This is a genomic window from Arthrobacter halodurans, from assembly GCF_041877255.1.
GTDB classification, from domain to species: Bacteria; Actinomycetota; Actinomycetes; order Actinomycetales; family Micrococcaceae; genus Arthrobacter_N; species Arthrobacter_N halodurans.
Window position 1 is genome coordinate 1 of record NZ_JBHDLJ010000017.1, and the last position, 86,849, is coordinate 86,849.

The 86,849-nt window shown below is 69.5% G+C and carries 75 protein-coding genes and 3 pseudogenes; 41 read left to right on the top strand and 37 right to left on the bottom strand.

Annotated elements, in window-relative coordinates:
- Positions 1 to 714 (top strand): annotated as a pseudogene (locus tag ACETWP_RS15600) (hypothetical protein); the annotation flags it as partial.
- A 458-nt stretch (positions 715 to 1,172) separates the two neighbouring features.
- Here the strand turns inward: ACETWP_RS15600 and ACETWP_RS15605 are convergent.
- From ACETWP_RS15605 to ACETWP_RS15640, 8 genes are all read right to left on the bottom strand, one after another.
- Positions 1,173 to 1,613, bottom strand: a complete 441-nt coding sequence (locus tag ACETWP_RS15605) for an aconitase X swivel domain-containing protein (RefSeq protein ID WP_373973192.1) — start codon at positions 1,611 to 1,613, stop codon at positions 1,173 to 1,175.
- A 2-nt stretch (positions 1,614 to 1,615) separates the two neighbouring features.
- Positions 1,616 to 2,896 (bottom strand): aconitase X, encoded by a 1,281-nt coding sequence (locus ACETWP_RS15610; protein ID WP_373973193.1) that lies wholly within the window; start codon positions 2,894 to 2,896, stop codon positions 1,616 to 1,618.
- Positions 2,883 to 4,253, bottom strand: coding sequence for an FAD-dependent oxidoreductase (locus tag ACETWP_RS15615; protein WP_373973194.1), 1,371 nt, complete (start codon positions 4,251 to 4,253; stop codon positions 2,883 to 2,885). Before ACETWP_RS15615 ends, ACETWP_RS15610 begins: the two co-directional genes overlap by 14 nt.
- 34 nt (positions 4,254 to 4,287) lie before the next feature.
- Positions 4,288 to 5,970, bottom strand: coding sequence for a dihydroxy-acid dehydratase domain-containing protein (locus ACETWP_RS15620; protein WP_373973195.1), 1,683 nt, complete (start codon positions 5,968 to 5,970; stop codon positions 4,288 to 4,290).
- A 1-nt stretch (position 5,971) separates the two neighbouring features.
- Positions 5,972 to 6,766: an ABC transporter permease gene (locus ACETWP_RS15625; protein ID WP_373973196.1), complete on the bottom strand. Its 795-nt coding sequence runs from the start codon at positions 6,764 to 6,766 to the stop codon at positions 5,972 to 5,974.
- The gene (locus ACETWP_RS15630) at positions 6,756 to 7,613 is read right to left on the bottom strand and encodes an ABC transporter ATP-binding protein (RefSeq protein WP_373973197.1); all 858 of its coding nucleotides are present in this window, start codon (positions 7,611 to 7,613) and stop codon (positions 6,756 to 6,758) included. The genes ACETWP_RS15625 and ACETWP_RS15630 overlap by 11 nt, the downstream gene beginning before the upstream one ends.
- Before the next feature lie 21 nt (positions 7,614 to 7,634).
- The gene (locus ACETWP_RS15635) at positions 7,635 to 8,705 is read right to left on the bottom strand and encodes an ABC transporter substrate-binding protein (protein ID WP_373973198.1); all 1,071 of its coding nucleotides are present in this window, start codon (positions 8,703 to 8,705) and stop codon (positions 7,635 to 7,637) included.
- A gap of 93 nt (positions 8,706 to 8,798) precedes the next feature.
- Entirely contained in the window at positions 8,799 to 9,584 is a 786-nt protein-coding gene (locus ACETWP_RS15640; RefSeq protein ID WP_373973199.1) for an IclR family transcriptional regulator, read from the bottom strand.
- Positions 9,585 to 9,703: 119 nt separating this feature from the next.
- Here ACETWP_RS15640 and ACETWP_RS15645 point away from each other — a divergent pair, with 119 nt between their 5' ends.
- The gene (locus ACETWP_RS15645; protein WP_373973200.1) at positions 9,704 to 11,005 is read left to right on the top strand and encodes an LssY C-terminal domain-containing protein; all 1,302 of its coding nucleotides are present in this window, start codon (positions 9,704 to 9,706) and stop codon (positions 11,003 to 11,005) included.
- On the opposite strand, the gene ACETWP_RS15650 is transcribed toward ACETWP_RS15645, so the two are convergent.
- Positions 10,977 to 12,707, bottom strand: a complete 1,731-nt coding sequence (locus ACETWP_RS15650; protein WP_373973201.1) for a long-chain-fatty-acid--CoA ligase — start codon at positions 12,705 to 12,707, stop codon at positions 10,977 to 10,979. The genes ACETWP_RS15645 and ACETWP_RS15650 overlap by 29 nt on opposite strands.
- A gap of 41 nt (positions 12,708 to 12,748) precedes the next feature.
- Positions 12,749 to 13,528 carry an SDR family NAD(P)-dependent oxidoreductase gene (locus tag ACETWP_RS15655; RefSeq protein WP_373973202.1) on the bottom strand — a complete coding sequence of 260 codons (780 nt, stop codon included), beginning with the start codon at positions 13,526 to 13,528 and terminating at the stop codon, positions 12,749 to 12,751.
- 67 nt (positions 13,529 to 13,595) lie between these two features.
- Between ACETWP_RS15655 and ACETWP_RS15660 the strand changes: the two genes are divergently transcribed.
- Positions 13,596 to 14,210: a TetR family transcriptional regulator gene (locus tag ACETWP_RS15660; protein ID WP_373973203.1), complete on the top strand. Its 615-nt coding sequence runs from the start codon at positions 13,596 to 13,598 to the stop codon at positions 14,208 to 14,210.
- On the opposite strand, the gene ACETWP_RS15665 is transcribed toward ACETWP_RS15660, so the two are convergent.
- Positions 14,211 to 14,954: a FadR/GntR family transcriptional regulator gene (locus ACETWP_RS15665; protein WP_373973204.1), complete on the bottom strand. Its 744-nt coding sequence runs from the start codon at positions 14,952 to 14,954 to the stop codon at positions 14,211 to 14,213.
- Between the two features lie 111 nt (positions 14,955 to 15,065).
- Here ACETWP_RS15665 and ACETWP_RS15670 point away from each other — a divergent pair, with 111 nt between their 5' ends.
- Genes ACETWP_RS15670 through ACETWP_RS15680 form a run of 3 tightly spaced genes read left to right on the top strand, consistent with a single transcriptional unit; the run spans position 15,066 to position 18,138 of the window.
- The gene (locus ACETWP_RS15670) at positions 15,066 to 15,956 is read left to right on the top strand and encodes a carbon-nitrogen hydrolase family protein (RefSeq protein WP_373973205.1); all 891 of its coding nucleotides are present in this window, start codon (positions 15,066 to 15,068) and stop codon (positions 15,954 to 15,956) included.
- Between the two features lie 14 nt (positions 15,957 to 15,970).
- Complete coding sequence (locus tag ACETWP_RS15675) at positions 15,971 to 17,329, top strand: APC family permease (protein ID WP_373973206.1); 1,359 nt, start codon at positions 15,971 to 15,973, stop codon at positions 17,327 to 17,329.
- A 29-nt stretch (positions 17,330 to 17,358) separates the two neighbouring features.
- Positions 17,359 to 18,138, top strand: coding sequence for a carbon-nitrogen hydrolase family protein (locus ACETWP_RS15680; protein WP_373973207.1), 780 nt, complete (start codon positions 17,359 to 17,361; stop codon positions 18,136 to 18,138).
- A gap of 4 nt (positions 18,139 to 18,142) precedes the next feature.
- On the opposite strand, the gene ACETWP_RS15685 is transcribed toward ACETWP_RS15680, so the two are convergent.
- The 4 genes from ACETWP_RS15685 to ACETWP_RS15700 form a co-directional block, all read right to left on the bottom strand.
- A complete protein-coding gene (locus ACETWP_RS15685) occupies positions 18,143 to 18,322 on the bottom strand; it encodes a hypothetical protein (protein ID WP_373973208.1) in 180 nt (59 codons plus the stop codon).
- 221 nt (positions 18,323 to 18,543) lie between these two features.
- The gene (locus ACETWP_RS15690) at positions 18,544 to 19,215 is read right to left on the bottom strand and encodes an isochorismatase family protein (RefSeq protein ID WP_373973209.1); all 672 of its coding nucleotides are present in this window, start codon (positions 19,213 to 19,215) and stop codon (positions 18,544 to 18,546) included.
- Complete coding sequence (locus tag ACETWP_RS15695) at positions 19,212 to 21,083, bottom strand: hydantoinase B/oxoprolinase family protein (RefSeq protein ID WP_373973210.1); 1,872 nt, start codon at positions 21,081 to 21,083, stop codon at positions 19,212 to 19,214. Before ACETWP_RS15695 ends, ACETWP_RS15690 begins: the two co-directional genes overlap by 4 nt.
- A gap of 4 nt (positions 21,084 to 21,087) precedes the next feature.
- Positions 21,088 to 23,214 carry a hydantoinase/oxoprolinase family protein gene (locus tag ACETWP_RS15700; RefSeq protein WP_373973211.1) on the bottom strand — a complete coding sequence of 709 codons (2,127 nt, stop codon included), beginning with the start codon at positions 23,212 to 23,214 and terminating at the stop codon, positions 21,088 to 21,090.
- A gap of 278 nt (positions 23,215 to 23,492) precedes the next feature.
- Between ACETWP_RS15700 and ACETWP_RS15705 the strand changes: the two genes are divergently transcribed.
- Genes ACETWP_RS15705 through ACETWP_RS15715 form a run of 3 tightly spaced genes read left to right on the top strand, consistent with a single transcriptional unit; the run spans position 23,493 to position 26,421 of the window.
- The gene (locus ACETWP_RS15705; RefSeq protein ID WP_373973212.1) at positions 23,493 to 24,755 is read left to right on the top strand and encodes a CaiB/BaiF CoA transferase family protein; all 1,263 of its coding nucleotides are present in this window, start codon (positions 23,493 to 23,495) and stop codon (positions 24,753 to 24,755) included.
- Positions 24,752 to 25,711: a hydroxymethylglutaryl-CoA lyase-like TIM-barrel protein gene (locus ACETWP_RS15710; RefSeq protein WP_373973213.1), complete on the top strand. Its 960-nt coding sequence runs from the start codon at positions 24,752 to 24,754 to the stop codon at positions 25,709 to 25,711. Before ACETWP_RS15705 ends, ACETWP_RS15710 begins: the two co-directional genes overlap by 4 nt.
- 20 nt (positions 25,712 to 25,731) lie before the next feature.
- Entirely contained in the window at positions 25,732 to 26,421 is a 690-nt protein-coding gene (locus tag ACETWP_RS15715; RefSeq protein WP_373973214.1) for a GntR family transcriptional regulator, read from the top strand.
- 16 nt (positions 26,422 to 26,437) lie between these two features.
- On the opposite strand, the gene ACETWP_RS15720 is transcribed toward ACETWP_RS15715, so the two are convergent.
- Positions 26,438 to 26,584, bottom strand: a complete 147-nt coding sequence (locus tag ACETWP_RS15720; RefSeq protein WP_373973215.1) for a hypothetical protein — start codon at positions 26,582 to 26,584, stop codon at positions 26,438 to 26,440.
- A gap of 112 nt (positions 26,585 to 26,696) precedes the next feature.
- Here ACETWP_RS15720 and ACETWP_RS15725 point away from each other — a divergent pair, with 112 nt between their 5' ends.
- Together ACETWP_RS15725 and ACETWP_RS15730 are read left to right on the top strand one after the other, a co-directional pair.
- Positions 26,697 to 26,846: a hypothetical protein gene (locus tag ACETWP_RS15725; protein ID WP_373973216.1), complete on the top strand. Its 150-nt coding sequence runs from the start codon at positions 26,697 to 26,699 to the stop codon at positions 26,844 to 26,846.
- Between the two features lie 135 nt (positions 26,847 to 26,981).
- A complete protein-coding gene (locus tag ACETWP_RS15730; RefSeq protein ID WP_373973217.1) occupies positions 26,982 to 27,704 on the top strand; it encodes a leucine-rich repeat domain-containing protein in 723 nt (240 codons plus the stop codon).
- A 114-nt stretch (positions 27,705 to 27,818) separates the two neighbouring features.
- On the opposite strand, the gene ACETWP_RS15735 is transcribed toward ACETWP_RS15730, so the two are convergent.
- On the bottom strand, positions 27,819 to 28,715 hold the full coding sequence (locus tag ACETWP_RS15735) for a DNA-formamidopyrimidine glycosylase family protein (RefSeq protein ID WP_373973218.1): 897 nt from the start codon (positions 28,713 to 28,715) through the stop codon (positions 27,819 to 27,821).
- A gap of 79 nt (positions 28,716 to 28,794) precedes the next feature.
- Between ACETWP_RS15735 and ACETWP_RS15740 the strand changes: the two genes are divergently transcribed.
- Positions 28,795 to 29,562, top strand: a complete 768-nt coding sequence (locus tag ACETWP_RS15740) for a DUF429 domain-containing protein (RefSeq protein WP_373973219.1) — start codon at positions 28,795 to 28,797, stop codon at positions 29,560 to 29,562.
- A 16-nt stretch (positions 29,563 to 29,578) separates the two neighbouring features.
- Here the strand turns inward: ACETWP_RS15740 and ACETWP_RS15745 are convergent, their stop codons facing one another.
- Entirely contained in the window at positions 29,579 to 30,229 is a 651-nt protein-coding gene (locus tag ACETWP_RS15745) for a TetR/AcrR family transcriptional regulator (RefSeq protein ID WP_373973220.1), read from the bottom strand.
- 173 nt (positions 30,230 to 30,402) lie between these two features.
- Here ACETWP_RS15745 and ACETWP_RS15750 point away from each other — a divergent pair, with 173 nt between their 5' ends.
- The 7 genes from ACETWP_RS15750 (at position 30,403) to poxB (ending at position 39,805) form a co-directional block, all read left to right on the top strand.
- Entirely contained in the window at positions 30,403 to 31,401 is a 999-nt protein-coding gene (locus ACETWP_RS15750; protein WP_373973221.1) for a nitrilase-related carbon-nitrogen hydrolase, read from the top strand.
- Position 31,402: 1 nt separating this feature from the next.
- On the top strand, positions 31,403 to 32,440 hold the full coding sequence (locus tag ACETWP_RS15755) for an agmatine deiminase family protein (RefSeq protein ID WP_373973222.1): 1,038 nt from the start codon (positions 31,403 to 31,405) through the stop codon (positions 32,438 to 32,440).
- A 69-nt stretch (positions 32,441 to 32,509) separates the two neighbouring features.
- On the top strand, positions 32,510 to 33,778 hold the full coding sequence (locus ACETWP_RS15760) for an MFS transporter (protein ID WP_373973223.1): 1,269 nt from the start codon (positions 32,510 to 32,512) through the stop codon (positions 33,776 to 33,778).
- The gene (locus ACETWP_RS15765) at positions 33,775 to 35,412 is read left to right on the top strand and encodes an amidohydrolase (protein WP_373973224.1); all 1,638 of its coding nucleotides are present in this window, start codon (positions 33,775 to 33,777) and stop codon (positions 35,410 to 35,412) included. The genes ACETWP_RS15760 and ACETWP_RS15765 overlap by 4 nt, the downstream gene beginning before the upstream one ends.
- A 28-nt stretch (positions 35,413 to 35,440) precedes the next feature.
- Positions 35,441 to 37,018 carry an APC family permease gene (locus ACETWP_RS15770; RefSeq protein WP_373973225.1) on the top strand — a complete coding sequence of 526 codons (1,578 nt, stop codon included), beginning with the start codon at positions 35,441 to 35,443 and terminating at the stop codon, positions 37,016 to 37,018.
- 118 nt (positions 37,019 to 37,136) lie between these two features.
- Positions 37,137 to 38,012 (top strand): phospholipase A2, encoded by an 876-nt coding sequence (locus tag ACETWP_RS15775; RefSeq protein ID WP_373973226.1) that lies wholly within the window; start codon positions 37,137 to 37,139, stop codon positions 38,010 to 38,012.
- A 71-nt stretch (positions 38,013 to 38,083) separates the two neighbouring features.
- Positions 38,084 to 39,805, top strand: coding sequence for a ubiquinone-dependent pyruvate dehydrogenase (gene poxB, locus ACETWP_RS15780; RefSeq protein ID WP_373973227.1), 1,722 nt, complete (start codon positions 38,084 to 38,086; stop codon positions 39,803 to 39,805).
- On the opposite strand, the gene ACETWP_RS15785 is transcribed toward poxB, so the two are convergent.
- Positions 39,802 to 39,927, bottom strand: a complete 126-nt coding sequence (locus tag ACETWP_RS15785) for a hypothetical protein (RefSeq protein ID WP_373973228.1) — start codon at positions 39,925 to 39,927, stop codon at positions 39,802 to 39,804. The two genes, poxB and ACETWP_RS15785, sit on opposite strands and share 4 nt — an antisense overlap.
- Before the next feature lie 1,098 nt (positions 39,928 to 41,025).
- On the opposite strand from ACETWP_RS15785, the gene ACETWP_RS15790 reads away from it, so the two are divergent.
- The 3 genes from ACETWP_RS15790 (at position 41,026) to ACETWP_RS15800 (ending at position 45,430) form a co-directional block, all read left to right on the top strand.
- Positions 41,026 to 42,387: a hypothetical protein gene (locus ACETWP_RS15790; RefSeq protein WP_445012767.1), complete on the top strand. Its 1,362-nt coding sequence runs from the start codon at positions 41,026 to 41,028 to the stop codon at positions 42,385 to 42,387.
- 330 nt (positions 42,388 to 42,717) lie between these two features.
- A complete protein-coding gene (locus ACETWP_RS15795; RefSeq protein WP_373973230.1) occupies positions 42,718 to 44,160 on the top strand; it encodes an SGNH/GDSL hydrolase family protein in 1,443 nt (480 codons plus the stop codon).
- A gap of 145 nt (positions 44,161 to 44,305) precedes the next feature.
- Entirely contained in the window at positions 44,306 to 45,430 is a 1,125-nt protein-coding gene (locus ACETWP_RS15800) for a spherulation-specific family 4 protein (RefSeq protein WP_373973231.1), read from the top strand.
- Positions 45,431 to 45,611: 181 nt separating this feature from the next.
- Here ACETWP_RS15800 and ACETWP_RS15805 read toward each other — a convergent pair.
- Positions 45,612 to 46,216, bottom strand: a pseudogene (locus ACETWP_RS15805) (recombinase family protein).
- A gap of 536 nt (positions 46,217 to 46,752) precedes the next feature.
- Here ACETWP_RS15805 and ACETWP_RS15810 point away from each other — a divergent pair.
- Positions 46,753 to 47,652 carry a hypothetical protein gene (locus tag ACETWP_RS15810; protein ID WP_373973232.1) on the top strand — a complete coding sequence of 300 codons (900 nt, stop codon included), beginning with the start codon at positions 46,753 to 46,755 and terminating at the stop codon, positions 47,650 to 47,652.
- A gap of 352 nt (positions 47,653 to 48,004) precedes the next feature.
- Here the strand turns inward: ACETWP_RS15810 and ACETWP_RS15815 are convergent, their stop codons facing one another.
- The 4 genes and pseudogenes from ACETWP_RS15815 to ACETWP_RS15830 form a co-directional block, all read right to left on the bottom strand.
- Positions 48,005 to 48,844, bottom strand: a complete 840-nt coding sequence (locus tag ACETWP_RS15815; protein WP_373973233.1) for a hypothetical protein — start codon at positions 48,842 to 48,844, stop codon at positions 48,005 to 48,007.
- Entirely contained in the window at positions 48,831 to 49,046 is a 216-nt protein-coding gene (locus ACETWP_RS15820) for a hypothetical protein (RefSeq protein WP_373973234.1), read from the bottom strand. Before ACETWP_RS15820 ends, ACETWP_RS15815 begins: the two co-directional genes overlap by 14 nt.
- Positions 49,047 to 49,147: 101 nt before the next feature.
- Positions 49,148 to 49,423: a hypothetical protein gene (locus ACETWP_RS15825; protein WP_373973235.1), complete on the bottom strand. Its 276-nt coding sequence runs from the start codon at positions 49,421 to 49,423 to the stop codon at positions 49,148 to 49,150.
- Positions 49,424 to 49,502: 79 nt separating this feature from the next.
- Positions 49,503 to 49,844 (bottom strand): annotated as a pseudogene (locus tag ACETWP_RS15830) (transglycosylase family protein).
- A 572-nt stretch (positions 49,845 to 50,416) separates the two neighbouring features.
- Between ACETWP_RS15830 and ACETWP_RS15835 the strand changes: the two are divergent.
- From ACETWP_RS15835 to ACETWP_RS15855, 5 genes are all read left to right on the top strand, one after another.
- Positions 50,417 to 52,570 (top strand): AAA family ATPase, encoded by a 2,154-nt coding sequence (locus ACETWP_RS15835; protein ID WP_373973236.1) that lies wholly within the window; start codon positions 50,417 to 50,419, stop codon positions 52,568 to 52,570.
- Between the two features lie 4 nt (positions 52,571 to 52,574).
- Complete coding sequence (locus tag ACETWP_RS15840) at positions 52,575 to 53,762, top strand: McrC family protein (protein WP_373973237.1); 1,188 nt, start codon at positions 52,575 to 52,577, stop codon at positions 53,760 to 53,762.
- A 283-nt stretch (positions 53,763 to 54,045) separates the two neighbouring features.
- Positions 54,046 to 55,359 (top strand): hypothetical protein, encoded by a 1,314-nt coding sequence (locus ACETWP_RS15845; RefSeq protein WP_373973238.1) that lies wholly within the window; start codon positions 54,046 to 54,048, stop codon positions 55,357 to 55,359.
- Positions 55,360 to 55,757: 398 nt separating this feature from the next.
- Positions 55,758 to 56,414 carry a DUF8548 family protein gene (locus ACETWP_RS15850; protein ID WP_373973239.1) on the top strand — a complete coding sequence of 219 codons (657 nt, stop codon included), beginning with the start codon at positions 55,758 to 55,760 and terminating at the stop codon, positions 56,412 to 56,414.
- Between the two features lie 4 nt (positions 56,415 to 56,418).
- Positions 56,419 to 57,069, top strand: coding sequence for a hypothetical protein (locus ACETWP_RS15855; RefSeq protein WP_373973240.1), 651 nt, complete (start codon positions 56,419 to 56,421; stop codon positions 57,067 to 57,069).
- Between the two features lie 156 nt (positions 57,070 to 57,225).
- On the opposite strand, the gene ACETWP_RS15860 is transcribed toward ACETWP_RS15855, so the two are convergent.
- A complete protein-coding gene (locus tag ACETWP_RS15860) occupies positions 57,226 to 57,924 on the bottom strand; it encodes a FadR/GntR family transcriptional regulator (RefSeq protein ID WP_373973241.1) in 699 nt (232 codons plus the stop codon).
- A 100-nt stretch (positions 57,925 to 58,024) separates the two neighbouring features.
- Here ACETWP_RS15860 and ACETWP_RS15865 point away from each other — a divergent pair, with 100 nt between their 5' ends.
- The 5 genes from ACETWP_RS15865 (at position 58,025) to ACETWP_RS15885 (ending at position 64,408) form a co-directional block, all read left to right on the top strand.
- Positions 58,025 to 59,296: an Nramp family divalent metal transporter gene (locus tag ACETWP_RS15865; protein ID WP_373973242.1), complete on the top strand. Its 1,272-nt coding sequence runs from the start codon at positions 58,025 to 58,027 to the stop codon at positions 59,294 to 59,296.
- A 37-nt stretch (positions 59,297 to 59,333) separates the two neighbouring features.
- The gene (locus ACETWP_RS15870) at positions 59,334 to 61,142 is read left to right on the top strand and encodes a gamma-glutamyltransferase family protein (RefSeq protein WP_445012766.1); all 1,809 of its coding nucleotides are present in this window, start codon (positions 59,334 to 59,336) and stop codon (positions 61,140 to 61,142) included.
- Between the two features lie 95 nt (positions 61,143 to 61,237).
- A complete protein-coding gene (locus ACETWP_RS15875) occupies positions 61,238 to 61,885 on the top strand; it encodes a DUF1275 family protein (protein ID WP_373973243.1) in 648 nt (215 codons plus the stop codon).
- Between the two features lie 213 nt (positions 61,886 to 62,098).
- Entirely contained in the window at positions 62,099 to 63,322 is a 1,224-nt protein-coding gene (locus tag ACETWP_RS15880; protein ID WP_373973244.1) for a hypothetical protein, read from the top strand.
- 63 nt (positions 63,323 to 63,385) lie between these two features.
- The gene (locus tag ACETWP_RS15885) at positions 63,386 to 64,408 is read left to right on the top strand and encodes an LLM class flavin-dependent oxidoreductase (protein WP_373973245.1); all 1,023 of its coding nucleotides are present in this window, start codon (positions 63,386 to 63,388) and stop codon (positions 64,406 to 64,408) included.
- A gap of 84 nt (positions 64,409 to 64,492) precedes the next feature.
- On the opposite strand, the gene ACETWP_RS15890 is transcribed toward ACETWP_RS15885, so the two are convergent.
- From ACETWP_RS15890 to ACETWP_RS15900, 3 genes are all read right to left on the bottom strand, one after another.
- Entirely contained in the window at positions 64,493 to 66,034 is a 1,542-nt protein-coding gene (locus tag ACETWP_RS15890; RefSeq protein WP_373973246.1) for a long-chain-fatty-acid--CoA ligase, read from the bottom strand.
- A 148-nt stretch (positions 66,035 to 66,182) separates the two neighbouring features.
- Positions 66,183 to 66,650, bottom strand: a complete 468-nt coding sequence (locus ACETWP_RS15895; protein WP_373973247.1) for a DUF3237 domain-containing protein — start codon at positions 66,648 to 66,650, stop codon at positions 66,183 to 66,185.
- Positions 66,647 to 67,561, bottom strand: coding sequence for a LysR family transcriptional regulator (locus ACETWP_RS15900; RefSeq protein ID WP_373973248.1), 915 nt, complete (start codon positions 67,559 to 67,561; stop codon positions 66,647 to 66,649). Before ACETWP_RS15900 ends, ACETWP_RS15895 begins: the two co-directional genes overlap by 4 nt.
- Positions 67,562 to 67,676: 115 nt before the next feature.
- On the opposite strand from ACETWP_RS15900, the gene ACETWP_RS15905 reads away from it, so the two are divergent.
- Entirely contained in the window at positions 67,677 to 68,729 is a 1,053-nt protein-coding gene (locus ACETWP_RS15905; RefSeq protein WP_373973249.1) for an MBL fold metallo-hydrolase, read from the top strand.
- A gap of 25 nt (positions 68,730 to 68,754) precedes the next feature.
- Positions 68,755 to 70,110 (top strand): MFS transporter, encoded by a 1,356-nt coding sequence (locus ACETWP_RS15910; protein WP_373973250.1) that lies wholly within the window; start codon positions 68,755 to 68,757, stop codon positions 70,108 to 70,110.
- A 110-nt stretch (positions 70,111 to 70,220) separates the two neighbouring features.
- On the opposite strand, the gene ACETWP_RS15915 is transcribed toward ACETWP_RS15910, so the two are convergent.
- From ACETWP_RS15915 to ACETWP_RS15930, 4 genes are all read right to left on the bottom strand, one after another.
- Positions 70,221 to 70,574 carry a transglycosylase family protein gene (locus ACETWP_RS15915; protein ID WP_373973251.1) on the bottom strand — a complete coding sequence of 118 codons (354 nt, stop codon included), beginning with the start codon at positions 70,572 to 70,574 and terminating at the stop codon, positions 70,221 to 70,223.
- Positions 70,575 to 70,786: 212 nt separating this feature from the next.
- On the bottom strand, positions 70,787 to 71,215 hold the full coding sequence (locus ACETWP_RS15920) for an acyl-CoA dehydrogenase family protein (RefSeq protein WP_373973252.1): 429 nt from the start codon (positions 71,213 to 71,215) through the stop codon (positions 70,787 to 70,789).
- A gap of 9 nt (positions 71,216 to 71,224) precedes the next feature.
- On the bottom strand, positions 71,225 to 71,419 hold the full coding sequence (locus tag ACETWP_RS15925; protein ID WP_373973253.1) for a hypothetical protein: 195 nt from the start codon (positions 71,417 to 71,419) through the stop codon (positions 71,225 to 71,227).
- Between the two features lie 134 nt (positions 71,420 to 71,553).
- Complete coding sequence (locus tag ACETWP_RS15930; protein ID WP_373973254.1) at positions 71,554 to 72,501, bottom strand: sugar-binding transcriptional regulator; 948 nt, start codon at positions 72,499 to 72,501, stop codon at positions 71,554 to 71,556.
- A gap of 129 nt (positions 72,502 to 72,630) precedes the next feature.
- On the opposite strand from ACETWP_RS15930, the gene ACETWP_RS15935 reads away from it, so the two are divergent.
- The 4 genes from ACETWP_RS15935 to fdhA all read left to right on the top strand — a co-directional run bounded on the left by ACETWP_RS15935 (position 72,631) and on the right by fdhA (position 78,326).
- Entirely contained in the window at positions 72,631 to 74,448 is a 1,818-nt protein-coding gene (locus ACETWP_RS15935; RefSeq protein WP_373973255.1) for a glycerol-3-phosphate dehydrogenase/oxidase, read from the top strand.
- 111 nt (positions 74,449 to 74,559) lie between these two features.
- Positions 74,560 to 75,294 (top strand): MIP/aquaporin family protein, encoded by a 735-nt coding sequence (locus tag ACETWP_RS15940; protein WP_373973256.1) that lies wholly within the window; start codon positions 74,560 to 74,562, stop codon positions 75,292 to 75,294.
- A gap of 131 nt (positions 75,295 to 75,425) precedes the next feature.
- A complete protein-coding gene (gene glpK / locus ACETWP_RS15945; RefSeq protein WP_373973257.1) occupies positions 75,426 to 76,943 on the top strand; it encodes a glycerol kinase GlpK in 1,518 nt (505 codons plus the stop codon).
- A gap of 162 nt (positions 76,944 to 77,105) precedes the next feature.
- Positions 77,106 to 78,326 carry a formaldehyde dehydrogenase, glutathione-independent gene (gene fdhA, locus ACETWP_RS15950; RefSeq protein WP_373973258.1) on the top strand — a complete coding sequence of 407 codons (1,221 nt, stop codon included), beginning with the start codon at positions 77,106 to 77,108 and terminating at the stop codon, positions 78,324 to 78,326.
- A 61-nt stretch (positions 78,327 to 78,387) separates the two neighbouring features.
- Here the strand turns inward: fdhA and ACETWP_RS15955 are convergent, their stop codons facing one another.
- The 3 genes from ACETWP_RS15955 to ACETWP_RS15965 form a co-directional block, all read right to left on the bottom strand.
- Positions 78,388 to 79,524 (bottom strand): class I SAM-dependent methyltransferase, encoded by a 1,137-nt coding sequence (locus ACETWP_RS15955; protein WP_373973259.1) that lies wholly within the window; start codon positions 79,522 to 79,524, stop codon positions 78,388 to 78,390.
- Positions 79,436 to 79,810: a hypothetical protein gene (locus tag ACETWP_RS15960; protein WP_373973260.1), complete on the bottom strand. Its 375-nt coding sequence runs from the start codon at positions 79,808 to 79,810 to the stop codon at positions 79,436 to 79,438. Before ACETWP_RS15960 ends, ACETWP_RS15955 begins: the two co-directional genes overlap by 89 nt.
- Positions 79,811 to 80,004: 194 nt before the next feature.
- Positions 80,005 to 81,645 carry a LuxR C-terminal-related transcriptional regulator gene (locus tag ACETWP_RS15965; protein WP_373973261.1) on the bottom strand — a complete coding sequence of 547 codons (1,641 nt, stop codon included), beginning with the start codon at positions 81,643 to 81,645 and terminating at the stop codon, positions 80,005 to 80,007.
- 126 nt (positions 81,646 to 81,771) lie between these two features.
- Here ACETWP_RS15965 and ACETWP_RS15970 point away from each other — a divergent pair, with 126 nt between their 5' ends.
- Positions 81,772 to 82,818 carry a dTMP kinase gene (locus tag ACETWP_RS15970; RefSeq protein ID WP_373973262.1) on the top strand — a complete coding sequence of 349 codons (1,047 nt, stop codon included), beginning with the start codon at positions 81,772 to 81,774 and terminating at the stop codon, positions 82,816 to 82,818.
- 12 nt (positions 82,819 to 82,830) lie between these two features.
- On the opposite strand, the gene ACETWP_RS15975 is transcribed toward ACETWP_RS15970, so the two are convergent.
- The gene (locus ACETWP_RS15975) at positions 82,831 to 83,946 is read right to left on the bottom strand and encodes a serine hydrolase domain-containing protein (protein WP_373973263.1); all 1,116 of its coding nucleotides are present in this window, start codon (positions 83,944 to 83,946) and stop codon (positions 82,831 to 82,833) included.
- Between the two features lie 119 nt (positions 83,947 to 84,065).
- Here ACETWP_RS15975 and ACETWP_RS15980 point away from each other — a divergent pair, with 119 nt between their 5' ends.
- Positions 84,066 to 85,196: a zinc-binding dehydrogenase gene (locus ACETWP_RS15980; protein WP_373973264.1), complete on the top strand. Its 1,131-nt coding sequence runs from the start codon at positions 84,066 to 84,068 to the stop codon at positions 85,194 to 85,196.
- On the opposite strand, the gene ACETWP_RS15985 is transcribed toward ACETWP_RS15980, so the two are convergent.
- Complete coding sequence (locus ACETWP_RS15985; RefSeq protein WP_373973265.1) at positions 85,193 to 86,803, bottom strand: GMC family oxidoreductase; 1,611 nt, start codon at positions 86,801 to 86,803, stop codon at positions 85,193 to 85,195. The genes ACETWP_RS15980 and ACETWP_RS15985 overlap by 4 nt on opposite strands.
- Between the last annotated feature and the right edge of the window lie 46 nt (positions 86,804 to 86,849).

Genomic DNA, 86,849 nt, shown 5'->3' on the forward strand with positions numbered 1-86,849 from the left:
GACGCCACCGCCTCCGGCGCGGCCACCGCCCAGGCCGGCACCGCGGCCACCGACCAAACCGGCGTCCAGGCCGGCGCCGCGGCCATTGTCCAGGCCGCGGCCTCCGTCCAGCCCGCCGTCCCGGAGGGGAATCCGTGCGGGGACCCGGCCGACGACGCGTGGGAGGACTTCTGGAACGACCCCGCCCCGCAGCCGACGCCCGAGACCGTGGAGCGCCTGAACGCGGCCCTGTTCGCGTGGGCCGACGAGCACCTCGAGACCCCGCCGGCGGACCTGGCCGCGGCCGAGGCCGCGTGCATCGCGCACTTCGAGGCCTTGGAAGCCGAGGGGGTCCTGGAGGCCGAACGGGCCGCGGACCGGCGGGCCTACGAGGCCGCCGGCGGGAACGACATCCCCTGGCTCATGGCCGAGCTCGCCGGACTGGACCACACCCCGGCCCGGGACCCCGGCCTCCCGCGGCCCCGCCCCGCCCGCACAACCACGCAACCGCGCCGCCCGCGGATCAGGGCGATGCGCAAACGCCTGCCCGTCCCGACCCCGACCACCAGCCCCGGCATCCCCGGCACCGGCACCGGCGCCGGCGTCGTTCAGGGCCAGGGCGCCGGGCAGGGCGTCGGGCAGGGCGTGGGGGCCGTCCCGCCCCGCGCGGACCCGTGGGCCGCATGGACCACACCGTCCGGATTCGACCCGAACACACCGGAACCACCCTTCTGACGGAACCGTGCAGCTCCGGCGCAATCGGAATCACCGGAATCACCGTTCCAAAGGCTCGGAGAAGGTCAACGCCGGAGGACCCGCGCTCTTACGGTCAGCCGATCAGCCGCGAAGGGATCCCGACCTATCGTGGCTGAGCTCCAGATATTCGACGACATCCGCGTGGCAATACGAACCCGCGAACCCCATGCCCATGGTGACGGGGCCGGGTTCACACAGCGCAGTCCAGAGTTCCTTCATCCAGCTCTTCACCACGGGAACCACACTGCCTCTCCAACACGACGGGCGGGAAAACGAAGCAACCCTCGACGGGCTCTGCTCCACTGTCCCGCTTCCGCGTTTCGGGGGCGTCACACACCCTGTTTCAGGCGGGTAAATTGCCCGGCCGTCCAGTGGACAGAGCGGCGCGCGCTCACCGGGAGCGCGCGCCTCACGGCCGCGTGTTCACCAGAGACCGATCATCCGGCACGGCGGACGATCGTCACCGTGCCAGCATCCCCATCGACCTCCACGATGTCACCCGATCGGATGGACCGCACCGGATCGACCCCGTCGCCGAAATCGCTCACCGTGGGCACGCGCGTCACCACCGCGCCCAGCACCGCCTTCGTCGTGACGGTGGTGAAGACCATCGCGAGCGGCGCCGTACCCAGCAGGCGGGTGCTTTGGAAGAACCCCGACCAGCCGGAGGATCCCTTGGCCCCGGGAAAGACCAGGATCTTGCCGGCGAAACAGACCCCGAACAGGCTGTGGCGCCGCTCAATGATCGTCCCCTTCGCCGGATCGATCCCACCCCAGCCGGAAATCGTCTCCGGCGAGACGAGAGCCTCCCCGCGGACCTTGCCGGGAACAATCCCGCGGCCTCGGAGCACCAAGGTGGTGTCGACCTGTCCCTCCACGCTCATCGCAGTTCCCCTCTCCACTTGCCCGTGACCGCCGCGTCCACGCAGTCCTCCAGCGTGCCGAACCACGCTTCGATGCCGAGAATCGCCGGCAGGTAGTGCGCCTGCTTGGCGCTGTCCGTCGCGAAGACGCGGGTCCCCCGGGGCGCCGTCCTCGACATTGCCGGGCAGGAGTCCGTCAGCAGCCGTCCACCGGCCCGCTCGATGGCCTCGCTGTACCCGTTGCGGTCCGCGACGGACCGCAGCGCGCGCGGCGTCATGACCCACAGTTCCGTCCCGGGATTCAGCTTTTTGCCGTCCAAGAGGCGCGCGATCTCCCCGAGCTGGTCCAGCGACGCGTGCGGGCATCCCAGCAGGATGAAGTCGACGTCGTCGGACTGCCCCTGGTTGTTCAGCGTCTCGTAGGCCAGCCGCCGGTCCGCCTCACCGTAGACGACGGCGTCGGGGACGCGCGCGCGTCCGAACGCCTCGGCGACCGTGGGCGCCTCGGGCGTCACCCCGGGCAGGTGGAAGATTTCGACGCCACCGCTCGTTGCCAGAGCCGCGCCGAGGTGCTTCAGGTCCGACTGGGTCGGCAGCGCGAGGTTTCCCGTGAGCACCGGCCGCTCCTCCTGGACGACGTCCCCGGCGAAGTAGCCGAGGAGCCCCCAGTCCAGGAAGGAATCGATCCGCACATCGGAACGGATGAGGTGCGTGCCCTTCCGGTTCTCGTCCAGGTGGTTGCCCCAGTAGGGGATGCGACCGGTCAGCCCCGCGGCACCCGTGGACGCGGTGCCCTCGCAGTTGGACTTCGCCCCGATCACCGAGTTCGCGTAGACGACGGCCGAGGACTCCATCCAGGCGATGTGCTCGCCGCGGACCGGCAGGTTCCCGACCTGGTACGGCGTGCAGGTGGCCAGGATGTTGATGCCGCGGTCGCTGGCGAACGCCTCGGCCTCGGCCTGCAGCTCCACGAGGTGCGGGTTGTACGGCGTGATCTCCAGCGCATCCGCACTGAAGCCGTGCTGCAGCTGGCAGGTCGGGACCCGCATCCGCGGGATCTCGATGTCCTCGTCGCAGTCGAGGTTGATGACAGAGTAGGCCTTCTTCCATCCGCCCTCACGCGCGATCATCTCCTTGGCCGGCGTGGGCTGCGTGGACGTGCCGGCGACGTTGCGCACGCTGCAGAGGCGTTCGGCCCCGAGTCCCTCGCCGTAGCGGATCAGCAGGTCCATGGCGGCCGCGGTCGCCTCGCCGTCGCGCCCGTCGCGCATGGCGCGGTCATCATCAGTGAGCAGCATGCGCGTGCTCCTGATCCAGCCCGGCGGAGGAGGTGGACGACGGCGGGGCCCCGGTTGCTGCCCCGTCGTCCGGCCCGATGTTGGGCCGGATCCGCTCGCGCAGCTGCGCGAGGTCGATGTCCGCCACGGGCCCGCCGTCGGCCAGGTCGAGCGCGTGCGCCGCGGCCTCGCCCATCGCCGCGCAGGGTCCCATGACGCGCACGCTGGACAGCGCGGCGGCGTCGCCGTCGACGCAGCGCCCCGCGGCGAGCAGATTGACGGCCCCCCGCGGCGTGATGCTGCGCAGCGGCACGTAGTGCACGTGGTCGTCATCGAACTGGGTCCAGACGTAGCCCTCCGGCCGGTCGTGCAGCTCGATCGGCCACGCGGTGCGCGCGACCGCATCGTCGAATCGCACGCCGTCCGTGACCTCGTCCACCGTGAGCTGGTGCTCCCCGGCGATCCACCGGGTCTGCCGGCGGCCCGGGAAGCCGTACAGGCGAACCGTGGCGCGGCCGAACGCGGCGGGGAACTCGGCGTGCAGGAAGTCCAGCACGCGGTCCGCCTGCTCCTTGCCGCGCAGCTGCGCGGCCGAGGCCTCGACGGCCTGCAGCGGGGCCTCGACGTGCGTCATGTTCATCACGGCGGTGTCCCGGCCGGGGAAGAAGAACGCCAGCCCGTCGCGGCGCAGCAGCCCGTACTCGGCGGCCTTGTCGTTGACCCGCTGGGCCAGCTCGGCGGGTTCCGGGGCGAACTCGGGGTCCAGGTTCTCCAGCCGGACCTGCTGCGATCCCCAGATGGTGCGCTCGGGCACGCGGCACTCCAGTCCCGCCTCCCAGGTCAGCGCCGCGTCCCCTGAGGCGTCGATGAACGAGTCGGCGGCCACGCGCAGCAACCCGAAACGTGTGGCGAACGTGACAGCCCGGAGGTGTCCGCCGTCGTTCTCGACCTCGAAGACCGACGCCCCGGTGACGGGGACGATCCCGTGGTCCACGACCTGGTTCTCCATCCAGCGGCCGACGGCGGTCTCGTCGTAGTTGACGGTGATGGTGTGCCGGCGGTTGTAGGACAGGTCGCCGGTCTTCTCCAGGGCGGCGAACATCGGGTCGAAGATCCCGTGGGTCAGTTGGCGGTATTCGGGGCCGTTGCCATAGACCCCGCAGAAGAGCCCGATCAGCGAGTTGGCGCACTGGCCCCCGAGCACAGGGAGCGCGTCGACCAGCACCACCCGACGGCCGAGCCGCGCGGCGGTGAGGGCCGCCGACATCCCGGCGATGCCCGCGCCGACGATGCAGAGGTCGGCGCTGAGTTGTTCCGGGGCGGCGGACGGCGCCTTGGTGAGCGTGCGGATCTTGACTTCGGTCAGTTCGTGCGGCATTGCTGCCTCCTTGTGGTCGTGGTGGGCGGCGGCGTCATCGTGCGAGCCGTCGCCCGAGGGTCGCCCCGTGTTCCAGCGGCGTGACGTTGCGCGCGTAGACGCCGAGCCAGCCGGTCGATCCCTCGCCGGGCACCGAGAGCGGCCGGTCGCCGCGGGCGCCGAGCTCCGCGGCGGCCACCCGGAGGTCCACGGCCCGGGCGGGGATGTCGATCGCGATCTCGTCACCGTCGCGCACCAGCCGGAGGGGACCATCCAGCGCGCCCTCGGGCTTGACCTCGCCCACGACGATCCCCTGGTTGACGAGGCCGGAAAGCTGGCCGTCGGTGACGACGGCGACCTTCCCGGTCAGGCCGGCGCCGTTGATCGCGAAGACGACGTTGGACGCCATCCCCATGCCCGGCGTGCCGACGGGACCCAGCCCGCGCAGCACCAGGACGCTGCCTTCCTCCACGTGTCCGTCGTTGATGGCGGCGATCGCCTCCGCGGCGTCCTCGAAGACGACGGCGGGGCCCGTGAACCGGTCCTGTCGCCGCTCGGTCGCGGAGAGCTTGACGATCGACCCCTCCGGCGCGAGCGAGCCACGCAGGATCTGGAGCGTCGCATGCGGGGCCCGCGGCCGGTCGAGGGGCCGGATGATCGTGTCGTCGGGGACCGCGTAGCCCTCGAGGGTCTCCCCCAGCGTCGGCCCGCCGATCGTCGCGACGCCCAGGTCCAGCACGGGCCGCAGTTGGGACAGCACGCCGCGCGCGCCGCCCGCGGCCTCGAAGGACTCGATGCTGTCGGGTCCGCTGGGGCGCACGGCCGTCAGCGGGCCGACGTCCCGGCCGAGCTCGGCGAAGGCCTCGTTGATGTCGATCCCGACGCCGCTTTCCACCGCGATGGCCTGCAGGTGCTTGATGCTGTTGATCGAACCGCTGACTGCCAGGACCGCCGCGACGGCGTTCCGGAAGGCCCCCTCCGTCATGATGTCGCGGGGGCGGCGGTCCGCGCGGACGGCGTCGAGGATCGTCGCCGCGGACGCCTCGGCGGTGGCCCACATCTTCGGGCTGTTCGCCGCCACGGGCGCCGCGCCGGGCAGCGTCATGCCGAGCGCCTCGGCGACGATGTGCATGGTGTTGGCGGTCCCCATGCCCGTACAGACGCCGGGTCCGCCGATGGCGCGGTCGCTGATGGCGCAGAGGTCGTCGACCGTGATGCCGCCCGAGGCGACGTGTCCGGCCTTGATGAAGACCTCCTCGATGTCGGCCGGCTCGCCGTTGTCCATGACACCGCACGGCTGGTAGCCGCAGGGCACGACGACGGTGGGCAGGTTGGTGCGGCCCGCGGCGATGAGCTGCCCCGGCGTCGTCTTGTCGCACGAGGCGAGGCAGACCATGCCGTCCAGCATCGCCCCCTCCACGGCGGCCTCGACGTCGTTCGCGAGGAGGTCGCGGCTGGAGAGCACGTAGCCGCCGCGCTCCCCCGCGGCCATGATGAAGTCGGTCGGCGCGACCGTGCGGATCTCGAAGGCGACGCCGCCGGCGTCGCGGATGGCCTGGCACACGCGGTCGGCGATGTCGTCCAGGTGGCTGAAGCACGGCGCCAGTTTGGAGGACGAGTTGACGACGGCGATCTTGGGCTTGGACAGGTCGTCGTCGGTCAGGCCGAGGACCTTCCATTGCGTGCGGCGCGTGGCCCAGCGCGGGCTGCCGACGGGGAAGTTGCTGCGCAGCTCCATCTCAGCCCACCACCTTGCGGCTGTAGACGGACTCGTGCCAGGGAATCACGAAACGCTTGAACGAGGTGACGATGAAGTACATGATCAGGCCGACCGTCGCCAGCATGAGGATGACGGCGAACAGCGCGGGCGCGTTCAACTCGTTGAGCGTCCTGACCACCATGTAGCCGAGCCCCTCGTTGCCGCCGAGGTACTCGCCCACGATCGTTCCGATCACCGCCAGGACGATCGCGGTCTCCATGCCGGCGAAGACGTGCGGCATCATGCTCTTGACCTCGAGGTTCACGAAGGTCTGCCACTTGCTGGCGTTGATGCTCTGCATGACGTCGCGGTGGCCGCGGTCCACCGAGCGCACCCCGAGGAGCACGTTGAGCATGACCGGGAAGAACGCCAGCAGCCCGGCGATGATGACCTTCGTGGTCATGCCGAAGCCGAACCAGATGACGAACAGGGGGATCAGGGCGACCTTCGGGACGACCTCCAGAGCGATGATCAGCGGCCGGACGCTGGCCTCCACCAGCGGCAGCTTGCCGAGCGTGACCCCGACGACGACGCCGGCGATCACGCCAAAGGTGAAGCCCAGCACGATCTCGGTCACCGTCACCTGGACGTTCTGCCACGTCGACGGCATCAGCAGCAGCCGCTGGAGGTTCACGAACACCTGCGACGGCGGGGGCAGGATCAGCGGCGAGACGTTCAGCGTCCTGACCGCGATCTCCCAGACCGCGAACACGACGGCGAGCAGCGCCGGCGTCGTGATCCACGGCAGGACCTTGAGAAGCTTCCTACGATTCATCGTCGTCCTCCTGGCTGAGCGAGGCGCGCAACCCGGCGACGACCTCGTTGAATTCGCGACTGGTCTGCACCTCGAGCGCCCGCGGGCGGGCGAGGTCGACGTCGGCGATGTCCTTGATGCGGCCCGGCCGCGGGGTCAGGTGCACCACCCTGTCCCCGAGCGAGACGGCCTCCTCGATGTCATGGGTGACGAAGACGACGGTCGCCTTGGTCGCCAGGGCGATGCGCTGCAGCTCGACGTTCATCTTTTCCCGCGTCAGCGCGTCGAGCGCGCCGAACGGCTCGTCCATGAGCAGGAGCTCCGGGTTGTCACTGAGCGCCCGGGCGATCGCCGCGCGCTGGCGCATGCCGCCGGAGAGCTCCCGGGGGTAGTTGGACAGGAAGTTCCGCAGGCCCACCAGCTCGGCCAGCTCGCGCACGCGCTCGCGGCGGGCCGCCTTCCTCACGCCGCGCAGCTTCAGCGGCAGCGCGATGTTGTCCTCGATGTTGAACCACGGGAAGAGGTTGGAGTCCTGGAAGACGACGCCGAGCCGCTTGATGACGGTCGCGTCGACCTTCTGCTGCTGCCACAGCTGGCGGCCGCCGATCTCCACCTCGCCGCCGCTGGGCGGGACGAGGCCAGCCATGATGCGCAGCAGGGTGGTCTTGCCGCAGCCGGAACGGCCGATGAGCGAGACGAACTCCTCGCGGCGGATCTCCAGGTTGATGTCGGAGAGCGCGTGGACCGTGTTGCGCTCGGTGGTGTAGGTCTTCTCCAGGCCCCTGATCCGGATTTCGACCGGACGCTCGGGGGCCGCGGGGGCCGGTGCGGGCGCGGTGGCCGGCGCTAGCTCGGATTGCATCGTCATGATCCCTCCGTCGGTTCCGGACTAGCCGGCGGCCAGGTAGCCGTTGTCCATCCACTGCGCCGGGTCGGCGCCCGCCTCGACCATTCCGGCGTCGACCAGTTCGTCGTAGCCCTCGGTCCAGTACTCCGGAACGGTGGTGAGCAGCGGCTGCGTGCCCTTCGCCGTCCACAGCGCCCGGCTCTGCGTGAGCGATTCCCGCGCGACCTCGTCGCTGTCCAGGGAGGCGAACGAGTACTTCGACCGCAGGGTCTCGATGACCCCGTCGAGGCTCTCGTCGTCGACGATTGCCTGGGTCGCCTCGCGGATCGCCGCGAGGTACTTGGTGATGTCCTCCCCGTGCTGCTCCAGTCCGTCGGTTGTGGCGGTGTAGATCTGCGAGTCGGCGCGGACGCCGTCCCCGGCGTCGAACACCCCGGCCTCGCCGGCGAACTGTTGGGACACGATGATGGACTGGTCGATGCTCACCATGTAGCCCGAGATGTCGCCGCGCTTGACCAGTTCGAAGGTGCCGGGGCCCAGCCCGACGACCTGGCGCTTCACGTCGTTGGGGTCGAAGCCGGCCTTGTGCAGCATGAGCGAGAGCGACTTGTCGCTGGTGCCGCCCTCGGAGGGGACGCCGATGGTCTTCCCCAGGAAGTCCTCGGGCTTCGTCAGCGGGGTGTCCATGCTGTAGAGCGTGCGGATCGACGAGCCGCGGACGATGCTGCCGACGTTCACCAGCGGCTGGCCGTCGACCGCCGCGGTGATGAGGTCGATCGCGCCGACGCGCGTGAGCGGGGCGACGCCCGAGATCAGCGTCTGCAGCGCCTGCGGCGAGCCCTTGGTGGTCTGGAACGTGACCTTGAGCCCCTGCTTCTCGAAGTAGCCGCCGGCGTCGGCGAGCAGTTCGGGGGCCACGGACAGCGTCTCCATGGGCAGGTAGCTGAGGTAGGTGAATTCCTTCAGCGAACCGCCGGCCGCCGAGGTCGCGCCAGCGCCGCTTCCGCAGGCGGACAGGGCGCCGGTGGCGCCCAGGGCGGCGAGCCCGAGCGCTCCGCTCAGGAAGCCGCGGCGGTTGACGCGCGAACCGGACAGGGTGGAAATCGAGGACATCGTTGTCTCCTAGGGTCGGGTTGAACCACTAGCTCGACTATCTCAATCCATAGGTATTCGGCCATAGGGCTTTTCCGCTGAATGAGATCCGCGTCACAGGGGGGTCGGCGACGCCTCGTCGGGTTGCGCGGGCCCGCGCCGCCACGAGCGCGTGATGCCCAGGGCCGCCGTCTGGACGGCGTGGGCCATCGATTGCTCGCGCAAACGCCCGAGCGGCGTGTTCACCGAGATCGCGGCCACCACGTCGCCGTCCTGGTCCCGGATCGGTGCCGCGACGGAGATCGCGTCCATGACCACCTGCCGGTCGCTGACCGCGAATCCCCGCGTCCGGATCTCGGCCAGGGTGCGGCGAAGCCGGAGCGGATCGGTGACCGTCCGGGGCGTGTAGGCCCGCAGCGGACTCGCCAGGAACTCGTCCTGCACCCGGGCCGGCGCGTGCGCCAGGAGCATCAGCCCCACGGACGTCACGTGCAGCGGATAGCGGGCGCCGATGCGCGGGCGCTGCGAGCTGGCGTCGACCGGGGCCAGCCGTTCGATGAAGACCGCCTGGAGCCCCTCGCGGATCGCCAGGTGCACGGGGTAGTGGGTGATGTCGAAGAGGTCCCGCATGTACGGCAGCGCGATGCGCTGGACGCCCACCGAGCGCGGCGCGTGGGACGCGACCTCCCAGAGGACCAGCCCCACGTGGTACCGGTGGTCGGCGCCCCGCTCCAGCAGGCCCTCCTCCACCAGCGCGGACAGGATGCGGTGGCACGTCGAGATCGGGAGGCCGGCGAGCTGGCTGATCTCCGTCGCCGTGAGCTCCTCGCCCGCGGTGCCGAAAGCGCGCAGGATCCCGACCACGCGGGAAAGGACGCTCCGCCCGTCGTCGCTGCGCACCGGCTACACCCCCTGGGATCGTCGACCCTGACATGGGCAGACTACCCGCGGCGCGCCGGATGGCGCCGACCGCCGCCTGTCCCCTTGCCCCCGGCGGGCGTTCTTGCCATGCTTCGCCCATGGCGGAGGTCGCGAAACGCGAGCGTCGGCGCGCGGCGAGGGCTCCGGGCGCCGCCCGGGCCGTGGACACCGCGTTCTTCGTCTTCGGCGGGGTCGCGGCCGTCTGGCTGGCCACCCTGCTGCTGCAGGAGTCCCTGCACTGGCGGATGATCTGGTTCTCGCTGGTGTTCTGGGCGGTCCTGGCGTACCTGGTGCTGCCGCGGCTGCACCGGATCCTGACCCGCGTGTACCTGCCCGACTACTTCATCGGCCGGGCCCGGACCAGCGACGGGCTGCTGGGCGACCCCGTGAACGTCGCGCTCCTGGGCACGGAGGACCAGCTGCATGCCACCATGCGCCGGGCCGGATGGACCCGCGCGGACGAGGTGGACCTGAAGAGCAGTTGGCGGATCATCCACTCCACGCTGACGAAGCGCAGCTACCACGAGGCACCCGTCAGCCCGCTGTTCGTCTTCGGCAGGCAGCAGGACGTCGCCTACCAGCAGGAGGTGGACGGGAACCCGGGCAAGCGGCACCACATCCGCTTCTGGCGCTGCCCTCCGGACTGGGTGCTCCCCGGCGGGGCCCGCGTGGACTGGCTGGCGGCCGGCACGTACGACAGGGCGGTCGGGCTGTCCCTGTTCACGCTGCAGATCACGCACAAGATCGAGGAGGACATCGACCGGGAGCGGGACTACGTCCTCGCGTCGGTCCGGAGCGCCGAGCCCGACATCGAGGTCCGCGTGATCCGGGACTTCGCGACCGGCTACCACTCGCGCAACGGCGGCGGGGACACGATCTCCACGGACGGCGACCTGCCCGTCGTCGACCTCCGGCGGGTCTCCACGGACCCCGCCGACCGGGTCCCGGAACCGACCGACAGCCGCGACCGGCGCCCCGCGCCGACGACGTTCGGCGCGGTCCTGGTCTTCTGCCGGGGGCTGGCGTCGCTCGCCTTCGCCGCCGCGCTGGCGACCGACGGGTCGCCGCTGGGGACGGCCGTGGCCCAGCAGGGCCTTCGGTCGCTCCTGCCCGCCGCCGCGGCGGTCGTCGCCGCCTTCGGGCTGACGGAAATCGCGATGGCGTGGTTCATCTACCGCGGCGGCAACCGGGCGCGCGTGCTGACCATGTCCCTGAGCGCGCTGGCGATCGTCGTCCAGTTCGTCAACGTCCTCAGCGGTGGACCCGGCATCTCCTTCGCGACGAACCTCCTGGGCCTCGCGCTGGACATCCTGCTGATCCTCGCGCTCTCCAGCGAGCGCGCCCGCACCTATGCGCGCCGGCGCGACGCCCTCACAGCGACGGAGCCGCGCGCTCCCTGACCTGCCGGCGGAGGATCTTGCCGAGCATCGAGCGCGGCATGTCCTCGATCGCCACGATCCGGCGCGGGACCTTGTAGGCCGCGAGCTGCCCGCGGCAGTGGGCGCGCAGCGCCTCCTCGTCCAGCGCGACGCCGGGTTCCAGTTCGACGGCGGCGACCACCATCTCGCCGCCGCGCTCCAGCGGCGTGCCGAACGCGGCCGCGTCCCGCACGTCGGCGTGCCCGCGCAGCACGGCCTCGACCTCGGTGGGCGAGACGTTGAAGCCGCCCGTGATGATCAGTTCCTTGGCCCGGTCCACGATGGTGACGAAGCCGTCGTCGTCCACGGTCACCACGTCGCCGGTGCGCAGCCAGCCGTCGGGGGTGAGCGCCCGCGCGGTCTCCTCCGGGTTGTTCCAGTAGCCGCCGAAGACCTGCGGACCCTTGAGGAGCAGCTCCCCCGGACGGCCCGCCGGGACTTCGACGGAGGGGTCGTCCAGGTCCACGACGCGCATCAGCGTCGAGGGGAACGGCACCCCGATCGTCCCCGTGCGCCGCGTGGGGTGGAACGGGTTGCCCAGGGCCACCGGCGAGGACTCCGTCATCCCGTAGCCCTCCACCAGGAGCCCGCCGGAGACGGACTCCCACAGCCGGACGACGTCGTCGGGCAGGTTCATGGCGCCGGAGATGCAGAACCGGGCGGAGCGCAGGGAGACGCCGCGCTCCAGCGCGGCCCGCGCGGTGCGCTCGTAGATCGGCGGGACCGCGCAGTAGACGGTCGCGGGCGACTTCTTCATCGCGTCGAGGACCAGGTCCGGGTCGAACTTCGGGAACAGGACCAGCAGCGCCTGCTTGCGGATGCCGTACGTCAGGTACAGCGTCAGGCCGAAGGCGTGGAACATCGGCAGGATCGCGTAGAAGACCTCCTTGCGGTACTCGGCGCCGGCCATCCACGCCTCCCCCTGCAGCGCGTTGGCGTAGAGGTTGAAGTGCGTGAGCATGGCGCCCTTGGGCCGGCCCGTGGTGCCCGAGGTGTACTGGATGGCGGCGAGGTCCCCGACGGCGGGGCGCGGGTGTGCGGCGTCGATCCGGCCGTGGCCCAGCAGCTTCCGCCACGGCAGGGTCCCCTTCGCGGGCGCGGTCAGCGAGGCGCGGGTCGCGCGCAGCTTCCCCACGGGCAGACCAAGCGCCAGGCGCTTGGCGGCGGGGAACGCCTCCAGCAGGTTCACGGACACCACGTGGTCGATCTCGACGTCGGGCGGGAATTCGCGCACGGCCGCCGCGGCCTTGTCCCACGCGATGACGACGCGCGCCTGGTGGTCCTCGAACTGGTGCCGGAGCTCGCGGGCGGTGTACAGCGGGTTGTGCTCGACGACGACGGCGCCCAGGCGCAACACCGCGTAGAACGCGACAACGTGCTGGGGGCAGTTGGGCAGGATGAGCGCGACCCGGTCGCCGGCGCGCACGCCCAGCCGCCGCAGCCCTTCGGCCGCCCGCTCCACCTGTTCGCCGAGTTCCCGGTAGCTGGTGCGCCGGCCGAAGAACTCCAACGCAGGGCTCTTGCCGGCCTCCGCCACGGACCGCTCGAGCATGTCGACGAGCGACTCCGTCGGCAGCTCGATCTCCGCCGGGACACCCGGCTGGTAGTTCTTGACCCAGGGCCGCTGGGTTGCCTGGTGCTGGCCGGCGTCGTGCTGTTCGGTGTTCTCGGCGGCGTTTTCCATGCACCTATCCTGTCGCGATGGTCCGGCCGGGGCGAATCCTGCTACACCGCCGACCAGCCGCCGTCGGACGCAAGGATGGCGCCGTTGACGTTGGTGCCGTCGTCGCTGAGCAGGAAGGTGATCGACGCGGCGAGCTGCGCGGCGGTGGCCGGCGCGGGGATGTTCGCGCCCATCAGCGGCTGGAGGCGGGCGGCGGCCAGCTCGGAGCCCCACGAGGCCTGGATGTTGGTGATGGTGGCACCCGGGGCCACGGCGTTGAACCGCAGGCCCTTCGGTCCGTACATCACCGCGGAGTTTTTGGTCAGTCCGACGACGGCGTGCTTGGACGCCGTGTACGCGGCGCCGGCGGCGGAGCCGCGCAGCCCGGCCTCGGAGGCGACGTTGACGACCGAGCCGGCGCCGGCCGTCAGCATCATCGGCACGACGGCGCGGGTCAGGCGCATGAGCGCCGTGACGTTGATGCGGAAGACGCGGCCCCAGAGCTCGTCGTCGACCTGGTGGATCGGGGTGAAGTCGTCCATGATGCCCGCGACGTTCGCGAGCGCGTCCACGCGGCCGCCGGTCGCCGCGACGACGGCGGTGACGGTGTCCTCGTCGGAGATGTCGCCGGCCACCGGGATCAGGTCCGCCTCGGGATGCCCGTCCACCAGGGCGTCCAGCCGCTCGGCGCTGATGTCGGCGGCGACCACCCTTCCGCCCTCCGTCGCGATCCGCAACGCGGTCGCCAGCCCGATGCCGGACCCCGCGCCCGTGACGATGACGGTCTTGCCGGCGAAACGGCCCGCGGTGGTGGTTTCCTGCCAGGAGGCTTCGTTGCCCATGATGTCCCTTCGGAGGTGGTGGAGCTGAGGCCTCCCACCTTATGACACGGCGTGTCATAATAAAAGAATGAATGCTGGTTCGCTGTCCGACGACGGGTCCCCGGCGCCCACGCGGCCCGCCGGCAGGCCCGCGACGATCGATCCGGACGCCGTCGCCGCGCTCGCCCTGCGGCTCTTCGCCGAGCGCGGGTACGAGCGGACGTCGATGGAGGACATCGCGCGGGCGGCCGGAATCGCCCGCAAGAGCCTCTACCGCTACTTCGCCAGCAAGGCGGACCTGGTCTGGGGCGGCATGGATCCGGTCCTCGAGGCCTCCGGCGGGGCGCCGGGCACGGGCGGGGACCACGACGGCGACCTCCTCGCCTGGCTGCGGCGGGTGGCGGTCGCCGGCGCCGCGACCATCCCGGACCTGTCCGTGGCCCGCGGGCGCCTGCGGATCATCGCGGCGCATCCCGAGTTGGCGAGCCGGGGACACGAGGCCCTGGCCCCGCAGCGCACTTCGATCCGCGACCACCTGCTGGCGCGCGGGTGCCCGCCGGACGCCGCGGACTACGTTTCCGCCGCGTACATCGGGGTGACCTTCGCGGCTTGGACGCGGTGGGCGGCCGGCACGGACCCGGACCCCGCGCCGTACCTGACGGCCGCGCTGGACGTGCTGCGGCTCCCGGGGCACGCCCCGTAGCTACCCCGCCTCGTTCCGGCGCTCCAGCAGCCCCATGAACATGGTCCGGTGCAGCGCGTCCACGTGGCCGCGGGACACCTCGACGGCCGCCTCGACGTCGCCGTCGCGCAGCGCCGCCACCAGGCGCACGTGGTCCCGGTTGGCCTCGTGCAGGCGCTCGATGGGGTACGGCAGGAAGAACCCGTAGAGCTCCGCCAGGACCCGGACGTACGCGTCGACGGCGCTTCCCAGCGCCGACGACCGGCCCACGAGCCGGTGGAACTCCTCGTCCGCCTGGTGGTACGCGGACCAGCTGCCGGCCGCGGCCATCCTGGCCGTCAGGCGTTCGAGCTCGTCCAGCTGCTCCGGCGTGGCGTTGAGCGCCGCGAAGTGCGTGACCGCGCACTCGAGCAGCAGGCGCTGGTCCACGAGCCGGTGCACCTCCACCGACTCCCCCGGGCCGGCCACCAGATCCCGCAGGACCGCCGCCGGCGGGTGGTCGGCGACGAACGTCCCGCCTCCGCGCCCGCGCCGGCGGACCACGACGCCCTGCTCGGCGAGGCTGGTCAGTGCGCGGCGCGCGGTGATCGGGCTGACCGACAGGCCCAGTGCCAGTTCGCTCTGGTCCGGCAGCCGCTCCCCCGGCCCGAGCAGCCCCAGCGAGATCGCCATGCCGATCCGGAGGCGCACGGCGTCGATCGCGGTGCGCCGGTCGATGCCGGCGAGCGCCGCACCCTCGATCGGCGAGGCGTCGGTGGCTGTCATACCCACACTCTACGAAAGCCGCCGCCTATTTTCTATTGGTTCACTTTGAACTAATATCGCTCAGGTCACATCCATTCCGGCGCCGCCGGACCCACCCTGACGGAGCATCCCATGACGCGCACCCTCCCCCTCGTCGCGGTCCAGGCGGCCCCGCGCCTGATCGGCGAACCCGTCTCGGCGTTTGCCGAGGAGGTGCGCGCCGCCGTCGCGCACCATCCGGAAACCCGCCTGGTGGTGTTCCCGGAGCTGCACCTCTTCGGCGATGGCGACCCGGACCGGCAGCGCACCGAGGCACTCCGGGACAGCGCCGAGCCGCTGGACGGGCCCCGCGTGGCCGAGCTGCGCGAGCTGGCCGGCGACCTCGGGATGTGGCTGGTCCCGGGCAGCGTCTGCGAGCGCGGACCGGAGGGCCAGCTGTTCAACACGCAACTGGTCCTGTCCCCGCGCGGCGAGCTGGCGGGCTACTACCGCAAGATCTTCCCGTGGCGCCCGCACGAGCCCTACGATCCCGGCGACCGGTTCGCCGTCGTCGACCTCGGCGGCGAGGGCCGCGTCGGCCTGAACATCTGCTACGACGCCTGGTACCCGGAGACCTGCCGCCAGCTGGCGTGGATGGGTGCCGAGGTGATCCTCAACGTCGTCAAGACCACGACGCCGGACCGCCGCCAGGAGCTCGTCCTCGCCCGCGCCAACGCGATCGTCAACCAGGTGTTCGTGGTCAGCCTCAACTGCGCCGGGCCCGTCGGCCGCGGCCAGAGCCTGATCGTGGATCCCGAGGGCGAGGTCGTCGCCCACGCCGCCGGGGAGGCGCCGGAGATCCTCGCCGCGGGGCTCGATCTCGATGCCGTCGGTCGCGTCCGCTCCGACGGGACCGCCGGAGTCAACCGGATGTGGTCCCAGTTCCGCCCCGGGGAGCCGGCCATCGAGCTGCCCGTCTACCAGGGCCGGATCGACCCGGCGCGCTGGGAGCCCTCCACCACCGTCCACCCCACCCACCCCTGAGCACGGAGCCCACCATGAGCACCCCTCCGAAGTCCCCCGCCGTCGCGCTGACCCGGACCCTCACCCTGCCCTCGCTGGTCCTCTTCGGGCTGGCGTACCTCACCCCGCTGATCGTCCTCGGGATCTTCGGCATCATCGCCGAGACCACGGGCGGCGCCGCGCCGTCGGCCTACCTGGTGGCCCTGGTCGCCATGCTGTTCACGGCGCACAGCTACGGCCGCATGTCCGTGGCGTACCCGGTGGCGGGCTCCGCCTACACGTACGTGCGCAAGTCCATCGATCCGCGGGCAGGTTTCCTGGTCGGCTGGGCGATCCTGCTGGACTACCTGTTCCTGCCGATGGTGATCTGGCTGATCGGCGGCTCGTACCTGAGCGCGCAGTTCCCCTCCGTGCCGATCGCCGCCTGGATCATCGGGTTCATCCTGGTCACGACCGTGCTGAACGTGCTGGGCATCAAGGTGGCGGACAAGGCCAACTACGTGTTGATGGCGTTCCAGCTCCTGGTGATCGTGTTCTTCGTGGCCCTGTCGATCGGGCACGTCGTGAGCGACGAAGGCGTCCGCGGCCTCTTCAGCGCCGAGCCGTTCATGAACGCCACCTCCGGCTTCGGCGCCATCACGGCCGGGGCGGCCATCGCCGCCTACTCGTTCCTCGGCTTCGACGCTGTCACCACCCTGACCGAGGAGGCCGTGGAGCCGCGGAAGAACATGCCGCGCGCCATCATGCTGATCGCGCTGATCGGCGGCGGCATCTTCGTGGTGGTCTCCTACGCCACCCAGCTGGTGCACCCGGGCGGCGTCTTCGAGGACTCCGCCTCCGCGGCCAGCGAGATCGCCCTCCAGATCGGCGGCACGCTGTTCGGCGCCGTGTTCCTCGCCGGCCTGGTGGCGGCCCAGTTCGCGTCCGGCCTGGCCGCCCAGGCCAGCGCGTCCCGGCTGCTCTACGCCATGGGCCGCGACTCGGTCCTGCCGCGGGGCGTGTTCGGGCGGCTCAACCCCCGCTTCCACACCCCGGTGCTCAACCTGCTCATCACCGGCGGGGTCGGCCTGATCGCGATCTTCCTGGACGTGGCGACGTCGACCTCCTTCATCAACTTCGGGGCCTTCACCGCGTTCACCCTGGTCAACGTCGCCGTGGTTTTCCACTACGTGCGCGAGGGCCGCGCCGGACGGACGCTGAACCCGGTGAGCTACGTCGTGGTGCCGGTGCTCGGTGCCGTCGTCTGCGCGTTCCTCCTCTCGCAGCTGGACGCGAACGCCGTGACCCTCGGCCTGATCTGGCTGGCGCTGGGCGTGGTGGTGCTGGCCGTCATCACGCGGGGCTTCCGCGTGGCGCCCCCGGAGATGAAGGCGACCGAAGAGGTGGCCGCCTGAGCGCGGCCGGATCCGGGACGGGACGCGGCATGCGGGTGGGACTGGGCCAGATGTCCTCGGGACACGACGTCGCCGCGAACCTGCGCGCCATCGACGGCCTCGCGGCGCGGGCCGCGGCGGACGGCGCCCGATTGCTGGTGCTGCCGGAGTATGCGACCTATGAGAAGAAGACGATCGACGCCTCCTTCCCGGCGGTCGCCGAGCCGCTCGACGGGCCCGTCTGCTCCACGCTGGCGCGGACCGCCAGCCGGCACGGCGTCGCGCTCGTGGCCGGGGTGGTCGAGTCCAGCGACGATCCCGGCCGGGCGCACAACACGCTGGTGGCCTTCGACCGCGACGGGACGCTGTTGGCGGCGTACCGCAAGATCCACCTCTTCGACGCGCAGGGGTTCCGGGAGTCGCGGTTCATCAAGCCCGCGCCCGAGCCGCGGCCGGCGCTCTTCGACCTCGGGGGCATCCGGTTCGGCATGATGACCTGCTACGACCTGCGCTTCCCGGAACACGCCCGGGCGCTGTCCGACGCCGGGGCCCGGGCGCTGCTGGTGGGCGCGTCGTGGGTGCCGGGCGAGCTGAAGACCCGGCAGTGGCAGACGCTCACGGCGGCGCGGGCCATAGAGAACGGCCTGTACGTCGCGGGGGTCTGCCAAGCGGCCCCGATCTCGGTGGGGCACAGCGTCCTGGTGGATCCGATGGGCGGCGTGGTCGCGGAGCTCGGGACGGAGGCGGGGCTGCGCATCGCGGATCTGGACCCGCTGCGGGTCGACGCCGTGCGCGGCGAGTTCCCGATGTCCCGGCAGCGGAGGATCTGACGGGTCAGGCCAGCCCGCCGAGCCCGCGGTCCAGCTCGGACAGGAAACGCGGCCGCCGGCGGTTCTCCTCGCGCAGCGACGCGACGTAGTCGCGGAACTCCTCGGCGCGGCCCAGGCCGAGGCAGAGCGGGCGCATCTGGCGCAGCCGCCGCACCGCGGACACGTAGTTCGCGGCGTCCGCCAAGCTCAGCGGAAGAGCTCCCCGCGCGTGCGGAACCGCGGCACCACGTCGGCCGCGAGGCGGGACGGGATGTCCGCGGGGTTCTCGTCGGTGATGCCCATGGCGGCCTCCCTGTTCCCTCGGCGTCGCAACAGCGGGCTGCGCCGACGTCGCGCCTCGCTGCGGTTCGTTCCTCCCGAGGAAAAACTACGCGATCCCGCCGTTCCGCGCAGCCGGGGATCCGGCTAGCCGGCCGCGGCGCCGCCCGGTGCGCTGGATTCCTCGAGATAGGCGATGACGTCCGCGCTGCCCATGACCTCCGCGTACTTGGCCTGCAAGTCGTAGAGGGACGCCCGGTGGACCGCCTCGTCGCGGTCGCCCACGGCGTCCGCGACGACGATCGGGATGAAGCCGTGCTGGATCGCGTCGACCGCGGTCGCGCGCACGCAGCCGCTGGTGCTGGTGCCCACCACGACGACCGTGTCCACTCCCAGCTCCCGCAGCCTCTCGGCGAGGTCCGTCCCGAAGAACGCGCTGGCGAACCGCTTCACCAGCACCGGTTCGCCGGGCTCCGGATCGACCTGCGGCATCGGGCGGCCCATCGGGTTGTCGCCGATGAGCAGGCGCAGCGCCGGGATCTTCCGCATGAAGACGCCGCCGTCCGCCTCGCCGTCGAACCGCACCACCGTGTGCAGCACGGGCACGCCCGCCGCGCGCGCCGCGGCCAGGACACGGCCCGCCGTCGCCAGGAACCCGTCCGAGGGCAGGCAGAGCGGGCTGGAGGGCTCGAAGTAGGCGCGCATCAGGTCGATCGAGAGCACCGCCGGCCGGGCGCCCGGGCTCAGGCGGGCCGCGAAGCCCTCCGCGAAATCCCCGGACTCCCCGGTTGTCCCGGAAACCGCGCCGCCGGAACTCATACCGGCAGCGGCGGGGTCGGGGCGGGCAGGCCGGTCTCCTCCAGCGCGCGCGCCAGGATGGTCTCCATGTCCGGCCCGCGGTTGAACAGCGGCAGCGGCTCCTCGCGGGTCGAGCGCAGCTCGCCGCGCAGCGCCTCGGTGGCGCCGGCGTCGAGCACGCCCTCCTCGGAGCAGACGACGCCGTAGCGCCGCGCCCCCTCCCGCGTCACCAGGCCGCGACGCACCTCCTTGCAGACCAGCTCGGGGTCGCGCTGCAGGGCGTCGCCCCACCCTCCCCCGCCCCAGGTCACGAAGTGCAGCACATCGCCGGGGTGCACCGCGTAGTCGTGCACCTTGGACGGCAGCACCACCGTCGAGCCGTCCGGCTTCTCGATCCACTTGGTGCCGCGCGCGCCGGGCTCGCCGCCGCGCACACCCCAGGGGTAGGTGAGCCAGCGGTCGTCGTGGATGGCGACCGTGCCGGCCTCGAGGAAGCGGTAGGAGACGTCGACGCCGTTGCCGCCGCGGTGCAGGCCCGCGCCGCCGGTGTCGGCGACCGTCTCCCAGCGGTCGATGATCAGCGGGTAGTAGGACTCGAGGTACTCGCAGGGGATGTTGACGAACGAGGGCCAGAGCGAGTGCCCGTCAGGGCCGTCGCCCACCGGGCGCCCGGGGATGCCGCCGAAGCCGATCGAGTAGAGCTGGAACCACTCGCCCTTGCGCTCGCCCTGGCTGTAGTTGCCGGAGTACATGAAGTGCGGCGAGGAGGAGAACCCGGCGGCATTGAGCAGGTCCGGGTTGGCCTGGCCGAGCAGCCCGCCGAACAGGTCGAACAGCCGGCCGATCCCGTGGTTGCGCCCGTTGAGCGCGGCCGGGTACTTCGGCTTCCAGAACGAGTTGTCCGGGATCTCGACGTCGACCAGCGGGTAGAAGCCGTCGTTCCAGAGGATCTGCGGGTCGGCGACCGTGATCATGTAGATCCCGAAGAACATCCGGATCAAGTTCTCGTTGATGTAGTAGTTGATCGGGCCCTGCGCCTGCTGGCTGCTGCCCGTCAGGTCGATCAGCACCTTGTCGCCGGTGCGGGTGATCGTCATCGTCAGCTCGTACGGGCCGTATCCGCGGCCGTCGTCGTCGATGTAGTCGGTGAAGGTGAGCGGCTTGCCCTCCTCAAACACCAGCGCCAGCAGGGTCTTCATGGCGCGGTAATTGCGGTCCAGGAGCGCGTTGAGCGCCGACGTGTAGGTGTCGACGCCGAACCGCGCGCACATCTCCTGCACGCGGCGCGACGCCGTCCGGCAGGCCGCGACGATGCCGTTGAGGTCCGCGCGGTTCCAGTCCGGCTTGCGGACCTGGTTGAGGATGATGCCGAGCGCGGTGTCGTCGCGCTCGCCCTGGCGGTAGAGCTTGAAGGGCGGGATGATGACGCCCTCCTCGAAGATGGTGCGCGCGTCCGTGGGCATCGACGCGGGCGTCTTGCCGCCGACGTCGGTCATGTGGCCGAACTGCGAGGCCCAGCCCACGATCCGCCCCTCGAAGAAGATCGGCATCACCACCAGCCAGTCGTTCGCGTGGCTGATCGCGGCGCCGCAGGAGTAGGGGTCGGACGTCATCAGCACGTCGCCCTCCTCGATGGTCCCGTTGAAGTTCTCCAGGAAGTCGGGGATGGACAGCCCGAACTGCCCGACGATCATCTTGCCCTCGGGATCGGCGATGAGCGGGAACTCGTCGTGCTGCTCGCGGATGCCCGGGCTGAGCGCGGTGCGGAACAGGGTCTCGTCCATCTCGTAGCGGGCGCTGCGCAGGGCGTTCTCGATGAGGTCGAGCGTGACGACGTCGACGTCCACCGCGTTCAGCGGCGTCGAGGCGGTTTCGATGAGCTGTGCCATGGTGTCAGTCCTTTGAGGTGTCGCTGGCGGCGCCGACGAGGGCGGCCTCGGGGGCGTCGGGGGTGTCGGCGGTCGGGCGGAGCAGCAGGCTCCCGTGGGGGTGCACGGTCGCCGCGTGCCCCGGGAGCACCAGCGTGGTGGAGTCCATCTCGGCGATCACGGCCGGCCCGACGACGACGTTGCCCGCCTTCAGGAGGTGGCGGTCGTAGATCGTGGCGTCGACGGGCGCGCCGTCGACCCAGATGCTGTGCCGGCCGCGGGCGGCCTCCGCCGGGTTCGGCCCGCCGTCCTCGAGGACCGGCGAGGCGACGTCGGGGCGCGGCCCGCTGACGGTGGCGCGCGCGGTGACCAGCTCGTGCTCGTTGTCCAGCAGGAACGCGAAGAGCCGCTCGTGCTCGGCGTCGAAGGAGCCGCGCAGTTCCTCGAGGCCCCGCGTACCGCCGGTGCCGTCGAACCGGTCGAGGTCGATCGTGATCGGGATCTCGAAGCCCTGCCCGTGGTAGCGCAGGTCCGCGGTGTAGGTGGTGGTGAGGTCGCCGGCGTCGAGCCCCGCGGCGAGCAGCGACTCGCGCGCGGTCTCGGCGAGCTCGCCCAGGATGCCGCGCAGCTGGGCGTCGTCGAGCTCGCTGAAGCGGCGCACGAGGGTCCGGGCGGACTCGTCGCGCAGGCTGGTCGTGGCGTCGCCGTAGGCGCAGAGCACGCCGGGCGACGGCGGGATGATCACCGGCCAGGCGCCGGTCAGCCGGCCCAGCGCGTTGGCGTGCAGGGGGCCGGCTCCGCCGAACGCCACCAGGGCGAAGTCGCGCGGGTCGAACCCCTGCTGCGTGGAGACGAGCTTCAGCGCGCCGTAGATGTTCTCGTTGACGATGTCGATGATGCCGGCGGCCGTCGCCTCGGTGCTGCCCAGCCCAATGGCCTCGGCGATGGTGTTGACGGCGGTCTCCGCGGCGGCGGTGTCGAGGCCGATCTCGCCGCCGGCCAGCTGCGAGGGCAGGTAGCCGAGGACGACGTTCGCGTCGGTCACCGTGGGCTCGGAGCCGCCCTTGCCGTACGACGCCGGTCCGGGCACCGCGCCCGCGGACTGCGGGCCCACGCGCAGCGCCTGGGTCAGCGGCGGGACGTGGGCGATCGAGCCGCCGCCGGCGCCCACGGTCCGCACGTCCACGGAGGTGGCGCGGACCGTGAGGTCCCCGACCGTCGTCTCGCGCCCGATGCGCGGCGTCAGGTCCTGGACCAGGGCGACGTCGGTCGACGTGCCGCCCATGTCGAAGGTCAGCAGGTCGCGGAACCCGGCCTTTTCGGCGGCCCAGACCGCCCCGGTGACGCCGCCGGCGGGGCCGGACAGCAGCAGCGAGACGGGGTTGTCGGCGGCGACCTTTCCGGAGACCAGGCCGCCGTCGCTGCGCAGGATGGACAGGTGGGCGTCCATGCCGGCGCCGCCGAGCTTGGACTCGAGGTTCCCGACGTAGCGGGACACCTGGCCCTGCACGTAGGCATTGGCGACGGTGGTGATGGTCCTCTCGTATTCGCGCAGCTCCGGCAGGACCACCGAGGACCGCGAGACGGGAATGCCCGGCAGCTCCTCGGCGGCGATCTCGGCGATGCGCCCCTCGTGGTCGCCGTTGGCGAAGGCGTTGATGAGGCTGATGCTCAGGGCCTCGATGCCCTGCCGGTGGAGCTTCCGCAGCTGTGTGCGGACGTCGTCCTCGTCGAGGGCGGTGATGACCTCCCCGGTGGTGGACACGCGCTCGGTCACCTCCACGGTGTCCTCGAGGTCCGCGAGGGGTTCGGGCTTGGGCCAGATGATCCAGCCGGCAAGGCCGCCGGGGACAAACGAGCGCGCGATCTGCAACACCTGCCGGAAGCCGCGCGTCGTCACCAGGCCGACGCGGGCACCCTTCTGCTCGAGGATCGCGTTGGTCGCGACCGTGGTGCCGTGCAACACCTCGCGGACCTCGTGCGGGGACACGCCGGCGGCCTTGCAGGCCTCCTCGATCCCGTGGAGCACCCCGATCGACTGGTCCTCGGGTGTGGACGAGGTCTTGTACCGGTAGGTCTCGCCGGTGTCCTCGTTGATGAGAAGAATGTCGGTGAACGTGCCGCCGACGTCCACTCCAAGCCGAAACGCCATCAGTACTCCTAGGTTCCGTGGCCGGGGCCACTGTGGGTCTAGCCAACGGGAGATTTAGCCAACCGGGGTCCAGTCAACGCGCGGTATGGCCCGCATCACACCGACTCGGGTTCAGCGTAGGGCGGCGTTTCCCGGCCCGTCAAGGGATTGCATACAACTTGGTTCGGCCGCCGCACTGTTGCCTTGACTGCTGGCGGTGCGGGTGGGAAGTTGTATACGTTATGGGTCGCGTGCCGCTCTCCGGCCGACCCCCTTCCCCGGATTCCCAGGAGGTCATCGTGGATCACCGCGACGCAGCACACACCGCGGACGGCCGGTCACACGGCGACGCCACGCCCGACGCCCCCGCGGCGACCGGCCCGCTGGCCGGTCTGCGCGTCGTCGAGATGGGTCAGCTGCTCGCCGGACCGTTCTGCGGCCAGATGCTCGGGGACCTGGGCGCCGACGTCGTGAAGATCGAGGACCCCGCCAAGGGCGATCCGCTGCGCCAGTGGGGTCGGGAGCTCCCACGGGGAGAGTCGCTCTGGTGGTCCGTGGTCGGGCGCAACAAGCGCTCCGTGACCCTGAACCTGCGCGAGGCGGAGGGCCAGGACCTCGCCCGCCGGCTGATCGCGGGCGCCGACGTCGTGCTGGAGAACTTCCGCCCGGGCACCATGGAGCGCTGGGGGCTGGGCTACGAGGCGCTGAGCGAGCTCAACCCCGGCCTGGTCATGGTGCGCGTCTCCGGCTTCGGCCAGGACGGGCCCTACGCGCAGCGCGCCGGATACGGCGCCATCGGCGAGGCGATGGGCGGCCTGCGCTACGTCGTCGGGGACCCGTCGACGCCGCCGTCGCGCATGGGCATCTCGATCGGCGACACGCTGGCCGCGCTGTTCGCGACCATCGGCGCGCTCGCCGCGCTGCGCGAGCGCGAGCGGAGCGGGCGGGGGCAGATCGTGGACTCGGCGATCTACGAGTCGGTGCTCGGGGTCATGGAGTCGCTGGTGCCGGAATGGCAGGTCTCCGGCTACCAGCGCGAGCGCACCGGCGCGGTCCTGCCCAACGTCGCGCCGAGCAACATCTACCCGACGCGCGACGGCCAGTGGCTCCTGATCGCCGCCAACCAGGACACGGTGTTCGTCCGGCTGGCCGAAGCGATCGGGCAGCCGGAGCTCGCCACCGACCCGCGGTACGCCACACACGGCGCGCGCGGCGAGCGGCAGGCCGAACTCGACGCCCTGATCGCCGAGTACACGCTGGGGCAGGACGCGGACCCGCTGCACGAGGCGCTGGACCTGCACGGGGTCCCGTGCGGCAAGATCTTCCGCCCCGTGGACATGCTCACCGACCCGCAGTACCGTGCCCGCGGGTCCATCACGGAGGTGGACCACCCCATCCTCGGACCGGTCTCGATGCAGAACGTGTTCCCCAAGCTGAGCCGCACCACCGGCACCGTCCGCTGGCCGGGACCGCCGCTGGGGCAGCACACCGCGGAGGTCCTCGCGGAGCTCGGCGTGGACGGCGCGGCGCTCGCGGCGCTGCGCGAACGGGGCGTGGCGTGAGCATCCCCGGCCTCCCCTCCTCGGTCCGGCTCGTCGAGGTGGGGCTGCGCGACGGCCTGCAGTCCGTGGACCACACCCTGCGCACCGAGGACAAGCTGGAGCTGGTCCACCTGCTCCTCGACGCGGGCGTGCGCGAGATCGAGGCCGTCTCCTTCGCCCACCCCAAGGTCCTCCCCCAGCTCGCCGACGCCGCCGAGCTGATGGACCTGGTGCCGCGCGTGCCCGGCGTCGTCTACCGGGGCCTGGCCCCCAACCTGCGCGGGGCGCAGCGCGCGGTCGAGTGCGGGCTGGACGAGCTCGTCGTCGTCGTCTCCGCGGACGAGCAGGTGAGCCTGCGCAACCAGCGGCTCACCGTGGACCAGATCCTGGCGGACCTGGCACGCATCGGCGAGCTGGCGGCGTCCACGAGCACCCGGCTGGTGGTCGCGGTGGCCTGCGCGTTCTTCGCGCCGGCCCGCGGCCCCGTGCCGCGCGGGGAGCGCCTGCGCGTGCTGCGCGCCGCGGACGACGCCGGGGCCGCGGCGGTCTACCTCGCCGCGACGTCCGGGGAGGAGGTGCCGGGCGAGATGTACGAGGGCGTCGCGGAGGCCCGCGCGCTGTTCCCGCACCTGGACGTCGGCGTGCACCTCCACAACCGCAACGGCTTCGCGCCCGCGAACGCGATGGCGTCGATGATGGCCGGGGCGTCGTGGCTGGAGGGCTCGTTCGCCGGGCTCGGCGGGGACCTGTGGTTCCCGGGCGATCCCACCGTGCTGGGGAACGCGCCGCTCGAGGACCTCATCCACCTCTGCGACGGACTGGGGATCGAGACGGGTATCGACCTGGAACGGTACATGCTGGCGGTCGCGCGGGCCGTGGAGCTCACCGGCCGGCCGTCGGCGTCGTTCGTCTCGCGCGGCGGGACGCGCGACGGGTTGGCGGCAGCGCGCTGGCCGGATGCCCCGGCCCAGGGGTGAGTGGCGCTACGGTGAAGGGCATGGAATCCGCGGCAACCGAGACGGCAGTGGTGCCGACGGGCACGGCGCCCACGGGCATGGCCTCGACTGGTGAGGGCGCGTACGAGCAGGTGCGCCAGCTGATCGCGGGCGGCGAGCTGCCGGCCGGGTCGTGGCTGCGCGAGGCGACGCTCGCCGAGCGCTTCGGCGTGAGCCGCACGCCCATCCGCGAGGCGCTGAACCGGCTCGCCGCCGAGGGCCTGGTGGAGATCAGTAAGAACAAGGGCGCGCAGGTGGTGTCCTTCACCCCGGACGACGTCGCCGGGCTCTACGACGTGCGCGCCGGCTTCGAGCCGCACGCCGCCCTGCTGGCCGTGCCGCGGATGACGGACGACGACGTGCGCGAGCTCGCGTCGCTCTCCACGCGGATGGAGGACGTGGTGCGCGCCGGCCGGCTCGACGAGCTGGGCGCGCTGAACGCCGCGTTCCACGGGGTCTTCGTGGACCGCTGCGGAAACCGCCACTTCGCCACGGCCCTGCAGTCCCTCATGCGGCCCGCCGTCGTGGCGCACACGTTCCGGCAGTACACGCCGGAGGCCCTGCAGCGCAGCATGAACCACCACGCCGAGCTCGTCGCCGCGGCCGAGGCCCGCGACGGCGAGTGGGCCGAGGCGATCATGCGTACGCACATCCTGGCGGCGCGGAACGCGGCCGGGGCGCGGCGGGGCTAGGTCGGCCGTCCGGGGGTCAGTCGTCCGACGTCGCGGGACCCTCGGTGGTGGCACCGCCCTCGTCGGACCACTCCTGACCCTGCTCGTCGTTCAGCGCCGGATCGGAGACGACGTCCTCGTCGTGCTTTTCGCCCTGCTGGTGGGTGCTGTCGTTGCTGGTCATCGCGGACCTTTCGCTCCGGGCGGCCCCTGCGGCCGCCGCTAGGGAAAATCTACGGCATCCCGCGGCGGCTATGCTTACGTTGTAAGTAATTTCGGATCACCAAGGAGCAAACATGTTGCGACTCTTCCGCCTGGCGTCCGTGGCGATGCCGATCGTCCTGTGGCTCGTCCGCAAGGTCCGCGACCGCCAGCCCGACGGCACGCAGGCGACCACCCAGAACCAGACCACCACGCGCGGCGGCAAGCAGCGCAAGCGCCGCTAGGGCGGTATGCGGCCACGCAGGCCGCTCCACGCAGAAGGGGGCCTCCGTGAATTCGGAGGCCCCCTTCTGCGTGCGGGGGTGCCACGGACGCGTCGTGCGAGCGCGCGTTCATGGCGGGATGTGCACAATGGTCCGGTGACGACACCAGGGAGCGCGCCAGCGGAAGTCCTCGAGCACCCGTCGGACTATCGGGGCACGGAGGACGCCGTGGTCGCAGCGACGCAAAACCATGAGCTTACCGCCACCCAGGCACGGAAACTGGTCCTGGAGTGGATGGACTTCTTCTCGGCCGGGCCGACCACCATCAAGCGGCTCACTCTCGGGACCCGGACACCCGTCCGCCTGTTCGAGACGCTCGCCGGCCAGACCCAGCTAGAACAGCTATCGGTCAAGTGGGGCGACTACAGCAACCTCTCCCCCATCGCGTGTATGCCGAAGCTGCACACACTCCAGATTCAGAGCGCCCCGCGCGTTGCCAGCATGGAACCGCTGGACTCCCACCCGTCCCTGCGGACATTGGAAGTCACCGGGCTCCGCGACGCCCACGACATGGCGCCTCTCGGGACACTGCGGAACCTGCGGAGCCTCGTCCTCGGCGGGGAATTCGCCAGCGACCGCAACGCCCACATCGACTCGCTGTCTTTCATCAAGGACCTTCCGCAACTGCGGGTGCTCAAGCTTCTGGGGTTGATCGTGGACGACAAGGACTACAGTCCGCTGCTGTCCCTGAGGAACCTGACGGACGCCTGGGTCATGAAGACCAGGGGCATGCGTCCCACCGTGGACGAACTGGCGCAACAGGTCCCTGGCTGGGACACGAGTCCCCCACCTCTCGTGGTTATCTGCGAATCCCTCTGAGCGGACCGGGCCTCGTCCCGACTCCGGCGGGAGAGGTCACGGTCGTCGGATCACCGGCCAGACGATCACGATCTGCGGCGGGGCGTCGCTGTAGCTCGTCGCTTCGCCTCCGGCTCACTTGAGGAACTTCGACGTCCTCCGGTCCGCGAGCAGCTTGCCGCCGGTCTGGCACGTCGGGCAGTACTGGAGCGAGGAGTCCGCGAAGGACACCTCGCGGACCGTGTCCCCGCACACCGGGCACGGCTCGCCGGCGCGGCCGTGCACGCGCATGGCCCGGCGCTTGGAGTCCTTCAGCTCCGCCGCGGGTTGGCCCGCCGCGCCGGCGACCGCGGACTCCAGCACCGCATGCAGGGCCTCGAACAGCCGTTCCGCCTCGTCGGGCCCGAGCTTCGAGGCGATGGCGAAGGGCGAAAGCCGGGCCGCGTGGAGGATCTCGTCGCTGTACGCGTTGCCGATCCCGGCGATCTCCGACTGGTCCCGCAACAGGCCCTTGATCTGCCCGTTGTGCGATGCCAGCAGCCCCGCGAAGGCCTCGCGGTCGACGTCGAGCGCCTCCGGCCCCAGCCGGGCGATGCCGGGCACCTCGAGCGGGTCGTGGACGACGTAGACCGCCAGCGACTTCGTGGTGCCGGCTTCCGTCAGGTCGAACCCCGGCTGGCCGAATCCCGGCTGGTCCGGGCCACCGGCCTCGAACCGCACGCGCAGGGCCATCGGGCCCTTGCCCGGCCGCAAGGGGCCGGGCTTGAGCGCATCGGACCAGCGGAGCCAGCCGGCCTTCGCCAGGTGCATCACCAGGTGCGCGTCGCCGGCGGCCAGGACGATGAACTTGCCGCGCCGTTCGACGCCGGACACCGGACCGGCGGAGAGCGCGGACAGCGGGACGTCCGCGGTTTTCAGCACCGAGAAGGACAGGACCTCCACCCGCGCGACCGTGGCCGGCGCGGCGTCGGGCGGCAGGAGTTTCGACCGCAGGAAGTCGACGAGTCCCTGCACCTCGGGCATTTCAGGCATGGCCCCACGATAGGGGACGGCGGGACGGGGCAGTAGGTGGGCTGGCCCTGCTCCGCCCGCCGCCCCCTACAGTGGCCCCATGAAGACGCTGGGCATCGACCTAGCCGCGGATCCGAAGAAGACCGCGGCGGCCGTCATCGAGTGGACCCCCGAGGGCGCGCACTTGGTGCATCTGGAACTCGGCGTGACCGACGAGGCCATCGTCGGCCTGTTCGCGGGTACGGACTCCACGGGCATCGACTGCCCCCTGGGGTGGCCGCAGGCTCTGGTGCCGTTCCTCCTGGGCCATGCGGGCGGGGACGCGGACGCCGTCCTCCGCCATGACGGCATCGCCGGCCGCCGGCTCCTGGCCTACCGGGACACCGACCGGTTCGTGACGGGCAAGACCGGCCTCATCCCGCTGAGCGTCTCGGCCGATCGGCTGGCGCATCCGGCGATGCGCTGCGCGGTCATCCAGGCCAAGATCGCGAACGCGTCGTCGGTCCAGCCACTCGACGGCTCCGGCAAACTCGCGGAGGTCTACCCCGCCGCGTCGCTGAAGCTCTGGGGCATTGCCGCGAAGAAGTACAAGGGCACCGGCGCCGCCGAGGCCGAGGTCCGGCGCGGCGTCCTGCGCCAGCTCCGGGCGGCGGCCCCCTGGCTGGACGTGGCGGGCTACGCGGACGACCTCATCGCGTCGGACGACCTCTTCGACGCCGTGATGGCGTCCCTGACGGCCCGCGCCGCGGCCACCGGCCGCACCTTCCGCCCCGACGCCGGGGAGAAGGCAATCGCCCTACGGGAGGGGTGGGTCCATCTTCCGAGCGGGCCGCTGGAGGACCTGCCGACCGACGGCGGGACTGCGTAGAGCGAGGCGTCCCGCCTCAGTCCGCCCCACCACCGACGGGTCCGGCACCCCCGCCCGCCGAGCGGCTCGCCTGCCGGAATCCCGCCAGCAGGAGCTCCAAACCTGCGAGGAAGGTCGTCCGGGCCCGGTCCTCGACCGTCAGCCCCGCGTCCAGCGCCTCGCGGAAGGCGTCTCCGGCCTCCGCGTCGGCTTCCCACACCACGGCCGGCGCGGCGGCGTCGAGCGCAGACCCGATCACGAACGAGTCCAGGATCGTGATGGCCTGAAGCCGTTCCGCGGCGTCGAAACCGGCCGCGGCGAACGCCTCCGCCAGCGCGTCGTAGACCCGCAGCGTGGTCCTGTCCCGCACGGTGTGGCTGGTCAGCAGAGGGATCAGGCGCGGATGCCGGGAGTAGGAGTTCAGGTACTCGACGGCGATGCCGCGGACCACGTCCGTCCAGTCGCCCGCTGCGGGATCGCTCGGCAGACCCACCGCGGACATCGCCTCGCCGCGCATCAACTCGACGATCTCGCCCTTGCCGCCCACGTGGTTGTACAGCGAGGACGGGCGCACCTGCAGTGCCGCGGCCAGCTCCGGGATGGTGAACTCGCCCTTTTTGTCCACGAGTCTCAGCGCGGCGCGCGCGATCAGCGTGGGGGAAAGCTTCGGCGTGCTGGGGCGGGGCATCGTTTGCCTCCTGGGCGGTCGGGTTGGGGTGAGCGGGCGGCAAAACACTCTTCTGACGAATCATATTCGTTTTACCTCTTGCGCGTCGGACGTGACCCGCCTCATACTCGATAACGAATCATATTCGTTTACGGCGGGGCCCACGCGGCACCGCCAGACAGCCAAGGAAGACCATGCGCGAAATCGTCAACCTCACCCCGCCCGCCTCCGCATGCCGCACCGAGCCGGCCGACCGCGGCACCGTCGTCGTCGGGCTGGTCCAGCACCGGTGGCAGCCGGACGCCGACGCGGTCCGCGCCGAACTCGCCGACGGCATCGCCCGCGCCGCGGCCCACGGGGCGCAGGCGGTGTTCCTGCCGGAGCTCACGCTCTCCCGCTACCCGGCGGACCGCCTGCCGCAGGGCGCCCCGGCCGCCACCGCCGAGGACCTCCGGAACGGCCCCACGTTCCGGTTCGCCGCCGGGCAGGCCGCCCGCCACGGCATCCACGTCCACGCCTCCCTCTTCCAGCGCGTCGACGGGCCCGACGGGCTGGGCCTGAACACCGCGATCCTCGTGGCCCCGGACGGCACCCTCGCCGGCGCCACCCACAAGCTGCACATCCCGCGCACGGCCGGCTACCACGAGGACAAGTACTTCCGCCCGGGCCCCGCCGAGGATCCCTACCCGGTCCACTCCCCCGAGGGCCTCGGAGGCCTGCGTCTGGGACTGCCCACCTGCTGGGACGAGTGGTTCAGCGAACCGGCCCGCATCTACGCCCTGGCCGGCGCCGACGCGGTGGCCTACCCGACCGCCATCGGCTCCGAGCCAGACCACCCGGCGTTCGACACCGAGCCGCTGTGGCGGCAGACCATCGTGGGCAACGGCATCGCCAACGGCCTGTTCATGATCGTCCCCAACCGCTGGGGCGACGAGGGGTCGCTGACGTTCTACGGGTCCTCCTTCATCTCGGATCCCTTCGGCCGCATCCTCGCCCGCGCCCCGCGCGACGACTCCGCAGTGCTGGTCGCGCGGCTGGACCTCGACCAGCGCCGCGACTGGCTCACCCTGTTCCCCTTCCTGCGCACCCGCCGCCCCGACACCTACGCCGCGATCACGCGGCCCGTCGCGGAGACCGACCCCGCCTATGGGACGCCTTCCCCCGCGGACCTCGCCACCACGAAGGGCGCCTGAGATGTCCACCAACGCGACCGCGACGTACGCGATGCCCGCCGAGACCTCCGCCCAGGAGCGGGTCTGGATGGCGTTCCCCGCCGGCGGCTACACCCTTGGCGACACCGAGGAACAGGCGGAGGCGGCCCGGCGCGCGTGGGCGGACACCGCCCGCGCCGTCGCCCGGTTCGCCCCGGTCACCCTGGTCGTGGACCCGGCCGCGGAGGCGGACGCCCGCCGACACCTCGGCGACACCGTCGACCACGTCCTCCGCCCCCTCAACGACGCGTGGATGCGCGACATCGGCCCCACGTTCGTCCGGGACGCGGACGGCGGGATGGCGGCCGTCGACTGGGGCTTCAACGGCTGGGGCGCGCAGGACTGGGCCGCCTGGGACAAGGACTCCGGGATCGCCGCCGAGGTCGCGGCACTCGCCGGCGTGCCGCGGGTCGCGGCGGGGATCGTCAACGAGGGCGGGGGCATCCACGTCGACGGCGAGGGCACCGTCCTGGCCACCGAGACCGTCCAGCTCGACCCCGGACGCAACCCGGGCGCCACCAGGGCGGACGTCGAGGCCGAGTTCGCCCGGCTGCTCGGCGCGACGAAAACCATCTGGCTGCCCTGCGGCCTCACCCGGGACAACGGCCGCTTCGGCACCCGGGGCCACGTCGACATCGTCGCCGCCATCCCCAGCCCCGGCACGGTGCTGGTCCACGACCAGCGCAACCCCGACCACCCGGACCACGAGGTCAGCCGGCGCGTCCGCGAGGTCTTCGAAACCACCACCGACGCCGCCGGCCGGCCGTGGAACATCGTTCCCGTCCCCGCGCCCGCCACGCTCCGCGACGACGAGGGCTGGGTCGACTACAGCTACCTCAACCACCTCGCCGTCAACGGCGGCGTCGTCGCGTGCACCTTCGACGACCCGCACGACGACGCCGCCCTCGCCATCCTGCGCGCCGCCTACCCCGGGCGCGAGGTCGTCGGCGTCGACGCGCGCGAACTCTTCGCCCGCGGCGGCGGCATCCACTGCATCACCCAGCAGCAGCCGGCCCTCTAGCCATCGGCGCGGTCGGTCCACCGGCCGCGACCCACCGACCCCTCGCTTCCCGTTCAACCAGGAGATCCCATGGCAACCCCTGCCCCACACCTGACCGCCCTGCGGCCGCGCGTCGTCGTCGCGTTCCTCGGCACCTGGGTCCTCGCCCTGCTGGCGGCCAACCTCGTCCCCGTCATGATCGGCGCGCTCGTCGCGGACCTCGGCTTCGATATCTCCGCGGCGGCCGGACTGGCGACCGCCATGTCCCTAGGGACCGCCGCCGGCATCTTCGCCACAAACACCGTGGTGGCCCGCTTTTCGCGTCCGCTGCTGGCGCGCATCGGCCTGTCCATCCTGGTGTCGGGCTTTGGCCTTGCCGCGCTCACCATGACGGCAACCGCCGTGTCGCTCGGCGTCATCGTCGGTGGCGTCGGAGCGGGCATCACCGTCTCCGCCGCCACCGCAGCCTCTGCCGCGACGGAGGATCCGGACAAGACCTCAAGCGTCGTGATGATCGCCAACCGCCTCTTCGCGGCCCTGCTGCTTGCGGTCATTCCGGTTCTGGGCCAGAACCTCCGTCTGATTCTGGCCGTCCCGGCCGTCCTGGGCCTCGCGGGTCTCCTGACCGCCGGCGGTCTGCCCTCGCTGCGCAAGACACCGGGCACCGTCCCCACCCCCGCGGCCGCCGTGGTGGACGTTCCCACGCCGGCCGACGCCGACTCGCCGGAGAGGAAGGGCAAGGCGACCCGCATCGGAGGACTCGCGATCGTCCTGGCGCTGGTTTTCGGTCTCTGGTCGATGACCGAGGACATGGTCTACGCCATGACCGAACTGCTCGCGACCACGCACGTGGGTCTGGCGCCCGAGCAGTCGTCGCTCCTGATCTCGCTCAACATCGTTGGTGGCCTCGCGGGCGCCTTATTGGCCCCGATCGCCCTGCGCACCATCGGTCGTTCCTGGTCGATCTTCGGGATCGTGTTGGTCAGCTCCGTGAGCAAGTTCCTCATCGTGACCACCACCGCCCCCGGGGTGTACGCCGTGGCGATTGTCGTCTGGGGGGTCATGTACGGCGCGGTGCTCTCGCTGGTTTTCGCCCTGGCCGCCCGCATGGACATCTCCGGGCGCAGCGTCGCGCTGGTCTCCGGCGTCTACATCACAGGCATCGCGCTCGGTCCCGTGGTCGGTGGCGTCCTGATCGAGAACGTCGGGTTGCTCGAGTTCGGCCTGTTGGCCGCCATCCCCAGTCTCGTCTTTGGCGCTGCCCTGCTCATCGTCTCGCGGCGCAGCGGCGTCAGCGAGCACGGCGGCGCACAGACCGCCCCCGCCGAACCCGTCAACGTCATGGAGGAGGCCAAGTGACGAACCGCGATGGACGCGACCTGGTCCTGCTCACGGACACCGTCCACACCCTCGACGCGGACACGGACAGCGGCGCCGAACGCGTGCAGGCCGTCTTGGTCCGTCACGGCGTCGTCGCCGAACTCGGCGACCGACGCCGCGCCAAGGCATGGGCCGGCGGAGGAGCGGAAACCATCGATCTCGGGAAATCCACCCTGACCCCCGGTCTCGTGGACGGCCACCTGCACCCCGTCATGGGGCTGACCTTCAGCGAGGGGCACGACCTCTCCGGCGTCGCCTCACTGGAACAGCTGACCCGCGAGCTGCGGCGGGCCGCCGCAGACGACAGCGGGAAGGACGGATGGATCAGTTGCTGGGGCCTGGATCCCAACGTCTTCGGCGGCAACCAGGTGCACAACGCGCTTCTCGAAGACGCGGCACCGCACCGGCCTGTGTTCATCCGTTTCTCAGACGCCCATTCCGGGCTCGCCAGCACGGCGGCCTTGCGGCGGGCCGGCGTGACGGGACCGGTGGCGTTCGACCAGGCCGCCGAGGTGGTCTGCGACGAAACAGGAACCCCAACCGGGCAGCTGCTCGAGGACGCGGCCGTGAACCTGGTCTTCGACCACGTGCCCCGGGCCGCGCCTGCAGACCGCCGGGCCCGGCTGGCGCGGATTTTTCGCGACATGGCCGCCACCGGGCTCGTCGGCGCGCATGTCATGGACTTCGAAGAGGACAGCGGCGAGCTCTTGGCGTCGCTGGATGGCGACGGAGCGCTGGCCCTGAGACTGCGCTGCGCCCCGTTCTGCTTTCCCGGCGTCGGTACGGAGGAGCTGGACGAGTTCGTCGCCCTGCAGCGCCGCGGCGGGCGGGACTGGAAGGTCGACGGCGTGAAGTTCATGATCGACGGCACCATCGACGGCGGCACCGCCTGGCTCCAGGCCCCGGACTCGCACGGCGAGTCCACGGCGCCGTTTTGGCCGGACCCGCACGAATACGCTTGGGCGGTGCGCCACCTCGCCGAAGCCGGCGTGCCGACCGCGACGCACGCCATCGGCGACGCGGGTGTCCGCTTCGCGCTCGAGACCCTGGCCGGAGCCGCACGCACACGGACGCCCCACCGGATCGAACACATCGAGACCATCCCCGATGACCTCGTCCCGCTGTTCGCCCGACACCGGGTGACCGCCAGCATGCAGCCCACCCACTGCACCCACTACACGGCGGCGGACCACAGCGACAACTGGTCCGAACGGCTGGGAACGGAGCGCGCCAACCGCGCCTTCCGCACCCGCGACCTCCGCGACGCCGGCGCGGTCCTCGCCCTCGGCTCCGACTGGCCCGTGGCCCCCTACGACGCCCGAGCGGTGCTCGCCGACGCCCAGCTACGCCGTCCGGCCGGACGACCCGACGTCGACCCGGTCCTGCCCGGCCAATCTCTGACGGCGCGCATGGCCCTCGAGGGGTACACCACCATGGCCGCCGCCGCGGCGGGGGAGACTGGCCGGGCCGGCCGGATTGCCGTCGGCCAGCGTGCGGACTTCACGGCCTTCACCGTGGACCCGCTCGCCGCCCCGCCGGACGAGCTCGCCGAGGCGCCCATCGCCCTGACCGTCCTCGGAGGCCGCGTCACACACCGCTCCGTCCAGTTCTAGACGTCTCGCCTCCCACGAAGGGGACCCCATGAGCAGCATCCAGCGCACCATTGCCGCGCCCGGTTCCGGCGCCGCGCTCGGCACCAACAACGCGATCCGTTCCGGCGTGGCCGGAGACCCGGCCGGCCCCGGAAAGGGGCTCCGCGGCGGGCAGATCGGCCTCGCCGCTGCGGTCGTCATCGGCGTCAGCACCATCGCCCCGGCCTACGTGTTGACCTCGTCCGTCGGCCCCACGGCCGAGGCGGTCGGCAACCACCTGCCGGCGATCTTCATCGTGGGTTTCATCCCGATGTTCCTCGTCGCGCTCGGCTACCGCGAGCTCAACGCCGCCATGCCGGACAACGGCACCACGTTCACGTGGACGTGGAAGGCCTTCGGACCGCGCGCCGGATGGATGGGCGGATGGGCGATGCTGGCCGCGAACATCATCGTGCTCTCCAACCTCGCCGGGGTCGCCGTCGACTTCCTCTACCTGTGCCTCGCGCAGGCGACGGGCCGGCCGGAACTCGCCGAACTCGCGGCGGACCCGCTGGTCAACATCGCCACCTGCCTCGCCCTCGTGGCTGCGGCCGTCTGGGTGTCCAGCCGCGGGCTGCACACCACGCGCGGCGTGCAGCTGGCACTGGTGCTCCTGCAGGTCCTGGTGCTGGCATGGTTCTTCGCCGCCGCCCTCGGCCAGGCGGGCCGCCAGGCCGGCTCCCCCGCGTTCAGCTGGGATTGGTTCAACCCCCTGAATATCGGTTCCTTCTCGGCATTCGCGGTGGGGCTGAGCCTGTCGATCTTCGCGTTCTGGGGCTGGGACGTGTGCCTGACGATGAACGAGGAGACCCGCGACGGGGGGCGCGCCTCCGGGATCGCCGCCGGGGCGACCGCCGTCGTCGTGCTGGCGCTGTATCTGGCGGGGTCCGTCGCCGCGACGCTCTTCGCCGGAACCGGGGACACCGGGCTGGGCCTGGCGAACCCGGAGCACTCGGGGAACCTGTTCGCCGCGCTCGCGCACCCGGTGATGGGGCCGTTCGCGATCCTGCTGTCGCTGTCCGTGCTGGCGTCCTGCGCGGCCTCGCTCCAGTCCACCATGATCTCCCCCGCCCGGTCGTTGCTGGCCATGGGGCACCACGGCGCGCTGCCGGCGAGGTTCGCCCGGATCCATCCGCGGTTCGGGACCCCCGTCTTCGCGACGGTCTTCGCCGGCGTGGCCTCGGCGGGCTTCTACGCGCTGATGCGGGTGCTCTCCACCAACGTCCTGAACGACACGATCCTGGCGCTGGGCATGATGATCTGCTTCTACTACGGCATGACCGCCCTGGCATGCGTCTGGTACTTCCGGCGCAGCTCGTTCACCTCGGCACGGCACTTCCTGCTGCGCTTCGCGGCGCCGCTCGCCGGCGGGATCGCCCTGGTGGCGGTATTCCTGCAAACCGCGGTCGACTCGTGGGATCCGGCGTACGGATCCGGTTCCCATGCGTTCGGCGTGGGCCTGGTCTTCCTGGTCGGCGTCGGGATCATCGCCGTGGGGGCACTGTTCCTCGTGGGAGCCGGCCGGAGGCGGCCGGGGTTCTACGGGCGTCCGAAAACCGAGGGGCCCGTCACGGGTCCGAGCCTCTAGCGACAGGCACGATGCGCCGGGCGGAATATGACCATTGTGATGCATGTCACTCAGGCGTACGGTTGGATTCAACCACCCATTGAGTGCCTCGGCACACCCACGAGGTGCGTCGGGCGCGTTGTCCGGGGAGAGGACCATCAAGAACCTCGTCAAGACCGTCCTGGTCGCTTGCTTCCTGGGCTCGTCCCTCGTGGCGTCGATGGCACCGGCCTCCGCCGATGAAGTGCCGGGCGATCCCGTTCCGAGCGTGAACGGCCCCTGGCAGCAGGAGTACGGGGCGCTGCTGGCCCCCGCCACGGTGACGGACCCCGTGGCCGGCCGGCCCTACCGGGTGTATTCCCCGCCGGAGGGGACCACCCCGCGCGTGGCCCCCGACGGTACCGTCGTCGTGGAGGACCAGACGGGCACGCTGGTGGGCAGGTTGGGAGAGCCCCTGGCGTACACGGCATCCGGCGCCGTCAACCTTCTTCCGCGATCGGCCTACAGCGTCAGGGGACGCGACGTCTACCAGGCGCTCCACCCGTCGACGCCGGCACTGGCGAGGGTGACGTTCGCGCCCACGCTCATCCGCACGGGCAGTGCGGAGGACACGGAGATGGTCCGCGCCTACCGGCACTACTTCGAGGTCTCCGCACGGCCCGCTCGGCAGGACCCGTCCCAGCCGACCACGGCGTACGTCGCCGTCCCCGCCGACTACATCTACGACGTGAACCACGCCCGCAGGACGCTCCACGACTACTGCAGCTTCTCGCCGGATTCCTGGGGCAACGCGGACTTCCGCGGGCCGTGCGCGCGGCACGACCAGTGCATCGAGAACAACCTCTGGCGCGCACCGGAGGACCGGAAGCAGCATCGGGCCGCCGTCTGCGACGCCGATCTTCCCGACGACATGCACGAGAACTGCCAGGTCTATTCGCGCAAGGCCCTCCAGAGCTGCGAAGCCATCGCCGGCGTCTACTTCGCGGCCGTCAGCGTCCGCACGGGGTTCTACTAACGCCGAAGCGCCCGACCCCAGGCCAGGAGGCCCCTAGTTCGCGGAACGGGATCGCGCCTAGGCTGGAACCCATGGTCACCGTCGCCGAAAACCTCGTCCGGACCCTCTCCCTCAACGGTGTGAAGCGCATCTACGGCCTGCCCGGGGATTCGCTGAACGCCCTCACCGAGTCCCTCCGCACGCACGACGACATGGAGTGGGTGCATGTGCGGCACGAGGAGACGGCGGCCTTCGCCGCGGGGGCCGAGGCGGCCATGACCGGGGAACTGGCGGTCTGCGCCGGCAGCTGCGGCCCGGGCAACCTGCACCTGATCAACGGGCTCTTCGACGCCCACCGCAGCCGCGTGCCCGTGCTGGCGATCGCGGCGCACATCCCCACCAGCGAGATCGGCACCAACTACTTCCAGGAGACCCACCCGCAGGAATTGTTCCGCGAGTGCTCCGTCTACGTCGAGTACGTCGCCGACCCGAAGCAGATGCCGCGCATGCTGGAGATCGCGATGCGCGCGGCCATCGAGAAGCGCGGGGTGGCCGTCCTCGTCATCCCCGGGGACGTGGCGTCCGCCGAGGCCACCAGCGACCGGCGCACGGTGGTGAGGAAGGCGCGCTCCGCCGTCGTGCCGGTGCCCGAGCAGCTGCGGGAGGCGGCCGACGCGCTCAACGCGGCCAAGTCCGTGACCATTCTGGGCGGGGCCGGGACGGCCGGCGCCCACGCCGAGGTCATGCGGCTCGCGGAGCGGCTGAAGTCGCCGATCGTGCACGCCTTGCGCGGCAAGGAGCACCTGGAATACCGGAACCCGCACGACGTCGGCATGACGGGCCTGCTGGGCTTCGCGAGCGGCTACAAGGCCATGTCCGACGCGGACGCGATCCTCATGCTCGGCACCGATTTCCCGTATCCGCAGTTCTACCCGGACGGCGCCACGCTGATCCAGGTGGACATCCGGGGCGAGCAGATCGGGCGCCGGCACCCGGTGGACGTCGCGCTCGTGGGCGGGGTCGCCGAGACCGCCGCCGCGCTGCTGCCGCTGCTGGGGCAGAAGAAGGACAAGCACCTCCGGGACGCGCAGAAGCACTATGCGAAGACGCGGGAGAAGCTGGACGACCTGGCGACGCCGGCCCGCGTGGGCGCGCCCGTGCACCCGCAGTACCTGGCGCGGCGGATCAGCGAGCTGGCCGCGGAGGACGCGGTGTTCCTACCCGACGTCGGGTCCCCCGTGGTCTACGCGTCGCGGTACCTGAAAATGAATGGACGACGGCGGCTGCTCGGCTCGTTCTCCCACGGGTCCATGGCCAACGCGCTGCCCCAGGCGATCGGCGTGCTGGCGCAGGACCGCGCGCGGCAGGCGGTGACGCTCTCGGGCGACGGCGGCCTGGCCATGCTGCTGGGCGACCTCCTCACCCTGGTGCAGATGGACCTGCCGGCGAAGATCGTGGTGTTCAACAACTCGTCGCTGAACTTCGTGGAGCTGGAGATGAAGGCCGCGGGGCAGCTGCCGTTCGCCACCACGCTGCAGAACCCGAACTTCGCCGCCGTCGCCGAGGCGATGGGCATCAAGGGGATCCGGGTCGAGGACTCGGCCGGCGTGCACGCCGCGCTGACCGAGGCCTTCGCCCACGACGGCCCCGCCCTGGTGGACGTGGTCACCGACGCGCAGGAGCTGGCCATCCCGCCGGCCATCAAGCTGGAACAGGCCAAGGGGTTCGCGCTCTACACGCTGCGGACGGTGCTGTCCGGGCGTGGCGACGAACTGTTCGACCTGGCGAAGACGAACCTGCGGCAGCTGTTTTAGTGGACGGGTTGTCCCAGTCCGGGCCTGTGCTCGAAGGCGCCGGGCAGCATGGCCAGTAGCGTCTCCAGCTGCGTCGTCTCGCGCATCGTGAGAGTGGCCAGCAACCGACGCTTGTTGTCCATGCGGTGCGCGAATACGACGTCAATGGTCTCCCGCCCGCGCGCTGTCAACGCGTCGATGCGGCCTCGGCCGTCCATCTCGGAGGCCCGGCGTGCCATCAGGCTTGCCGCGAGGACGTCGAAGTGCCCCTCCCTCAGTCCGGAGGAAGTCGCCGAGGCGGTAAAGCTGTCCGATCACGCCCAGCGGACGCAGTCCTTCTTCCCGCAAGACTTCTTACAACCGACACGTGGCAAGGCGCCGTCCAGCGAGACCGACCTGTACCGAGAACGCTGGGGGCGAGCAGTCTTGCAACCCTGCCTAGCAAACCTCGTCCGGAATCCGTTGCTCAAGCACTCAAGCGAGACAACAGCCACGCTTTCCCATCTGTCTCGAAGAACAACAGCTTTGCGAGACAGCCGTCGCGGGCCTTGCCCGGGGATGTACGAGGCGGACAGTCGGGCCGCGCACTGTCTCGGAATGTCGTCTCTGCATCGACTGTCTCAGCCTCAAACGGGGAAAGGGTTTGGGAGCCACCTTCCTTGCTGGGCGCGGTGGCGCATCCTTCTCGCAACTGGTGCTGGGCGCGTCGGTCGGACCACATGCATCAGCGGAGAGTTTGTCCGAGCGCGACGAAGCCCCCAACGATTCGTGATTTTCTTTGGGAGTCTCTTAGCTTGCGCCCGTTAAGTCGAGTCGAAATAAACCGTCTCTTCTGTCACGCATTTTGTGAACAAATATCCAAGTGCTAATTTGTGCCCTTCTTCGGCTGTCATTCTCTACGAATTCTTGCTAACTTCGGGCAACCGTTCAATGGGGACGGTCTCGGCCAGCAAGAGTCTCATGGTGCGCCGCATGATGAAGAAGCGCCCTTTCCTAGGTATCTGCGGCGGCATCAGATGCCTTATTCGGAACTGGCGGGATTGCGGATGACCTGAATGTTCGAGCTGAGTCCTTTTCCCGTGCGTGCGCTGCGCTGCTGAACTAGCGAGCTCCTGGCGGACGGTCGTTGCTCGGACGGACAGCCAGAAGTTGCGCCCTTCCTCTCGCAGGGGGCGAGCCACGGAAAGTGGCTAGTCCTCTCGTTGGACGCAGCGGTAAGGGATAAGACCATGTCAAGCAAGATGGCCGCATTGTGTACGGCCGCATTGGTAGCGCTAGGAACAACTATTGGGGCGAGCCCGGCTCTGGCATTCGGCGACCACAAGGGCGTCACATCAGAGGGACTCAGTCCGGGAAGTTCTTCGAGCTTCCTACATGGGCCAATCATCGATGACATAAACGATGCACACGCTTGGATGGACAACAACGAGGGGCTACCTCCCCGCAACGTGTCCAAAGACGAGTACCACTTCGACGACTGCGAATTCGATAAGTCCGTCAGCACCATCAACAGCAGGTATTCATCCGTGATGACATTCCTCCAGCAACGGAGGGTGTTCCATGCAACAAATGAGTTCGGAAAAATACTACATACCGCTCAGGACCTATACAGCCACGCCAACTGGGTCGAACTCGGGTACCCACGGGACCCAAGAAGACCAGAAAAGCCGGAGGCATCAGATCTGGTGTCCTTCAGTGGCACCAAGAGTGCCGTCGACTCGTCCTGGACCGTTCCGAAGGGGGGGAGCATCGTGGCCAGCGACATCATTCTGGCCAATGACGACTGGTCGCCTCCCTTGGGTTGGCGAATCAAGAAGCACGGTGCCGGGGATTTTCAGTCTGTGCTTTACAACAGCACAGGCGTCCGTCAAGGACGCCTTTTGGAGACCGGGAAAGGATTTCTCGACGGCGAGTGTTCAATCCCCACTGCGGGCTACGGCGGTTTCACCCACGAAGAACTGAACAAAGACTCCCCAACCAACGCCAAATACAAGAAAGCCCGTGCCTTGGCCGAACTGCAGACCGCAAACGAATGGTGCCGCCTCGTTGCGAAAGCAGGCAGGGCGGACCGCGACGGTCTCCTTCTGGCCATGCTGGTGCGCCCAGGTGCCAACCCCCACCCAGCAAACACGCGTTGTAGGCCCGTTCCGGACTTCAACGACGCCTTCCACCATCGGGTGACCGTAGCCGTGGAAAGCGTTCAGATCCGCAACGACGGTGATGATTCGGGTAGCGGCGAGATCCAGCTCTCCGCGGCGTTCTACGACAACCCGCAGGCCTTCCACAAGTCCGTCCATAAGGAAAATCGGGGCGGTCCCATGTCGCTGAACACCGGCGCCCTCGTGCCGACGAAGCAGTTGCCCGAACCAATGACGATGTGCGTTCAGCGGGGCACGTCCGTGAACTGGGCCCTTCACGGCTGGGACAACGACGAAATTGGATCCGAGCCCAACTCGAACCTCTTCGACGATAAGGGCCGGTTTGCGGACAGCCTGTTAACGGGCGGTAGGGCGAAATTCTCTAGCGAAGCGAGCGGTTCACTCCCGCTGGCGTGGCAGGACTTCAACGTCCGAATCCGCATCACCCAAGGCGGGCGCTGCTGACAATATGGCCGGCGACTCCGCTGAAAAGGCGCGCAGAGCGACCGTGGCACAGGTTTCGGATCAAGCGCCTGCAGCCATCTTCGAGTTCGACCCCTCTCCCGGATGCGGGTCGCAGCAGCAATTTGACCCCCTATGCCGGGTCTCGAGTACGCGTAACCAGTCCCGGACTCGACATCTGCTCCGAGGAACGAAGGAGGAAAGTCAGCCATGAACGAAAAGCGATCCACCGCTACGGAGCTACGCCATGCGTGGTGGGCGATGTCCCGTAGGAAAGTGACACTCGACCCCCACCACAGATTCCTTCCCGTATTTTCGTGTGTGGCCCTAATCATGGCGCTTGTCACCACTCCAGATGGCGCCACCACAAGAGCACCAGCGGAAGACACCGCTCCGTCCGCAGTATTCCTAGATCCGGACGCCAAACCCATACTGAGCTGGAACGTGCCCGGCCGCTTTGAAGCCAGCTGGAAAGCGTACAACCACGGCACGGGCCTCTACGACAAGAACTTCGTAAACCCGACTAATTGGGCCATGACCCTGAATGCGTGCGCATCAGGATCCAAGAGACGCATCATTGCGTATACCTTCACCTTGACGAAAGTAGGGGATCCGTGGAGCTTCACACGCAGAACACCGGCCTGCCAACTCAAGCTGAACATCCTCAAGTCGCCGGGACTGTACAAGGCGACACTCGCCGTGCACACGGACTGGGGGGCAGGCACCGAAGGGGTGAGTCCGCTCCTTAACCAAAGCGTGGACTTCAAGGACCGCCTCATCGTCGCGATGGGAGACTCCCTGGCCTCTGGCGAAGGCAGCCCCGACAAACCCGGCTCCTACAAGACGTCCGAGAACTGGAAAGGCGAGATAAAAAAGACCGGAACCATTGAACCAGTCCAATGGGAGTCCCCCCAGTGCCACCGCTCAAAGCTCAGCGGCCCGGCCCGCGCCGCGAAAGCACTCGAAAACAGCCACACATCGGTCACCTTCATTAGCGCCGCCTGCTCCGGAGCAGAATTGTGGCACCTCATAGATACTCCCTACGCCGGCAGGGAAGCACTCTTCGCGCCCCTTCCCCCACAGGTGGACGCCATCAAACACGCCGTCGGAGTAAGGGGCCGGCCCATCGATGCCCTAGTGATAGCGGCGGGACTCAATGATCTCAACTTCAGCACCATCATCGAAAACTGCTCGACGAACTGGAAGGGCGGCAACTGCGTGGAGAAACCCGCGTGTTGGCCCGGCGGCAAGATCCTCGGTACGTATTTCCCGCCCAAGATGATCGGAAGGCACCTCGCTTGCTTCGGCGACGGTGGAATTGCCGATCAGATGAAGCAAATACCCGACAAATATGCCGCCCTAGCAGGCGCCTTGAGGACGAAGCTGCCCGGAGTGCGCTCCGTCCACCTAACAAGCTACCCAGCAAAGGTCTTCAAGGGCGGCGCCTGCGGATCGCTCCACTTTAACGGGGTCGGCATTAGCGCGAAGGAAGGCGCCCGGATGGCTGCTTGGGGATCGACACTCTCCACTACCATCGCGGCGGCTAGCACGCGCCACGGCTGGAGCAAGCCCGTCGACCTCACCCCCGTATTCGAGCGGCACTCGTATTGCGCGGGATGGAACGGAAAGTTCATTCCCCCAAGCTCCGACGGATGGTTCAAGACCTATGAATGGTCCTGGCGTCTGCAAGGAGACAAGTTCGGGACCGCACACCCCAATCCCCAGGGGCACCGCGCCTACGGGGACGAAATCCTGCGCAACATCAGGCTTCGCTAGTAGTGATCCAATCCCCCTCGATTGACCGCATCGGCGCCGAAATGGCCACGAAGAGTGCTAGAGAGGGGCGACTGCCCACCAGATACCATCCCTCTCGACATCTTAGAAACTGCGAGGGGACCCTATTCCATTCTTGGAGAAGGACATGACTTCGACCAGAGATCGTTCGGCATTTCGACGCATTTCCGTGCTGCTGTCTGTATTCATCCTGAGTTCGCTTTCCCTCGCCTCCGCCTCATCCGTTGCCGTCGCGGCTCCCCCCAGGGCCCCGACGGTATCCGTGTGGCACAACGGGGACCTGCAAGTCACCCTGTCGTGGCGCGACCAATCCACGAACGAGAAGGCCTTCCCGATCCGGTACAGGATCACGGGCGGCGTATGGAAGCAACTCACCTCCGTGCCGTCCTCGTCCGTGGGCACGACCGGGAAGCTGTACACCGCCACGCACGCGGTCCCGCGAGGCGAAACGTACTGTTATCAGGTCGGTGCGGCCAGTCTCGACGGAATCACATATAGCAGCGAAGAGTGTGCGCCGCCCACCGTGAACAACCAGCACCAGCTTGTGCCCGCCTACTTCTATCCCAGCAAGGCAAACAAAAAATGGGAGCAGATGTGCGACCGCATGAACACGCGCGGTGGCAGCTCCATCGCTGTCATGAATCCCGGGAATGGTCCCGGGACGGGCGCAACAGCCAATGCCGACTACACCAGGGTCGTTACCTACTGCCACGGAAAAGCACAAAAAACCATTGGCTACGTCTACACCGACTACGGGGCACGGCCAATCGCCCAAGTTAAGGCCGACGTCGATAAGTACTACAAGCTCTACAAGATCGACGGTATCTTCCTCGACGAGATGAGCAACAGCGCAACTGACCCTATCAAGGCGTACTACAGAAACCTCTACAACTACATCAAAACCAAGACTGCGGGCACGGAAACCGTTGTCGGCAACCCCGGTGCTGCGGCGTCCACCGGGTGGCAGCTAGGAACCGGCAGGGTGGCCGACATACTCGTCATCTTCGAGGGCACTGCGGAAAAGTACCGAACTTGGAGCCACCCGTCGTGGGTCAAGTACCAGCCCTCCAGGAACTTCAGTCACCTAATCTACGCAGCGAAAGATCCCGGATACCTGTCAGCCTGCCAACTATCGGTTCTCCGATATGCGGGTTACCTCTATGTCACCAACGACAATCTGCCCAACCCATGGGACACCCTGCCGCCCTACTGGATTAACCATGCGCCCATCTGCGCCTCACCGATCGAATAGGGGTAGCACCCAATCCGCGTCCGTGGAGTGCCCGATAGTGGTGGATCCGTACTTCATGTCCACGTAGATCCGTTTAACCGACATGCCCTCCCTCCGCAACGGCTTCGAACTGCCGGTCGAGGTCCTGCTTCGCGGTCGACACGTGTGAATCACAGTGATCAACGGTGGTGTTTCCGCAGCACTATTCGGCGGCAGGAACAATACTTTCGGACGCGCGCGCCGGGTCTGCCGCGGCGTGCCGGCGCAGGTACTGGTACACCGTCTCCCGGCTCAGCCCATACTCCCGGGCCAGGTCGGACTTCGGGACGCCGGCCGCCGCGCGGCGGACGAGCTCGGCGACCTGCTCCGCGTCCAGGGTTTGTCTGCGTCCCCTATAGGCGCCGCGGACCTTGGCCAGGGTGATGCCCTCGCGCTGGCGTTCCCGGATCAGGGACCGCTCGAACTCGGCGAACGCCCCCATCACGGACAGCATCAGGTTCGCCATCGGGGAATCCTCCCCCGTGAACACCAACCCTCCTTCAGGAACTCGACACGCACCCCCTTGCCGGCGAGCGAGCGGACCACGGCGCGCAGGTCATCCAGGTTCCGCGCCAGCCGGTCCATGCTGTGCACGACGACAGTGTCCCCCTCGCGTGCAAACCCGACCAGCTCCACCAGCTGCGGACGCTCCGCGTCCTTGCCCGAGGCCTTGTCCGTGAACACCCGGTCCAGGGCCTCTCCCTCGAGCTGGCGCGGCTCGTTCTGGTCCAGCGTGCTCACCCGCACGTACCCGATCCGCTGACTCAAGACCCGTCCCCCAGCTTTCCTGCCATCCAACCCAACTGTCAGGATGAACTCTGAGACCCTGCGCCGAAGGTATCTATTATCGTGAAAATCGATCCTAACCTGACGCGTTGGAACGTCGTCCCTGACGTCAGGCTGGGGTGTACCCCAATTGGACGTCCCCACAAATGGATCGCCGTGGCGTCCCGGCCGGGAACGGCCCGGTGAAGGTCCATGGTCGTTCCAGTTGCGACGCAGCTGTATCTGGCACTAATGCCCCCACATGTGTCGGTCTCGAACGACCGAGTGGATATGAAAATGACACTGGAGCCAGGTACCAACTATTTCGTACTTCTCGATTCCCGCACGGAAGCGATGACCAGTAAGCTCGCCACACCCGGTATCGATCACAGAGGTTAGAGCCTCACGTCCGGGGAAGTCTCTGCGAATGAGCTCGAAAATGACAGCGCCGCTACAACGAACTGCACGGGCTCCGGCGGCCGGACCCCGGCGGGGCAAGAGTCGACGAAAAACTAACCAGCATCGGCTTGAATGGTCAGATGACCACGATCCACTGGACGAACCTTGTCGTCGAAACCCAATTCGCCACAGAGCTGACCCTTACTGGACTTCGGAGGCTGTGCTCCGTCCCTACAGAGCCTGAACTGGTCGATTTTGGCAGCGACGAATTGAACTACGCACTTCACGTCGGGATGTACTCGTATTCGTCCGGCCTAGAGCGCCTGTGCAAGCTGGCTATCGCCTGCCACGGGTACGGGAACACTGGAAAGTTCCCCAAACTCAAAAATTACTCGCACAGGATTGGAAAACTGTTCGACGCGGTTGAGGCGTTGACTCCAATAGGCCTTGGCGCCTCGATGCACGAAGCGGAGTACCTCGTCCGACCGGTGGATTCCCTCGACCCCGATCTCACGATTACGATCGAACGGTTCGCAAACGGAGCCGGACGGTACGAGCACCTGGACTCGCTGTGGAACGACAACGCCCAGGTGAATACCTACAACGAGTGGTGTGCTCTTGCTGCGCGGGCTTCGGTCTCCGAAGAAGTGCGCGAGCTAATTTCGATCAGGAATGGAATGGCGCACGCAATTCAAACGGAACTGATACAGGCCGATCTCGAAACTACCGGGCAGATGGTGATGGATGACCTGGTGCTTCCGACGTTCGAGCCGTCGATTGGCGTGGCACTAAGCCTGTTCCGGAAGGTCCGGTGGGTGTCAACAATCCTTGATACTGCCACTAACACCCCGGCTGCGGGCCTCCCGATGCTAGGCGACGTCGTCTCTCGAAACTTCATCCACACGTCTACGGACTTCTTCAACTACCACATCGCCGGAATCGCGGACAAGGAAGTGGTAGTCGATGAGCTGATAGCGGCGAACGAACGGACCAGCGGACGAGCGACGGAAGTTGACGACGAGCATGTCGATGGCTGGTAGGCAAGCGGACTGTACTTGCGGCTAGACATCTGAGACGGATCCCGTAACTCAAACTGTGGTCGATGGTTTCATTTTAAGTCTCCACCACCGTTGATAGCGAGAACGCTTGTTGATCATGCTTCTCAGTTGATGCAGGCTGTGGTACACTTGAAACGTTCAGCAATGGACTTCTGGAAACGCTGGCTATGGGCCACACCGATTCACGATCGGGCGTTTCACGGAAACGGTTCGATCCCGGTTCGACTCCGTGGCGGCGAAGAGGAGCTGTTGGCCTCCTAGACGTAGCTTAAATGGCAAAGCCACCGTCGTTATTGTATGGAGGGCCCGACTCACAGTTGGGCCCTCCATATATTTAAGGGTTCCCAATCCTCTTCCGGGCGTCGGCGAGCTCTGCTGCCTTGATGTTCACGGCACCGTAGTACTTCCTGGCTATGCCCTGAATACGCTTGTCCTGCTGGCCTGGATTACCCGGCACCCAAGGATCCTTCCACTCTTCGGCTACAAGATCGGCCCAGATAGAAGCTGAGAGAACTGGTTGTAGCCCCTCGTTCGCCTCCGTTGCCAGCCGCTTGGTCAGAGCGAGTGTCCCGATGAGTTCCGGGAGGCCTAACTTAACTCGGTCTCCCGTCCTGTACGCCGGAAAGGGTTCACCAGTGACGTCCTCCCATACACGTAGGCTGGTCGCACTGCAGGCTGCGATTGCAGTAGCAAAGCGCTGTCGCACGACGCCACCGTTGTGAATGTGCTCGTTACGTGCCAAGCGAATCAGATGAAACAGCTGTAGGGACGCTGCCGTGAATGTCATGTTTGCGGCAGCCTCAAACTTTTCGTGGAGATTTGAGGCAGTGACGTTGTCCTTCGACTTTGTCGATCCGGGCGAGTTCAGCTCAAGCAGACCGAGCATGCCCGTCATCAAATCCTCGTGTAGCGCCATGATCTGCGGTACAGCCAAGACGCCCAACAGATTTTCCGCGTCGTTGAGAACAACCCGCGCCTTCTCGGTCGTCAGATTGAAACGCTCAATGTGTGGAACTTCGGGGAATATGTCCTTCAGGCGCAAGCGGGACCCTGCGGTCAGGGTGAGTGTCTGAGAAGCGAGTTTGGAGCCAGCCAACAGACCCATCATCGTGTCATTTGTGGCCACCCGCTGTCGCAGATAGTCCCTGTACCGCTTGTATTTAACTTCTGCCATATTCTTCTTCCCCACTGGTTGGAACTATGTGCCTTCGGTTCGATCCTTTGCGGGTGCAGCGTTGCATGAAGGCAATGATTTCGCGTTGCGTCTTGCCCTGGAGGGCGGCGTAGGCCTTGAACTCGTGGGCAAGGTCCTCGGGCACGTCGAAGTTCATCCGTTTTAGCGGCTGCCCAACAGCTGCGGACTTCTTGGCGTTCATGCGGTGGCTTCCTGCCTGGCGTGGTCGATCGCGGTTTGGATGTGGACGGGATTCAGTCCGGACCGGCTAGGTGGTGGCCGTTGTAGCCGACGCCGGCGCGTTCATCTGGGCGGGGACGGCGAAACCGCCGCCATGGCGCCAGTCGGCTCGGCGGCGTCGCCCAGGAAGTCCTGGGCGGCCGCTTCGCGCCAGATCGCCCACAGGCTGAAGACGGCCGCGGCCAGCCCGACGATCCGGGCCGCAAGGGCCAGCAGGGAGAAGCCGCTGCCGAATGGGCCGTTGCTCGCTGCGTCGAAAAGTGCGAGCAGTCCGGCAAGGATCCACAGGCCAAGGCCGAGCAGGAGCGCCCGAATAGCAGGTCGTGGTCGTGCAGGCATTTCGGTCCCCTGGGAGCTCAAAGTTCGAGCCCTCAGGTTATCCCGTACCGCGGGTTGCTTCGGACCGGCCACGGGGCCTTCATCGGCGGTATCCGAGTTTCTTGGAGCAGGTCGGCCAGGCCTTCCAGCCCTGCTTGGCGAGGACTTTGTTGGCGATCTTGATTTGCCCGGCCTTGGAAGCCTTGCGCGGATAGCCCTTGCCGCCGTAGGCCTTCTAGGTGAGGAGGTTGAACTGCAGGCCGCCGTAGTGGCCGTTGCCGGTGTTGATGGACCAGCGTCCGCCGGACTCGCACTCGGCGATCTTCGCCCATTGGGCGGTGGTGGCGGGGGCGGCCGCGGCGAGAGAGGCTCCGGCGGACAAGCCTAGGGCGAGGGTCAGGACAGCGAACACGACGGTGAGTTTGCGGAGGGTTTTCTGCATGGGTGGGCTCCGAAGGTCGGGGACAAGGACGGGGCTCAGCTAGGCGCCGGTGATGCTACGGGTGTCGGGCGCCGGTTCGATCACGGGTGCGCCTTCGACAATCCGACCTGTGTGGCAGTTGGTCTGGCAGTACCGGGTGTTACTGAAATGTTACCTTGCGCGGGGAGTGCTCTAGCGGTGACGATGTGGTCCCAGTGGCCGCGGGTTCTCCGACACGAGATCTACGCGTCGTTCGTCGAGCACGACATGGACGATACTGTGAACGACGTCAAGCAGGCGTGGCGCGAAGGTTGGCTAAAGCTGGCACCAATCCAGAAGTTGATCGCCGGCTGTCCGGAACTCCATCGGCCCGGGTCGCGAGCAGTGACCCGAGCGCGCCTTCGGGAACACCGATAACGGCGCATACGACGGCAGCTCTGCCAGCGGGTCCCATGTAGCCGAACTTCGCCTCTGACGAGCCCTCCTCGTCGAGGGGCTCGTCGCCGTTTCCGCCTCCACGAGGCCGGATGGCCACTAGCCCGATCGTCGGTGCCACGGGCTAGTCTGCTCCTAAAGCCCAGAAGGAGACCCACATGTCCGCAACGGAAAACAACGCACGCCGAGTGCGCCTCGTCCTCGAACTCCTCGCGGACCATCCCGAAGGACTCCCGAAGACCGCCGGACCCGAGGCCGTCTTCCCCCAGGTCTTTTCCCAGGTCCCCCAAGAGGAGCACGAGGCCGAACTGCTCCCGAGCGGACTCTCGCGCGCCGAAGCCACCCTGACATGGTCCAGCGTGGACCTGGTCAAAGCCGGCTGGCTAAAGAAAAGCGGCCGCGGCCTGTGGGAAATCACCCCCGATGGCCGGCAGGCCCTCGAGGACTACCCCGACGCCCCAACGCTCGTGACCGAGGCACGCAACCGGTACAACGCCTGGAACGCCCTGAGTAGCGAACGAAAGAACGAGCAGCTCAGAACGACAATCGTCGCCGTGGACAAGGACGAGGAAGCGGTCCGGCTGGCCGCCCTGCCCTTCGTGGAACGCGGCCTGCAAGACGGCGACTCCGTCTTCGCCCCCGGCCGCGCCATCTGGGCAACCGGCCCGCTCGACGAGCTCCGCTCGGTGTTCGTCGACGCCCCGGACCCCGAGGCCGGCAACTTCGTGGAAAAACTCGAGGTCCAGCTGGCCCACGCCTCCGACGACGCCCGCCTGCTGATGGCCGAGCTGGTGTGCTGGCAACTACTCCCGATCAGCCCCGGGGCAATCGGGGAACGGGCGAAGAAGGAACGCGTCCAAACCCTCCTGGGCTACATGGACCATCCCGTCCAAATACCGACGGAGGTGTCCAAGGCCTTCAAGTCCGGAAGCTTCAACCCCGGCACCGCCATGAGCAACAACCTCTACGCCGCGCTCGTGATGATCATCGGGCTGCTCGATGGCTGGCTGCGGCAGACCGAGGCCGAGAAGGAACGCCTGCTCGGAGACGCCTGGGCCTGGCGCGACTTCGTGAACGACCTGCCCGGCCACCGGTTCCCCACGCAACGCAACACGCTGTCCTACATCGTCCACCCGCAGCGCATCAGCTCCATCGTCTCGGAAAAGCACAAGCTCGCCATCCGCGCGGCCTTCGTCGGCGAAATCAGCGCCGACACGACCGACGTCGACCGCGACCTGCTCGCCATCATCCTGAAACTCCAGCAAAAGACCGGCGGGCCCGTGGACTTCTACGAGGAACCCTTCGCCCACGCATGGAACCAACAACCCGCCCCCGACACGGAACCGGACCCCGAGCCGGACGCGGAGCCGCCCGCCGCCGAGACGGCGCGCTCCGGTCAACGGCGCCCGTTCCCACCCGCCGACGCCGAGCTGGCCGACTCGCTGTTCTTCGATCGGGGATGGCTGCAGAAGCAGCTGGACCTCCTCGAGCGCCGCGGACAGGTCATCCTCTACGGGCCCCCCGGGACCGGGAAGACCTTCGTGGCCATGAAACTCGCCGAACACGTCGCCGGCGCCGACGAGTACACCGAAATCGTCCAGTTCCACCCCAGCTACTCGTACGAGGACTTCTTCCAGGGCTACCGCCCGGCCACCACGGCCGCCGGGTCCCTGACCTACGAGCTCAAGGACGGGCCGCTGCGCCGGATCGTGGACCAGGCCCTGAAGAACCCGGAATTCAACTACGTCCTGGTCATCGACGAGATCAACCGGGGGAACCTGGCCAAGATCTTCGGGGAACTGTACTTCCTCCTGGAATACCGGGACCGGCCGATCAAGCTGCAGTACAGCAAGGACGACGAGGACTCCTTCGTCCTTCCGGCCAATCTCTTCCTCATCGGCACGATGAACACCAGCGACCGGTCCATCGCGCTGCTGGACGCCGCCATGCGCCGGCGCTTCTCCTTCGTCGAGCTGCACCCGGACAAGCACCCCACCAAGACCGTCCTCGCCCGGTGGCTGGACCACCACGACCTGGACGGGGAACCCGCGGCCCTCCTGGCCGCGGTCAACGGCAAGATCGGGGCCTCCGACTTCAGGATCGGCCCCAGCTACCTGATGCCCAAGGGCGACCGGTTCCGTCCCGGCCAGCTGGAGGACATCTGGGAATACGACATCTTGCCCCTCCTGACCGAGCACCACTACGGCGAACGGATCGATGTCGAGAAGACCTACGGCCTCAAGGCCCTCCGCGCGCAGCTGGACACCCCTCCCCCGGCGGCCCCCGGCCCGCCGGACCCGGTCGCCGGCTAGCCGGATGGAACGGCTGGAACTGCGCGAAAGCGGCAGCCCCGAACGCCACCGGCTGCCCGCCGACGTCGCCGCGGCCCTCAACCAGCTCGACGTCGCCACCGTCACCCCGGCCGGCGGCGGGGACTGGACCGTGGCCAACATCCGCAAGGTCGGCGTCGTCCGGGTCGCCGACTGCCAGGTCACGATCCACCCCAAGGTGCCCGTCGCCAGGCTCTTCTTCCTGATGGGGTACTCCCTGGACCGCGACTTCTGGCGGGACGAGGGCGTCGCCCTCGCCGGCGACACCGACAGCGACCTGGTGAACACCATCGCCGTCGCGTTCCTCCGGCACGCCGCCCGGGCCACCGGGCAGGGACTCCTCCAGGGCTACGAGGTCCACGAGGAATCCCTGCCCCTGGTGCGGGGCCGCATCGACCTGCCCGCGCAGATCGGCCGGCGCGGAGGACTGGCCTTCCCCGCGCAAGTGGTCTTCGACGAGTTCACCGTCGACATCGCCGAGAACCGGCTGCTCCTCTCCGCGGCGCGGCGCCTGCTGGGCCTGTCCACGCTCACGCCCCGGCTGCGGACGGACCTGCGCAAGATGACGCAGGCCCTGGACGGGGTCACCCCGCTGGCCGGCGGCCAGCCGCTGCCCCGGGTGCGCTTCACCCGGCTCAACGCCCGCTACCGGGCCCCCCTCGTCCTGGCCGAACTGATCCTCGGGAACTCGTCCCTGGACCAGGACACCGGGGACGTCGACGCCACCGCGTTCCTGTTCGACATGTGGAGGATCTTCGAGGACTTCGTCGCCACCGCCCTGGCCGACGGCTTGGAGGACCGGGGCGGGACGGCGACGTCCCAGGCGACCGGAAGGTATCTCGACGCCGGGTCGCAGGTCGCGCTCCGCCCGGACCTGCTCTGGCACGACGGCGGCCGTCCGAAGGCGGTCGTGGACGCCAAGTACAAGGCCGTGCGATCCGCCGCCCACCCGAACGCCGACGTCTACCAAATGCTGGCCTACTGCGTGCGCTTCGACCTCGACACCGGCCACCTCGTCTACGCCAAGGGCGCGGAGGATCCGGCGGTCCACGAGGTTATCGGGCACAAGGCCTCCATCCTCTGCCACGCGGTCGACCTCGACCAATCCCCGTTCGCGCTGCTGGACCAGATGTCCCGGCTGGCCGAGAGGATCTCCGGGCAGGCCCACCGGTGACCCCCGCGTAGCCGGGCCGCCTCATCCCACCCGGGTCCCTGCCCGGGGGGCGGCCGCGCTAGGCAGGTCGTCTGGGTCCAACACGCGGTCGGTCCTCGCCAGCGAATCGCCCAGAAGGCCCTTCGGTATGCGGCGACTTACATATCCCACCTCAGGGCTATGGACGGCAACGGGGCAGCGACGGCAATCCGGGCACGGAACCCAGAACGCGCACCGAAGTTGCCGTCAAATGTCACTGCCACCACCTATGGTGGGGATGTCAACGAGGGGGAGAAAACAAGACATGACTACCGATAGCAACGCGCCAGTGCCGGTATGGACACTCGCCACCGAGGACGTGGACGTTCCGAATGTGTTGGGCGATGAGGGCATGACCCCCGCCCGCCTCGCCGAGCTGAGAACGGTTCTGGCAACACTTGCAGCCGCTCCGATCGCAACGCTGGAAGCGCATCCGATGTCGACCAAACGCGATCGGAACGGAGGCATTCCACTGCATGCAGCCAGTCCGCTCGCGCAGCAGCTGTCGCAGCTCCTCACCCAGACGGCGAAGGCAGCACCGCCGACGCTGAACGTCGCCGCGACCGGTGACGTGCTCTACCGAATGGTGGTTCCGGCGAAGGTCGCCGCGCAGGTCGGCAAGGGACTCGTGCAGCCCATGGCTTCAAAGGCACATGCAGGGGGCATCTACGGCTCGCTGGTCAACTCCGCCGGGATCGCAGCGAACGCCACGTTTGTACCCGTCGCCGGGAAAGCAGCAGCTGCGGGAGCGGCAACCGGCTCGGCCGCAACCGCCGGTGTGGCGGTCGCGGGCGCCGGGGCGTTGACCGTGGCCGCGCCACTTGTGCTCATGGCGGTTGCGGTCAGTGTCAGCGCCCACGCCGATCACCAGCGCCAGGAATCGATCGAGCGGATCACGGACCTGTTGGAGCAGCTGCACGATGGCAAGCTCGAAGACGAGCGCAGCGAGCTTGACGGTTGCCGTGACGCCATCGACAAAGCCACCTCGATCGTCCTCGATCAGGGCCGCATCGGCCTGTCCCTTGGCCTTGACTCCGCCGTGCACGCCATAGGCAAGTCGATTGAACGGACCCGCAGACGGCTCACCAGGTGGCAGGACGCGCTGGGCGCGCTTCCGGACGGCCCGGTCGAAGTCGGAGCCCTCACGAAAGCTTTTCCCGGCATCACCGAGGAAGGCGGCACCTTCCGTGCGCACCTCGAGCTCGCGAGGCTCGCGATCGCCCTCAAACGCCGGGTACTGGTCCTGCAGGCCGTCGAGCATGCGCAACTGGAGGGCGCGAGCCACCCGTTCAGGACCTTCGTCCGCACACTGCAGGACGACGAGCGTCGAGTCGACGCATTGGAATCGGGAATCACTTCGATACTTCTTCGGCTGTCGACTCTCGAACTGAAGCGTCACGGCGGCCTGCGACACGTCATGTTCACGCAAGGCGAGGTGGACAACCTCCTCAAGGCCGCGTACCGCCTTCGCGCCCTGGGCGATGGCCTCAACGTGGGAATCCACCAAGCCGACGTGTCGATTGAGATTGAACGAAACAGCGACGGATCTCTCGTGGTGTTTCCCGCTCTCGCCGCCTGATCATCCCCGGAGTCCCCGCGACCCAGCGTGACGGCGCGTGCCTCGGGAAACAGACATGCCCTGGTCACCGTCGCTGTGGCGGGTCCGCAACGACTGCGGGAGTGGTGCCTCGACAAGCCTCAAACGACGGCGCGGCATCGCGACGAGGTCAGGCCAGCTCGCCCGCCATCGCACTATCGGTCTCTACCTCACCAAACCCGAGACTGGCTCACCGGCAGCTGCACCCCCCATATCCTGGGGGCCGATCGTTCGACGCCTTGCCCGAAGGACGTCCGCGCGCTGCGCCCACATTCGATTCGTCCTGGGGCACGCCCCCGCGTCGACGGGTTCTCTCCACGCACGTGGCTAGGATGACGAAGGACAACATGGTTGTGCCGCACCGGCTTTGGGGGAAGAAAATGGACACGCAACACCTGGACGCGATCGTTGCCGAGGCCCAGTCCCTGGACCCGGAGCATTTTTCCGCCTGGCGCGGAGGATGGACCAACGACATCGAACTGGCGCTCCTGGATGCGGTGCTCTCCATCCAGGCCCGGTACGAAACGAAGAACGGCAAGGGGGTCCTGTCCAAGGTCCAGGCCTACCGCGCGCACCGCGGCGGTCGCGCCGATGACCTGCGCGAGCTCGCCCGCACGGACGAAGCCGATCTCCTGGCCATCGTCGGACGCCAGGTCACCGGCGGCCGGACCAAGGCCAGCGCCGCCATCGAAGCGGCCCGGAACCTCGCGGAGCTCGGCGTGCACCATGCGGCGGACTTCGCTCCGGACAGCGCCGAACACCGCTCCGCCTACACACGCGTCACCGGGCTGGGCCCTGTCACCTACGCCTACCTGCGGATGCTCCTCGGGCACCCGGACGTGAAGGCGGACACCTGGGTCAACCGGTTCACGCACCGCGTGACAGGCGACGACACCCTCAGCCCGGACCACGTTCGTCGGCTCGTGACCGCAGCGGCGGCCATGCTGCCCGGGGATGTCTCCGCGACCGTGCTGGACCACGCGATCTGGCGTTCGGAGGCCCAACGGGAAGTTCCCTCCACTGGCGAAGGGGCCTGAAACCGTGGACGGGGCACCACCGCTCCCGCAGCGCGAACACGTCGAGCGGAAATTCAAGGCCGCCTGGACCGTGTTCTCGAAAACCTGTGGATCGTATCTGGCCCCGGAGGCGTCCTACCAAGCGTGGTTTGCCCATTACCTCATCTCCCAGTTCGGCATCGACAGGGTGGCGCGCGAGCCCACGATCCACATCAAGAATTTCTCTCTCTCGGACATTCGTCCGCTGTTCGCAGGCCAGGAAGTGAAGCTCGACGCGGTCGTCACCCGCGATCCCGGCATCTTCATGCCTCACTACGCCAACCGACTGGCCAAGGCAGTGGATGGCAGCGGGCTCGGCCTGCTCAACCAGCTCGCCGTCATCTCAGAACTGAAGGTCGCGGCAACCCAAACGAACGGTTTGGACTACCCGGAAGTCAAGCGCGACATCGACAAGCTCCGGCTGTTACTGCATGAACACCGCCACGAATACGACGGGATTGCTCGTCCGAAGGCCTACCTGTGTGTCTTGGACAACCACCCCCGCCGCAAGAAGTTCGACGCGGCCCGTCTCCATGACCACGCCCGTCATGAGGATCCGCTTCTAGATATTGAAGTCCTCTACGAAGCATCGGAGGAGGTACCCGAAATACCCCTGAGCGGGAAGCTTTACCGCTAATTTCGCTGCGCGAGCATGCATCGTGTGAGGACAGTGCAGTGCTGTGGGCGGTTGGGACCGATGCGATAGATCGGTCCGTCACAGTCAAGCATTCGATCATTGGGACTCGTCTAACGCCGATAACGGCGCATAAGACATTGCCGCGGGAATTTGCGGTTAGGTCGCGTCTGAAATCGTGTCCTCGATGCATCCGAGGTGCTCGCGCATCGCGGCGGCGGCCTTGGCGGAGTCGCCGGATCGCAGGGCCGCAAGGATCTTCGCATGCCCGGCCGCCGAAGCCTTCGTCCGACTGGGGCCCTGAAATCCCAGCCGTCGCGACGAACTCGCCCAGTCGCTGACCATCCGTATCAGATCCGACACCAGGGGATTGCGGGCGATGTCGGCGATGGCCACGTGGAACTCAACATCGAGCTCCAGCAGCCGCGTGGCGTTGTTTTCCCCGTCCGCCGCCTCGAGGAGTGCTTGAAGCCTGACGATGTCCTCGGGCGTCGTCTTGCCCGCCGCCAGTGCCGCCACCGCGGGTTCGACGGTGCTGCGCAGTTCCATGACCTGAGCGAAATCCGCCCGGGCGGCCCGCAACGCTTCGGACAGTCTCGCTGCGTGCCTGTCCGGCGTCGTCGCCTGGACCACGGTTCCGCGCCCCGGCCGGCGACTGAGCAGGCCCCGGATCTCCAGTTCCAGCAAGGCCTCCCTCAACGTCGCCCGCGACACGCCCAGCATCGTGGCCAACTCACGCTCCGGGGGGATCTTCTCGCCCGTGGGTAGCTCGCCTCGGGCGATCATCAATTCCAGCTCGGCCGCGAGGCTCCCACCCAGCGAGACCCATTCGTGTCCCACGGATGTCCAATTGACCATGACCGGTCCTCTCTGAAACGCGTCTTGATCTCCAAGTTTAGCCATGGCATATTGGTCAGACCATTGAACCAATGATGATCCACCTCACACAAGGACTCACATGGACACCAGAGCACAAGCCGCGCAGCTGGACGCCGGCACGCAAAAGCAAACCCGCCTCCGCCGGATCATGGGTGTCGCGGGACCCGGCTTCATCGTCGCCGCGGCCGGAGTCGGCGCAGGCGACCTGATCGCCTCCCTGAACTCCGGCGCCCAGTACGGTCTGTCCCTGGCCTGGGCCGTGGTTGTCGGGTGCTTCATCAAGTTCATCGTCACCGAATGCATCGGACGCTGGTCGCTCGCGACCGGCATCAGTCCCCTTCGCGGCTTCCACCGGTTGAGCAAGGGCTTCACGGCGTACTTCGGCATCTACTCGGTGATCCTCGGATTCTTCTACGGCGCCGCCATCGCCGGCGCCCTAGGCCTGACGATCAACGCCATGTTCCCCGCCATCGGCGTCAAAGTCGGAGCGATCGTCGCCGTTCTGATCGGGCTAGGCGTCCTCTGGATCGGAAAGTACGCCTCCTTTGAGAAGATCATGGCGGTCTTCGTTGCCGTCATGTTCTTCTCGATCGTCGGAGCCGCCGTCCTGACGGCACCGGACCTGAACCTGCTGGCCACGGGATTCACCCCCACGGTTCCGGAGAACGGCACTTTCTACGTCCTGGGCGTCATGGGCGGCGTGGGCATGTCCATCGGCCTGTTGTCCTACGGATACTGGTTGCGCGACCGCGGATGGAACGGACCCACGTGGATCAAGACCATGCGCCTGGACCTCTTCATCGGCTACGGCATGACGTTCATCTTCATGCTCGCCATGATGGTGGTCGGCGCGGCATTCCTCCAAGGACAGGGCACCCAGGTCGGCGGCCTCACCGACCTGAAGGAACTCGCGCAACCCTTCGCCGAGAAGTTCGGGGAGCCGGCCAAGTGGCTACTGCTCATCGGAATGTTCTCCGCGGTCTACAGCTCGCTGATCGGCGGCTACAACGCCTTGGCCAACGTCTTCAACGACATCTTCAACATCTTCCGCGGAACGAGCAACGAACGCGACGAAAACGCGGCCCGCTCCCGCCCCTTCCGCGCCTACATCCTCTGGATGTGCATCCCCCCGCTGGGCATGCTCTTCCTCGACGAGCCCGTCCTGCTGGTGCTGATCTACGCCGCCCTCGGCGCGCTGCTCATGCCGGTGCTGATCGCGGGCCTGCTGTGGATGATGAACACGAAAACCCTCGACAAGGCCCACCGCAATGGCATCGCCATGAACTCGGCACTGGTCCTCGGCCTTGCCATGTTCCTGGCCCTCGCCGTCAACGAGCTCCTGTCGCTGTAACGATCAACCTGCACCCCTTGGCCCGAAAGGCACATCAGTGAAGTTCTCAACACGCCCGGAACTCGCCGGCACGTTCGGCATGGTCTCCTCGACGCATTGGCTCGCATCCCAGGTGGGGATGGGGGTTCTCGAACGCGGCGGAAACGCCGTCGACGCGGCCGCCGCGGCCGCATTCACGCTCCAAGTCGTTGAACCACACCAGAACGGCCCGGGCGGCGACATGCCCCTGATCTTCGCCCGCGCCGACGACAAGCGCCCCCGGGTCCTCTGTGCCCAGGGCCCCGCGCCCGCCGCCGCGTCCCCCGAAGCGTTCCGGGACCTCGGCATCGACATGGTCCCCGGCACCGGGCTCCTGGCGGCCGCGATCCCCGGCGCAACGCTCGGCTGGATGACCATCCTGCGCGACGAGGGAACGCTGAGCCTCAACGAGGCCCTCGAAGCCGCCGCGGACTACGCTGCGAACGGCTACCCAGCCTCCGCGAAAGTCGTCGAATACATCGAACGCATGGCCCCGCTGTTCCGTAAGCACTGGCCGCCCTCCGCGGACGTGTACCTTCCCGACGACAAGGTCCCGGTCGAAGGCCAACTGCTCGTGAACACGGCACTGGCCAGGACCTACCGCCGCCTCATGGCCGCCGAAACCGACGCGTTGGCCCAAGGCGCCACCCGGACGGCGGCCCTCGACGCGGCGATCCGGGAGTGGACCGACGGATTCGTGGCCCGGGAGATGGAAAGCTTTGCTCGGACCCCTTGGCACGACTCGACCGGGACCGCCCACTCCGGGTTCCTGACATCGGAGGATCTCCGGAACTGGCGTCCCCATTACGAAGAGCCCGTCAGCCTTGATTTCGAGGGATACACGGTGTGCAAACCCGGCTTCTGGAGCCAAGGGCCCGTCCTGCTCCAACAGCTCGCCCTGCTGTCCGGACTGCACGCCAAACCGGGAACCATCGACGGCACACACAACATGATCGAGGCCGGCAAGCTCGCCTTCGCCGACAGGGAGGCCTGGTACGGGGATACGAACGACGTTCCCGGGGAGACGCTCCTCTCCGCAGACTACGCGGACGAACGGCGCCAACTCATCACCTCCACGGCCTCAATGGACATCCGTCCGGGGCGGCCCGACCAACGCCAGCCCGTCCTGCCGGATCTCCAGGTTGCCGGGGACTTCGACCCCAGCGGGCTCAGCGGGGTCGGTGAACCCAACGCCGTTGCGGCCCTCCTGGACTCCGGCCCCAAACCCAACGGCGAAGCCAGGACAGACACGGTCCACGTCGACGTGGTCGATCGATGGGGCAACATGGTCTCGGCCATGCCCAGCGGTGGCTGGCTCCACTCCTCGCCCGTCATCCCCGAACTGGGCTTCCCCCTCGGCACCCGGCTGCAGATGGCATGGCTCGAGTCCGGGCTGCCCAACACACTCGCACCGGGCAAACGACCCCGAACCACATTGTCCCCGACCATGGTCCTCAAAGACGGCGAGCCCGTCATGGCCTTCGGTTCCCCCGGCGGGGATCAGCAGGACCAATGGCAGCTGCAGTTCTTCCTCAACCATGTACGGGGAGGCCTGAACCTCCAAGAGGCCATCGACGCCCCCGCCTTCCACAGCACCCATTTCCCGAGTTCCTTCTACCCCCACGAGCGCCAGATCGGGGTCATCGTCATCGAGGCGCGCGCCGGGGAGAAGACCATCGCGGGACTCGAAGCCAAGGGGCACATCGTGGGCCGCGCGGGCGATTGGGAAATCGGGCGCATGTGCGCGGTTTCCCGGGACCCTCGAACTGGGGTCCTCCGCGCTGCCGCCAATGCCCGCGGCATGCAGGGTTACGCGGTGGGCCGATGACCTCGCACCCGGCATCCGTCAAGGAATCGGCTCCCTCCCCGGCCCGCCGCGTAAGGCCTCGCCGGATCGGTACGCCCCAACTGCACACCGCGCTGATGCTCGCACTGACCTTCTCGACCGGAATAGTCGACGCCATCGGGTTCCTCGCCCTGGACCGGGTCTTCACGGGAAACATGACCGGGAACGTCGTCATTCTCGGGATGGCTATGACCGGGGCAACGGACTTGCCCGTGGTGGGGCCACTCGTGGCTCTGCTGATGTTCTTCCTGGGCGCCATGCTTGCCGGTCGGAGGCTCCGCGGAAGCCCCGACGGGTGGAGCCCCGCCACGACCGTCATCTTCGCCACGGTCGCCATCTGTCTGGCGCTCGAGGGCCTCGCGTTCCTGGTATTCGGGGCGACGGTCTTCCCCTACAAGACCGAGGCGGCCGCCGCGGTCCTGGGGTTTGTCATGGGCGCGCAGGCCGCCGCGGCGCGAAAGGTCAAGGTGGCCGATGTCACGACCGTCGTCGTCACGTCAACGCTCACGGCCTTGGCCGCGGAGTCCCGGTTCGGTGCCGGCACCGACCAGCCTTGGGTGAGGCGCGTCCTGGCCGTGACTCTGATCCTTCTCGGAGCCCTTGCTGGTGCCGCGCTCCTGACCGTGGGGCTGTGGGTGGCTTTCGCGCTCTCGACTGCGGTGACGACCGCGGTGCTCATACTCGGCCACCGACGCATGAAGACGGAAGACACCGCCGACGGCTAGCCAGCGTTCCCACGGGCTTTCGGACGGCGGAGCCCCGGCTCCAGCGCCGGATCAAGTCACTGTTCGACCCCTCGGCATCCTCGACCCGGGAAGCTGCTCGCGCCGGAGCGTGACGTCGCGCGCCGTCGCGCCGTCAGCCGTCGCGCCGCGCACCAAACCGTAGGATGACTTGGGGCAGCGCGAATGCGGTGCCAGACTTCGACGGTGGGGAACATGGAACAGCAGGGCATTGTGCACGCGAACGTCGGCATCCGCCCCGACGCCTTCTGGCGAACGTTCCTCGCCATGGCCATGGGCGTGGGGATCCTCGCCGGAGTCGCCTTGGCCATCGGCCCGATCGCGCTCCTGGTCGCCCACCCGCAAGTGTGGATGCTGGTGCCGCTCGTCCTGGTGCCACTCGGCGGCTGGATCGCGGTGAAGACCGCCGGTCATGCCCGCAAGCTGCGCTGGCACTATGCCCACCTGCCGGAGTTCGTCCTCTTCGCGGACCGGATCGAGTCGGCGGAATGGCCCAACCCCTTGGGGAAGGGCGCTCGGATCCCGACCGACGACGCACCCCGCCGACGCGTCGTCGACCTGGGATCCGTGACGTCCGTCGTCGTCTCCTTCTGCCTCGTGCGACAAACCAGGAACAGGTACGGCATACCCGCCAACGAGACGGCGCCTATCCTCTACGTGCGCTACCGCGACCGGGGCTGGCGAAACCTTCTGAGCGTGCCGTTCCCCTCGCACGCCACCCCCGGCGTGGACCGGTGGCTCGCCCATGTGGCCGCCCGGGGGATCCCGCTGCGGTACACCGCACGGATCCTCTTCCGGCACGATACGCAGATCCTGGACGACGCCGGGCGGCTCGCGGACCTGGACGGGGCCCGCGACCTGCTCCCCTACCGGTTCTCCAACGGGTGGCTGGCCGATAAGGAGGCGCTGGGCACCGCGTGGCTGGCGCTTCAGGAAACGCACCGCGCGGAGGAGGAGGCACTCGACCCGGCCCTCAAGGACGCCCGGTCCAAGCACCCACTCACAAAGTGGATCTCCCAAGGGCTGGTGTTCGTTTGGCTGGGCATGGTGCCCTTCTTGCTCGCGTTCCCGGCCCGCCAGGGCGCGCTGGATCCCACCAACGCGACGCCGGGCATCGCCGCCGTCGTCCTCTTCGGCCTCCTGTTCTTCCACCTTCTCCGCAGTCGGCTCCGCTGGCCCTACATTTTCATCTATTCGGCAGGGGCCTTGGCGACGGGCATCATGGTGCTGATCGGGAGCGTGGAGCTGTCCGCGGCGGAGCAGGGCGTCGGCGCAGCCTTCTTCCTCGCGACCCTCGTGTTCCAACCCTTCTGCTGGGTTCCTTACCTCGTGGTCAAGAAGCTGGCAGAGAGGCGCGGGAACAACGCACGGCGAGAATACACCGTGTCCACGGCAACCCGTGCGGCCGCGCGCCGCTGAGGAAGCCCATGCCGACCGGCCTGCGCGTGGAATAGGCGGCCCCGCCGTCGTGTTGGCCCCGGTGTGAAGAGCATCGGATTCCTGTCCTTCGGCCACTGGACCGACCACCCGCAGTCCGGCACGCGCAGCGCGTCGGACGCTCTGCTACAGGCGATCGACCTCGCGGTCGCTGCCGAGGAGCTCGGCGCGGACGGCGCCTACTTCCGCGTCCACCACTTCGCGCAGCAATACGCCTCCCCGTTCCCGCTGCTCGCCGCCATCGGCGCGCGGACCAGCCGGATCGAGATCGGCACCGGCGTGATCGACATGCGCTACGAGAACCCGCTCTACATGGCGGAGGACGCCGGCTCGGCCGACCTGATCTCGGGCGGCCGGCTGCAGCTCGGCATCAGCCGGGGCTCGCCGGAACAGGTCGTCGACGGGTGGCGCCATTTCGGCTTCTCCCCCGCCGAGGGCGAGTCCGACGCCGACATGGGCCGCCGGCACACCGAACGCCTGCTCGAGGTGCTCAAGGGCGAGGGCTTCGCGCAGCCGAGCCCGCGCCCGATGTTCCCGAACCCGCCGGGCCTGCTCCGCGTGGAGCCGCACTCCGAGGGTCTGCGCGAGCGCATCTGGTGGGGCTCCGGCTCCAACGCGACGGCGGTCTGGGCGGCGAAGCTCGGCATGAACCTGCAGAGCTCCACGCTCAAGGACGACGAGAGCGGCAAGCCCTTCCACGTCCAGCAGGCCGAGCAGATCGAGCTCTACCGGCAGGCCTGGAAGGAGGCGGGGCACCAGCGCGAGCCCCGCGTCTCCGTCAGCAGGAGCATCTTCGCGCTCACGGACGAGCGCGACTGGCAGTACTTCGGCCGCGACCGCTACAGCTCGGACCAGGTGGGCAATATCGACGAGAAGACCCGCGCGGTCTTCGGCCGGTCCTACGCGGGCGCCCCGGACGAGCTGATCGCGAAGCTCGCGGAGGACGAGGCCATCGCCGCGGCCGACACCCTGCTGCTCACGGTCCCGAACCAGCTCGGCGTCGACTACAACGCCCACGTCATCGAGTCGATCCTGACGCACGTGGCGCCGGGGCTCGGCTGGCGCTGACATCCGCGGGCGACGGGGCGGGCGACGGCACGACGACGCCGGGGCCCGGCCGGCACTCGCGCCCGCGGACGCCGGACCGGCGGGTCAGTCCCGCCGGTAGCCGGCCACGAGCTCGCGCTTGAGGATCTTGCCGCTCGGGCCCATCGGGAACTCCTCGACAATCTGGATCAGGCGCGGGAACTTGTAGGACGCGAGCCGCTCCTCCGCGTAGGCGCGCAGCTCGTCCGCGGTGAGGCCGCTGCCGGGGGCCAGCGAGACCGCGGCCGCGATCTCCTCGCCGTGCACGTCGTCGGGGACGCCGAACACCGCGGCGTTCGCGACGTCGGGGTGCCCCACGAGCACCTCCTCGACCTCCCGCGGGTAGACGTTGTAGCCGTTGCGCAGGATCATGTCCTTCTTCCGGTCCAGGATCCGGATATAGCCGTCCTCGTCCTTGGTGCCGAGGTCCCCGGAACGGAACCAGCCGTCGACGATGGCCTCGGCCGTGGCGTCCGGCCGGTTGAGGTAGCCGGAGAACAGGTTGTGCCCGCGGATGACGATCTCGCCCAGCTCGCCCGTGGGCAGCAGCTCGATGGCGTCCGGCAGCTCGGGCCGGGCGATCTCGACGTCGACGCCCCAGATCGCCTGTCCCACGGTGCCGGGCACGGGCTCGCGGCCGACGTGGTTGAAGCATGCCACCGGGGAGGTCTCGGTCAGCCCGTAGCCCTCGTAGATCCGCGCGCCGAAGGCCTCCTCGAAGTCGTTGAGCACGGCGAGCGTCAGGGCGGAACCGCCCGAGATCGCGTAGCGCAGGCCGCCGGACTTCGCCGACGCCCCGCGCTGGCGTAGCCCCGCCAGCAGCCCCACGTACATCGTCGGCACCGCGCAGAAGATGTCGATCCCGGCCTCGACCAGGTCCAGCGCGGCGTCCGGGGTGAACTTGGGCAGCAGGACCACCTCCGCGCCGGCCCGCAGCCCGGTGTTCAGGACCACGGTCTGCCCGAACGTGTGGAACAGGGGGAGCCCGCCGAAGATGCGGTCCCGCTCCCGGATGTCGAAGGTGCTGGTCAGCAGGACGTTGACCTGCTCCACGAGGGCCAGGTGCGTGCCGAGCGCGCCCTTGGGCTTCCCGGTGGTGCCGGAGGTGTAGAGGATCGTGGCGATGTCGTCCGGTTGGCGGGGCACGTAGCCGGTGATCGGCTCGGCCGCGGCGGCGAGGTCCTCGAGCCGGGGCAGCGCGTGTCCCTCGGGGGCGAGGACCGTGACGATCCCGGCCCCCGCCGCCTCGGCGGCGGGCTGGCCCTCGGCGAGCAGCGGCGCGGCACAGACCAGGAGGGTGGCGCCGGCGTCGGACAGGACGTACTCGATCTCGTGGCGCTTGAGCAGCGCGTGGACCGGGACCACGGTGCCGCCGAGGGCCAGGACGGCGTAGTAGGTGCGCGCGAAGTCGGTGACGTTGGGCATGAGGATCGCGACGCGGGAATCCTCGCCGACCCCCTGCGCGGACAGGGCCCCGGCGTAGGCGCGCGTCTGCTCCCACAGCTGCGCGTAGCTCACCGATTCCCCGTTCAGGGTCACGGCGGGGTGCTCGGCGTAGCGGCGGGCCGACTCGGCCAGGATCGCGGCGACGGACAGGGTGGCGAACATGGGGGCTCCTCGGGACGTGATGTGCGTCATGCCAGCATGGCGTGAGACTGAGTGCCACGTCAATGGACTGAGTCTCACATTTCCGCCCGGGAGGGTCTGCGGCCCGCCGGATCAGGACCCCCGGGACGCGTGCCCGCGGCTGCCGCACCTACTCGACGACGAAGAACTCCAGGTGCACCGCGTCCGGATGCCGCACCCCGGTCCCCACGAGGACCCGCGAGCCGAGCCAGGCCCAACGGCCCCCGGACACCATGCGCGGCACGCACCGGAAGTAGATGCGGTCCGGGTCCACGGCCTCCCCGCGGACCAGCGCGGCGATGTCCTCGGCGGAGCCCGCGCGCAGCCCGACGTTGGAGACGTAGATCTTCTCGCCGTCGTCGGTCTCGATGACGTACTTGGCCTCGAGCTCGGTCAGCGTGTCCGACTTCAGGAGCTGGAAGTCCGCCCCGACCGGCAGCACGGATCCCCGCAGTTCGGGGCCCTCGACCGTCCCGCCGACGATCGGGATGACGCGGCGGAAGCCCTCGGACGTCTCCCCCACCTCGATCGGCGCACCGACCTTCACCTTCACGGTGGTCAGGTACGTCAGGGACGGCGTCGTCGTCGGTGCGCTCATGCCACGACCCTACAATCCCGCTCGGTCTCGCGCAGGAACTCGATCGCCGCGCCAACCCGCCGCGGCGCGCGCTGGCCCGGCGGCAGCATGGCCACGATGGCGTTCGCCGCGGTCCGGTCCGCCACGGGAATGAACACCACCTCGCCGCCCTCGTACGTGCTGCCGGTCGCGGGCGGGCTATTCACGAAGGAGTAGCCCAGCCCGCGCGCGACCATCGAGCGGATGGTCTCCATATTGCCGCTGGTCCAGCGGATCCGCGGCTCCAACCCGGCCGAGCGCATCACCGCGGTCAGCCGCTCGACCGTCGGCGGGATGTCCAGCAGGATCGCCGGCTCCTCCGCGATCTCCGCCAGACCGATCGAGGATCGGCCCGCCAGCGCGTGCCCGGCGGGCAGCACCACGTGGAGGCGCACCGTCGCGATGCGCACGCGCTCCAGGTCGTCGTCGGACTGCTGCTCGTACACCAGCGCCATGTCCAGGCGCCCGTTGCGCACGTCGTCCTGCAGGGCCGACGGCGCCGCCTCCCGGAAGCCGACGTCCACCAGCGGGTGGTTGGACACGAAGTGGTCCACCAGCGCCGGCACCAGCCGGGGCGACAGCGTGTGGCTGCAGCCGATCCGCAGCGCACCGCGCATCTCGGCCAGGCTCTCGGAGACGGCGTCGGACGCCTCGGCCACGCGCTCGAGGATCGCGCGGGCATGCGCCGCGAACCCGAGGCCGGCCGGCGTGGGGACCACCTTCTTCGACCGGGTGCGGATGAGCAGGTCCGCGCCCACCGCCTTCTCCAGCTGGCCCACCGCCATCGACGCCGCGGCCTGGGAGATGTGGCAGGCCGCCGCGGCCGCCGTCACCGAGCCGTGGTCGATCACGGACACGTAGTACTGCAGCTGCCGCAGCGTGATTTCGGACATCAGTTTCCTTGATGGTCGGCATCGGATCAATTGACTATTCAGAGTATGTGGCGCGGGACACACTGGATCAAGTCACCCCTCCGGTCCCCCGGACCCGAACGTGCGAAGGAGCACCATGACCACCGCATCCGCGCCCGGCGAACTCCGCCCCCGCATCGTCACCCTCGGCACCGCCGGCGGCCCCCGCTGGTGGAAGTCCGGCTCGGCCCACCGCCGCACCGGCATCGCGACCGCCGTCGTGGTGGGCGAGAACTTCTACCTCGTCGACTGCGGCCACGGCGTCGGCCGGCGCATCAACGAGGCGGGGCTGCGGATGCGCGACCTGCGCGGCATCTTCCTCACGCACCTGCACTCGGACCACACGGTCGACCTGGCGAGCCTGGCGATCTTCGGCCTCTACGAGCTCGGCGAGCGCCGCGGGGACCCCGTGCGGATCATCGGCCCCGGAGACCGCGGCAAGCTGCCGCACGCCTCGCCGCGCGCCGTCGTCCCGCCGACGCCGCTGGCCCCGGAGTGCCCGACGCCGGGGACCGCGAAGATGTTCGAGCTGCTCATGAGGGCCCACGCGACCGACCTCAACGACCGCATCATCGACAGCCTGCGCCCCAGCCCGTTCGAGCTCTTCGAGGCCTCCGACATCCGGCTGCCGGAGGGCATCGGCTACGACGCCAACCAGAACCCGACGCCGGACATGGAGCCGTTCGTCATCTTCCGGGACGACGTCGTCACCGTCTCCGCGATCCTCGTGGAGCACCCGCCCGTGGCCCCGGCGTTCGGGCTGCGCTTCGACACCGCCGAAGGGTCCGTCACCTTCTCCGGGGACACCGCGTACACGCCCAACATGGTCCGGCTGGCGCGCGACACCGACCTGCTGCTCCACGAGGCCATCGACTTCGGCTTCATCGAGGAGATGTACGGGTCCAAGACGGACGAGGGGTCCCGGGCCGCCCGCGACCACCACTACAAGTCGCACACCAGCGTCGTCGACGCGGCGCGCGTCGCCCGCGAGGCCGGGGCGCGGCAGCTGGCGCTCCACCACCTGGTGCCCGGCACCGCCCCCGACGCCGTGTGGCGGCAGGCGGCGGACCACTTCGACGGCGGCTTCCACGTGCCGGACGACCTCGACGTCATCGAACTGCGCCCGGCCGCAGACCGCATCCCCGTCTAGTCCCATACTGATTCAAGGAGGAATCATGACCCCGAACCCCCGGCTCGATTCGCCGCCCGCGGGCACCCCGGCGGAGGCCGTCCCGACGACGCCGCACCTGCAGGAGTCCCTGAGGACCACCGAGATGCGGCGGATCCTCGCCTCCAGCTTCGTGGGCAGCGCGATCGAGTACTACGACTTCATCCTCTACGCGACGGCCGCCTCGATCGTCTTCAACAAGGTGTTCTTCGCGAACCTCGACCCCGCGACCGCGATCTTCGCCTCCTTCGCGACGCTCGCCGTCGGCTACGTCGCCCGCCCGCTCGGCGGGGTCGTCTTCGGGCACTACGGGGACCGCATCGGCCGCAAGAAGATGCTGGTGCTGTCCATGATGATGATGGGCGTGGCCACCATGCTCATCGGCATGCTCCCGACGACGGCGCAGATCGGCATCGCCGCGCCGGTGATCCTCGTGGTCCTGCGCGTGGTCCAGGGCATCGCCGTCGGCGGGGAATGGGGCGGGGCCGCCCTCATGGCCCTCGAACACGCCCCGAAGAAGCAGCGCGGCTTCGCGACGTCGTTCGCCAATGCCGGCGGGCCGGCCGGGGCGCTCCTGGCGACCCTCGTGGTCTCGGCGGTCTCCGCCGCGACCGGCGACGACTTCCTGGTCTGGGGCTGGCGCATCCCGTTCCTGCTCAGCGCCGCGCTGATTGTCGTCGGCCTCGTCATCCGGCTGAAGGTGTCCGAGACGCCGCTCTTCCGGCAGCTGGAGACGGCCAGCGAGAAGCGGAAGATCCCCCTCGTGGAGGTGCTGCGGCACCACCCCCGTGCCGTGGTGCTGGCCCTCGTGGCGACCATGAGCTTCTACTGCTGCCAGGGCCTGCTGACCGTCTGGGGTGTCTCGATCGCGGTGGAGGCCGGCGCGGACCGCACCGGGGTCCTGAACTGGAAGGCCGTCGGCGCCGTGCTCACCCTGGTCATGACGCTGTGGGCGGCCCGAATGAGCGACCGCGTGGGACGCCGCCGGATGCTGGTGATCGGCGGCGTGCTGGGCATCGTGTTCGCCTACCCGCTGCTGACCCTGCTGAACAACGGGACGCTCTGGGGGTTCGCCGTCGCGCTGATCGTGGGCCAGGGCGTCATCCAGGGCATGCTCTACGGACCCATCGGCGCGTTCGTCGCCGAGCAGTTCCCGACGAGCGTGCGCTACACCGGCGCCTCGCTCGCCTACCAGGGCGCCTCGACGCTCGGGGCCGGCTTCACGCCGATGATCGCCACCGGGCTGCTGATCCTCGGAGGGGGCAGCATCGTGCTGGTCGCGGGGTTCTGGGCGGCCGTCATGCTGGCCGGAACCGTGGCGGTGCTGGTGACCAAGGAAAGCTCGCGGACGGACCTCGCGTAGGGATCGCGGACGGCAGGGGAACGCCCCGCGGGATGATCCCGCGGGGCGTTGTCCGTGGTGTCGCCGCGGCCGCCAAGAGGACGGCCGCCGGCTGGACGGCCGCCGGCGGGTTAGCGGTACCCGAGCTTGCGCGAGCAGGAGGGCCAGGCGCCCCAGCCCTGCCTGGCGAGGACCTTCTTGGCAATCTTGATCTGCTTCGACTTCGACGCGCGGTGCGGGAAGCCCTTGCCGCCGTAGGCCTTCCAGGTGCCGAGGTTGAACTGCAGGCCACCGTAGTAGCCGTTGCCGGTGTTGATGGACCAGCGGCCGCCGCTCTCGCACTTCGCGATCTTGTTCCATTGGGCGAGAGTGGCGGTCGCGGCGTCGGCCGGCTGGGCGGCAACCATGCCGGCGCCGGCGGTCAGGCCGACGGCGAGCGTCAGGACGGCGAAAAGGGCGGTGAGCTTGCGCAGGGTTTTCTGCATGGGTCGGTTCCTGATGTCGGGGACAGGGAGTTGGCGGCCATAATCCGGCGCCGGACGCGCGGGATCCGGGGCCGTTTTCGCGGCCCCGGATCCGGTGCGTGAAGCCGCCGCGCGCTGCCGGGGGGCGGCAGTGGCGGCAAGTTCAGCTGTCTAGGCTACCGGCCGCAGGCCGCGGGCACGGTGTCGAGGGTGCCCGCCCGCGGCCGTCCGCGTCATGTATACAGCGACAGCGGCTGCAGTTCCCCGTGCAGGAAATACGCTCCGACTTCGATCTTCTTGTAGTCCACGGGGTCGTGGAGGGTGTGCGTGCGAACATTACGCCAATAGCGGTCCAAACCCACGGCGTTGCTCGCGGAACTGGCGCCGGTGACCTCGTAGATCCGGTTGGCGACCTCCACGCCGACCTCCGTGGCGACGACCTTCAGCTCCGCGATGGCCACGGCGAAGTCGCCGCGCTGCGCCGCGGTCAGCGTCGACGAGCGCGCCACCTCGGCGTCGAAGCGCCGGTTGAGCTTCTCGGCAAGGGCCTCGACGGCGGCCGTGCGCGCCCTGAGCTCGCCGAGCGTCCGCTGGAACACGACGTCGTGGGCGTACGTCTCCGCCGTGGAAAGGAACCAGGCGTTCCTGCGCGCCAGCAGCAACTCGCGCCCCTAGGCCAGCGCCCCCTGCGCGACGCCGAGGTAGAAGTTCCCGAAGCCGAGCTGCACGCCGGGCGTGAGCAGCGTGGCGATGGGCTCGTCTGTGATCTCCCCGAGGACGTCCGTGAGCCTGGGAGGCCCGCTGATCGGCGACGCCTTCCGGGGCGGGGACCTCGGCGAACTGACGGCGCGGGCCGCGAGGGTCACGCGACTCGTCGACGAGGCGGCGGCGTGGTAGGCGGGCGGGTCTCGACAAGCTCGACCAGCGTCAGGCAGGGTCTCGACAAGCTCGACCGGCGAGTGCGGGCGCGGTCTCGATAGGCCGACCAGCCCGTGGTGCGCTATTGGTCCAGCAGCCGCGCCGCCGTGAGCTCGTCGAGGATCAGGTGCGTGATGGTGCCGGCCCGGAGAGCCGCGATGAGCGGCACCACCTTGTTGTCCCCGGCGACCGCGCACACGCGGCGCGGGATCCGGCGCAGCTGCGCCGGCGTCGGGCCGGTCGCGCGGCGGTTGATCTCGATGTCCCCGTAGCTACCGTCCTCGCGCAGGAACACCGTGCAGACGTCGCCCACCGCGCCCTCGGCGTCGAGGCGCGCGATGTCGTCGGCCTCGAGGTAGCCCGCCGAGTAGACGTGGCTGGGCAGCTCGCCGCGCAGGGCGCCCACGGAGAACAGCGCGATGTCCGCCTTGCGCTGCAGCTCCACCACGCGGCGCACGGAGCGCTCGCGCCACATGGCGTCCTTGGTCTCCGCGTAGTCGAAGAACGCCGGGACCGGGAAGTAGTGCACCTGCGCCCCGAAGTTCCGGGCGATGCCCATCATCAGGTCACCGGCGTAGTGGACGCCGCTGGTGCGGGTGTTCGCGGCGCCGTTCAGCTGCACGACGACGCTGCCGCGGGTCTCCTTCGACGTCAGGTACGGGACCACGGTGCCCAGCGTCGTCCCCCACGCGACCGCGAGGACCATCTCCGATCCGAACCACGTGCCCACCAGCCGCGCCGTGGTCCGGGCGACCTGGTGCAGCCGGTCGAATTGCGAATCGGAGTCGAGCACGGGAACGACGAAGGCCTCCACCCCGTAGGCGTCGCGGATGCGCTGGCCGAGCCCGGGTGCACGAGTGTGCTCGGGGCGCAGCGAGATCTCGACGATGCCCGTATCCCGAGCCTCCTTGATCATCCGCGACACCGTGGACCGCGACGTCTGCAGATGCCGCGCGATCGTCTCCATCTTCATGTCCTGCAGGTAGTACATGGATGCTGCGCGCAGCACGTCGCGGTATCTGGCGCTCATCAACGCTCCCGTTCCGGGTGGGTGGGCGGGGCCCAAACGCGGGCTCCGTGCACGTTTGTGCAGATGGGTTGCGCGCTTGTGCCATTGGTGTGAGGTTACACACAGCCAGCATTTACCGGAAGGACGACGATGCCATCCCCCACCTCACGTCTCACTCCCCAGGCCCGCGACGCGGCGTTGCACGCGATGCGTGCCTCCTCGGCGTCGGACCCGCTCGACGTGCTCGTCATCGGCGGCGGCGTCACCGGCGCCGGCACGGCGCTCGACGCCGTCACGCGCGGCCTCACCACCGCCGTCGTCGAGGCCCAGGACTGGGCCTCCGGAACGTCCAGCCGCTCCAGCAAGCTGGTCCACGGCGGATTGCGCTACCTGCAGATGCTCGACTTCCACCTGGTCCACGAGGCCCTGACCGAGCGCGACCAGCTCATCACCAAGCTCGCGCCACACCTGGTGCGCCCCGTGTCCTTCCTCTACCCGCTCGAGCACCGGGTCTGGGAGCGCGGCTACGTCGGCGCGGGCGTCGCCCTCTACGACACTCTCGCCACGCTCGTGCCGGGCAAGCGGTCACTGCCCTTCCACCGACACCTCACGCGCGCCGGCATGGAGCGCGTGTTCCCCGACCTGCGGCACGACGCCGCGATCGGCGCCGTGCGCTACTGGGATGCCTCGGTCGACGACGCGCGCCTGGTATCCACGCTCATCCGCACGGCGGCGTCGCACGGCGCCCACGCCGCGAGTCGCACGCAGGTGGTCGACCTGACGAAGAACCACTCCGGGCGCGTCGACGGCGCGCGGCTGCGCGACCTCGAGACCGGCGACGAGTTCCGCGTCCACGCCCGGAACGTCATCAACGCCACGGGCGTCTGGACGGAGGAGACGGAGGCCCTCGCCGGCGGCACCGGCGGGCTGCGGGTCCTCGCCTCCAAGGGCGTCCACATCGTGGTGCCGCGCGACCGCATCCGCGGCGAGGTCGGACTGATCCTGCAGACCGAGAAGAGCGTCCTCTTCGTCATCCCGTGGTCGCGGTACTGGGTCATCGGGACCACGGACACCCCGTGGGAGCACCAGCTCCAGCACCCCGTCGCGACCTCCGCGGACATCGACTACGTCCTCGAGCACGCCAACGAGGTGCTGGCCAACCCGCTCACCCGCAAGGACATCATCGGCACGTGGGCGGGCCTGCGCCCGCTCCTGCAGCCCGGGACCAAGGCGGGCACCAGCTCCGCGAAGGTCTCCCGCGAGCACACCACGGCCTCCCCCGTGCCGGGGCTGACCGTGACGGCGGGCGGCAAACTCACCACCTACCGCGTCATGGCCAAGGACGCCGTGGACTTCGCGCTGGGCGACGAGGCGAAGGACCGCCCGTCGATCACCGCCGACACGCCGCTCCTCGGCGCCGTCAACCTCGCGGTCCAGCGCAACTGGAGCCGCAGCTACGCCCAGCGGTACGGCTGGTCGCCCGCCATGGTCGACCACCTGCTGCACCGCTACGGCTCGCTGCTCACCGACATCGTCGACCTGTGCGAGGAGGACGAGTCGATGGCCCGGCCGCTCGAGCACGCGCCGGCGTACCTGCGGGCGGAGGTGGCCTACGCGGCCAGCCACGAGGGGGCGCTGCACCTCGAGGACGTCCTGCTGCACCGCACGCGGCTGAACTACGAGATCGCCGACCGCGGGCTCGCCGCGCTGGAGGAGATCTCCGGCCTGATGGCGGACATCCTCGGCTGGGACGACGCGACGCGCGGCCGCGAGGTCGCCGCGTACGAGGCCCGGGCCGCGGCGGAGGCCGCGGCCGAGCGCGAGCCCGACGACGGCGCCGCCGAAGCCGTGCGCCTCGCGGCCGACGACGTCGCTCCGCTCGCGCCGCTGGGGTCCGGGGCCACGGGCGGCCTGAAGCCGGGATCGCCCGAGGACTCGCCGGGGGCCGCCGGTCCCGTCGGGACCTGAGCCCAGGCCGCGGCGGTCCCACGGGGCGGCCGCGGCCGGAAACAGCTGGAACCCGGGGCAACGGGGCCACGGGCAGGGGCGGACGACGCAGTCCGCGAGAAAAGGGGAAATATGGACGTCACCATAGGGCAGGTCTTCATTTCGGAGGTGATCGGGACCGCGCTCCTGATCCTCCTCGGCGCGGGCGTGGTCGCCAACGTCGTCCTGCCGAAGAACAAGGGCTTCAACAGCGGCTGGATCGTCATAGCCTTCGGCTGGGGTTTCGCCGTCTTCGCCGGCGTGTGGGCGGCCTGGAAGTCCGGGGCGCACCTGAATCCGGCCGTCACGGTCGGCATCATCGCCAATGGCTCGGAGAACTTCGTCGAGGGCGTGCCGGTGAACTTCACCAACACGATGGTCTACTTCGGCGGCGAACTGCTCGGCGCGATGATCGGCGCGGTCCTGGCCTACCTCGCCTACAAGAAGCACTTCGACGAGGAGGCCGATCCGGCGACCAAGCTCGCCGTCTTCTCCACCGGTCCGGCCATCCGCTCCTACGGCTGGAACCTGGTCACCGAGATCCTCGGCACCTTCGTGCTGGTGTTCGTGGTGCTCCAGCTGGGGAACTCGCCCCACGAGCTCGGCCCCCTCGCCGTCGCGCTCCTCGTTGTCGGCATCGGCCTGAGCCTCGGCGGACCCACCGGCTACGCCATCAACCCGGCCCGCGACCTCGGACCCCGCATCATCCACGCGATCCTGCCCATCAAGGGCAAGGGCTCCAGCGACTGGGGCTACGCCTGGGTGCCGGTCGTCGGGCCGCTGATCGGCGGCGTCCTGGGCGGCCTGGTGGCCGCCGCGGTGGCGTGAGCCACCCGGACGGCCCGCGCCGCCACCCCGCACGCAGCATCGATGTCCCCGCCGACGGTCCCCGCGGTATCGGCGACCGCACCGGCGGCCTGCACACCACCGACTTCCACAGCAAGGGATAGGGAACAGCTATGAGCACCAAGTACGTCCTCGCGATCGACCAGGGCACCACGAGCTCGCGGGCCATCGTCTTCACGCACGAGGGAACCATCCACTCCGTCGGCCAGATCGAGCACGACCAGATCTTCCCGCGCGCGGGATGGGTGGAGCACAACCCGGAACAGATCTGGACCAACGTGCGCGAGGCCGTGGGCCTCGCCCTGGGCCGCGGCAACATCCCCTACACGGACATCGCCGCCGTCGGCATCACCAACCAGCGCGAGACCGCGGTGGTGTGGGACAAGACCACCGGCAAGCCGGTCTACAACGCGATCGTCTGGCAGGACACCCGCACCCAGAAGATCGTCGACGAGCTCGCCGGCAGCGAGGGGGCCGACAAGTACAAGTCGCGCGTCGGGCTGCCGCTGGCGACGTACTTCTCCGGACCCAAGATCACCTGGATCCTGGACAACGTGGACGGCGCCCGCGAGGCGGCCGAGCGCGGCGACCTGCTGTTCGGCAACACGGACACGTGGGTGCTGTGGAACATGACCGGCGGCGTGGACGGCGGCGTGCACGTCACCGACGTCACCAACGCCTCGCGCACGATGCTCATGAACATCGACTCGCTGACCTGGAACGAGGACATCGCCGCGGACATGCGCATCCCGATGTCGATGCTCCCGGAGATCCGCTCCTCCTCCGAGGTCTACGGCCACGGGCGGCAGCGCGGCATGCTGCCCGACGTGCCGATCGCCGGCATCCTGGGCGACCAGCAGGCCGCGACGTTCGGGCAGGCGTGCTTCGAGAAGGGCACCGCGAAGAACACCTACGGAACCGGCAACTTCATGCTGCTCAACACCGGCACCGAGCCGGTCGCCAGCAAGAACGGCCTGCTCACGACGGTCTGCTACAAGATCGGCGACGCCCCGCAGGTCTACGCGCTGGAGGGCTCGATCGCCGTCACCGGCTCGCTGGTGCAGTGGCTGCGCGACAACATGGACCTGTTCGAGGAGTCCCAGGACGTCGAGTACTACGCCCGCAAGGTCGAGGACAACGGCGGCGCCTACTTCGTGCCCGCGTTCTCCGGCCTCTTCGCCCCGCACTGGCGCTCCGACGCCCGCGGCGCGCTCGTGGGCCTGACCCGGTTCGTCAACAAGAACCACATCGCGCGCGCGGCGCTGGAGGCGACGGCGTTCCAGTCCCGCGAGGTGCTGGACGCGATGAACGCCGACTCGGGCGTGGACCTGACCGAGCTGAGGGTCGACGGCGGCATGGTCGCCAACGAGCTCCTCATGCAGTTCCAGGCGGACATCCTCAACGTCGACGTCGTGCGGCCCGAGGTCGCGGAGACCACGGCGCTCGGCGCGGCGTATGCCGCGGGCATCGCCGTCGGCTTCTGGAACGGCGAGGAGGACGTGGTGGCGAACTGGCGCGAGGGCAAGCGCTGGAGCCCCGCCATGGAATCCGACGAGCGCGACCGGCAGTACCGCCTCTGGAAGAAGGCCGTCACGAAGACCCTGGACTGGGTCGACGACGACGTGCGCTGATCCCCCGCCGGCGGCGGGCCCCACCGGGCCCGCCGCCGGACGCGCTTCCCCACGATGGACCACGGAAGACAAAGGAGTTGACCGCCCACCCACCATCCACGCGATCCACCGAACACGCACGACCACGAAGACACGAAGAGCAGTACTGAAAGGACACCATCCATGTCAGGAAACAAAGCTGTCGCGTACAAGGGTCCCGGCAAGGTCGAGATCATCGACACCGCCTATCCCACCTTCGAACTCCAGGACGGCCCGGGGGTGAACCCGGCCAACGTCGGCCGGAAGGTCCCGCACGGCGTCATCCTCCGCACGGTCACCACGAACATCTGTGGGTCCGACCAGCACATGGTGCGCGGCCGGACAACCGCGCCGGCCGACCTGGTCCTGGGCCACGAGATCACCGGCGAGGTGGTCGAGGTGGGTCCCGACGTCGAATTCATCAAGGTCGGCGACATCTGTTCGGTGCCGTTCAACATCTCCTGCGGGCGCTGCCGCAACTGCAAGGAGCGCAAGACCGGCATCTGCCTGAACGTGAACCCGGACCGCCCGGGATCCGCGTACGGCTACGTGGACATGGGCGGCTGGGTCGGCGGCCAGGCCGAGTACGTGCTGGTGCCGTACGCGGACTGGAACCTGCTGAAGTTCCCGGACCGGGACCAGGCGCTGGAGAAGATCATGGACCTCACCATGCTCTCCGACATCCTGCCCACCGGGTTCCACGGCGCGTACACCGCGGGCGTCGGCGTCGGATCCACGGTCTACATCGCCGGGGCGGGGCCGGTCGGGCTGGCTGCGGCGGCCAGCGCGCAGCTCCTCGGCGCCGCCGTCGTGATCGTCGGCGACCTGAACGACGAGCGCCTGGCCCAGGCGCGCTCGTTCGGCTGCGAAACCATCAACGTCGGCGCGGGCGACCCCGGGGACCAGATCGAGCAGCTGCTCGGCGTCCCGGAGGTCGACTGCGGCGTCGACGCGGTGGGCTTCGAGGCCCGCGGCCACGGCCACGGATCGGACGCCAAGGAGGCGCCGGCCACCGTGCTGAACTCGCTGATGTCGATCACCGCCGCCGGCGGCGCGCTCGGCATCCCCGGGCTCTACGTCACCGGCGACCCGGGCGCGGTCGACGACGCGGCGAAGCACGGCTCGCTGTCGATCTCGCTGGGCACCGGCTGGGCCAAGTCGCTGTCCTTCACCACGGGCCAGTGCCCGGTCATGAAGTACAACCGCCAGCTGATGATGGCGATCCTCCACGACCGGATCCAGATCGGCAAGGCGGTCAACGCCAAGGCCATCGGCCTCGAGGACGCGCCGCGCGGCTACGCCGAGTTCGACGCCGGTGCGGCCACCAAGTACGTGCTCAACCCCAACGGGTACGTGAAGAACTAGCGCAAACCACCCGGAACGCCGGGCGCACGCGATGCGTGCGCCCGGCGTTCCGTGCGTCCGGTCAGGAGCGCCGCGCGACAAAGTACGCGTTGAACGGGTCCGATTCCACATCCCGGACGTCGACGCCGCCGAAGCCCGCCTCGGCGAGCATCCGCCCCGCCAACTCCACGCCCCACGCCGTGCCCAGCCCGTCGCCGTCGAGCCCCAGCGAGACGCTCATGCAGTGGAACGTCGAGATCGCGTAGAGGTAGCTGCCCCACGCGAGGCCGATGTTCTCCTCCACGTTGCTGGAGGCCTTGATGTCGACCATGAGGAAGACGCCGTCCGGCCGCAGCGCGTCGTGGATGTTCCGCAGCACGGCTGCGGGGTGCGCCTGGTCGTGGATCGCGTCGAACGCCATGACGGCGTCGTAGGCCCCGCGGGCGTCCAGCCGGGCCACGTCGACCACCTCGAACCGCGCGTTGGCGAGCCCCATCCGCGCGGCCTCGGCGCGCGCCTCGGCGATCGCGGCTTCGGAGAAGTCGTAGCCGGTGAACCGGCTCGCTGGATACGCGCGCGCCATGAGGTTCACCGCGTGCCCGGCGCCGCAGCCGACGTCGCACACGTCGATCCCGGCGGCCAGGCGGCCGGGCAACCCTGGCACCAGCGGCAGGATCACGTCCAGCAGGGCCGCGTCGTTCACCGCGGCGCTGGTCTCGGCCATGTTCCGGTGGAAGAGCGGGTAGTCGGCGTAGGACAGGCCGCCGCCGTTGCGGAACCGCTCGATGACCTTCTGCTCCACCTCTCCCATCATCGAGACGTGCTGCATCAGCAGGGCCATGTTGTTCGGTCCGGCGGCCCGCGTCAGCACGGCGGCGTGTTCGCGCGGGAGCAGGTACGTGCGTTCGGTGGGGTCGTAGCGGACGACGCCGGCCACGACCATGCCGCCCAACCATTCCCGCACGTAGCGCTCGTCCAGGCCCCCGGCGTCGGCGATCTGCCGGCTGGTGGCCGCGGGCAGCTCCGCCAGCGACTCGAATAGCCCGGTTTGGTGGCCCACGCTGGTCAACAGCGCGATCGCCGACTTGTTCAGGATGTCCAGGAAGTGCCCGGCGAAGGCGGCCGCGGCGTCAGCGTCGAACCCGTCGCCGGTGGTCGTCGTGGTGGCGGCATCCAGATCGGTCGTCGCCAGGTCGGTGGTGGTCGCTTCGGTGGTCATGTTCTTGTCCTTTTCGGTGGGCCGGCGTGTGGTGGCGCACGTACATCGCCAACATGAAGCCGGTGGTGGAGAGGTGGAAGCCGTGCAGGGCCCAGATCGGCCCCGCGGGCAGGCTGAAGACGTACACGGAATGGACGAGGTTGCCGACATTGGCGAGCAGCAGGTTGCCAAGACTGTAGGAAGCCAGGTCCCGCGTGCGCACGGCCTTGGCGAGCATGGGCATCACGCTGCCGATGAAGACGACGGTGGAGACGCTTCCCGCCAGCACTGCCGGGTCGATGTCCATCGCCGTTCTCCCTTCCGTCTCGGTTCGGCTGGATGTTGTGTTGTTCGTTCACCCTCAACGCTAGGGAGCGCGGGCGGGCGGCGAATCGGGAGAAAGACCCAATCCGCGCGGGCGGGCATGGCGCGTTTGATGCAGGGCGCGTTTGATGCAGGGCGCCTCGGGATGGGGTGGGGCGTGCCGGCCGCGGAGGGTTGCTACCGCTGCGGGTGCAGGCCGTGCTCGTGCGCCCAGGCCGCGGCCGCGGTCCGGGAGGAGACGCCGATCTTGGCGAAGATGTTGGCCAGGTGCCGGCCCACCGTCTTCTGGCTGATGAACAGCGCCTCGGCCGTGTCCTTGTTGCTGGCGCCGCCGGCGATCAGCGCCAGGACGTCGGCCTCCCGCCCGGTCAGACCGCCGGGCAGGGCGCCGCCGTCGAGCCGCCGGATGTCCGGCAAGGCGCCGAGCCGGCGGTAGATGGCCAGCGCCGTCGCCGAGTCCGCCGCGGCCGCGCCGCGCTCCCCCAGCCCCCGGTGCGCGCGGGCCAGCAGCTCGTAGACCCGGGCCGTCTCGTAGCTGGCGTGCAGTCCCCGGTATTCGGCGGCGGCCGCCCTCAGCACCGGCAGCGCCTCGGAATACCGGGCCCCGGAGACCAGCACGGAGGCCCGGGCCTGTGCCGCCCACGCCCGGAAGCCCGCGGTGCCGAACGCCGCGGCCGTGTCCTCGAGATCGCGGCACAGCTGCTCGGCCTCGTCGGCGAGGCCCAGCTCCAGCGCCACGTCGACGGCGGACCCGAGCAGCCGCGCCGAGGCCAGCCGGTCGCGCCCGGCGAGGGCCGCGCACAAACCGGCCCAGGCGTCGTCCTTCCTGCCCTCGGCCCGCTGGAGCAGGGACTCCCCGGGCTGCGGCTCGGTGCCCAGCTCGGTCGCCTGGGCGTACGCGGCCCGCGCCCCGCCGGCGTCGCCCCGGAGGCGCCGGATCTCGCCCAACTGGTAGAAGGCCTCGCCGGCGACCCAGTTGTTCCGGCCGATGAGTTCCGTGCCGCTGCGTTCGATCGCCGGCTCCGCCCGATCCCAGCTACCCTCGACGCACAACAGCTGCAGCCGGTGGATGCGGCAGATCCCGGAGTAGACCACCTCGCCGTGGAACTGCTCGCACCACTGCTCCGTGGCCCGGGTCCACGCGCGCATCCGGGCCAGGTCGGCGACGTCGTGGCACGCGTGGATCACGGTGCAGTAGATGTCGCCCGCCCACTCGGGCGGCATCCGGCCCGCCAGGACGGGCAGCATGGCCTCGTCGAGCTGGGCGAAGCCGGAGGCGGCGTCGCCGTCGCGGACGTCGCACAACCCGGAAAGGACCAGGCCCAGCGACGTCAGCTGCGGGGCGCGCAGCCGCCGACCCAGCTCCCGCAGCTCGGCCGCGGCGGCGCGGGTGGGCCCCAGGTCGTGGAAGTCCATGTCGATCGAGGCGTCGAGGTAGAGCAGGTAGCCGCGTTCGGGTCCCTCCGGGAGGTCCGCGAGGATCCGCCGGGCCCGGTGCGCCCAGCCCGACGCGATGACCAGGTCCCCGCGGATGAACCACAGCAGGCCCAGGTTGACGGCCTTCATGGCGGCGCGGGGACGGTCGCCGCCGTCCTCGAAGCGGTGGTAGACCTCCTCGGAGATCGCGAGCGAGTCCCTCACGCGCCCCACCCACCACGACGCGCTGCCCAGCAGGTCCAGGTCCTCGGTGGGCAGGTCGGCGAGTTCGCGGGCCCGCTCCAGCTGCTCGTTGGCCGCGTGCCAGTCCCCGCGGGCGTACGCCGCCCGCGCGGTGGAGCGCAGCACCTCGAACTCGTCCATCATGGCTTCCACGTCCACGGTAGACCCGCCGGGTGCGCCGGTCGAGGCCCGCACTCACAGCAAACGCCCATGCCCGCCGCGGATGGAATCCGGCCCGCCGGACGTTGAGAGGTGTGTCAGGACCATCGAAACGGAAGGGACCACATGCCGGCGTCGTACCCGCCCGCCTCGCCGGACCGCGTCGTCGGCGTGGAGCGCGGCGCGGACCCCGAAGCGCGCCGCCAGCCGGCGGGGCCGCGCGGCCGACGCACGATCGTGGTCCTCGGCGCCGACGGGTCCGGCAAAACGACGGCGGCCGCCGGCCTCGTCGCCCGCGAGCTGGGCGCGGGGCGCCCCGCGCAGCACCTGCGTAACCCCGCGGGCCGGCGCTGGCTCGCCCGGGTGACGGGGCCGCTGGGCCTCCGCGTCCCGCCGCGCTGGGCCGACCGGTTCGAGTCGGCGCTGCGCACGCTGAACGTGGTCGCGGCCCACGCCCGCGCCGCCCGGTTCGGCGGCGTCACCGTCATGGACCGGCACCTCGCGTGCCAGCTGGTCCTGCGCGGCGTCCGGGGCCTGCCGCCGGGGCGTTTCCTCCCGTGGCTCGAGCGCGCGCTGCCGCGGCCCGACGCCGTCGTGCTGCTGGACGTGCCGGCCGAGACGGGCCACGCCCGGATCGCCGCGCGCGGCGAGGACTCGGAGCCGCTGGGCTACCTGCGGGCTGCCCGCTCCGAATACCTGGCCCTGGCCGCCTCCCGGGGCTGGCACGTGGTCGACGCCGGCGGCTCCCCGGACGAGGTCGTGGACCGCGTGCTCGCCGCCGCGGGACTCGCGCCGCGGGACTCGCCGGGGGCCGCCCCGGCGCGGTTTCCTGACCGTTCCCCCCACGCGTTCCCCACGCATTCCCCTGGGCCGCGGGGAAACCTAGAATGGGGGCACGGCATCGAAGGACCGGTGAGTGCAATGAAGCGTGAACGCCACCCGAGCGAGAACCCGCTGCGCGACATGGAGCGGATGGGACCGCACGGCGTGCACGGGTCCGCGGACAGCCCCGGCATGCCGAACCTCGCCGGCGCCCAGATCCCGGGTCCCGGCACCCCGCACGTCTACTACGGCGAGGACGCCCGCCTGCCGGACGCGGCGGCGAGCCCGACCGAGATCCAGCACCACCTGCCCTCCGGCGGCTGGCTGCGGCGGCTCTTCCGCCGTCCGTAGCGGCGCGGCCCCTCAACGGACCCGCCCGAACGGCTCCCAGAAGTAGTCGAACGAGTCGGCCGGGCCAGCGAGGAAGCGCTGCGTGAAGACGACGCCGATGTCCCCGTCGGGGTACACGGCCGCGCTCGTTCCGGACCCGCCGGCCCAGCCCCACATCCCCGGCTCGGACCACGGCTCGCCGCGGCCGGTCTGGACGGCGACCATGAAGCCCCACGACTGGTCCTCCCCCGACATCTCGGCCAGGCCCGCGCGCTGCCCCGGCGTGAGCTGTCCGGAGGTCATCTGGCGCCGCAGGCCCGGCGGCAGGAGCGAGTCGTCGGCCAGCGCGGCGAGGAAGGCGAGGTAGTCGGGGACGCTCGAGAGGAGTCCGCCGGCCAGGGACGGGAAGACTGGCGGTCCGGCGAGGGCCTCCCGGTAGGAGGCCGCCTCCACGAGCCCGGCGGCGGACGGCTCGTAGACCGTCGGCAGCGCCTCGGTCCCCGTCGGGAAACCGGTGGACGCCATGCCGAGGGGACCAGTGATCCGCTCCTCGAGCACCGTGCCCAGCGGCCTGTCGGCGGCCCGGGCCAGCAGGACCGAGAGGACGTCGGCGCACGCGTGGTACATCCAGCGCTCCCCCGGCTGGTGGGCGAGCGGCAGCGCGCCGAGGCGGGCCAGGTACTCGTCGGGTCCCATGGCCGGCGGGTTCGGTCCCCAGATGAAGTCGCGGGTGGCCTCCGCGTAGGGCGTCGGCGCGAAGTCGATCCCCATCCCGGCCGTGAACGTCAGCAGGTCCCGCACGGTGATCGGGCGCCGCGCCGGCACGGCGAAGCTCAGTTCCGCGTCCGGCCGGGCCAGGACCCGGGGATCGGCGAGCTCGGGGAGCCACCGCGTGACCGGCGCGTCGAGGGACAGCGTCCCGTCGGCGACCAGGCTCAGCGCCAGCGCCCCGCCGATCGGCTTGCTCAGGGACGCGATCCGGAACGGCGTCCCGTCCAGCATCGGCGCCCCGTCCCCGAAAGACAGGGCGCCCGTGGCGAAGACCTCGGTCTCCCCGCGGCGCCGGACCCCGGCGACCAGGCCGGGGCACCACCCGGACGCGACGGTCTCCTCCAGCGCGGCCTGCAGCGGTGCCGTGGATGCGGACATGCCTCCACTGTTCGCGCCCGCCCGCCCCGCGTCAACGGGTGGGGAGGGTGGAGTCCGGCCGCGGCCATGGTGTTGACTTGGGGCGGCAGGCACCCCGATCCGCGACGAAGGAGTCCACCGTGAAGACCCACGTTCTCCACGAATCCTCGGCCGACCTGGTCCCGGAGGACCTCCCCCGGCCCACCCCCGGCCCCGGCGAGGTGCTGATCCGCGTCGCCGCGTGCGGGGTGTGCCACACGGACCTCCACGTGATCAAGGGCGAGGTCGCGTTCCCCCGGCCGTGCGTGCTCGGGCACGAGGTCTCCGGCGTCGTCGAGGAGACCGGGCCGTCCGTGACCGGGCTGGAGCCCGGGCAGCGCGTCGCGTGCAGCTTCATCATGCCCTGCGGAGCGTGCCGCCACTGTGCCGCGGGCAACGAGGACCTCTGCGAGGAGTTCTTCGCCAAGAACCGGCTCAGGGGCCAGCTCTACGACGGGACGTCCCGGCTCGCCGACGCCGCCGGGCGGCCCGTCGCGATGTACTCCATGGCCGGGTTGGCCGAATACGCCGTTGTCCCCGCCACCGCCGTCTTCGCGCTGCCGGACGAAATCGACCTCGAGGACGCCGCGATCCTCGGTTGCAGCGTGTTCACGAGCTACGGCGCCGTGCGGAATGTCGCCGAGCTGCAGCCCGGCGAGACGGTCGCGGTGGTGGCCGTGGGCGGCATCGGCCTGAACATCGTCCAGATGGCGGCGGCCCACGGCGCCGGGCGGATCGTCGCCGTGGACATCAGCGACGAGAAGCTGGCCCTGGCCCGCGAGCTCGGCGCGACCGACACCGTGAACTCGCTGCATGGAGACCCCGTGGCCGCCGTGCGGGCGCTGACCGGCGGGCGCGGCGTCGACGTCGCGTTCGAGGCGTTCGGCAGCGGTCCGACGGTCAAGACCGCGACCGAGCTCGTGGACGACGGCGGGCGCGTGGTCCTTGTGGGGATCGCGCCCGCCGGGGTGGAGGCCGGACTGAACATCGCGCACATCGTGCGCCGCAAGATCCGCGTCCTCGGCTCCTACGGCGCCCGGGCCGGCACCGACATGCCCCGCGTGCTCGAGCTCGTCGCGGAGGGCAGGATCGGCCTGCGCCGACTGATCACCGACCGGTACGACTTCGCGGATGCCGACCGCGCCTACAAGGACCTCGACGCGCGCCGGATCAGGGGCCGGGCGATCCTCACCTACGGGATCCCGGACGACGGCGGCCCGGCTCCGGCCTAGGTCGCGGCTCCGGCGGAGGTCGCGGCTCCGGCGGAGGCCGCGGCTCCGGCCGAGGACGCGACGGCGGATCCCACGAGCATCGCGGCGGCCCGCTCGGCGATCATGATGGTCGGCGCGTTGGTGTTGCCCGTGGGCACCAGCGGCATGACCGAGGCGTCGGCGACGCGGAGGCCGTCGAGCCCGTGGACCTTGAGCGTGGCCGGGTCGACGACCGCGAGGTCGTCCACGCCCATCCGGCACGTGCCCACCTGGTGGTGGTAGGTCACCACCGATGCGCGGACGTACCGCTCCAGGTCCTCGTCGCTGTCGGACACCTCCGGGCCCGGGTGGATTTCCCGCGGCCCCCAGTCCGCCAGCGCGGCGGTGCGCCCGATCTCGCGGCACTGGCGCACGGAGGCCACCAGCGCGTCGACGTCCCGCTGCTCCGACAGCGCCCCGAGGTCGATCCTGATCGGGTCCGCGGCGTCGGGTCCGGTCAGCGTGATCTCGCCCCGGCTCTCGGGGCGGACCAGCCCGCCGAGCATCGAGAAGCCGTTGTCCGGGCCGGTCATCTCCGCCGGCACGTAGTCCTGCGAATACATCGGGACGGAGAAGAAGATCGGCTGGGTGTCCGGGACCGGCAGCTCCGGGCGGCTCTTCCAGAACAGGTGGACCTCGGCCGGGGCGACCTCCCCCATCGGCACCGGGCGGCTGTCGGCGGCGAAGATCACCGGGGACAGCAGGTGGTCCTGCAGGTTCTTGCCCACGCCGGGCAGGTCGTGGACGGGGTCGACGCCGGCCTCGCGCAGCTCCCCCGCCGGGCCGATCCCGGAGCGCAGCAGCAGCTCCGCCGAGTTGATCGCCCCGGCGGAGAGCACGGTCTCCCCGGCGCGCAGCGTGGCGGTCCCGCCGTCGTGCTCGAATTCGACGCCGGCCACCCGTCCGTCCTCGACGATCAGGCGCCGGACGTGCGCGCCCGTGAGCAGCGTCAGGTTCGGGTGGTCGGCCACGGGCCGCAGGTAGGCGTGCCAGGTGTTGAAGCGCTTGCCGTCGCGGACGTTGAGCTGCATCCGGGACACCCCCTCGACGTCCCCGGAGTTGTAGTCCTCGTTCAGCGGCAGGCCGATCTCGACGGCGCCGCGCAGCATGTCCTCCTGGATCGGGTTGCGCGGGAAGTCCTGGACGACGTCGAGCGGGCCGCCGACGCCGTGCGTCTCCGAGGCCCCGCCGTCGAAGTTCTCGATGGACTTGAAGACCGGCAGCACGTCCTCCCACGACCAGCCGTCGCAGCCCGCGGCGACCCAGGAGTCGTAGTCCCGGCGGTCGCCCCGGACCCAGATGGTCGCGTTGAGCGCGTGCGATCCGCCGAGGACCTTGCCGCGCGGCAGGTGGATCCGGCGCCCCGCGCAGCCCTCCTGCTCGGTGGTGTAGTAGTCCCAGTCCTGCGGGCTGTGCCACAGGAGCCCGAGCGTGTAGAGGTGCGCGATGTTCGGGTTCGTGTCGCGGTCGCCGGCCTCCAGCACGGCGACGCGCTTGCCGGCGTCGAGCAGGCGGCGGGCGATCACGTTGCCGGCCGAACCGGCGCCGACGACGATGTAGTCGAGTTCTTCGGTGTTTTCGGTGCTCATGGACTTCTCTTCTCTGTGGGTGTGGGCGGTGCGCTGCATGGATTGC

Coding starts and splice junctions, on each gene's coding strand:
- ACETWP_RS15610 (WP_373973193.1), bottom strand. CDS start 2,896: ATGCTGCTCACTGATGATGACCGCGCCATGCGCGACGGGCGCGACGGC.
- ACETWP_RS15615 (WP_373973194.1), bottom strand. CDS start 4,253: ATGCCGCACGAACTGACCGAAGTCAAGATCCGCACGCTCACCAAGGCG.
- ACETWP_RS15620 (WP_373973195.1), bottom strand. CDS start 5,970: ATGGAGCTGCGCAGCAACTTCCCCGTCGGCAGCCCGCGCTGGGCCACG.
- ACETWP_RS15625 (WP_373973196.1), bottom strand. CDS start 6,766: ATGAATCGTAGGAAGCTTCTCAAGGTCCTGCCGTGGATCACGACGCCG.
- ACETWP_RS15630 (WP_373973197.1), bottom strand. CDS start 7,613: ATGACGATGCAATCCGAGCTAGCGCCGGCCACCGCGCCCGCACCGGCC.
- ACETWP_RS15635 (WP_373973198.1), bottom strand. CDS start 8,705: ATGTCCTCGATTTCCACCCTGTCCGGTTCGCGCGTCAACCGCCGCGGC.
- ACETWP_RS15645 (WP_373973200.1), top strand. CDS start 9,704: ATGGCGGAGGTCGCGAAACGCGAGCGTCGGCGCGCGGCGAGGGCTCCG.
- ACETWP_RS15650 (WP_373973201.1), bottom strand. CDS start 12,707: ATGGAAAACGCCGCCGAGAACACCGAACAGCACGACGCCGGCCAGCAC.
- ACETWP_RS15655 (WP_373973202.1), bottom strand. CDS start 13,528: ATGGGCAACGAAGCCTCCTGGCAGGAAACCACCACCGCGGGCCGTTTC.
- ACETWP_RS15660 (WP_373973203.1), top strand. CDS start 13,596: ATGAATGCTGGTTCGCTGTCCGACGACGGGTCCCCGGCGCCCACGCGG.
- ACETWP_RS15665 (WP_373973204.1), bottom strand. CDS start 14,954: ATGACAGCCACCGACGCCTCGCCGATCGAGGGTGCGGCGCTCGCCGGC.
- ACETWP_RS15670 (WP_373973205.1), top strand. CDS start 15,066: ATGACGCGCACCCTCCCCCTCGTCGCGGTCCAGGCGGCCCCGCGCCTG.
- ACETWP_RS15675 (WP_373973206.1), top strand. CDS start 15,971: ATGAGCACCCCTCCGAAGTCCCCCGCCGTCGCGCTGACCCGGACCCTC.
- ACETWP_RS15680 (WP_373973207.1), top strand. CDS start 17,359: ATGCGGGTGGGACTGGGCCAGATGTCCTCGGGACACGACGTCGCCGCG.
- ACETWP_RS15690 (WP_373973209.1), bottom strand. CDS start 19,215: ATGAGTTCCGGCGGCGCGGTTTCCGGGACAACCGGGGAGTCCGGGGAT.
- ACETWP_RS15695 (WP_373973210.1), bottom strand. CDS start 21,083: ATGGCACAGCTCATCGAAACCGCCTCGACGCCGCTGAACGCGGTGGAC.
- ACETWP_RS15700 (WP_373973211.1), bottom strand. CDS start 23,214: ATGGCGTTTCGGCTTGGAGTGGACGTCGGCGGCACGTTCACCGACATT.
- ACETWP_RS15715 (WP_373973214.1), top strand. CDS start 25,732: ATGGAATCCGCGGCAACCGAGACGGCAGTGGTGCCGACGGGCACGGCG.
- ACETWP_RS15720 (WP_373973215.1), bottom strand. CDS start 26,584: ATGACCAGCAACGACAGCACCCACCAGCAGGGCGAAAAGCACGACGAG.
- ACETWP_RS15725 (WP_373973216.1), top strand. CDS start 26,697: ATGTTGCGACTCTTCCGCCTGGCGTCCGTGGCGATGCCGATCGTCCTG.
- ACETWP_RS15735 (WP_373973218.1), bottom strand. CDS start 28,715: ATGCCTGAAATGCCCGAGGTGCAGGGACTCGTCGACTTCCTGCGGTCG.
- ACETWP_RS15740 (WP_373973219.1), top strand. CDS start 28,795: ATGAAGACGCTGGGCATCGACCTAGCCGCGGATCCGAAGAAGACCGCG.
- ACETWP_RS15745 (WP_373973220.1), bottom strand. CDS start 30,229: ATGCCCCGCCCCAGCACGCCGAAGCTTTCCCCCACGCTGATCGCGCGC.
- ACETWP_RS15750 (WP_373973221.1), top strand. CDS start 30,403: ATGCGCGAAATCGTCAACCTCACCCCGCCCGCCTCCGCATGCCGCACC.
- ACETWP_RS15755 (WP_373973222.1), top strand. CDS start 31,403: ATGTCCACCAACGCGACCGCGACGTACGCGATGCCCGCCGAGACCTCC.
- ACETWP_RS15760 (WP_373973223.1), top strand. CDS start 32,510: ATGGCAACCCCTGCCCCACACCTGACCGCCCTGCGGCCGCGCGTCGTC.
- ACETWP_RS15770 (WP_373973225.1), top strand. CDS start 35,441: ATGAGCAGCATCCAGCGCACCATTGCCGCGCCCGGTTCCGGCGCCGCG.
- poxB (WP_373973227.1), top strand. CDS start 38,084: ATGGTCACCGTCGCCGAAAACCTCGTCCGGACCCTCTCCCTCAACGGT.
- ACETWP_RS15785 (WP_373973228.1), bottom strand. CDS start 39,927: ATGGACAACAAGCGTCGGTTGCTGGCCACTCTCACGATGCGCGAGACG.
- ACETWP_RS15790 (WP_445012767.1), top strand. CDS start 41,026: ATGGCCGCATTGTGTACGGCCGCATTGGTAGCGCTAGGAACAACTATT.
- ACETWP_RS15795 (WP_373973230.1), top strand. CDS start 42,718: ATGGCGCTTGTCACCACTCCAGATGGCGCCACCACAAGAGCACCAGCG.
- ACETWP_RS15800 (WP_373973231.1), top strand. CDS start 44,306: ATGACTTCGACCAGAGATCGTTCGGCATTTCGACGCATTTCCGTGCTG.
- ACETWP_RS15810 (WP_373973232.1), top strand. CDS start 46,753: ATGACCACGATCCACTGGACGAACCTTGTCGTCGAAACCCAATTCGCC.
- ACETWP_RS15815 (WP_373973233.1), bottom strand. CDS start 48,844: ATGGCAGAAGTTAAATACAAGCGGTACAGGGACTATCTGCGACAGCGG.
- ACETWP_RS15820 (WP_373973234.1), bottom strand. CDS start 49,046: ATGAACGCCAAGAAGTCCGCAGCTGTTGGGCAGCCGCTAAAACGGATG.
- ACETWP_RS15825 (WP_373973235.1), bottom strand. CDS start 49,423: ATGCCTGCACGACCACGACCTGCTATTCGGGCGCTCCTGCTCGGCCTT.
- ACETWP_RS15835 (WP_373973236.1), top strand. CDS start 50,417: ATGTCCGCAACGGAAAACAACGCACGCCGAGTGCGCCTCGTCCTCGAA.
- ACETWP_RS15840 (WP_373973237.1), top strand. CDS start 52,575: ATGGAACGGCTGGAACTGCGCGAAAGCGGCAGCCCCGAACGCCACCGG.
- ACETWP_RS15845 (WP_373973238.1), top strand. CDS start 54,046: ATGACTACCGATAGCAACGCGCCAGTGCCGGTATGGACACTCGCCACC.
- ACETWP_RS15850 (WP_373973239.1), top strand. CDS start 55,758: ATGGACACGCAACACCTGGACGCGATCGTTGCCGAGGCCCAGTCCCTG.
- ACETWP_RS15860 (WP_373973241.1), bottom strand. CDS start 57,924: ATGGTCAATTGGACATCCGTGGGACACGAATGGGTCTCGCTGGGTGGG.
- ACETWP_RS15865 (WP_373973242.1), top strand. CDS start 58,025: ATGGACACCAGAGCACAAGCCGCGCAGCTGGACGCCGGCACGCAAAAG.
- ACETWP_RS15875 (WP_373973243.1), top strand. CDS start 61,238: ATGCTCGCACTGACCTTCTCGACCGGAATAGTCGACGCCATCGGGTTC.
- ACETWP_RS15880 (WP_373973244.1), top strand. CDS start 62,099: ATGGAACAGCAGGGCATTGTGCACGCGAACGTCGGCATCCGCCCCGAC.
- ACETWP_RS15890 (WP_373973246.1), bottom strand. CDS start 66,034: ATGTTCGCCACCCTGTCCGTCGCCGCGATCCTGGCCGAGTCGGCCCGC.
- ACETWP_RS15895 (WP_373973247.1), bottom strand. CDS start 66,650: ATGAGCGCACCGACGACGACGCCGTCCCTGACGTACCTGACCACCGTG.
- ACETWP_RS15900 (WP_373973248.1), bottom strand. CDS start 67,561: ATGTCCGAAATCACGCTGCGGCAGCTGCAGTACTACGTGTCCGTGATC.
- ACETWP_RS15905 (WP_373973249.1), top strand. CDS start 67,677: ATGACCACCGCATCCGCGCCCGGCGAACTCCGCCCCCGCATCGTCACC.
- ACETWP_RS15910 (WP_373973250.1), top strand. CDS start 68,755: ATGACCCCGAACCCCCGGCTCGATTCGCCGCCCGCGGGCACCCCGGCG.
- ACETWP_RS15915 (WP_373973251.1), bottom strand. CDS start 70,574: ATGCAGAAAACCCTGCGCAAGCTCACCGCCCTTTTCGCCGTCCTGACG.
- ACETWP_RS15930 (WP_373973254.1), bottom strand. CDS start 72,501: ATGAGCGCCAGATACCGCGACGTGCTGCGCGCAGCATCCATGTACTAC.
- ACETWP_RS15935 (WP_373973255.1), top strand. CDS start 72,631: ATGCCATCCCCCACCTCACGTCTCACTCCCCAGGCCCGCGACGCGGCG.
- ACETWP_RS15940 (WP_373973256.1), top strand. CDS start 74,560: ATGGACGTCACCATAGGGCAGGTCTTCATTTCGGAGGTGATCGGGACC.
- glpK (WP_373973257.1), top strand. CDS start 75,426: ATGAGCACCAAGTACGTCCTCGCGATCGACCAGGGCACCACGAGCTCG.
- fdhA (WP_373973258.1), top strand. CDS start 77,106: ATGTCAGGAAACAAAGCTGTCGCGTACAAGGGTCCCGGCAAGGTCGAG.
- ACETWP_RS15955 (WP_373973259.1), bottom strand. CDS start 79,524: ATGACCACCGAAGCGACCACCACCGACCTGGCGACGACCGATCTGGAT.
- ACETWP_RS15960 (WP_373973260.1), bottom strand. CDS start 79,810: ATGGACATCGACCCGGCAGTGCTGGCGGGAAGCGTCTCCACCGTCGTC.
- ACETWP_RS15970 (WP_373973262.1), top strand. CDS start 81,772: ATGCCGGCGTCGTACCCGCCCGCCTCGCCGGACCGCGTCGTCGGCGTG.
- ACETWP_RS15975 (WP_373973263.1), bottom strand. CDS start 83,946: ATGTCCGCATCCACGGCACCGCTGCAGGCCGCGCTGGAGGAGACCGTC.
- ACETWP_RS15985 (WP_373973265.1), bottom strand. CDS start 86,803: ATGAGCACCGAAAACACCGAAGAACTCGACTACATCGTCGTCGGCGCC.